This window comes from Rheinheimera sp. (assembly GCF_030824435.1).
Lineage (GTDB): Bacteria > Pseudomonadota > Gammaproteobacteria > Enterobacterales > Alteromonadaceae > Pararheinheimera.
Genome location: NZ_JAVBXS010000034.1, coordinates 1 through 93282 on the forward strand (window position 1 = coordinate 1; position 93282 = coordinate 93282).

General features: G+C 47.5%; 82 protein-coding genes and 1 riboswitch. Of the genes, 48 read left to right on the plus strand and 34 right to left on the minus strand.

What is annotated here, in order from left to right; genetic code table 11:
- The 3 genes from RCH83_RS08615 to rraB all read left to right on the plus strand — a co-directional run.
- Positions 1–1371 (plus strand): DNA gyrase subunit A (locus tag RCH83_RS08615; RefSeq protein WP_306521018.1); only part of this gene is annotated, 1371 nt, incomplete at its 5' end.
- A gap of 116 nt (positions 1372–1487) precedes the next feature.
- On the plus strand, positions 1488–2234 hold the full coding sequence (locus RCH83_RS08620; RefSeq protein ID WP_306521020.1) for a 1-acylglycerol-3-phosphate O-acyltransferase: 747 nt from the start codon (positions 1488–1490) through the stop codon (positions 2232–2234).
- A gap of 4 nt (positions 2235–2238) precedes the next feature.
- A complete protein-coding gene (gene rraB, locus RCH83_RS08625; protein ID WP_306521022.1) occupies positions 2239–2607 on the plus strand; it encodes a ribonuclease E inhibitor RraB in 369 nt (122 codons plus the stop codon).
- A 191-nt stretch (positions 2608–2798) separates the two neighbouring features.
- Here rraB and RCH83_RS08630 read toward each other — a convergent pair whose 3' ends face one another.
- The 9 genes from RCH83_RS08630 to dksA all read right to left on the minus strand — a co-directional run bounded on the left by RCH83_RS08630 (position 2799) and on the right by dksA (position 11611).
- The gene (locus tag RCH83_RS08630) at positions 2799–3752 is read right to left on the minus strand and encodes a DUF481 domain-containing protein (RefSeq protein ID WP_306521024.1); all 954 of its coding nucleotides are present in this window, start codon (positions 3750–3752) and stop codon (positions 2799–2801) included.
- Between the two features lie 194 nt (positions 3753–3946).
- Complete coding sequence (locus RCH83_RS08635; RefSeq protein WP_306521026.1) at positions 3947–5398, minus strand: Na+/H+ antiporter NhaC family protein; 1452 nt, start codon at positions 5396–5398, stop codon at positions 3947–3949.
- Between the two features lie 397 nt (positions 5399–5795).
- Complete coding sequence (gene panC, locus RCH83_RS08640) at positions 5796–6638, minus strand: pantoate--beta-alanine ligase (RefSeq protein ID WP_306521028.1); 843 nt, start codon at positions 6636–6638, stop codon at positions 5796–5798.
- Between the two features lie 41 nt (positions 6639–6679).
- On the minus strand, positions 6680–7474 hold the full coding sequence (panB, locus tag RCH83_RS08645; RefSeq protein ID WP_306521030.1) for a 3-methyl-2-oxobutanoate hydroxymethyltransferase: 795 nt from the start codon (positions 7472–7474) through the stop codon (positions 6680–6682).
- Between the two features lie 144 nt (positions 7475–7618).
- The gene (gene folK / locus RCH83_RS08650; RefSeq protein WP_306521032.1) at positions 7619–8137 is read right to left on the minus strand and encodes a 2-amino-4-hydroxy-6-hydroxymethyldihydropteridine diphosphokinase; all 519 of its coding nucleotides are present in this window, start codon (positions 8135–8137) and stop codon (positions 7619–7621) included.
- Positions 8138–8169: 32 nt separating this feature from the next.
- Positions 8170–9762, minus strand: a complete 1593-nt coding sequence (gene pcnB / locus RCH83_RS08655) for a polynucleotide adenylyltransferase PcnB (RefSeq protein WP_306521034.1) — start codon at positions 9760–9762, stop codon at positions 8170–8172.
- A 145-nt stretch (positions 9763–9907) separates the two neighbouring features.
- Positions 9908–10225 carry an antibiotic biosynthesis monooxygenase gene (locus RCH83_RS08660; protein WP_306521036.1) on the minus strand — a complete coding sequence of 106 codons (318 nt, stop codon included), beginning with the start codon at positions 10223–10225 and terminating at the stop codon, positions 9908–9910.
- 47 nt (positions 10226–10272) lie between these two features.
- Positions 10273–11160: a tRNA glutamyl-Q(34) synthetase GluQRS gene (gluQRS, locus tag RCH83_RS08665; RefSeq protein ID WP_306521038.1), complete on the minus strand. Its 888-nt coding sequence runs from the start codon at positions 11158–11160 to the stop codon at positions 10273–10275.
- A 1-nt stretch (position 11161) separates the two neighbouring features.
- On the minus strand, positions 11162–11611 hold the full coding sequence (gene dksA, locus RCH83_RS08670; RefSeq protein ID WP_306521040.1) for an RNA polymerase-binding protein DksA: 450 nt from the start codon (positions 11609–11611) through the stop codon (positions 11162–11164).
- 336 nt (positions 11612–11947) lie between these two features.
- On the opposite strand from dksA, the gene RCH83_RS08675 reads away from it, so the two are divergent.
- The 7 genes from RCH83_RS08675 to RCH83_RS08705 all read left to right on the plus strand — a co-directional run bounded on the left by RCH83_RS08675 (position 11948) and on the right by RCH83_RS08705 (position 23764).
- A complete protein-coding gene (locus RCH83_RS08675) occupies positions 11948–12769 on the plus strand; it encodes a sulfite exporter TauE/SafE family protein (protein WP_306521042.1) in 822 nt (273 codons plus the stop codon).
- 170 nt (positions 12770–12939) lie between these two features.
- Entirely contained in the window at positions 12940–14238 is a 1299-nt protein-coding gene (pepB, locus tag RCH83_RS08680) for an aminopeptidase PepB (protein ID WP_306521044.1), read from the plus strand.
- 56 nt (positions 14239–14294) lie between these two features.
- Positions 14295–16757: an ATP-dependent helicase HrpB gene (gene hrpB, locus RCH83_RS08685; RefSeq protein ID WP_306521046.1), complete on the plus strand. Its 2463-nt coding sequence runs from the start codon at positions 14295–14297 to the stop codon at positions 16755–16757.
- Positions 16754–19000 (plus strand): penicillin-binding protein 1B, encoded by a 2247-nt coding sequence (gene mrcB / locus RCH83_RS08690; RefSeq protein ID WP_306521048.1) that lies wholly within the window; start codon positions 16754–16756, stop codon positions 18998–19000. Before hrpB ends, mrcB begins: the two co-directional genes overlap by 4 nt.
- Positions 19001–19026: 26 nt before the next feature.
- On the plus strand, positions 19027–21186 hold the full coding sequence (locus RCH83_RS08695; RefSeq protein ID WP_306521050.1) for a winged helix-turn-helix domain-containing protein: 2160 nt from the start codon (positions 19027–19029) through the stop codon (positions 21184–21186).
- 97 nt (positions 21187–21283) lie between these two features.
- The gene (locus tag RCH83_RS08700; RefSeq protein WP_306521052.1) at positions 21284–21460 is read left to right on the plus strand and encodes a hypothetical protein; all 177 of its coding nucleotides are present in this window, start codon (positions 21284–21286) and stop codon (positions 21458–21460) included.
- A 141-nt stretch (positions 21461–21601) separates the two neighbouring features.
- A complete protein-coding gene (locus RCH83_RS08705) occupies positions 21602–23764 on the plus strand; it encodes a winged helix-turn-helix domain-containing protein (RefSeq protein ID WP_306521054.1) in 2163 nt (720 codons plus the stop codon).
- 26 nt (positions 23765–23790) lie between these two features.
- On the opposite strand, the gene hemL is transcribed toward RCH83_RS08705, so the two are convergent.
- The 4 genes from hemL to RCH83_RS08725 form a co-directional block, all read right to left on the minus strand.
- Positions 23791–25074: a glutamate-1-semialdehyde 2,1-aminomutase gene (hemL, locus tag RCH83_RS08710; protein WP_306521056.1), complete on the minus strand. Its 1284-nt coding sequence runs from the start codon at positions 25072–25074 to the stop codon at positions 23791–23793.
- 100 nt (positions 25075–25174) lie between these two features.
- Positions 25175–26197: an aspartate carbamoyltransferase gene (locus tag RCH83_RS08715; protein WP_296295668.1), complete on the minus strand. Its 1023-nt coding sequence runs from the start codon at positions 26195–26197 to the stop codon at positions 25175–25177.
- 94 nt (positions 26198–26291) lie between these two features.
- Positions 26292–26723 (minus strand): CopD family protein, encoded by a 432-nt coding sequence (locus RCH83_RS08720; protein WP_306521058.1) that lies wholly within the window; start codon positions 26721–26723, stop codon positions 26292–26294.
- Positions 26724–26734: 11 nt separating this feature from the next.
- Positions 26735–28441, minus strand: a complete 1707-nt coding sequence (locus RCH83_RS08725; protein WP_306521060.1) for a chloride channel protein — start codon at positions 28439–28441, stop codon at positions 26735–26737.
- 57 nt (positions 28442–28498) lie between these two features.
- On the opposite strand from RCH83_RS08725, the gene RCH83_RS08730 reads away from it, so the two are divergent.
- The 3 genes from RCH83_RS08730 (at position 28499) to RCH83_RS08740 (ending at position 30287) form a co-directional block, all read left to right on the plus strand.
- Positions 28499–29233: a DUF6776 family protein gene (locus RCH83_RS08730; RefSeq protein WP_306521062.1), complete on the plus strand. Its 735-nt coding sequence runs from the start codon at positions 28499–28501 to the stop codon at positions 29231–29233.
- A gap of 51 nt (positions 29234–29284) precedes the next feature.
- Positions 29285–29626 carry an iron-sulfur cluster insertion protein ErpA gene (gene erpA / locus RCH83_RS08735; protein WP_306521063.1) on the plus strand — a complete coding sequence of 114 codons (342 nt, stop codon included), beginning with the start codon at positions 29285–29287 and terminating at the stop codon, positions 29624–29626.
- Positions 29627–30041: 415 nt separating this feature from the next.
- Positions 30042–30287, plus strand: coding sequence for a helix-turn-helix domain-containing protein (locus RCH83_RS08740; protein WP_306521065.1), 246 nt, complete (start codon positions 30042–30044; stop codon positions 30285–30287).
- Between the two features lie 95 nt (positions 30288–30382).
- Here the strand turns inward: RCH83_RS08740 and RCH83_RS08745 are convergent, their stop codons facing one another.
- The 5 genes from RCH83_RS08745 to RCH83_RS08765 form a co-directional block, all read right to left on the minus strand.
- Complete coding sequence (locus RCH83_RS08745) at positions 30383–31726, minus strand: MFS transporter (RefSeq protein WP_306521068.1); 1344 nt, start codon at positions 31724–31726, stop codon at positions 30383–30385.
- 181 nt (positions 31727–31907) lie between these two features.
- Positions 31908–32228, minus strand: coding sequence for a hypothetical protein (locus RCH83_RS08750; protein WP_306521070.1), 321 nt, complete (start codon positions 32226–32228; stop codon positions 31908–31910).
- A 142-nt stretch (positions 32229–32370) separates the two neighbouring features.
- Positions 32371–32955: a peptidylprolyl isomerase gene (locus tag RCH83_RS08755; protein ID WP_306521072.1), complete on the minus strand. Its 585-nt coding sequence runs from the start codon at positions 32953–32955 to the stop codon at positions 32371–32373.
- 3 nt (positions 32956–32958) lie between these two features.
- Positions 32959–33513, minus strand: a complete 555-nt coding sequence (locus RCH83_RS08760) for a YajG family lipoprotein (protein WP_306521074.1) — start codon at positions 33511–33513, stop codon at positions 32959–32961.
- A 2-nt stretch (positions 33514–33515) separates the two neighbouring features.
- A complete protein-coding gene (locus tag RCH83_RS08765; RefSeq protein WP_306521076.1) occupies positions 33516–34652 on the minus strand; it encodes a methyltransferase in 1137 nt (378 codons plus the stop codon).
- Between the two features lie 33 nt (positions 34653–34685).
- Between RCH83_RS08765 and RCH83_RS08770 the strand changes: the two genes are divergently transcribed.
- The 10 genes from RCH83_RS08770 to nqrM all read left to right on the plus strand — a co-directional run bounded on the left by RCH83_RS08770 (position 34686) and on the right by nqrM (position 43949).
- Positions 34686–35318 carry an alpha-ketoglutarate-dependent dioxygenase AlkB gene (locus RCH83_RS08770; RefSeq protein WP_306521078.1) on the plus strand — a complete coding sequence of 211 codons (633 nt, stop codon included), beginning with the start codon at positions 34686–34688 and terminating at the stop codon, positions 35316–35318.
- Positions 35319–35441: 123 nt separating this feature from the next.
- Positions 35442–35774: a BolA family transcriptional regulator gene (locus RCH83_RS08775; RefSeq protein ID WP_306521080.1), complete on the plus strand. Its 333-nt coding sequence runs from the start codon at positions 35442–35444 to the stop codon at positions 35772–35774.
- Positions 35775–36160: 386 nt separating this feature from the next.
- Positions 36161–37351 (plus strand): enoyl-ACP reductase FabV, encoded by a 1191-nt coding sequence (gene fabV / locus RCH83_RS08780; protein ID WP_306521082.1) that lies wholly within the window; start codon positions 36161–36163, stop codon positions 37349–37351.
- Between the two features lie 263 nt (positions 37352–37614).
- Entirely contained in the window at positions 37615–39048 is a 1434-nt protein-coding gene (locus RCH83_RS08785) for a Na(+)-translocating NADH-quinone reductase subunit A (RefSeq protein WP_306521084.1), read from the plus strand.
- A gap of 1 nt (position 39049) precedes the next feature.
- Positions 39050–40255: an NADH:ubiquinone reductase (Na(+)-transporting) subunit B gene (locus RCH83_RS08790; RefSeq protein WP_306521086.1), complete on the plus strand. Its 1206-nt coding sequence runs from the start codon at positions 39050–39052 to the stop codon at positions 40253–40255.
- Positions 40248–41036 carry a Na(+)-translocating NADH-quinone reductase subunit C gene (locus RCH83_RS08795; RefSeq protein ID WP_306521088.1) on the plus strand — a complete coding sequence of 263 codons (789 nt, stop codon included), beginning with the start codon at positions 40248–40250 and terminating at the stop codon, positions 41034–41036. Before RCH83_RS08790 ends, RCH83_RS08795 begins: the two co-directional genes overlap by 8 nt.
- The gene (locus RCH83_RS08800) at positions 41029–41658 is read left to right on the plus strand and encodes an NADH:ubiquinone reductase (Na(+)-transporting) subunit D (RefSeq protein ID WP_306521090.1); all 630 of its coding nucleotides are present in this window, start codon (positions 41029–41031) and stop codon (positions 41656–41658) included. The genes RCH83_RS08795 and RCH83_RS08800 overlap by 8 nt, the downstream gene beginning before the upstream one ends.
- An 11-nt stretch (positions 41659–41669) precedes the next feature.
- On the plus strand, positions 41670–42278 hold the full coding sequence (gene nqrE / locus RCH83_RS08805; RefSeq protein ID WP_306521092.1) for an NADH:ubiquinone reductase (Na(+)-transporting) subunit E: 609 nt from the start codon (positions 41670–41672) through the stop codon (positions 42276–42278).
- 22 nt (positions 42279–42300) lie between these two features.
- Positions 42301–43533 carry an NADH:ubiquinone reductase (Na(+)-transporting) subunit F gene (gene nqrF, locus RCH83_RS08810; protein ID WP_306521094.1) on the plus strand — a complete coding sequence of 411 codons (1233 nt, stop codon included), beginning with the start codon at positions 42301–42303 and terminating at the stop codon, positions 43531–43533.
- Between the two features lie 203 nt (positions 43534–43736).
- A complete protein-coding gene (gene nqrM, locus RCH83_RS08815; protein ID WP_306521096.1) occupies positions 43737–43949 on the plus strand; it encodes a (Na+)-NQR maturation NqrM in 213 nt (70 codons plus the stop codon).
- A 67-nt stretch (positions 43950–44016) separates the two neighbouring features.
- Here nqrM and RCH83_RS08820 read toward each other — a convergent pair whose 3' ends face one another.
- Positions 44017–44664: an outer membrane beta-barrel protein gene (locus RCH83_RS08820; RefSeq protein WP_306521098.1), complete on the minus strand. Its 648-nt coding sequence runs from the start codon at positions 44662–44664 to the stop codon at positions 44017–44019.
- Positions 44665–44933: 269 nt separating this feature from the next.
- Between RCH83_RS08820 and RCH83_RS08825 the strand changes: the two genes are divergently transcribed.
- The 5 genes from RCH83_RS08825 (at position 44934) to RCH83_RS08845 (ending at position 51662) form a co-directional block, all read left to right on the plus strand.
- On the plus strand, positions 44934–46478 hold the full coding sequence (locus RCH83_RS08825) for a leucyl aminopeptidase family protein (protein ID WP_306521100.1): 1545 nt from the start codon (positions 44934–44936) through the stop codon (positions 46476–46478).
- Positions 46479–46646: 168 nt separating this feature from the next.
- Positions 46647–47501, plus strand: a complete 855-nt coding sequence (locus RCH83_RS08830; protein ID WP_306521102.1) for an MBL fold metallo-hydrolase — start codon at positions 46647–46649, stop codon at positions 47499–47501.
- Positions 47502–47727: 226 nt separating this feature from the next.
- Positions 47728–50379 carry an ATP-binding protein gene (locus tag RCH83_RS08835; protein ID WP_306521104.1) on the plus strand — a complete coding sequence of 884 codons (2652 nt, stop codon included), beginning with the start codon at positions 47728–47730 and terminating at the stop codon, positions 50377–50379.
- Positions 50380–50401: 22 nt separating this feature from the next.
- Entirely contained in the window at positions 50402–50821 is a 420-nt protein-coding gene (locus tag RCH83_RS08840) for an HIT domain-containing protein (protein WP_306521106.1), read from the plus strand.
- Position 50822: 1 nt separating this feature from the next.
- Positions 50823–51662, plus strand: a complete 840-nt coding sequence (locus tag RCH83_RS08845; protein ID WP_306521108.1) for an HDOD domain-containing protein — start codon at positions 50823–50825, stop codon at positions 51660–51662.
- 448 nt (positions 51663–52110) lie between these two features.
- On the opposite strand, the gene RCH83_RS08850 is transcribed toward RCH83_RS08845, so the two are convergent.
- Positions 52111–53007, minus strand: a complete 897-nt coding sequence (locus RCH83_RS08850) for a recombination-associated protein RdgC (RefSeq protein WP_306521110.1) — start codon at positions 53005–53007, stop codon at positions 52111–52113.
- A 132-nt stretch (positions 53008–53139) separates the two neighbouring features.
- Entirely contained in the window at positions 53140–54885 is a 1746-nt protein-coding gene (locus RCH83_RS08855; protein WP_306521112.1) for an ATP-binding protein, read from the minus strand.
- Positions 54886–55213: 328 nt separating this feature from the next.
- Between RCH83_RS08855 and RCH83_RS08860 the strand changes: the two genes are divergently transcribed.
- From RCH83_RS08860 to ung, 7 genes are all read left to right on the plus strand, one after another.
- Positions 55214–55579 carry a response regulator gene (locus tag RCH83_RS08860; RefSeq protein ID WP_306521114.1) on the plus strand — a complete coding sequence of 122 codons (366 nt, stop codon included), beginning with the start codon at positions 55214–55216 and terminating at the stop codon, positions 55577–55579.
- Positions 55576–56190, plus strand: coding sequence for a chemotaxis protein (locus RCH83_RS08865; protein ID WP_306521116.1), 615 nt, complete (start codon positions 55576–55578; stop codon positions 56188–56190). The genes RCH83_RS08860 and RCH83_RS08865 overlap by 4 nt, the downstream gene beginning before the upstream one ends.
- A complete protein-coding gene (locus RCH83_RS08870; protein WP_306521118.1) occupies positions 56190–57161 on the plus strand; it encodes a sensor domain-containing diguanylate cyclase in 972 nt (323 codons plus the stop codon). Before RCH83_RS08865 ends, RCH83_RS08870 begins: the two co-directional genes overlap by 1 nt.
- 232 nt (positions 57162–57393) lie before the next feature.
- Positions 57394–59853 (plus strand): bifunctional aspartate kinase/homoserine dehydrogenase I, encoded by a 2460-nt coding sequence (thrA, locus tag RCH83_RS08875; protein ID WP_306521120.1) that lies wholly within the window; start codon positions 57394–57396, stop codon positions 59851–59853.
- 3 nt (positions 59854–59856) lie between these two features.
- The gene (gene thrB / locus RCH83_RS08880; protein WP_306521122.1) at positions 59857–60810 is read left to right on the plus strand and encodes a homoserine kinase; all 954 of its coding nucleotides are present in this window, start codon (positions 59857–59859) and stop codon (positions 60808–60810) included.
- Positions 60811–60814: 4 nt separating this feature from the next.
- Positions 60815–62104 carry a threonine synthase gene (thrC, locus tag RCH83_RS08885; RefSeq protein ID WP_306521124.1) on the plus strand — a complete coding sequence of 430 codons (1290 nt, stop codon included), beginning with the start codon at positions 60815–60817 and terminating at the stop codon, positions 62102–62104.
- A 24-nt stretch (positions 62105–62128) separates the two neighbouring features.
- Complete coding sequence (gene ung, locus RCH83_RS08890; protein ID WP_306521126.1) at positions 62129–62794, plus strand: uracil-DNA glycosylase; 666 nt, start codon at positions 62129–62131, stop codon at positions 62792–62794.
- A gap of 135 nt (positions 62795–62929) precedes the next feature.
- On the opposite strand, the gene RCH83_RS08895 is transcribed toward ung, so the two are convergent.
- The 3 genes from RCH83_RS08895 to tal all read right to left on the minus strand — a co-directional run bounded on the left by RCH83_RS08895 (position 62930) and on the right by tal (position 65937).
- Positions 62930–63106, minus strand: a complete 177-nt coding sequence (locus RCH83_RS08895; RefSeq protein WP_260656048.1) for a DUF3545 family protein — start codon at positions 63104–63106, stop codon at positions 62930–62932.
- 221 nt (positions 63107–63327) lie between these two features.
- The gene (gene pgi / locus RCH83_RS08900; RefSeq protein ID WP_306521128.1) at positions 63328–64941 is read right to left on the minus strand and encodes a glucose-6-phosphate isomerase; all 1614 of its coding nucleotides are present in this window, start codon (positions 64939–64941) and stop codon (positions 63328–63330) included.
- A 42-nt stretch (positions 64942–64983) separates the two neighbouring features.
- Positions 64984–65937 carry a transaldolase gene (tal, locus tag RCH83_RS08905; protein ID WP_306521130.1) on the minus strand — a complete coding sequence of 318 codons (954 nt, stop codon included), beginning with the start codon at positions 65935–65937 and terminating at the stop codon, positions 64984–64986.
- A 585-nt stretch (positions 65938–66522) separates the two neighbouring features.
- Here tal and yaaA point away from each other — a divergent pair.
- The 3 genes from yaaA (at position 66523) to RCH83_RS08920 (ending at position 71229) form a co-directional block, all read left to right on the plus strand.
- Positions 66523–67302 (plus strand): peroxide stress protein YaaA, encoded by a 780-nt coding sequence (gene yaaA / locus RCH83_RS08910; protein ID WP_306521132.1) that lies wholly within the window; start codon positions 66523–66525, stop codon positions 67300–67302.
- 139 nt (positions 67303–67441) lie between these two features.
- Positions 67442–68740, plus strand: coding sequence for an inosine/guanosine kinase (locus tag RCH83_RS08915; protein WP_306521134.1), 1299 nt, complete (start codon positions 67442–67444; stop codon positions 68738–68740).
- A gap of 224 nt (positions 68741–68964) precedes the next feature.
- On the plus strand, positions 68965–71229 hold the full coding sequence (locus tag RCH83_RS08920; RefSeq protein ID WP_306521136.1) for a carbohydrate binding family 9 domain-containing protein: 2265 nt from the start codon (positions 68965–68967) through the stop codon (positions 71227–71229).
- 18 nt (positions 71230–71247) lie between these two features.
- On the opposite strand, the gene RCH83_RS08925 is transcribed toward RCH83_RS08920, so the two are convergent.
- The 6 genes from RCH83_RS08925 to RCH83_RS08950 form a co-directional block, all read right to left on the minus strand.
- Entirely contained in the window at positions 71248–72480 is a 1233-nt protein-coding gene (locus tag RCH83_RS08925; RefSeq protein ID WP_306521138.1) for a sensor histidine kinase KdpD, read from the minus strand.
- On the minus strand, positions 72458–73159 hold the full coding sequence (locus tag RCH83_RS08930) for a response regulator transcription factor (RefSeq protein ID WP_306521140.1): 702 nt from the start codon (positions 73157–73159) through the stop codon (positions 72458–72460). Before RCH83_RS08930 ends, RCH83_RS08925 begins: the two co-directional genes overlap by 23 nt.
- On the minus strand, positions 73159–73530 hold the full coding sequence (locus RCH83_RS08935; protein WP_306521142.1) for a DUF3019 domain-containing protein: 372 nt from the start codon (positions 73528–73530) through the stop codon (positions 73159–73161). The genes RCH83_RS08930 and RCH83_RS08935 overlap by 1 nt, the downstream gene beginning before the upstream one ends.
- On the minus strand, positions 73524–74318 hold the full coding sequence (locus RCH83_RS08940; RefSeq protein WP_306521144.1) for a MipA/OmpV family protein: 795 nt from the start codon (positions 74316–74318) through the stop codon (positions 73524–73526). The genes RCH83_RS08935 and RCH83_RS08940 overlap by 7 nt, the downstream gene beginning before the upstream one ends.
- Before the next feature lie 432 nt (positions 74319–74750).
- Positions 74751–76412 carry a methyl-accepting chemotaxis protein gene (locus tag RCH83_RS08945; protein ID WP_306521146.1) on the minus strand — a complete coding sequence of 554 codons (1662 nt, stop codon included), beginning with the start codon at positions 76410–76412 and terminating at the stop codon, positions 74751–74753.
- 80 nt (positions 76413–76492) lie between these two features.
- The gene (locus RCH83_RS08950; RefSeq protein ID WP_306521148.1) at positions 76493–77287 is read right to left on the minus strand and encodes an ABC transporter substrate-binding protein; all 795 of its coding nucleotides are present in this window, start codon (positions 77285–77287) and stop codon (positions 76493–76495) included.
- A gap of 301 nt (positions 77288–77588) precedes the next feature.
- Here RCH83_RS08950 and RCH83_RS08955 point away from each other — a divergent pair, with 301 nt between their 5' ends.
- Complete coding sequence (locus RCH83_RS08955) at positions 77589–77771, plus strand: hypothetical protein (protein WP_306521150.1); 183 nt, start codon at positions 77589–77591, stop codon at positions 77769–77771.
- A gap of 120 nt (positions 77772–77891) precedes the next feature.
- Here the strand turns inward: RCH83_RS08955 and srmB are convergent, their stop codons facing one another.
- Positions 77892–79151, minus strand: a complete 1260-nt coding sequence (gene srmB / locus RCH83_RS08960) for an ATP-dependent RNA helicase SrmB (protein WP_306521152.1) — start codon at positions 79149–79151, stop codon at positions 77892–77894.
- Positions 79152–79315: 164 nt separating this feature from the next.
- Between srmB and RCH83_RS08965 the strand changes: the two genes are divergently transcribed.
- Together RCH83_RS08965 and RCH83_RS08970 are read left to right on the plus strand one after the other, a co-directional pair.
- Positions 79316–80080: a tRNA1(Val) (adenine(37)-N6)-methyltransferase gene (locus tag RCH83_RS08965; RefSeq protein WP_306521154.1), complete on the plus strand. Its 765-nt coding sequence runs from the start codon at positions 79316–79318 to the stop codon at positions 80078–80080.
- An 11-nt stretch (positions 80081–80091) separates the two neighbouring features.
- Positions 80092–81294, plus strand: a complete 1203-nt coding sequence (locus RCH83_RS08970; RefSeq protein WP_306521156.1) for a winged helix-turn-helix domain-containing protein — start codon at positions 80092–80094, stop codon at positions 81292–81294.
- Positions 81295–81365: 71 nt separating this feature from the next.
- Here RCH83_RS08970 and RCH83_RS08975 read toward each other — a convergent pair whose 3' ends face one another.
- Both RCH83_RS08975 and fldB read right to left on the minus strand, forming a co-directional pair.
- Positions 81366–81734 (minus strand): DUF3718 domain-containing protein, encoded by a 369-nt coding sequence (locus RCH83_RS08975; RefSeq protein WP_306521158.1) that lies wholly within the window; start codon positions 81732–81734, stop codon positions 81366–81368.
- Between the two features lie 126 nt (positions 81735–81860).
- Positions 81861–81955, minus strand: a riboswitch (cyclic di-GMP riboswitch).
- Positions 81956–82052: 97 nt separating this feature from the next.
- On the minus strand, positions 82053–82598 hold the full coding sequence (fldB, locus tag RCH83_RS08980) for a flavodoxin FldB (protein WP_306521160.1): 546 nt from the start codon (positions 82596–82598) through the stop codon (positions 82053–82055).
- A gap of 127 nt (positions 82599–82725) precedes the next feature.
- Here fldB and xerD point away from each other — a divergent pair, with 127 nt between their 5' ends.
- The 4 genes from xerD (at position 82726) to RCH83_RS09000 (ending at position 88249) form a co-directional block, all read left to right on the plus strand.
- Complete coding sequence (gene xerD, locus RCH83_RS08985; protein ID WP_306521162.1) at positions 82726–83658, plus strand: site-specific tyrosine recombinase XerD; 933 nt, start codon at positions 82726–82728, stop codon at positions 83656–83658.
- Between the two features lie 31 nt (positions 83659–83689).
- A complete protein-coding gene (gene dsbC, locus RCH83_RS08990) occupies positions 83690–84406 on the plus strand; it encodes a bifunctional protein-disulfide isomerase/oxidoreductase DsbC (RefSeq protein WP_306521164.1) in 717 nt (238 codons plus the stop codon).
- 9 nt (positions 84407–84415) lie between these two features.
- Positions 84416–86143: a single-stranded-DNA-specific exonuclease RecJ gene (gene recJ, locus RCH83_RS08995; RefSeq protein ID WP_306521166.1), complete on the plus strand. Its 1728-nt coding sequence runs from the start codon at positions 84416–84418 to the stop codon at positions 86141–86143.
- A 114-nt stretch (positions 86144–86257) separates the two neighbouring features.
- Positions 86258–88249: an ATP-binding protein gene (locus RCH83_RS09000; protein ID WP_306521168.1), complete on the plus strand. Its 1992-nt coding sequence runs from the start codon at positions 86258–86260 to the stop codon at positions 88247–88249.
- 83 nt (positions 88250–88332) lie between these two features.
- Here the strand turns inward: RCH83_RS09000 and RCH83_RS09005 are convergent, their stop codons facing one another.
- The gene (locus RCH83_RS09005; RefSeq protein WP_306521170.1) at positions 88333–89703 is read right to left on the minus strand and encodes a S8 family peptidase; all 1371 of its coding nucleotides are present in this window, start codon (positions 89701–89703) and stop codon (positions 88333–88335) included.
- Positions 89704–90096: 393 nt separating this feature from the next.
- Here RCH83_RS09005 and prfB point away from each other — a divergent pair.
- The 3 genes from prfB to RCH83_RS09020 all read left to right on the plus strand — a co-directional run bounded on the left by prfB (position 90097) and on the right by RCH83_RS09020 (position 93143).
- A protein-coding gene (prfB, locus tag RCH83_RS09010; protein ID WP_306521172.1) for a peptide chain release factor 2 occupies positions 90097–91195 on the plus strand; the annotation gives its coding sequence in 2 pieces (ribosomal slippage) (positions 90097–90171 and positions 90173–91195; 1098 coding nt in all).
- A gap of 25 nt (positions 91196–91220) precedes the next feature.
- Positions 91221–92747, plus strand: coding sequence for a lysine--tRNA ligase (lysS, locus tag RCH83_RS09015; RefSeq protein WP_306521174.1), 1527 nt, complete (start codon positions 91221–91223; stop codon positions 92745–92747).
- 213 nt (positions 92748–92960) lie between these two features.
- Positions 92961–93143, plus strand: a complete 183-nt coding sequence (locus RCH83_RS09020) for a DUF6435 family protein (protein ID WP_306521176.1) — start codon at positions 92961–92963, stop codon at positions 93141–93143.
- Positions 93144–93282: the final 139 nt, after the last annotated feature.

A 93282-nucleotide genomic window follows, 5' to 3' on the forward strand; every position in this document is an offset into this window, starting at 1 on the left:
GACCACGAAAGCCCAACCCGTATTGTGATAGTGCCACGCTCCAACCGTATTGACGTTGAGCAACTGATGCAACATTTGTTCGCCACCACAGATTTAGAAAAATCTTACCGGGTGAACCTGAATATTCTAGGTTTAGATCAAAGACCTAGAGTAAAAAATCTGCTGGAAATTCTGCGGGAATGGCTGATTTTCCGCCGTGACACTGTGACTCGTCGTTTGCAATATCGCCTCGATAAAGTGCTGGACCGCATCCATGTGCTGGAAGGTTTGTTAATCGCCTTTTTAAATATCGACGAAGTTATTCGTATTATCCGCGAAAACGACGAACCAAAACCCGTGCTGATTGCCCATTTTGGTATTACCGAACGTCAGGCTGAAGCCATTCTTGAGCTGAAATTACGTCATTTAGCCAAACTTGAAGAAATGAAAATCCGCGGTGAGCTGGACGAACTTTCCAAAGAGCGTGACAAGCTGCAAAGCATTTTAGGTTCAGAGAAAAAACTCACCAAATTGATTCGTGATGAGTTAGAAGCAGACGCTTTAAAATACGGGGATAACAGACGTAGTCCGCTGGTGTCCCGTGGGGAAGCCAAAGCCCTGAGTGAAAAAGAGTTATTGCCAAGCGAAGCAGTGACAGTGGTGTTATCGGACAAAGGTTGGGTGCGTTGTGCCAAAGGCCACGATATTGACGGCAACAGCCTGCAATACAAAGCCGGTGATGGTTATAAATCCTCTGCTATTGGCCGCAGTAATCAATATGCCGCTTTTATTGACTCAAGCGGTCGCAGTTTTGCCGCTGAAGCCCACGACTTACCTTCAGCCCGTGGTCAGGGTGAACCTTTAACCGGTCGTTTTACTCTGGTGGCCGGTGAAACTTTTGAGCATGTGCTGATGGCCGAAGACAACCAGCAGCTGCTGCTGGCCAGTGACGCCGGTTATGGTTTTGTGGCAAGTTTTAGTGATTTACTCAGCCGCAACAAAGCAGGTAAAACGCTGTTGTCTTTACCTACAGGTGCCAAAGTATTAACGCCTTTACCTATCAGTCAGCCGGAAACGGATCAGGTGGTGGCCATTTCCAACGAAGGCCGCATGCTGGTGTTTCCTATTGCAGAATTACCCAAACTCAGCAAAGGGAAAGGCAACAAAATTATCAGTATTCCATCTGCCCGCGCTGCGAGCAGGGAAGAATATGTCAAGTTACTGGCTGTGGTACCGGCTGACTCTGGTATCACCCTGGTGGCAGGTAAACGCAAGATGACCATCAAGGCCGCCGATCTGGCGCATTATGTCGGTGAACGTGGTCGTCGCGGGAATAAACTCCCCCGTGGTTTACAACGTATTGACGAATTGCTGGTGGGTGAAGTGGAATAACACTAAAAATGTCGTCTGATAACAGCGGATAGCCACTTTATCAGCACAGATCAAACCAGAACCCTGATAAGAAGCCGCTATACTAAGCGGCTTTTTTTATTTGTTGAGGGTTTGGTGTGCTCGCTTTGATCCGTATTTTTTTGTTGTTGTGTTTTATTGTGATTGCTTCCAGCATAGGCCTGTTGATTTGTCTGGTGCGGCCGTTCCGCGCCGAAAACGTTGGTCTGTTTGCCAGTTGGTATGGCAAGGCCAGTTTGATCTTTGGTGTCAAAGTAGAAATCAGGTACCACCCTGATGTAAAGGCAGCTATGCCTTGTGTTTTTGTTGCCAACCATCAAAACAATTATGATCTTTTTACTATCAGTGGTGCTTTGCTGAAAGGCACAGTGACCATTGGCAAAAAGAGCCTGAAATTTATCCCGTTTTTTGGTCAACTGTATTGGCTCAGCGGCAATATTCTGATTGACCGAAACAATAAAAGCCGCGCCGTTGGCACCATGCAGGGCGCCGTTGAACGTATCAACAAAGATAAAGTGTCGGTGTGGGTATTTCCGGAAGGGACCCGCAGTTATGGCCGTGGTTTATTGCCATTTAAAACCGGTGCTTTTCATATTGCCCAGCAAGCCGGTGTGCCTATAGTGCCTATTTGTATGAGCCAGACTCAGGGCAACATTAAGCTGAACCGCTGGAATAACGGCCGTATTATTATTGAAGTCATGGCGCCTTTAATGCCGGAAGATTTTGCCGTGCCAGTGCGGGAAGTAGCCGAACAGGTGCGTAACCTGATGCAGGAAAAAATCAGCGCCCTTGATAGCGAAGTCGCCAGCGATTACACTGCCGCACAGAGCAAAGTTACAGGATAATCTTATGGAAAACTGGCAGGAATTTACCGACGACACCATCAACGCATTATTGGAAGATGGCAGTGATCCGGACGCGGAATATACAATTGAACACCATTTTTATCACCCTGACTTTGCCAAACTGGAAAAAGTCGCGGTTGAAGTGTTTAAATTGGGTTTTGAAGTGACAGACGCCGAAGAAGTTGAATTTGAAGATGGTGGTAGCGCCTGGGTATTTGACGCTATTCGCGAACAGTCTTTAGATGCAGCCAATATCACAGCTGACGCTATTAAGCTGGAACAACTGGCGCAAAAATTTGGCGTGGAATATGACGGTTGGGGCACCTATTTTGAAGGTGAAGACGACGGTTATGATGAAGACGACGAAGAATAATTAAATCTTCTGTGCTGCAAAACCCGGCTGATGCCGGGTTAATTTTATGTACAGGATGTACGGTACACCGGCAATGCAGGAGCAATTGTCGGAGATGCTTTCTGTTCAGCAGATCTTCTCAGTGTTGCCGCACGGCTACCCTGCCTGGATGAGTTAAAAGGTTAGCGCTCAAGCACTATCAGTTTATATCGTTAAAATGAAGCGCCGATACTCAGTTTCTGGCGTAAGTCTTTAATATCAAAAGATACTCTGGGTTGGCGTGGTAAATAAGCTTCCATATCGGTCAGGTTATAGTCATAAGACCAGGACAGCCGGATTTGGTCACTGAGCCGGTAACGCAAGCCGGTATTTGACACCAGCTCATAATTAAAACTCAGATAAGACAGTGGCTGATTTAATAACTTCATCAAATTGCCTTCGCTGTAAAACTCCAGTGGCCAGCGCTCAAACTGATATTGAAGGTCCCATTCCAGCGCAGCGAAATGATAAGACAATGAAGTACTTGCCAGCAAATTTCGCAGTGGCTCAGTATCCCGGAACGAAGCGCGTTTAAGGCCGGCCATCAGGCTCAGATCCAGTTGCAGCTGTTTTTCCTGAAATACGGCATAACCAGGTCCGGTACTGATATCAATATTTTTATAATCAGCGGCCAGATAGTTGTATTGATAGTCGCTGGTCAGACGCCAGAACAGCCGCTGTTCCAGGTAATAATCAATGCCGGGGCTTAATTTATACTGATGGGTTTTTGGCGCTTGTTCTTTCATTTCATAGTCATAAAGCAGGTCGAATACACCGCGCCAGGCTGTTTTCTGGTATTCGGCTGAGCCCGTCAGATTGAGCAAACTGGCATTTTGTTTGCCATGTCTGCTACTGGCGCTGACATCAATCTCCAATGACCAGTCGCTCGCCTTCTTTGCCGGTGTGCTGGTCATCACCTTGTTGTGATCTAGCTGCTTTACAGACCCAGCATTCAGTTGTTGTATTTGTTTGATATCAGCACGCTGAATAACAATGGCGGTGCTGTAAGAAGGCTGAAGGGTCACGACATCTGCTGTCTGTGTCAGGATTTGGCCTGTCAGTTGATCACCATTGTGCAGCTGCAGGCGGCTGAGTCTGGTTTGTTGTGCCTGTAGCTCAGTGCACATAAAGCATAACAAGCAAAACAACACCAGCATTCGTATCAAGATAAAAACCTGCATTGCGGGAAAAGCACAAGTCTGCCACAAGGGCTGTGGCAGAGCCAGTCAGTAAAAAGCACAGCTAAAAAGCCAAAATAAAAGCCAGCACTAAGCTGGCTTTTATCATAAAGCTGTTTCTGGCTTTTTCGCCTCAGCGCTTGTTACAGCGCAAGGTAAATAAAACCACCAAAAGCAAGCCCTGCAGCTATCAGGCAATAAGGCAACTGAGTAATGGCATGGGATATCAGATTACAGCCGGAGCCCTGAGCTGCCAGTACAGTGGAATCACTGTAAAAACAAGCCTGAGAGCCAAAAGATGCCGCTGAAAGCAAAGCACCAATTACCAGCGGAATATCGGCATTTACCGCATGTGCCAACGGCATCACAATAGGAATAGACACCGCAAAAATGCCCCATGACGAACCAGTGGCAAATGACAATATTGCCATAGCAACAAAAACCAAAGCCGGTAACATCTGGGCTGTCATATAAGGGCTAAGATTTTCAATCACATATTGTGGCAACAACAACTTGTCACAAACATCTTTAAAAATAAAAGCGGCAATCACAGTGCTGATGGCAGGCAACATGGTTTTAAAACCATTCATCATCACGTCCATCATTTCGCTGACGCTCATCAGACGCTGCACGCCGTAATACACTATGGTCAGCAATAAGGTAGCAATAACACCTTTGAGTACATCAGGTTCGCTTAATGAGTTACCCAACACTATGGTAAAGAAAATCAGCGATAACATAGGCACGGCAAAGTTGTGCACTTTGCCGTGTTTGTTGCCACTTTCAAATTCTTCTTCAATAGATTGCATGGCGTATTCATCACTGGTGTGATGCGGCATCTGCTGTGAAGCATGATGGCTCTGGCCATGATTGGCGATTTTGGGTTGCTGTTCGGCCAACTCAGATTCAAAAGGACGGCCTGCCTGGGTTTCCAGCTCCGCTTTTTTCATCGGGCCTAAATCCGGCATCAGTTTCAGCGCCACCAGCATCACCATCAACACGGCAAGCCATGGGTAAAACATATAAGGAATAGCCTGAATATATACCGAAATGCCCTGGCCTTTTTCAGCGATATTATTGTCTTCCAGCAAACCACCAAAAAATACTGCCCAGGTGGAAATTGGGATAATCACACAAATAGGCGCTGCTGTGGAATCAACAATATAAGCCAGCTTTTGCCGCGAAATTTTATATTTGTCGGTGACACGTTTCATCGCTTCACCGACAGTCAGGGCATTGAGGTAATCATCAACAAATATAATGACGCCAAGTACAAAGGTCATAAACATCGATGAACGTTGACCCGTGGCCAGTTGTGAACCAAGGCGGCCAAAAGCCAGAGCGCCACCTGTGTGGATCAACAAGCCAATCAAAGCGCCAAAACCACCACAGACCAGAATTAACCAGCCAATAGTTTCGTCTTGCATCACATTGACGGAAATTTCAGAAAAATTATTCAGTGCTTGTGTTGGGCTTAGCATCAATAAACCAACAACGGCACCTACGACCAAAGCCAGAATGGGTCTTTTTAACCAGACTGCAACGGCCATGACAACAATAGGAGGGATTAAACTTAACGCGCTGGGTGAATCCATCAGGGGTTCCTTACAAAAAACTCCAGGTGACTGGCAACATTACACCACGATGCTTCGGAAAAGCCCGATCATCGTCTGATTTCACTCGGGCTGATGCAGATTTTGGCCTGCGGGCCTTTGTAGTTATTTTGGCTTTTTTTACACAATTTCGCAGAAATTGCGGCCGGATATGATAACAAAATTTGTCATAGCTTCAACGATTGATTCAGTTTCGCCCAAAGTTTTTGCCTGTTGTTTTTCAGACGAGGGCGTTGGTAACAAAATGGCGGAAAACAGCCATAAGCATTGTGGGCTGCAGGCTGAAAACAGCGGCAGATTTTTTATGTTTGCTTTTGAGTGGACAGGGCTTTAAGCAACAAGGCAAGACGCTGCCAGCTGCAGCGTCTGCCAGTGAAAATCAGACTTCGAGATTATCAATCAGTCTGGTATTACCAAGGTAAGCGGCCAGCAGAATCACCAGCGGTTTATCATGACTGGTGGCCAGCTCCAGATTTTGCCGGTCACAAATATGCAGATAATCAGGGCGAAAACCGGCCTGGCTCAGTGCCTCTTTGGCCTGTTGCTCCAGCATCCTAAAATCCTGATAACCCTGAGTAATTTGTTGTTGCAGCCATAACAGCTGCTGATAAATTACAGGGGCAACGGCACGTTGTTCCGCCGTTAAATAACCATTGCGTGAACTCAGCGCCAGGCCATCGGCTGCTCTTTCAGTATCAATGCCTATAATGTTGATATCAAAAGATAAATCGCTGGTGAACTGACGAATAACCGCCAGTTGCTGGTAGTCTTTTTTACCAAAAAGCGCAATATCAGGTTGCACCAGATTAAATAGTTTGGTGACTATAGTGGCCACACCACGAAAGTGCCCGGGTCTGCTGGCACCACAATGCTGGTCGCCAATTTTTGGTACTTCCACCGCAGTTTGTGCAGCCAGACCCCTTGGATACATCAGCTCTGGTGTTGGGGTAAATACAGCATCTGCACCATGCGTAATTAAGCCGGCACAATCCGCTTCTAAGGTGCGTGGGTATTTTGCTAAATCTTCGTTGGCGCCAAACTGCATTGGATTCACAAAAATACTGACAATCACTTTATCAGCACGGCTTTTGGCTTCATCCACCAGTTTAAAATGGCCACTGTGCAAATTGCCCATGGTGGGCACAAAAGCCACCGTCAAACCAGCCTGACGCCAGGCTTTGACTGTTGCTCTGAGCAATGCGACTTCAGTGATAATTTGCATGAACCTACTCCGGAATAAAGGCTGGTTGGAACAAGAACCCGTTAGTTAAAACTATGCTCAGCGCCTGGAAAAGCACCTTGTTTCACATCGTCAATATATTTGCTGATGGCTCTTTTAATATCACCGGTTTCCTGCAGGAAGTTTTTCGAAAACTTCGGAATATAACCGCTGCTGATGCCGAGTAAATCGTGCATCACTAAAATCTGGCCGTCGGTGTCTTTGCCGGCGCCAATACCAATCACCGGAATATGCACAGCTTCGCTGATGCGTTTGGCAAGGGCAGACGGAATACATTCCACCACCAGCAGCTGAGCGCCAGCGCCTTGTAAATCAATGGCTTGTTGTAAAATATGGTCGGCAGCTGCGCTGTCGCGGCCCTGTACTTTAAAACCACCAAACACATGCACCGACTGAGGCGTTAAACCAATGTGGCCACAGACAGGCACACCACGTTCGGTCAGAGCTTTAATAGTGGGTAATAAAAACTCACCGCCTTCCAGTTTCACCATATTGGCACCCGCCTGCATTAACGGTGTGGCATTGGCAAAAGCCTGCTCCGTCGTTGCGTAACTCATAAAAGGCATGTCGGCAATCACAAAAGCCTGAGGTGCACCGGCCCGAACAGAGCGGGTGTGATAAGCAATTTCAGCGGTAGTAACAGGTAATGTGTCCGGGTGGCCTTGCAGCACCATGCCCAATGAGTCGCCAATTAACAGCACTTCTACACCGGCATCGGCAAAAAGTTTGGCAAAACTGGCGTCATAAGCGGTTAACGCCGTGATTTTTTCGCCTTGTTGCTTCAGTTTCAGCAACTGCGATGTGGTAATTTTTGCCATGTTGTCCTCATCCGACCATTGGTTGAAAGCGCGCAAGATCGCACAAGTTGCCAACATCTGCAACTGACAGTTGTTGCTTTAGCAGACAAATATTAGCGGGCAAGTGGCTGCTGGCTTTTTCATTCGCTTGAAGCCAAATAAGCGTTAAGTGATATTCGGTGCGGGCTGCAACACCGTCAGGCCATTGGCTGGCACTTGTGTGAGCAGCTGTTGCAACAAAGTGCCGTCCGGTAATTGTAAATCAGCTTGGATTTCGGCCAGTGGATACAATACAAACTCACGGTTTTTCATGCCGTAATGCGGCACTGTTAACCTGGCTGTATTGATACACTGCTCACCAAACAACAAAATATCTAAATCCAGCGTGCGGGGGCCCCAGCGTTCATCTTTACGTTGCCGGCCTTGCTCCAGTTCGATGTGTTGTAAAGCGTCCAGCAATTGTTCAGCGGTTAACTCAGTGCGAAGGGCGGCAACTGCATTGACATAATCTGGCTGATCTTGTGGCCCCATAGGTTTGGAGCCATAAAAAGACGAAACAGCTACCAGCTCAGTGGCCTTAATGTTTTTCAGCGCCAACACCGCCTGTTGCAGTTGCAACAAAGGCTCTGACAAATTGGCGCCAAGGCCGATATAACACAGAATACTGCTGTTGTTATCTGTCATTTTTATCTGCCATTTTTTTCTGTCATTAGCCGTTATTCCGTGCCAGGTGCTGCGGCCGGGCGGCGACGGGCCGGTGGTTTACGGCGGCGTTTCGGTTTGGCTTCTAATCCTTCTTTACCCAGACTTGCCACTAAAACTTCGCGGTCAGCTTCATCGGCCAACTGGAATCTTTGCCACCACAGCGCCAGTTCAGTTAAAGCCCCACCTTCAGCGGCAGCTCTTTGTTGCAGGAAGTCAAAAGCACCGCGGAATTTTGGCAGCTCGAGCAATTTAAAAGCACGACGGCCGGCTCTTTTCGTTAAGCGGCATTGCAAAGACCAGATATCACGAATGCTCATGCTAAAACGTTTTGGAATGGCAATAGTACGCTGCACATCGTCCAGTATTTCGGTCATGGCAATATTCAGTGCATCAATTTCATTCAGGCCACTTTCGACCAGCAAAGTTTGCATACGGCGCTCGACCGGATACCACAGCAGCGCGGCATAAACAAAAGCCGGCGTGACAGGTTTATCCTGCGCTACACGTTCGTCGGTATTCTGTAAGGCGTTGGCAATCAGGTTAAAAGCTTTGCTTTCGCTGTCTTGTTTGAGCACTTTATGCAGTTGTGGCAGCAGTTGTTTTAAAATGCCGCTGTCGCGCATCAGCACGAAATTGTCAAAAGCTTTACCGGCCATAAAAAGTTTCAGGCTTTCGTCAAACAAACGCGCCGCCGGAATGTTTTTCAGAAGCACAGCCAGTTCGGCAATAGGGGCGGCTGTTTCTGGTGCTATGTCCATATTCAGTTTGGTGGCAAAACGCACAGCTCTGAGCATGCGCACCGGATCTTCACGGTAGCGTGTTTCAGGGTCACCAATCAGCTCAATACGGCGGTTTTGAATGGCTTCAACCCCATTGGCAAAGTCGTAAATGGCAAAATCATTGACCGAATAATATAAAGCGTTGATGGTGAAATCACGACGTTCGGCGTCTTCTTCAATAGTGCCGTACACATTGTCACGTAAAATCTGGCCATGGTCACTGCGCACGCCCGTTGGCACTGTTTCTTCGTCTTCACCACCACTGTGGTGACCACGGAAAGTAGCGACTTCAATAATTTCGCGACCAAACACCACATGAGCAAGGCGGAAACGGCGGCCAATCAGCCGGCAGTTTTTAAATACCTGCCGCACCTGATCCGGATGGGCATTGGTGACCACGTCAAAATCTTTCGGTTGTTGGCCCATTAACAAATCGCGGATACAACCACCGACCAGATAAGCTTCATATCCGGCATCGTTCAGGCGGTACAAGACTTTCAGCGCATTAGGGCTGATATCTTTGCGTGAAACACCATGTTGATCGCGTGTCAGCACTTTCATCGCTGGCAATACGGCAGACTGGTGATCCGGATTCAGTTTTGGACCTTTTTGTTTGCTGCGCTCCGGCCTTGGTTTACGGCGGGTGGCTTCATCATGGAAGTTTTTCTGCGGTGGCCGGCTTGCAGCGCTGGGATTATACTGGCGCTCTGCTTCTGCAGATTGAGTTTCCTGTTCGGTAACAGCCAGATTTTTAATGGTTTTTCTGCCTAATTTGCGACGGCAAAAATCGAGTACTCGGGAAATAATGGTGGTTCTCCTATACACAGAATGGGCAGGGCGCTGATTAATGCCTGATAAGGCCACTGCCAAACGAAAAAAAACGTGGCTATCTTACCGCAGACTGGCGAAAAAATGAATGAAATCGCCGGGTTTTGTCTTTTTGTCTGGCTGCAGGTGATTTTGCTATCGCTTAAATACCATAATCTCTTTCTACTTTGCAGATCCTGGTTTTAAAGTGGCTATACCACTTTTCATGGCCGAGTTTTTGCGCTTCCAGATGTGCAAGGTTGTTTTTCCAGTTTTTAATGGCTTCCAGTGAATCCCAATAAGACACCGTAATACCCAGGCCATCCCGTGCTGACTCCATACCTAAAAAGCCCGGTTGCTCTGCTGCCAGCTGCACCATCTTGTTGGCCATGTCGGCATAACCTTCATTGATGCCGGTACGTACCGAGCTAAAAATAACGGCGTAATAAGGCGGTTCTGGCGTTTGGGCAATCATCGACATGGCGTTCTCCTGGTGTTCCCTGAACTTGTGGTGTTTGACACTGCTTATCAGCTGCTGACTAACACTTCCTGCTGTTTTGGCACCTGACTCAGCTGCCAGTGCTTAAGCGCCCAAGCCAGCAGTTCTGCCACTGTAGCTTGTTGCAGCTCAGACGGTGGCGGATGCCCCAATAAAGTAAGCGCTGCGACCATACTTTGGGCAGGCTGCTGAGCACCGATATCGCTGGCATGGTTTTGTTTACTGAGTTTATGGCCTGGTGCTGTCACCGCCAGGGGCAAATGGCCATATTCGGGAGGCGTTTTGCCGAGTAACTGACACAAAGCCTGTTGCCTGGTCGTCATCTCCAGTAAGTCGGCGCCGCGGATCACCTGGCTAATTTGCTGGTCGATATCATCCAACACCACCACCAACTGATAAGCAAAAAGGCCGTCGCGCCTTTTGACAATATAATGCTCCTGCGTGATGGCGGCAGGCACCTGCACCATACCAAAAACTAAATCCTGAAACTCAGTCGCAACAGGGCCAGGTATTAAACGCCAGGCCAAAGGTTCGCGATGAAGGCCTTTGTGCTGACAACAACCATCATAAATGCCGCCAAGCTGGGCTATGCGGGCGCGGCTACAGTCACAACCATAAATAAGCTGCTTTGCGACAAGTTCGTTAAAGTGATGTTGATAAAGGGCAAGGCGCTCTGTTTGGTAAGTTTCGGTTTGGTCCCAATAAAGGCCAAATTGTTCCAGCGTCCGCATAATGCTGCTGTCGGCGCCAGGTTTTATCCGGGTGGTGTCGATGTCTTCAATACGCAGCAGCCACTGGCCGCCTTGTGATTTAGCCTGCAGATAACTGCCAAGGGCTGCTACCAGGGAGCCAAAATGCAAAGGGCCGGATGGCGATGGCGCAAACCGGCCCCTGTAACGGGTAACGTCGATGGTCATATTAACCGCCGAGTTGTTTTTCCTTGATCTCCGCCAGAGTTTTACAGTCGATACACATATCAGCTGTAGGGCGGGCTTCTAACCTTTTGATACCAATTTCAATACCGCAGGTATCACAATAACCGAAGTCGTCATCTTCGATTTTTTGTAAGGTTTTTTCAATTTTTTTCAAAAGCTTACGTTCACGATCACGGGCACGCAGCTCTAAACTGAATTCTTCTTCCTGGGCAGCACGGTCAACCGGATCAGGGAAATTGGCAGCTTCGTCGGCCATATGGTTTTTGGTGCGGTCCACTTCTTCACGCAACTGTTGACGCCAGGCATCGAGAATCTTGCGGAAATGGTCCAGCTGCTTCGGGTTCATATATTCTTCGCCCGGAGCGTCCTGATAAGGGGTGACGCCTGCTAAAGCTAACAGTCCCAGTGCTTTATTAGTTTTGCCTTCTGGCATGGTAATCTCCTGTAAAACAGTGCCAAGCAAAAAGATGGCGGCTATAGATAGCAGAATAACAGCACCATCGCAATCACTATGAAAAAAGCCGGCGAAGTATACAGACAGAGTCTTGCTTCGTCACCTTAATTTAGGGTTTGCTCTCACCTGGTAAAAATGAACGTTACAATCTAGACCAGTTTTTCGCCCTTGTGAATTAAATTATGTGGTTTTAACCTGAACCGGATTTATTGTTGGCTTAGCCCCAAATCGCCCGGCCAACAGAAGTTGGCAACATCTCAGCCGTAGTTGGCACAACAACAGGCAACAAGAACAACAATATAAAGGAAGAAAATGATGGAATTGTGGTGGGCTTATTTAATTTTAGGTGGTGCTGTTGGCTTTTTTGCCGGCCTGCTGGGGGTTGGTGGCGGTGGTATTATGGTGCCAGTGCTGACCAGTTTATTTATTGCGACTAATGTTGCGCCCGGTCAGCAGGTGCATCTGGCGCTGGCAACATCAATGGCCGCTATTATTGTCACTTCTTTTGCCAGCGCCCGCAGCCATCATCAGCATCAGGCTGTGCTCTGGCCTGTGGTTTGGCGCATGAGCCCGGGTATTGTGGTCGGTACTTTAGCGGCGGCTATGCTGGCATCAAAGGTTTCTTCTTATTATCTGGCGCTGTTTTTTTGCATTTTTATGTTTTATGTCGCTTTGCAGCTGCTGCTGAATATTAAACCTAAAGCCAACCGCACTTTGCCTGGCACCGCTGCAACTGCTGCTGTTGGGGTGGGTATTGGCGGTATTTCTGCTTTGGTGGCCATAGGAGGCGGTTCTTTAACTGTGCCTTTTTTAACCTGGTGTAATGTAAAAGTGCAACAGGCCATTGGCACATCGGCAGCCCTGGGTTTACCTATTGCGCTTAGTGGTACCCTGGGTTACGCGCTCAGTGGTGAACTCAATGCAGCGCCTCAGCATGCAGAGTTGCCATGGGGATCTATAGGTTATGTGTATCTGCCAGTTGTGCTGCTGATTTCAGTGGTCAGTTATTTTACCGCGCCTTTAGGGGTGAAACTGGCGCATCGTTTACCCGTTGCTGTGCTGAAAAAAATCTTTGCCATTCTGCTCTTGAGCTTAAGTGCCAAAATGGTGCATGCGGTATTGTTATTGCCGCATTAAACAAAACCCAGCAGCTTAAAATCTGGATGGGAATCTGCGGTCAGCTTGTTGATTTATCCGGTTTTGTTGTTGCTGTGATGTCCCGATTTGCTTTGGTTTAGGGCTGTAAACTTCAAAAGCTGCTGTGGTACACTCCCGCCACTCTTTCCTGCTTTTATTCTGGAATTTTTATGACTCAACTGTTGCAAATTACCCTGACCAACACAGCTGCCGACGAACGTTTTGGTAAAAATCCGGCGTTAACACCAACCCAAGAAGGTTATCAAATTCATCAGCCTGTGGTTGACGAGCTAAGAGCCATTCAAAAAGCCGGCCGCACTTTAGACGGTTTGGGTTTGCAACAAGTGCAGCTTTCAGGCGACAACTGGACAACAGATAAACAATGGGCTTTTTATCAGGGTTTTTGTTCTGCGAAAAAGCTCGGTGGTGTCAGCTGGGCCGGCACCGAGCAGGAAATCAACCAACTGGTGCAGTTGCAACAGTGTTTTGCCTGGGCGAAAAAACAAATTAACCAGACACCGGAAGATTTATCCCCTCAAACTTTATGTGCTGAAGCGGCATTTTTTTTAGAAGCTGTGGCACCGCGTGGCAGCATCAGTTACCGCACTCTGGTGGGTGATGAATTATTAGCTGATGGCTGGATTGGTTTGCATGCGGTTGGTCGTGGCAGTGACAGAGCGCCAGCCATGCTGGTGCTGGATTTTAACCCAACAGGTCATGCTGATGCGCCAGTTGCAGCTGCGCTGGTGGGTAAAGGCATTACTTTTGACAGCGGTGGTTATTCCATTAAAGCGTCCGAAGGCATGCTCACCATGAAGTGTGACATGGGCGGCGCCGCGACTGTCACAGCAGCTTTGGCTTTGGCTATTTTGCAGGGCCTGCAAAAACGGGTGCAGCTGGTATTGTGCTGCGCAGAAAACCTGATCAACGGCCGTGCTTATAAACTGGGCGACATTTTAAAATATAAAAACGGCGTGTCAGTGGAAGTGGTGAACACTGACGCTGAAGGCCGGCTGGTGCTGGCGGATGGCCTGATGTGCGCCGCCGCATCCGGCGCACCTTTAGTCATAGACGCCGCTACTTTAACAGGCGCAGCCATGATGGCAGTGGGTACTGAATACAACGCGTTGTTTGCGCTGGATAAAGAGCTGCAAAACCGCGTGCTGGCTTATGCCGGTGAAGTTGCAGAGCCGGCATGGCCTTTACCGCTGGAGCGCTGGCATCAACAACAATGCCCTTCCCCTTATGCTGACACTGCCAACAGCAGACCGGTAAAAGGTGGTGGTACCGGTGGTGCCAGCAATGCTGCTGGTTTTTTAAGCCGTTTTGTCGGCAATGACGGCAAAGGTTGGTTGCATATCGATTTAGCCGCCGCTTTCCATAATACCGCCAATGGTTTTTGGGGTGCTGGTGCCACAGGTACCGGCATTCGTTTAGTTGCAAAAACCTTACTGGCGGAGACGGCCTGATGGATAAGGCCAGCTGCCATCAAACGCAGCTGGCCGGTTTTTAGCAGGACTATGCCGTGACTTTACCTGTTGCTGAGATTTGTGCAGCCCTGAGCAGCCAGCTACAACAAAACAATCGTGTGTTATTAACGGCGCCGCCCGGCGCCGGTAAATCGACGTATCTTCCGCTTTATCTATTACAGCACCCTGATTTTGCTGATAAACACATCATTATGCTGGAGCCGCGCCGGTTGGCGGCCAAAAGTATTGCGGCTTATCTGGCAACTCAGCTGGGGGAAGCTGTAGGTCAGAGCATCGGTTATCAAATAAAAGGTGAACAAGAGCGCAGCGCTAAAACCCGGTTGCTGATTGTGACCGAAGGGGTGCTGGTGCGTAAAATTCAGCAAGACCCTGAGCTTGCCGGTATAGATTTATTGATTTTTGACGAGTTCCACGAACGTTCGTTACAAGCCGACTTAGCTTTGGCGTTAAGCCTTGAAGTACAACAACTGAATGAACAGCTGAAGTTGCTGGTGATGTCGGCCACTTTAGCGGGTGCCGAATTATCCGACAAACTACAGGCACCTTTGTTACAAAGTGAAGGCCGCAGTTTCCCGGTGGAAGTGCGTTATCAAAGCCCGACTCAGGAAGAATTGTGGTTACAGGCCGCCCGTTTGTCCCGTCAGTTGCTTCTGGAGCATCAGGGCAGTCAGCTGGTGTTTTTGCCGGGGCAAGCTGAAATAGAAAGGGCAAGTGATTATTTAATACAGCAGCAACTGCCAGCAGATGTAGACGTATTTGCGCTGCTTGGCAGTTTAACTTTGGTGCAGCAGCAACAAGCCATCAAAGCTTCTATGCCTGGCAGGCGTAAAATAGTGCTGGCCACCAATGTGGCGGAAACAAGTTTAACCATAGACGGCATTGTTGTTGTGATTGACAGCGGGGTGGCACGTCAGGCGGTTTATCAGCCCAAACTCGGTTTTAGCAAACTGGACACTATACAAATCAGTCAGGCATCAGCGGTGCAACGTGCTGGTCGCGCCGGTCGGTTAGCACCTGGTTTTTGTTACCGGCTGGACACTCCGGAAAAATGGGCACGCCGCCCTGCCTTTACTACCCCTGATATTCTGCAAGCTGACCTAATAGGCTTAAGGCTGGAGATTGCTGGCTGGGGCGCAAAGGTAGAGGATTTATTCTGGCTGGACCCACCGCCCAAAGCCCAGCTTGCGGCTGCTGAGCAGTGTTTACGCTGGTTGGGTGCTTTGGATAAAGAACAACAACTCACTTCCCATGGCCGCGCCATGTTAAAGCTGCCAACAGAACCCCGGCTGGCTTCGATGTTGTTGCATGCCAAAAGGTTTGTGGCAGAAGGTTACCCGGCAGCGCCGGCACTGGCTGCATTAATGGCGGCGCTGCTTGAACAAAATAAAAGGGCCGGCAGTTGTGATTTAACGGCGCAGCTGAAATACGCTTCTGGTCCTGTGTTGCAACAGGCAAAATTATTACTGCAACAACTCGGTTTTAGCAGCGATTTATTAAAACAAAACCTGCCGGAACAGCTTTGTGGTTTGTTGTTAAGTTTTGCTTTTCCCGACCGTATAGCGCAGCAGCGCGGTCAGGGATATTTATTGGCGAACGGCACCGGCGCTGTGTTGCCGCCCGATGATGCACTTTCGCACAGCCCTTATTTAGTGGTGGCCGATTTACGGCTTTTTGGCAAAGATGCACAAATCAGCTCTGCCTGCACTTTTAGCCTTGATGAATTACAAAGTCACTGGTCGCCTCAGATTGAAACAGAACGTCATTTTGCTTTTGATGAACAAAACGGTCGTTTTATTGCCGAGCAGCGGCAGCGTTTTGGTGCTTTGGTATTAAAACGGCAGAATATCAGCACGGCATTAAGCCCGGCGGATAAAAGTCTGGCCTGGCTCGACTTAATACAAAAACGGGGTTTGTCGGTGCTGAACTGGACGGAAGCGGCGCTGAATTTAAAACACCGTATTTTGCTGGCAGCAAGGTTACAACCGCAGGCACAGTGGCCGGATTGTGCTGATAACGCTTTATTGGCTGATGCTGCCAGCTGGCTTGCACCTTATCTGAGTGAAATCAATAACCTGACGGCTTTGCAAAAACTCGATCTGCGTCAGTTATTGTGGCAGCGGTTAAGTTATGCGCAGCAGCTGGCGCTGAATAAATTATTGCCAGCCAGCTGGCGTTCAGTGTTGGGCACAGATATTACGCTGCTTTATAGCGCCGACGCTGATAGTCAGCACGGCGTCAGTATGGCTATCAGGCTGCAGGAAATGTTTGGTCAGTCCGGCACACCGACAGTGGCCAACGGTGCCATAGCGGTCACCGTCACTTTGTTATCACCGTCGAAGCAGCCGTTACAGCTGACCCGCGATTTACCCAGTTTCTGGCAAAACGCTTATCAGGATGTCAAAAAAGAAATGCGTGGTCGTTACCCCAAACATTTCTGGCCGGACAATCCGCTGGAAGCGATGCCGACCAATAAAACCAAAAAAGCGATGCAAAAATGACAGTAAAAAAAAGCCGGGCGAAAAAAGCCAAACCTCTCAATCCACTGGTTAAAACCATCGGCTGGTTTTGCCTGAAAGCCGCGCTGGTGCTGCTGCTGACGTTATTTATTTACCTGATTTATCTCGACAGTAAAATTACCACTTTGTTTTCCGGCCAAAAATGGCAGGTGCCAGCCCAGTTGTATGCCAGAGCTTTAAGCCTGAACCCGGGCCGGCACCTGTCGCAGGCGCAAATGGTTGCGGAGCTGAAACGGCTGCAATACAGCGCTGATCCAAGGCTGAACGGACCAGGCCAATACCATGTGGATGGTAATACGGTGTCAGTGTATCGCCGTGCTTTTGATTTCCCGTCCGGTCATCAGGTGGCGACTTTATTTCATGTCAGTTTTGCCGGTGATTTTGTGCAGGCACTGAGCGCCGGCCAGGAGCGTAAAAAGCTGGCATCTGCGCTGCTGGAGCCGCAGTTGTTACAGCATCTGGTGGCGGCCGAGCAGGAAGATCGTGAGTTAATTCAGTTGTCCAAAGTGCCACGCACCATCAAAGACACTTTGTTGCTGGTGGAAGACCGTGATTTTTACAGCCACCACGGCGTGTCACTCTGGTCTGTGGTACGTGCGGCATGGGTGAATATGCTGGCCGGTAAAACTGTGCAGGGTGGTTCGACTTTAACCCAGCAGCTGGCAAAAAATATGTATACCAATCAGCAGCGTAGTTATCTGCGTAAGGTCAATGAAGCTTTAATAGCATTGGTGCTGGATTACCGTTACAGCAAAGACCAGATTTTAGAAGCTTATATGAATGAAATATCCTTAGGGCAGTTTAAAGCCAACCCAGTACATGGCCTGGGTCTTGGTAGCAAACTGTATTTTGGTAAACCGCTGGCTGAACTGCGGCCTCACGAATATGCGCTGTTGATAGGTGTTATCAAAGGGCCATCTTTTTATGACCCACGCCGTTTTCCCAAAAGAGCTGAAGACAGACGTGATCTCATTCTGGGCATGATGCGTGACCATGGTTTACTGGATGAAACCCAGTGGCGGGCGGCAACAGACAGGCCACTGGATGTGATACCGCTGGGTGAACATTTAAAAGGCCGGTTTCCGGCTTATATCGACAAAGTGCGGCAGGAGCTGCGCGCCATTATCAAAGATAAATCCCAGCTGGAAAACGGCATCCGGGTCTTCACTTATTTAGACCCTATGGCGCAGCAGGCGGCCGAGCAGGCGGTGTTAAACCGGCTTGGCAAGCTGGACAACAACATTGAAGCCGCCATGGTTGTGACCGATTACCAGCAAGGTGCACTCAAAGCCATAGTGGGCGGGCGCAATACCACTTTTGCCGGTTATAACAGGGCCATGTCCGCACAAAGACAAATTGGCAGCATTATTAAACCTGTGGTTTATCTGACCGCTTTAATGCAGCCAAGCCGTTTTCATTTAGGTACTGTGCTTGCCGACACACCGCTGAACTTAAAAAGTGGTGGCCGCAACTGGCAACCGCTGAACTACGACAAAAAATTCCGTGGCAATGTACCGCTGATTCAGGCATTGAGTGAATCTTTAAATATTCCGACTGTGCGGCTGGGTTTACAACTTGGATTGCCGGCACTTGGGCAAAGTTTGCAAAAACTCGGTTTGGAACGTGAAGTGAAGTTACAACCATCTTCATTGTTAGGGGCGGTGGAAATGAGTCCGCTGGAAGTGGCACAGTTGTATCAGACCATTGCCAATAAAGGGCAATATCTGGAGCTTGCCGCAATTTCAGCAGTAACAGGTCAATTGGGTGAACCGGTTTATCAGCGTAAAGCCAAAGCGCAAGCAAAAGTTGACAGTTCAGCCAGCTATTTATTGCAATACGCGCTGCAACAAGCCACACAAACAGGCACGGCACAAAGCCTGTCGCAGCAATTTCCACGGCAGCGTTTTGCCGGTAAAACCGGCACTTCCAGTGATTATCGTGACAGTTGGTTTACAGGTTTTGATCATGAAACAGGCGTCACAGTCTGGTTGGGGCGTGATGATAATAAAGAAATTGGTTTGACGGGTGGTAGTGGAGCCTTACCTGTTTTTTCTAATTATTTTCAACAGCTTGGTGCAAATTCTTTATTCCGTGGTGTGCCTGAAAATGTGACGAAACAGTTCATTAGCAAGCACAGCGGCCGCTTTGTATCAGAATCTTGCGTTAACGTATTGTTATTACCTGTAATTTGGGTTGAAATGCCAATGCAGACCAGTTGTGATTAATTTGTCATCAGTGATATGAGTAGGCTATGTCATCCAAACCAGAACAACATCTAAAAGTCGGTGATTGGTGGTACCTGCCACAACAGGATAAGTTAGTGAAGTTCAGCGAGGTAGGTGAAATCACCGCCACCGCCGATCTGGATAATTTATGCCAGAAAGCGATGAATTATTTTATCGTGAATGCCGGACGTTTAATTACCCGGGATGAAATACTGGCAGATGTCTGGGGTGTCAGAGACGTTTCTGACGGTCGTATTTCCCGTGTGATTAGGGTGTTAAGAGTGGCGCTGGGCGATGACAGCCGTGAACCCACTTATATTGAAACCATCCCCAAACGCGGTTTTCGTTTTATTGCGCCTGTCGCTGAAGTTGTGCTGGCACAAGGAGCTGAATTTAACACGGCGCAAGTGGAGTTAAATCCGCTGGCGGTCACGGCGACTGCGCAGGTCAGGCCCAAACGCTCTTCCTGGCTCAGGACCATGGGGCTGATTTTTTTGTTGGGTTGTGGTTTGTTGTATCTGGGCTGGCGTTATCTGTATTTGCCGCAACAAGAAGGCAGTACAGTGCCTTTTGCCCGTTTTGATGCCATCTCCAGCATGATTGGTCTGGAATATAATGCAGCTGTCAGTCCTGACGGTCAGCATATTGTTTATAACCATTTATTGCCCGATTACGAAACCGTGGAGCTGGTGCTGCAAAATCTGCAGAATTTTGAAACCAGGGTGTTGTTAAGCGGCAAAGATTTATTATCCGGCCCAAGCTGGAGCCCGGATGGGCAAAAAATTGCTTATCAGCATATTGTCGATGACAAACAATGTGAAATTCGCATCATGACACTGGATGCCGGCAAAACGGCGATGGTGAAAGATGATTTGCTGACAAATTGCGGTGCCAAAAGTATTGGTGGGCGCTTAAGCTGGTCACCTGATGGCGCTTATCTGGTGTATCCGCATACGCCGGATGGACTACAAAATTCAGTGTTAATGTTATACCCCTTTGCCGGTGGTCAGCAGGAGCAACTGACTACACCACCACAAACCAGTCAGGGTGATTTTGCCGTGCGTTTTTCCAAAAAAGGCGATCAGCTGGCCTTTATCCGCGATGACGGTGGTGCTGCAGGTCAAATATGGATTATGGATCTGGCCAGTCGCTCCAGTCGGTTATTAGTGCAGCTCAGTGGCAGTTATCCGATGAATATCGATTGGTATGATAATGACAGCAAAATTATTTATCCAACCAGCAGCGCCACACTCTCTGTGGTTGATATAAAAACCGGTCAGAGCCAAGTGTTATTGAATACTTTTGATCCTGTGGCCGATACGCTGGTCAGTCAGCAAGGGCGTATTTATTCCACTGTAGGGCAATATCGCAAAACCAATATTCTGAAAGTGGATAATCCGTTATTTCACGCGGAGCCAAAAACAGAACAAGTATTTCAGTCCAGCCGCAGTGAAACTATTGCCGAAATGAATCCGGTGGAAGGTGGTCCGGCAGCTGTACTGACCAGCCGTTCCGGTTTACCACAAATCTGGTTGTATTATCCGGATGGCAGGCAACAACAAATCAGTAATTTTACTGAAACTATTATTTCCAAAGGCATGGAGTTTTCGCCTGATGGTCGTCATCTGCTGGCAAATATTGGCAATGAAGTCTGGTTATTTGCTGAAGGCGAACCCGCACTAAAATTGACCAGAACCGAACAAAGTGCCCGTGATCCAGGCTGGAGCCATGACGGCAAGTTTATTTATTTTTCCAGCAGCAATAATGGCCGCTGGCAGATTATGAAAGTGAATATCAAAACGCTGGAGCAGGAGCTTTATGCCGCAGATCTGGATTATTTTAAAGAAAGTCCGGATGGACTGTATCAGGTCGGTCGCCGCATCAGTGATTCAGGCTATCAATTAAAGCGAAAAGACGGAGCTGTGCTGGATTTACCGGTGGAATCTTCTGGTTTTGCTCCGCCACAGATGATACTGCGCGCTGGGTATTTATATTTCAGTCAGCGTATTCATGAGAACAAAACCAGGATCCACGCTTACGATCTGCAAACAGGCAAAGTGCAGGATTTAAAATTGGAAATGAATTTTTCATTAAAAAGATTTTCTGTCAGCATCAATGAAAAATATGTTTATTCGTTACAGGGAACACCAGGAGATATGGATATTGTTGAAGTCAAAGTGCCTTAGCAATTTTTATCATGCTTTTGTTGGTTTTTCGTCAGGTATAACAGTGCTTTATCGCTATTAATGGTGGTGCTCGTTTTACACCAACAAGGAGAACACCATGAATAAATTATTATTAGTGATTGCACTGTCAACTGTAACTTGTTTTGCACCTGTAACTTTAGCTGTAGCGCCAGAAACACCAGAAGTTCCTGCTGAGCAAAATCAACAACCTCCGTTGGAGCCAAATGTTGAAGCAGATTGCAAGTATGTAGTTCCACACTGCGATTCTATGTAATAACTGCGCTTCCAATTTGCAAAGGTAAATTAAATCAGTGCTTTAAATACTCAAGTTAAATCACTGGTTACAAAAACCTTCTCTTAAAACACGCAGTCTTTGTTGTATACTCCCCGCAGAACTTCTGCCGGGGAGGCTGCTGTGCATCTTGCCGAACCTTATCTCTGTTTTGCCAACTGGCGCTATGACCAAGCTGCCGGCCGCCTGATATTGGCTGTCACACCTGAACAACAGTTCCGGCTTGAGCCTAGACTGCATCAGTTATTAAATTATTTTCTGGCTCACCCGATGCAGATTATCTCCAAAAATCAGCTGATGGATGATGTCTGGCCGGATACCGAAGGTACAGATGCTGCCGTGATGCGTGCTGTTGCCAGTTTGCGGAAAATTCTGCAACCAGGTCTGATTGACGGCCCTTGTATTGAAACCTTATCAAAAAGAGGTTACCGCTGGACTCTGGCTATTGAACAGCAGCTGCCGGTCGAATCTATATTGCCAGCAGTGGCTTTGCCCACCGAATCACCTCAGGCGCCCCCCATGTTGTGGCCAGAAGCCAGAATGCATCCGGAACATGCAACTTTGTGGCAGACAGAAGTTCATCGCAGGGAACAACACCAAAAAACCAGCCAACGCTGGCCTTATATGCTGGCCAGTGCACTGTTGTTGTTCTGTTTATTATTTGGTTTTGCCATGTTTTTGTTAAATGCCGGTTTGCAGGCGCGACAGCCGGTATATAACAGCATGCTTAATTTTAGTGCGCTCAAAGGGCAGGAAAAAGCTGCGCTGGTGTCAAAGGATGGCAGCCTGGTATTTTATCAGTATCGGGCGCCAGAGCAGCGCAATTGGCAATGGTTACAACACAACAGCAAAAACCACAAAAAAAAGCTGTCCAGCGATAGTTTTACCGCTATTAGTAATGCTGTATGGCTGGACGCAAAGCATTTTGTTTTTCAGGCGACAGCAGCTGGTCAATGCCATTTTTATCGTCAGCATATTGAGGTAGCAAAATACAAACCAGAGCCGCTTGCGCCTTGTGCCCAAGTGATCACCAAGGGGCTGGCGCGGGATAAACAACGTTTATACTGGTTGGCACAGGACCCAAAAACAGGTCAGGTGCAGCTGTGGCAGCAGGTTCTGGCTGAACTTGGTACCAACAAAGCGCCGCTGTTGTTATATCAGTTTGCCCCGCAATACCGCCGGCCACAACATCTGCATCTGCAGGATGGGCAGTTGTATCTGGTTGTCGAAAAAGACTTTTATTCAAACTCGTTAGTACAGTTTGATTTATCTTTGCATTCAGTACGCTGGCTGAAAGATTTTGCTTTTAGCATTACCGATGTCGGTGACTGGCAAGACAACAGTTTATTGTTAAGTTCGTTTGATGCTTTAGTGTTGTTTCGTTTATCTTCCGGCAAAGTGATCCGGCTTCAGACAGCACAAAATGGTTTTTATCAAGCGCAGCGGCTAGGTGAGCAGCTGTTAACCTCCTATGAAGAAAGTCATAACAGCGACCTGGCTGCACTATCATTGGCTAATTCGGCTGCTGTGACGCAGTTGCCCTGGCTGCATAGCAGTAAAAATGAACTGAAGCTGGCAGCAAGTAGCGAGCAGGTTGCTTTTGTGTCCGAGCGCTCAGGCAGCAGCCAAATTTGGTTATACCAGCAGCAGCTGCTACGGCAACTGACCCATTTGCAGGGGCAAAGACAAATTCAGCAGCTGTTGTGGTGGCAACAACAACTTTATGCGCTGATTGATTTACAGCTGTATCAGGTTAGTTTGTCGGATGGCAGTTTGCAGTTGCAGGACATCAGGCGGCCGGCGCAGCTTGCCGCCTGTGACAATAAGCTGTACTGGACACAATGGACAGATAAAGGCTGGCAGCTATGGCAAAAAGACGGTGCCGGTGCAATACAGATGTTATTGGCGGATGTAACCGGGGTGCGTTGTGCTCAGTCAGGCAATCTGGTGTTACAACAGCTGGGGTCTGTGCAGTTACAGTTATGGTCGCCACAAACTGGCAAATTTCAGTTATTGCCAGTTCAGCTTGATTGGCGACAGACGGCGCCGGAACAATGGTTGAGCCGGCAAGATGGTTTGTATTGGTTGGCGCAACAAGAAGGGATCACCACCTTATGGCGGCTGCGCTGGCATCAGAGTACTGCTGAGCAGTTGAAACTGCCGCCAGCCATAGAGCCGGTAGCGCTTTATGGCGACTATAAAGGTGATACCCTTTATTATCAGTTGTTGCACAACCGTCAGATTGACATCGGCTGGTTAAGCCAAACAAAAAAGCCGTCACAATGACGGCTTTTTTACCCTTTTATGTCAGCTCAGAGTTTGGCAAAAGCCCGATCAGCAGCGGCAATAGTGGCAGCTAAATCGGCATCGCTGTGCGCCAGGCTTAAAAAACCGGCTTCATAAGCAGAAGGCGCCAGATACACTCCTTCAGCTAACATCAGGTGGAAAAACTTTTTAAAAGCTTCAATGTCACATTGCGTTGCTTCGGCGTAGCTGCTGATGTTTTGTGCTTTGGTGAAAAACAAGCCAAACATGCCACCCACCTGATTCACTGAAAAAGGCACATTGTGTTTGGCGGCCGCAGCTGTTAAACCCGCCAGCAACTGTGAAGTTTTGGCGGTTAATGTTTCATAAACACCGGCTTTGCTGATTTCTTTTAAAGCCGCTAAACCTGCCGCCATGGCAATAGGGTTGCCCGACAAAGTACCGGCCTGATAGACAGGGCCAAGCGGCGCTATATGATGCATAATTTCTTTTTTGCCACCAAAAGCACCCACCGGCATACCACCACCAATAATTTTGCCCAAAGTAGTCAAATCCGGTTTTACACCGTAATAAGCCTGAGCACCACCCAGCGCTACCCGAAAGCCTGTCATTACTTCGTCAAAAATAAGCACAGCGCCATATTGGTCACATAAATCGCGTAAACCCTGCAGATAACCTGGTTTTGGCGGGATACAGTTCATATTGCCTGCTACTGGCTCCACAATGACACAAGCAATATCAGCGCCTTTTTCGGCAAATAAAGCACTGAGTTGTTCAAGGTTATTAAACTCGCAGGTGAGGGTGTATTTGGCAAAATCAGCAGGCACACCAGGGGAATTGGGCACCCCCAAAGTTAAAGCGCCTGAGCCGGCTTTGACCAACAAAGAGTCGGCATGGCCGTGGTAACAACCTTCAAATTTCACTATGGTGTCGCGGCCGGTATAACCACGCGCCAGGCGGATAGCACTCATGGTGGCTTCAGTGCCTGAACTGACCATCCGGACCATTTCCATCGAAGGCACTAAAGATGTAACCAGCTCTGCCATTTCAATTTCAGCAGGGCAAGGCGCACCAAAACTTAAGCCTTTTTCGGCAGCTTTAATCACAGCTTCGCGGATAGCAGGGTGGTTATGACCCAGCAACATCGGGCCCCAGGAGCCGATATAGTCGATATATTGTTTACCATCAACGTCATAAATATAAGCGCCGTCGGCACGGTCGATAAACACCGGTGTGCCGCCCACATGCTTAAAAGCCCGCACCGGTGAATTCACGCCACCAGGTATGGTTTTTTGCGCGCGGCTAAAAAGTTGTTCAGATAAAGTAGTCATTACAAAAATTCCTGAATGCAAAAGCGCAGCTGGTGCTGCGCGTTAAAATGGTTAGCCCTGCAATTTGATTAAATTCAATTCGATGCAGTGCAGGTGCTGCTTAGCCTTTATTGGAATACCCTTTGTTGGAATACCATGGCACATCCTTTTCGTATTTGCTGACCAGGTTTTCTACACCCAAAGTTAAGGCAAATAACGCCATCCGCACCAGCACGCCGTTGTCGGCCTGGCGGAAAATCGCCAGATTCGGGTTTAAATTCAGATCGTTATCCAGCTCATTGGCTTCAAGGCGCGAATCCCGTGGTAGCGGATGCATAATCACCGTATTCGATTTGCAGTGCTGAGTATAAATCTGCTGATTGAGTCTGAACTTACCACGGTATTTATTCGCTTCTTCCTGCGATGGAAAACGCTCTTCCTGAATACGGGTCTGGTACACAATATCGGCATTAATATTACCAGCCAGCTGATCGGTAATAGTCACCTGATGACCGGCATTTTCAATAGTGGCAATAATGTCATCCGGCATCGCCAGCTCGTTTGGCGCTATCAGGGTAAATTTGATGTTTTTATATAAGGCCAGCAGTTTGGACAAAGAATGCACGGTGCGGCCAAATTTTAAATCACCAATCATGGCAATGTGCATACCATCAATTTTTTGTGCTGAAGCGGCCAGCTCACGCTCTATGGTAAATAAATCCAATAACGCCTGAGTCGGGTGTTCATTGGCACCGTCACCACCGTTTAATACCGGCACCCGGCTACCTTCAGCAAATTCAGCCACAGAACCGGCCTGCGGGTGGCGCATCGCTATCACGTCGCTGTAGCTGCTGATGACTCTGGCTGTATCGAATAAAGATTCACCTTTAGACAAAGCCGACGACTGCATACCTGTGGTTTCGCGGACTTCGCCACCCAGCAGGTTAAAGGCACAACCAAAGCTGACGCGGGTACGGGTGCTGGGTTCAAAAAACAGGTTTCCCAGAATGGCGCCGTCCAGCACTGTGGTGCGCTTTTTACGGTAAGCATAAGGTTCCATGCTTTGTGCTATCTGGAAAATATGTTGAATACTGTCGCGGTCGAATTGTTTCACCGAAAGGATATGTTCGCCTTTGAAGCTCATCTTGGGTGCCTATTGCTTGGAGTGACAGAAAGCGGCACTAGGCCGCTGAACTGGCGCGCAGTATAACAAAGTCAGGCGCTAAACACGAAGGGCATCAAACAGGTTTCATCACCGCCAATAAAATAATGGCAAACATCACCAGCACCGGTAATTCATTAAAAATACGGTAAAAACGCGGGCTTTTTTGATTACGGTTGTGTTTAAAGTCGGCCAGCAATTTAAAACAATAACCATGATAACCATACAGAAAAATTACCAGCAGTAGTTTGTAATGCAACCAGTGACTGGCTTTAAACCAGGCGCCGCCATAGCTGTGGATCAAAAGCACACCAAACAACAACGTCAGCACGGCAAAAGGCGTGACAAAATACAATAAGCGCCTTTCCATGGTTTTAAAAATGGCGTCCACTTCAGCCGATTGATTGCCAGCGTGGTAGACAAATAAACGTGGCAGGTAAAAAATTCCGGCAAACCAGGCCACCATAAAACCTATATGCAAACCTTTATACAGTAGTAATAACGACATTGTGGTTCCTGTTACAGTAAATTATTTTGCCGCATCAATAAGCTGCGGACTTGCTCCCACAGCACTAAACCAAGTGGCTGATGTGCGTCTTCATCATCATAAATCAACACAGCGCCTTCACGCTGATCACCAAGTTCAGCAAACACTTCCGCCATAGTGGCCTGATGACTGAGCGCTGCCACAGGTAAAAACTTCAGTGAGCTTTCGCCTGTCATCGACATAGAAACATCATAACTGGCCAGCTGATAATGTTGATCCACGGCATAACTGCGTTTAATCAGCAAAGGTTGTTGCACCGGCATATTGTCCAGTGCCTGAATCACCTGCGCATCTGTTGGATTGTCCAGTACCTGATAATCCTGTTGCAACATGGCAAGTACGCCCACTTTTTGCAGTACATCATCGGCCGGCGATAATTTGTAAGGCAGCTGCATAAAATCCAGTTGTTGCAGGAAGATTGATTTGGTCTGGAAAAACTGCACCGCAGTCACATAAGACGCGGTGATCACCAGCATGGCCGGCACCGCAAGTTCAGGGTTGGCAGCAAGTTCGGTCACTGCCATTAAAGCCGCCAGTGGTGCATGTAAGGTGGCGGCCATCATACCGGCCATGCCAAGCACAGCATAGGTTCCTGCTACTGAATGATCGCCCATCACCAGACCTGGTAAAAAGGCCAATAAAGTGCCCATCACAATACCAATACCAAACACAGGGCCAACAATACCACCGGGCACACCCAGGCCAAGGGCGGCAACGGTCAGAATAATTTTGGCGAGGAAAATAGCAAACAGCAGCGTCAACTCAGCAGGAGCTGTCACCGCATAATGAATAGCACCGGTTTCTGCGCCCAAAGCTTGTGGTACCAGATAACCAATGCCAGCGGTAATAAAAGCAGCCAGACCCAGGCGCAAAGCCAGATGCCAGCTTTTAAAAACGGTCATGGTTTTCATCAGGCTTTTATTAAAAAAAGTGGCAACAACACCCATGGCAATACCGCATAAAGCCAGATAAGGCAGATGCCAGTTACTTAATGAAATCATCGTAATAGAAGCTAAATCATTGCCTTCGCCAAATACAGCGCGGGTGGCAAGAGCACCTGCCATAGAAGCCAGCATAATGGGCACAAACACATGAATACGGTATTCGCGCAGCACCACTTCCATCACAAAAATAACAGCAGCCAAAGGGGTGTTAAAAGAAGCTGAAATACCAGCGGCTATGCCACAACCGGCCAGAATACGGATGCTGTTATAAGGTAAACGCAGATAAGAACCTAGCGTGCTGGCGCCAAAAGCACCCAAATGCACTGAAGGGCCTTCGCGCCCTACCGAAAAACCAGCCGACAATGCGGTAATGCCACCGACAAACTGATGCAGGGTGTTTTTCAGCGGCATCATGCCGTATTTCACTTTAATACGGTGGATCACAAAAGGAATGCCAAGCCGGTAATGGCGCAGGCCAATCAACAAACCCAGCAGGCTGATAAGCACTGCAGCAACAAAAGGCAGCAGCGCCCTTTCAATATCAGGTAGGGTGGTGAAGTCATCACTGTGCTGCAAATACAGCGCCTGAATGCCCATAATGGCAAGGCGGAATAAAATAATGAGGCCAGACGCAATCAGGCCACCGGCAAGGCCAAGCAGACATAATTGCAGAGAGGTGACGGGTAAAGCCAGCCGGCGCCGCAGCGGTGGTAGCCATAAACGCCAGGATTTCATGCTAAAGTACCGGCAAAAAGAAAACTGAATCACTAACATAACACTTTGAGTGCTTTGATGAAACTTCAACAATTAACCTTATGGCTAGGCCTGCACCGGAAGCAGTTATTGATCATAACGGCAACAGCCTGTGTCGCCGCGCTGGCTGGTTGGCGATTAGGCAACCTGGCACTGGTTCAGCAACAACAGCAGTTAAGCACTGAGGTGGAGTTGTTACAGCAACAGTTGCAGCAAAAAGAACAAGCGCTGGCAGCACAAATGAAACAAAGTGATTATTTGACGGCTGAGCTGGCAGTTGAACGCAACACCATAGCGCTGCAACAACAAGATCTAAAAGCTGAACAACAAAAACTGTTTGATACCCGCAAAGAACTGGCGTTTTACCAGAAAATTATTTCGCCGGATTTGCAGGCCAACAGCTTAATTATTGAAAGTTTCAGTCTGACCAAAGGCAGTGCTGTGGGCAGTTATAAATTTAATCTGGTGTTAATAGAGCAGGACAAACAGAAAAATTTTGCCAAGGGCCAGATCAGCCTCAGTCTGAAAGGGGTAAAACAAAACAAAAAAACCAGCATCGATTTGCTCAAACTGGCAGGTTTTGCCAAAGCGGACCGGCGTTTTAGCTTTAAACATTTTCAGATTTTTGAAGGTGAATTTGTATTGCCAGCTGCTTTTGTGCCGGAAGAAGTTGAAGTGACAGTGGCTGTGCCGGCCAGTCGTGGTTTAAAAGCGGCGAAGGTCAGCAAAACCTTATTATGGAATGAAGCACTGCCCGGTGAAATACTTGAATAAATTAGTCAGGTATTAGATAATTTGCGCCCATTTTCCAGCTGAGGTTAAGCAATGTCTGAAGTTCAGGTTCCGATTCAATTTACGGATGCGGCCGCCAATAAAGTGCTTACGCTCATTACTGATGAAGAAAATCCGGCATTAAAACTGCGTGTTTATGTAACAGGTGGTGGTTGTTCTGGTTTTCAATACGGTTTTACTTTTGACGAAAAAGTCAACGATGGCGACTTCACAGTCGAAAAAAACGGTGTGGTGATGGTTGTTGATCCGATGAGTTTGCAGTATTTGATGGGTGGTACCGTCGATTACACTGATGGCCTGCAAGGTAGTCGTTTTATTGTACAAAACCCAAATGCAACCACCACTTGTGGTTGTGGTTCCAGCTTCTCCGTTTAATCCGCTATTTGGCCGGTTCTGAGCCTCATCAGAACTGGTCTGTTCTGTTTGTTTTTCCGGCATTTATTTTTTTGTACCGATAGCTCAGTAGATCTTTCTGCGTTAAGATGTCGCCGATTTTATAACATCAATTTCACAGTTGTGTGTTATTTGCCCTTTACCTGTGTGCTATTTGTACAGTGTTTTGCGGCACGTTTTTAAGTGTTTGTTTATTTCTTGTTTTATATCAGTTAGATAAACTTCGTGGTTGCTGGCAGATACAAATTTTAACGTCTGTAACTGTACGCTCGTCGCATCCTATGGTTTAATTAACTGATATTTATTGCTTATTGGCGCGCCAATAAGGTTTGGATTTTGATTTGGCAGGAAGTGTTTGACATAAAAAAAGCGACTAACGCTGGGAGAAGAAAACGTTATGAAAGGTACTAAAAGCGTCATTTCTGACGAGAACAAAAGACTGTGTTTATGGTTAAAGCGGCAAAGACAGGATAAAGGCCACACCATGCGTAGTCTGTCTGAAGTATTGGGTACCCCACATTCATTTATTGGAAAAGTTGAGAACCAGGAGCGTCGCCTGGATGTGGTGGAGTTTGTCCGGTATTGTCAGGCACTGGAAGTAGACCCAGCGGACGGATTAAGACAGGTACTGAGTCAGGCATAAGACTCGGTAGCTGAAACAAAAAGGCCGCAATGAATTGCGGCCTTTTTGTTTTTGGGTTTTGTCGTCAGGTAATCAATCACCTGGAAAAGACCATATCATTGCACTGCCTGTCGTTTTTTCAGCTGCTTTACGATGGCCCACAATAACAATAATCCAGGGATCACCATCAAGGATGTGATCAGGAAAAACAAGCTCCAGTTGCCACCCAGCATATCCACCATGCTACCGCCCAGTGAAGCCACAGTAGTACGGCCAAAATTGCCAATTGAAGCTAACAGCGCATATTGGCTGGCGGAAAAAGCCACCCCGGTAAAGCTGGTCAGAAAGGCCACAAAAGCGACAATAGAAAAGGCGGTAGTAAAGTTATCCAGTAAAATGGTCCAGAGCAGCAGGTTTTCATCCGGTCCCACCTCTGCAATCCAGGCAAACATCAGGTTGCTGGCGGCCATGGTAATGCCCCCCAATACCAAACCTTTGATCACACCAAAACGCACATTCAGTAAACTGCCAAGCAGGGTAAATGCCATAGTTGCACCCCAGCCAATCAGCTTGGAATATTCGGCAATTTGTTCGTTGCTAAAACCTACTTCACGATAAAACTGAATCGACATCCGGCCCAAAAAGGCTTCACCGAGTTTAAATACAAACACAAAACTAATCAGCAGCAGCGCTAAGGTCATGCCGTTGCGGCGGAAAAACTCAGCAAAAGGTTCCACCACTGTGACAGTAAGCCATAACAGCGCAGGGTGTTGTAATGAATGTTGATAACGTTCAGCGGCTTTTTGCTGTAATAAATCTCTGTTACTGAGTGGCTCTTTGACCATCAGCGTCAGCGCTGCCAGCAACAGCCACATCAACGCCATACCCAGATAAACAGCCGGCCAGCCCCAGCTGTCGGCATAATGGAACGCAAAATAACCGGGCAACGAATAACCAGTCCACCAGCCCATTACACCCAAGGCTGCGGCTGCCGGTAGTTTGTTCTGATTTTGCCCAATAATATCGATGCGATAACCATCAATAGCCACATCTTGTGTCGCAGCGGCTAACGCAATCAGCAAGGCCAATAACGAGGTCCACAACAAACTAAAACCCGGGTTGGTAAAAGCGATAGCACAAGTGGCCAGCATAATGACCAGTTGCATGCTTATTACCCAGCTACGGCGTTGTCCGAGTTTTTGTTGTAAATAAGGTAAATGTAAGCGGTCGACCAGCGGTGCCCATAAAAAATTCAAGGCAAAAACTGCAGTGACTGAGCCAAAATAACCAATAGCAGCGCGCGATAGATTGGCATCTTTTAACCAGCCACTCATGGCAGATCCAATCAGCACCCATGGAAAGCCGGAAGAACAACCAAGCAAGAAAATATAAAACAATCGAATATCACGGTATTGCTGCAAAGCAGCGCGAAAGCCAGTCGGGGCTACAACTTCAGACATGCGGGCATTACTCCAGCGACAGGCGCAGCAAAAGATGATTGGGTGATGAGTGTTGCAGGCTGCACCTTAACAAAGTGCTTGGGTTGATGAAAGTGGCAAGAAGGCAAAAAGCAACGATAAAAAGTGCAAAATGCAATAAGCAAAACCAGAGGTTATTTTTTGTTGTGTTTTTTGGCAGTTGTCAGGGCCTGATGCCAACACAATCGTGGGGTAATCTGGTTTTGCCACGCAGATAACCCAGACAATGTTGCAGCTGACGACGTAACATACGGTCGTGACGCAAGTCTTGTTCAGACCAGAACTCCAGTTGATACAACACATGCCAGAACACCTGTTCGCGGAATGTTGCCGGAATCTGTTGGCTGATTTTTAACTGTGCCCATTCTTCCAGCGTGTCCCAGACGAACAAATGTAATTCGCGATGTGGTAACTGACCACGGAAAAACCGTGACACAAAATAAATCAACTGCTGTGATTTATCGTCGATAAACGACTCTAACATGATGTTTGCCCTGATACCGGCGACCCAGATCGCTGAGGTTAACTTCACTGTTAACGACAAGTCTCTTACTGCAGACTCAATGATCCGACGCCCCATTAGCATTTGCTAAATAAGGGCATCGTTAGGGCAAGTATAGCGGGCTTTATTGGGCTGGCAGTAAAATTACCCTGGTTAATACCAATGGTTTTTTTGGTACGTTTTCCCAGCCTAAGGTTTCGTTGAAACCGGTTTCAAGGGTTTTAATTTTATCAAAGACTTCCGTGCCTTCGACCACAGAGCCAAAGACGGCATAACCCCAGTTTTTACCTGGATCCAGACTTGGATTGTCATTTAAATTAAAGAAAAACTGGCTGGTGCCACTGTGCGGATCATTCTGACGAGCCATAGCAATGGTGTATAAACGGTTTTTTACGCCATTGCCCGATTCATTAAACACAGGTTTTAAATCTTTGACTGGTTTCAGATCTTTGTCATAACCACCACCTTGTAACACAAACTCTGGTTCCAGCCGGTGAAACAAAGTGCCGTCGTATGCTTTTTTCTCGACATAACTTAAAAAGTTATTCACCGTCAGTGGTGCTTTGCTGCGATCCAGCTCAACCACAATATTACCGGCTGTAGTTTCAAAGCGTACCCGTGGGAACAGGTTATCTTTTTGCAAAAACTCACCGGCAGCCTGAACGCCGGTGCTAAGCAAAATAAAAGCGGCTACAAAGCTTTTCCACATCTTTTAATTCCTCAGGAATTCCTGCCAGCTTGGGTCGCGCAGCAGGTTGCCAATGACCTGTTCGGTTAACACTCTGAGTTCACGTTCTGCAACTGCAGTGTCTAACTTAAATGGGCCGGAAAAACTGCTTTTACCGCTGTAACTTTTATTAAAAGAACCAGAATCACGTTCGATCAACACTGTCAGTTCCACATTGTTTTTGACGATGTGTTCAACGGTACGAAGTTCAGCATTGGCTTCAAGCTGGTTAATCTGAATAGTCACTACCACAGGTTCAGCCCCTGACACCTGTGCACCTTGTTTGCTCAGCGCATCGGTCAGTACATCCTGCAGTTGTTGTGGCAGGTTGTTGCTTGTTGGATATGAATTAACCTTGTCACCGTCACGCATAATTAAAGTGCCGTTTGTCGGTCTGTTATCCTGCACATTCAGGCTAAAAGCCACACCGTTCAGCTGATTGCTTTGATTCCAGAACACCTGTGGCGCCACAATAAAGGATGGAACCGGATTGCTGCAGGCGGTCAGCGCCAGCATGGATGCTAAAACTAAAGAACGCATTTTTATTTCCTTTTAATGGCTTCTAAGATGGTAAATTTTGCATTACTGGCCACATGAATACAACCGCCAAACAGTCGGGCCAGTTTTTCGCTGTAGGCCAGATGGCGATTGGCAACGATGCGTAGTCTGCCATTTTTCTTCAACACACGCCGTGCATCAGCGAACATTTGCCAGGCAATATGATCAGTGACAGCATTTTGTTGATGAAAAGGCGGATTACAGATAATAAAATCTGCCGAATTGTCCGCTTGTTGGCTTAAACAGTCATCCACCACAAATTCGGCCTGTGGTAATAAATCAGCCTGGTTGGCCATTAAAGTCAAACGGGCGGAATCAACAGCCATATAAGATTCATCGCTAAACAGCAGCTGCAGTTGTGGTTGCTTTTTTAATAAAGCCAAGCCCAGCACACCATTACCACAACCGAGATCAATGGCTTTTTGGCCTGGCGCACAAACCGGAATATGTTCCAGTAAAAAACGCGCGCCTATATCCAGTTGTTCACGCGAAAACACATTGGCGTGATTGACTACATCAATGCCCTCTGCCGGCCACTGCAATGGAAATTGTGGTGTTAAAGGGCTTGGTTGTGTTGGGTCTATAGTGCTGGTGATTAGCCGGCACTTTTTCACCGTTAAAGAAGCTGTGGTTGGCCCCAGCTCCTGCTGAAAAATAGCCAGCAAATTTGGTGTGATGTCTTTGGCTTTGGCGCTGGCATAAATACGGGTGCTGGCTGGCAGTTGTTGTTTTAACTGCCGCAGCTGATAACGTAAAAAACTGTGATTATTCGGTAGCTTGATCAGCACCATACTGGCCGCAGGTAATGGCTCCAGGCTGCTGATTTGTGTTACCAGTTTCAGGTCCAATTGGTTCTGCGCAAAATTATGTGCAGTCGCCAGTTGCGATAAATAAGAATCCGAACTTTGCACTGGTGCGTATCTGGCTAAAGCACAAGCCAGAGCTCCAAACTGGTCGTTAAGCAGCAACAACTGTTCCTGTTGTGTAGCCAGCATCGGCAACACTGTGTTCAGTAACAACTCGTCAGCTGCATCCCATGCCTGTAAACTACGGTTTTTCTGCTCCGGTGGATAACGATCCAACTGCAGGGTCAGGCCAGCTATCTGGCATAAATTGGTCATAACGTCACAACAGTCAGCAAAAAGGGGGCTATTTTGCCAGACTTGGCCCAGAGCGACAACCAAGCAACAGCGCAGCGGCAGCCACAGCAATTTTTGTTGCCGCAAGCCGAACTCTGGTTGTGGAAACAATGGTTACCCACAGAGCGTGCACAAGCTTATTTCAGCAGACTGCAGCAGGAGCTGAACTGGCAACAACCGCAGTTGTGGCTCTTTGGCAAAGCAGTGTGTATCCCAAGACGGCAGGTCTGGATGGGGGATGCCCATTGCAGCTATCGTTATTCCGGAGTCACTTTTCAGCCAGAACCCTGGCACCCGCTGGTATGGCAGCTGACACTGTGGGTGAACCGCCAACTGAAGCAGCAGTTTAATGCGGTACTGTTAAATTTGTATCAGCAGGGGGATGATCATATGGGGTGGCACAGCGATGATGAACCGGAACTTGGCATTGCTCCTGATATTGCTTCTTTAAGCCTGGGTCAAAGCCGGCGCTTTGATTTAAAACATAAAACAGCAGATCACCAGCTCAGTCTTATGCTGGAAGATGGTGACTTATTACTGATGAGAGCACCTTGTCAGCAGTTCTGGCAGCACAGAGTACCGAAGCAGGCAAAGGCCGGTTCAGCGCGGCTTAACTTAACTTTTCGTTATATCAAATCTGCGCCATAGACTGCCCTAAAGGGCTTTGGCAAGTGAAAATTTATATCTTTTTTTGCGTGCAAACTGCTGCTGACAAGCGACAACACGGCAACTAAAGTACAGATAAACCTGTAAACAGAAGGGACGACAGCAATGTTAATTCACACCTCAATAGAGCAGAAATTGTTAAGCGCCTTCGAGCCGGTTTTTTTGGATGTGATTGATGAGAGTCATATGCATAGCGTAGCTCCGGGGGCCGAGTCACACTTTAAAGTGGTGATAGTAACGCCGGCTTTTGATGGTATGCGATTATTGGCACGTCACAGAGCTGTGAATGCCGTAGTGGCTGCAGAGCTTGCTGAAAAAATTCATGCTTTGGCTTTACACACTTACACGCCAGCTGAATGGTATGAATATTATGCGGAGAAACCACCGGCTTCGCCAAAGTGTTTTGGTGGTTCTAAAAGGGAAAAAGCCGAACTTTAATCGCCAAAATGCCGTAGAGCAGAGTCTCGGTAGACAAAAAGCGCTTCGGCGCTTTTTTTGTGCCCGGTTATGCTGCCATCAGCATTTATGATGAACGCTGACTTCAATGCAATAGCGGCTTTTAACTAAAAAGCGTGACTGCAGCCCTGACTGTCAGCTTGTTGTGCATGCAAACTCAATGAACAGCACTTATGGCCGCAGGAACGACATAAGGATGCTGTGTATCATCCGTGTTGTTGATGTTTTGCTAAACTTCCAGCCATCAGGACCGCCAGAACTATTCAGGGTTACTGCTTTTTCGCTGCAGTTCAATGCTGATCAGACCTGTTTGTCGTGGTAAAGTTTTACACTAACGGCAATTTTCACCAACTACAGGTTCTGTTCTTATGGTTATTCAACCAAAAATTCGTGGATTTATCTGCACCAATGCCCATCCGGTGGGCTGTGCTGAGCATGTGCAGGAACAAATCGATTACGTTAAAAAGCATGGTGCTGTTAGCAACGGACCCAAAAATGTATTAATTATTGGGGCTTCGACAGGTTATGGTCTGGCGTCACGCATTACCGCGGCTTTTGGTTCTGGTGCTAAGACTTTAGGTATTTTTTTTGAAAAAGAAGCCTCTGAAGGCAAAACCGGTTCGGCCGGTTGGTATAACACTGCTGCATTTGAAAAAGCTGCTGATGCCGAAGGTTTATGGAATAAACATTTAAACGGTGATGCTTTTACCGATGAGATGAAATCCAAAGCAATCGACATTATTCAAAGTGAAATGGGTAAAATTGATTTGGTGGTGTACAGCCTTGCCGCACCTCGTCGCAAAGACCCGGTTACAGGCGAAATTTACAGTTCAGTATTAAAGCCAATTGGTCAGGCTTATACCGCCAAAAACCTCAATACCAGTAAACGCGAAATTGAAGAAGTTTCTGTTGAACCGGCCAATGACGATGAAATTTTTAATACGGTCAAAGTGATGGGCGGTGAAGATTGGGAACGATGGTTAGATCAACTGCACGCCGCCGGTGTACTGGCCGAAAATTGCCAGACCGTGGCTTATACCTATATTGGTAAAGAACTGACCTGGCCTATTTATGGTAAAGCCACTATCGGCCGTGCTAAAGAAGATTTAGACCGTGCTGCAACTGCCATCACAACTAAACTGGCCGCGCAAAAAGGTCATGCATATGTGGCTTCATTAAAAGCGCTGGTCACTCAGGCAAGTTCTGCCATTCCAATTATGCCGTTATATATTTCTGTGTTGTACCGGGTGATGAAAGCAGAAGGCAGCCATGAAGGTTGTATTGAACAAATTTACGGTTTGTTCCGCACCGGTTTATACAATGCAGCACGCCAGCTCGACGATGCCGGCCGTTTGCGAATGGACGGTAAAGAGTTATCTGACCACATTCAGGCCAAAGTTGCGGCTTTATGGGCGCAAGTTGAAACACACAACATTGATGAATTAACCGATTATAAAGGTTATCATCAGGAATTCTTACGTTTATTTGGCTTTGGTTACAGCCACGTCGACTACGACGCGGATGTCTCACCGATGGTGACACTGGCTAATTTAGCTTAAGATAATAGAGCCGCCAATTGAGGCGGCTTTTGTTTGCGCAAGTGGGTAACACAAGAATAACAAGAACTGGCAATTTCACGGCAGAATCAGCATAAATGCGGTTAACAGCTTGCACATCCTGCTTTATCAGGCAAAGGATGCAAACTTGACTACACTTGGCTGCAACTGTGCAAAGTGCGGCAGAATTTTGTTATTTATCATAGCTGGCCTGTGGGTTTAATGCTAAAATCCGCCGCTATGTACGTGTATCTGGTGAAATCAGGTTGAGTTTCAGCCCAATTTCGCCAGGTGCGCTGCCAGGCGAGCAGCTGAAAAACCAGGCCCTGTTTCTTCCCGTTAAAGTAGTGCAAGTACGTATGATTAAAATCAAAAAAGGATTGGACATTCCCCTGTCGGGCAGTCCTAAACAAGTGATTCATGACGGCCCTGCTGTCAAATCGGTCGCTGTACTGGGTGAAGAGTATGTCGGTATGCGTCCAACCATGCTGGTTGAGGTTGGCGATAAAGTAAAAAAAGGTCAGGGTCTTTTTGAAGACAAAAAAAATCCTGGTGTCAAATTTACTGCCGCTATTTCCGGTACTGTTACTCACATCAATCGTGGTGCTAAACGTGTGCTGCAGTCTGTTGTCATCGAAGCCGATGGTAGCAATGAAGCTGTTGAGTTTACTGCATTTTCTGCAGACAAACTGACAAGCTTAGACGCTGCAGTGGTGAAGCAACAACTGTTGGATTCTGGTTTGTGGACAGCGTTTCGCACCCGTCCTTTCAGCCAGGTTCCGGCAATTGACAGTACTCCACGTGCGATTTTTGTGACTGCGATGGATACCAACCCTCTGGCCGCGGATCCAACAGTGGTGATTGCCGCTGCTGCTGATGCATTCCAGCATGGTTTGACAGTGTTAACGCAACTCTCAGATGCTAAAGTGTTTTTATGCAAAGCAGCTGGCGCGCAAATCAGTGCCCCAGCCAAAGTGCAGGTAGAAGAGTTTGCAGGCCCACATCCAGCCGGTTTACCAGGAACACATATCCACTATCTTGAACCTGTATCGATGACCAAAATTGTTTGGCACATTAATTATCAGGACGTGATAGCTATTGGTAAATTGTTTACCAGTGGCCAATTGGATACCAGCCGTGTTATTTCGCTGGCCGGTCCTGTAGTGAATAATCCACGTTTAATCAAAACTGTACTTGGTGCTGCGACAGCGGATCTGGTTTCAGGTGAGCTGGCTGAAGGTCAACACCGTATCATTTCAGGCTCAGTGTTAGCAGGTAAAGTTGCCACAGGTGTTCACGCTTACCTTGGTCGTTTCCATAACCAGATTTCCGTTCTGGCAGAAGGTTACGAAAAAGAGTTTTTAGGCTGGATTACCCCTGGTGCTCAGAAATTCTCGGTTACCCGTGCTTATTTGTCGCATTTGTCGCCAAAACGCCTGTTTAACATGACAACCAGCACCAACGGTTCAGACCGCGCCATGGTACCAATCGGCAACTATGAACGTGTGATGCCACTGGATATTTTGCCAACCTTGTTGTTGCGCGATTTATTGGTTGGTGACACTGACGGTGCAATTTCCTTGGGTTGTTTGGAACTGGATGAAGAAGACTTAGCGTTATGTACCTTTGTCTGCCCTGGTAAATATGACTACGGTGTGGCACTGCGCGACGCTCTGACGACCATCCAGAAGGAAGGCTAAGATGAGTTTAAAGCATTATTTAGAAAGTATTGAGCCAAGCTTTGAAAAAGGCGGCAAGTATGAAAAGTGGTATGCCTTATATGAAGCTGTGGCCACTATTCTGTATACACCGGGTAAAGTCACCAAGTCTGCCACTCATGTGCGCGACAGTATTGACCTGAAACGGATCATGATTTTTGTCTGGTTAATGTTATTCCCTGCCATGTTCTTTGGCATGTTTAACATTGGTCACCAGGCTGCATCAGTGTTATCTGCAACTGTCACTCTGCCGGATACCTGGCAAGTGGCTTTATTCCAGATGCTCGGTGGTGAACTGACGGCTGAATCGGGTTGGGGCAGTAAAATGTGGTATGGCGCCTGCTGGTTCCTGCCAATTTATGCCACCGTATTTATTGTCGGCGGTTTTTGGGAAGTGTTATTTGCTTCTATCCGTAAACACGAAATTAACGAAGGTTTTTTCGTTTCTTCTATTTTGTTTGCGTTGATCCTGCCTGCAACTATTCCGCTGTGGCAAGCGGCTTTAGGTATCACCTTTGGTATCGTCATTGCGAAAGAAGTGTTTGGTGGTACTGGCCGTAACTTCTTAAACCCGGCTTTAGCTGGCCGTGCTTTCCTGTTTTTTGCCTATCCGGCACAAATTTCAGGTGACAAAGTATGGACTGTTGCTGACGGTTATGCCGGTGCAACCTGGTTATCAAAAGCAGCCAATGGTGAAGTGACTGATTGGTCTGTTAACCAACAATGGTGGGATGCGTTCTACGGTTTTATCCCAGGTTCTGTTGGTGAAACTTCAACTTTGGCCCTGATGATTGGTGGTCTGGCACTGATTTATTTCCGCATTGCTTCCTGGCGTATTGTTGCTGGTGTGATGGTCGGTACTGTGTTCTTTGCAACTATGTTCAATCTGATAGGTTCTGACACCAACGCTATGTTTGCGATGCCTTGGTACTGGCACGTAGTGCTGGGCGGTTTTGCCATTGGTATGTTCTTTATGGCAACAGATCCAGTGTCTGCTTCATTTACCGACTCTGGTAAATGGGCTTATGGCATTTTAATTGGTTTTATGGTTGTGATGATTCGTGTGGTGAACCCGGCATATCCGGAAGGCATGATGCTGGCGATTCTGTTCGCTAACCTGTTCGCACCATTGTTTGATTTTATGGTTGCACAAGGCAACATCAAGCGGAGGCTGGCACGTAATGTCTAATAATAACGAAAGCATCGGCAAGACCTTCGGTGTTGTGATTGGCTTATGTCTGGTCTGTGCAATTATCGTAGCAACAGCTGCGGTTCAGTTACGTCCAAAACAAGTGGAAAACAAACTGGTTGATGCTCAGAAAAATATTCTGGTGGCAACAGGTTTGTTGACTGGCGACGACGTAAAAACACTGTTTAGTAAACATGTGCAGGAACGTCTGGTTGATTTGGATACCGGTGAATTTGTTGATCAGGATCCGGCTAAATACGACTACCGCAAAGCAATGAAAGACGTAGCCCTCAGTGATGCACTTGCTGCTGCTGATGACAAAGCGTCAATCAAACGTCGCGCTAAAGTTGCGCCTGTTTATTTTGCTTATAACGATGGCATTGAATCAGGCAAGTTGTCAGCCATAGTGCTGCCAGTTCACGGTTATGGCCTTTGGTCAACAATGCATGCGTTTTTGGCATTAGATGTGGATGGCACCACTATTAAAGGGGTGAACTTCTACGAACACGCTGAAACGCCCGGCTTAGGTGGGGAAGTGCAGAATCCAAAATGGGTTGCTCAGTTTGTTGGTAAGAAAATTACTGACGACGCCGGTAATCCAGCTATCAAGGTACTTAAACCAGGTAACGCGGCACCGGATTCTGTCACTGATGTTGATGGTCTGTCTGGTGCGACTTTAACCAGTAACGGTGTTCAATATACGTTCGAATTCTGGACCGGCGCCAAAGGCTTTGCCCCATTCCTGGCTAAAGTTCGTCAAGGAGCATTAAACAATGGCTAATGCAAAAGAAATGAAAGCACTGGTCTTTGGACCTGTGTTTGCTAATAACCCAATTGCATTGCAGGTACTGGGTATTTGTTCTGCGCTGGCAGTAACAACCAAACTGGAAAAAGCCCTGGTAATGGGCGTAGCCCTTACTTTAGTAACGGCTTTCTCCAGTATGTTTATCTCTATGATCCGTAACCATATTCCATCAAGCGTGCGGATCATTGTGCAAATGACCATTATCGCTTCATTGGTTATTGTGGTTGACCAAATTCTGAAAGCTTATGCCTACAACGTGGCTAAAGAGTTATCGGTATTTGTTGGCTTGATCATCACCAACTGTATCGTTATGGGTCGTGCTGAAGCTTATGCGATGAAGAGCCCGCCACTGATGTCGTTCCTGGACGGTATCGGTAATGGTTTAGGCTACACAGTATTACTGGTGATTGTCGCCGTGATCCGTGAATTGTTTGGTTCTGGTACTTTATTTGGTGTTGAAATTCTGCCTTTGATCAGTGCTGGCGGCTGGTATCAGCCAATGGGTCTGTTATTAATGCCACCTAGTGCATTCTTTATTATCGGCCTGTTGATTTGGGTGCTGCGGACTTTCCGTCCTGAGCAACAAGAGAAACACTAAGGAGTCATGACATGGAACATTATTTAAGTTTATTTGTCCGTGCCGTGTTTATTGATAACTTAGCGTTATCTTTTTTCCTCGGTATGTGTACTTTTATCGCAATTTCCAAGCAGGTCAAAACTGCGTTCAGTTTAGGTATTGCTGTGACCGTGGTATTGGCACTGGCAGTTCCGGTGAACCAGATTGTGTACCACAAATTGCTGGCGCCGGGTGCTCTGGCCTGGTTAGGTTTTCCTGATGCAGATCTGAGTTTCCTTGGTTTTATCACTTATATCGGTGTTATTGCTGCGCTGGTGCAGGTGTTGGAAATGTTTCTGGATAAATATGTTCCTTCGCTTTACAACGCGCTGGGGATTTTCCTGCCTTTAATCACTGTAAACTGTGCCATTTTTGGTGGTGTAGCCTTTATGGTTGAGCGTGATTATAACTTTAGCGAAAGTGTAGTGTTTGGTTTAGGCAGTGGTATTGGCTGGACTCTGGCCATCACGCTGATGGCTGCTGTCAGTGAAAAACTGAAATATGCCGACATGCCACATGCGCTGCGGGGTTTAGGTTCGCGCTTTATTATGGTTGGTTTGATGGGATTGGGCTTTATGTCCTTCTCCGGCGTGTCGTTATAAGGCCGATTGAAAGGAAAACATTATGATTGATTCGCAAATTCTGCTGGGTGTTGGCATGTTCACCTTACTGGTGGTTGCTCTGGTTGTCATGATTTTGGCGGCTAAAGCAAAACTGGTATCTTCCGGTGAAATCACCATCAGCATTAACGGTGATCCGGCAAAAGCTATTAAAACAGGCGCTGGCGGCAAACTGCTTGGCGTGTTAGCTGATAAAGGTATTTTCCTGTCATCAGCCTGTGGTGGTGGTGGTTCTTGTGGCCAATGCCGTGTGCATGTGCACTCTGGCGGTGGTGATGTGTTGCCGGTTGAATTTGGCCATCTGACTAAAGGTGAACGTCGTGAAGGTTGTCGTTTAGCTTGTCAGGTTGCTGTCAAAACCGACATGGACATTGAAGTTGAACCGGAAATTTTTGGTATCAAAAAGTGGGCTTGTTCTGTTATTTCTAATGACAACAAAGCAACCTTTATTAAAGAACTGAAGTTGCAGATCCCTGATGGTGAGTCTGTGCCATTCCGCGCTGGTGGTTATATTCAGATTGAAGCACCGGCTCACCATGTAAAATATGCCGACTTTGATATTCCGGCTGAATACCGTGGTGACTGGGAACGCTTTAAGTTCTTCACTTTAGAATCAAAAGTGGATGAAGAAACTATCCGTGCTTATTCAATGGCAAACTATCCGGAAGAAGAAGGCATCATCATGTTAAACGTGCGGATCGCAACACCTCCGCCAAATAACCTGACTTTGCCTTGCGGTAAAATGTCTTCTTATATCTGGAGCCTGAAGGCCGGCGATAAAGTGACTATTTCTGGTCCATTTGGTGAATTCTTCGCTAAAGATACAGACGCTGAAATGGTATTTATCGGTGGTGGTGCAGGTATGGCACCAATGCGTTCACACATTTTTGACCAGCTGCGCCGGTTAAAATCTAAACGCAAAATTACTTTCTGGTATGGTGCCCGCTCTAAACGCGAAATGTTCTATGTAGAAGATTTTGATATGTTGCAGGCGGAAAACGAAAACTTTAAGTGGCACGTTGCGTTGTCTGATCCACAACCGGAAGACAACTGGACGGGTTACACAGGTTTTATCCACAATGTCATTTTTGAAAACTACCTGAAAAATCACAAAGCTCCTGAAGATTGTGAATTTTATATGTGTGGTCCACCAATGATGAATAAAGCTGTTATCAATATGCTGAAAGATTTAGGCGTAGAAGATGACAACATCCTGCTGGATGACTTCGGTGGTTAATCACTGAACACAAAAAAGCCAACCGCTAGGTTGGCTTTTTTTTTGTGTCAGCCACTTTGTCAAAGCAGTATGGTGATGCAAAGCAAAGCAAAGCAAAGCAAAGCAAAGCAAATTGAGTTGGGGTTCAGTCCGGAACATTGTTACAATGCGAGTCGTTATTCGCCAGCGTATCGGGCTTGGCGTTGTGCTGTGATGAGGTTGTTATGGAAATTTTTATTCTTACTTTTATCGTACTGTTGGTTGTTTTTGCGGCCATGGCTATCGGCTACATGGTGCAACGTAAAACAATAGCAGGCAGTTGTGGTGGTTTAGGTGCGTTAGGAATAGAAAAAGCCTGTGACTGTGATACGCCTTGTGAAAAGCGCCAGGAGCGGATGCGCAAAGAAAAAGAGTGGCAGGACAATAAAATTATCTGAGTCTGAAATCAGGCCGGTGTTTTAACCGGCCTTTTTACTTTTAGCGCAACCAACTTAAAACCTTATGTCAGAAACGGTAGCCAATACTGAGCTTGGCTGTAGTAATATTTTCTCCTTTATCAGCAAAATATTGAATTGCTTCAATACGGCCAAACCAATGGTCACTGAAATTACCTTCCACACCTAAACCAAATAATAAATCTGTCGATTTGTCTTTGTAGGCACAACCTGTGGCACGTTGTAACACTGTGCCCTGATTGTTGATAAGACGAAAATCGGCCTGAATATAAGCCGTCTGATTACAAGTACTTTGGCCCTGACTGTAGCTCATAGAGTCGATATCGTTATAGGCAATACCGGCACGATAAAACAGCGTGGCGGCAGGATTAATCGCAGTTTTTCCAAGAGCTGACAGGGTAAATCCCTTGTTCTGATAACCATTGTCCCAGCCAATTTCTGCTGCAGAACTGTTTGAAACTGTATAAGGATGAATCACCTTTTTATCAATCAGCTGGTCATAACTAAATTCAAAATTCCAGCTGTTATTTAGCTGATAACCTATCCCCAAACTACTGCCAGAGCCCTGCCGGTTTATCGGCTTTGCTACTTTACTGTAATAGATGCCGCTCGTCAGATAGATATCTGCACTGCTGTGTGCACTAAAGGTAAAAGCGGCGCTTAGCAGTACAGATATCGCGAGCGTTGTTTGTTTCATGTGGTGCTCCTTGCGTTGTTGCTACATTGATTTGTTATGTTAACTTGTTGCTGTAAATTATTGTTTTTAAATCATTAGCGCAAGATGAACGAGTTGTTTCTCTTGTGTGCCGGCTGTTGTGATGGTGACGGCCATTGTTAAAACTCACCGTGGCGCTCTTTGTAGCGAAGTGCTGACAGCCAGCATCAAGCGCTACAGCTTTCTGACTTGTACTGACTCATTGCGTGCCGGATAATGCCGGTACTTTTAGCAGAAGGATAATTAAAACAATGGCTTTACCTATTCCTTATGCAGTAACTGATGTTGCTGCAGCTCTTTTGGACCCGCAGGCAGATGCTTTTATTCTGGTCGCCGCAGACCCGATGTCAGTACCAGACGCAGCCTTGGCTCAGTTTATCCGCCAGGCCGCAGGTATAGATAAGCGTGTTGGCAACGAAACCCTGTTATTACATTGCGCGCTGGTGCCAGGACAGAAATTAATCATTGCGCCTTCAGGTGCTTTGCATCGTGATTTTGACGATGTGCGCTGTTTTGCTGATGTTGCTAAACAGGCCGTAACTTTGGCCAAAAATGCCGGCGCACGTTGCCCTGTGGTTTGGGTGCAGGCGCCGGCGGAACATACTTATTCCAGAGCCACCGAAGTGGTTTATCTGGCGATGGCACAGGCCTTGTGGCAGCCGCTGGAAGGTCGTGAAGCTTTAGGACAGGACAAAGTAGAGCCTGTGGCTGCTATTGGTGTTGTTGGTATTGACGAGACTGAAGCACATTATTTATCTGCAGTGGAGGCAGGCCGGCGCCTGGCCCGCGATTTATGCGGCACCGAGCCTGAGCGTATGGCGCCACGCCGTTTTGCGGATTATTGTGTAAAAGCTTTTGACGGCAGCGCAGTGCGGGTTCAGGTTGAAACCGATGTTGATAAATTATTGGCTGAATATCCATTATTAATGGCCGTTGCCCGCAGCTCGTTGCAGGTTGACCGGCATAAGCCAGCAGTGATCCGGCTGGAGTATCAGGGCGAAGGTGAAATTACCGAAACGCTGTTATTTGCCGGTAAAGGCCTGGTGTATGACACTGGCGGCGCCGATTTAAAAATTAACGGTGGTATGGCGGGTATGAGCCGGGATAAAGGTGGTGCTGCTGCTGTTGCCGGTTTTATGCAGAGTATTGCACTGCTCAAACCAAAAGGTATCCGGGTGATTGCGGAAATTGGTGCTGTACGCAACAGCATTGGTTCAGACGCTTTTGTACCTGATGAAATTATTAAAAGTCATGCCGGCGTGCGGGTTCGTATCGGCAATACAGATGCAGAAGGCCGCCTGGTGCTGGCCGATTTAATGTCGCATCTGCGTGAAGATGCAGCGAAGGCTGTGAATCCGACTTTGTTCTCTGTGGCAACCTTAACTGGTCATGCCGCCCGTGCTGTTGGTCCTTATACTGCATTGGTGGAAAATGGTGCTGCACTGCGTCGTCACTTATCGGCGAAGCTTGCTGCTGTTGGTGATATCTGGGGTGACCCAAGTGAAGTGTCACGCAGTCGCCGGGAAGATTTCAGTTTTATCAAAGCAAGAAGTTGTGCTGATGATGTGTTGAGCTGCAATAACGCACCTTCCTCTGTGACTGCCCGTGGTCACCAGTTCCCTATGGCGTTCCTGGTGGTCGCTTCAGGGCTGGATCAGGCTTCGGCACAAGCGGCGACTCCGTTACCTTATGTGCATATTGATATTGCCGGTAGTGGAGTTGACGGTGGCGACTGGCAACATGGTAAACCTTCTGCGTCCCCTGTGGTGGCTTTAGCCGCACATTACCTGCTGTAAATTTGTGCTGAAACAATAACCTGCATTGTCTCTGTCAATGCAGGGTATTGTTGATCCAATTCCCTCTCCTGGTTGTATTGTCTTGCTGTTGTTTTTATTTTAGTAATTGCTGAATCAAAACCTGCCTGCAGGTTTTTTAAGCGGCAAATGTCTACCTTAGGAGCTTTTATGCGTTTGTTTACAGTTTTGGCAGTATCACTACTGGCGTTTTATAGCATGGCAGCGGAAAAAGACCGTTTTGCAGATGTGCAAATTCAGGCAAAACCGCTGGCCGGGAACATTTATATGCTGACAGGTTCAGGTGGCAATATGGCGGCTGTGACAGGGCCACAAGGCGTGTTATTGGTAGACGCTCAGTTTGCTGAACTTGCTGCAAAAATTCAGACAACACTGCAGGAGATTTCTGCCAACGGCAAAATTGCCACCCTGGTGAACACACACCACCACGCAGACCATGTCAGTGGCAACAAGGTGCTGGGGCAGGGCGTTGCTATTATTGCTCACCAGAACGTTTATCAACGTTTAAAGACCGATGAAAAATTTGATAAAAAAGGTTTACCTACTGTGCTGTTGCAACAGCCGCTGGCGCTGAATATCAATAATGTGGCGCTGGAGCTTATTCCAATGCCGGTCAGTCATACCGATGGTGATTTGGTGGTGTGGTTTAAAGAAGCGAATGTGCTGCATACCGGCGATTTGATGTTTGCAGGCCGTTTTCCTTTTATTGATGTCAAAAGTGGCGGTTCTGTTGCAGGTTATATTGAAAACACCAAACAGCTGATCGCAAAAATTGACGACCAGACCCAGGTGATACCAGGTCACGGTGAGCTCACCGATAAAGCAGGCCTTCGCCAAAGTTTGTTGATGATGGAGCAGACGCTGGCTTTGGTGCAGTCTTATAAAAAAGCAGGTCTGAGTCTGGAGCAAGCCGTAGCAAAAGGTTTGGGTGATAAATATAAAAGCTGGCACTGGAATTTTATTACGGAACAACGCTGGATAGAAACTTTATACCAGGCGGAATAACAACAAAGACTGAGGCTTTTTTGTATTTTTGCCGGCCAATAGCTGAGGCTGATCAGACCGCTATTGACCGGCCAGCAGTTGTTGTTGCCGTATCAGCCCGCCTGTAACAGCTATCAGCAACAGCGAACAGTGGAGAATAGCCTGATAAAGCTGTTGTGAGTGGCGGCATAGCTCGGTATGCTGCTTATATCTAAGCATAAACAGTTGGTAACGGACCCAGGGACAGATGAGATTACGCGAAACGCTGGTGATTTACATGTTTCCGTTATTGGTGCTGCCCACTGTATTATTCGGCTACCTTGCTTATCATTTCAGTTCTTCCAGTTATTCACAACAAGCCTTTATTCAGGTCGCCCGCCACCTGGGTGCACAACAACAAAAAATTGAACAATTTTTCAGTACTCAGCAGCAGGTGTTGTCCACTCTGGTGCAAACGGATCAATTGCAGCAGTACCTGAAAACAGGGGCTGCAGTGGACGCTCAGAACCTCAATCTGTTGCTGGAACGTATGCAACAAAGAGACAACGACCTGCAGCAAATCAGATTGTTAAAGCTCAATGGCGAAATCAGTTTGTCAGTGCCGTCATTACATTTGCCTAATCAGGGCAATCAACGTTTTCGCAGTAATTATTTTTCCTTTTTACAGGCCATGGTGGAAGATCAGGGCATTTTTATCGCCAGAGAAACCGATCTGAATGAACTGAAAGTGGTGGTCGCGCAAAAAGTGTATCAGCCAGCCCAAAGTAGTGCCGACTTAAACCGGCTCTGGGGTTATTTGGTGATCAGCCTGGATCTGCGGCTGCTGGATCTGGTTGTGCAGAATAAGTTATTAAATCAACATGTAAATTTACTGGTCAGTAATACAGGTGTCATTGCCTATTCGGATAAAGTAAATCTGATAGGCAGTGCTTTTGCCCCAACCAATTTCCGCCAGATCCAACAGGCCATTGATGCAGACAAACTGCATCAGGTGACTTTGCTTGGTAAACCTATGCTGGTACTGGCAGGTCAATTGCCGGGCGACTTTATGTTGCTCAGTGCCCTGGATGAAAAAGAGTTATTGGCTGAACATGACCTGTTACCTGTGTTGTTGTTCAGTGGCAGTTTAATTTTTGCAATAGGTTTGCCGCTGCTTTGTTATTGGCTATTGGTGAAATACATTTTTGAACCAATTAAAGTGCTGACCGAAGCAAAAACTGCAGTAGGCCGTGGTGATCTCAGCACCTTATTGACGGTAACAAAACAGGATGAACTGGGTGACATGTTTGCCGCTTTTAATGTCATGGTGCGCCAGCTAAGGGTGTATCGTGAAAGAGAAAGGGCTTATAAACAGTTGCTGGAAGACAAGGTACAACAAAGGACTCAGGATCTGGCATTGGCCAACAGCAATCTGGCTCAGGCCAACCAGGAACTGATCCAGGCACGCGAAACCGCCGAACAAGCAAACCGGCTGAAGAGTGTGTTTCTGGCCAATATGAGTCATGAAATCCGCACCCCGCTTACTGCCATTATTGGTTTTAGCGAACAGGCGCTGGTGGAAACCGACAAAGAAAAGCTGGCTGATTATCTGCAGCGGGTTTTGCGTAGTGGTGATCACTTGTTAAGCCTGATTAATGACATTCTTGATTTATCAAAAATTGAAGCGGAAAAACTTGAGCTTTCCAGCCAGACTTTTAACTTCCTGCAAATGCTGGACGATATATATCAACAAACCCAAAGTCAGGCCGAAGCCAAGCAATTGCAGTGTCTGCTGGAATTAAATTATCCGTTGCCACAGTTTTTGCGTACCGACGAACTGAGATTTCGCCAGGTGTTATTAAATCTGACCAGCAATGCCCTGAAGTTTACCCAGCGTGGCAAAGTGGTGATCCACGTCAGTTATCTGGTGGGGCAGGAGCAGCTGGTGATCAAAATTAAAGATACCGGCATTGGTATGAGCTCCGAAGAGCTGGGCAAATTATTTCAGCCTTTTGTGCAGGCTGATGCCACTGTGACCCGCAATTTTGGTGGCACTGGCCTTGGTCTGGTGATTTCGAAAAAGCTGATGCAGGAAATGCAGGGTGACATCAGGGTGGAAAGTGTAAAAGGCATCGGCAGTTGTTTTGAAATTATCATGAACTGTGAAACACAACATCTGAGTCTGGTGGACAGTTATGAACAACCTGTCGGCCAGAACCTTGAACCTGAAGCTATTCACAGTCACAAGGTGAAGGTGCTGGTGGCTGAAGACAACACCGACAACCAGTTGCTGGTTTCAGTGTTACTGCGCAAAATTGACGCTGAATTTACCATGGTTTCCAATGGTCATCAGGCGGTAGAACAATTGTTGCGCCATGAATTTGACCTGGTATTTATGGATATGCAAATGCCGGAAATGGGTGGAGAAGAAGCCACCAGATTGATTCGTCATGCCGGCATTGAGGTGCCTGTGGTGGCCTTAACTGCTAACGTGATGCGGGAAGATCATCAGAGATATTTGCAGGCCGGTTGTCAGGCGCTGCTGGCAAAACCGATAGTACAAAAGGACTTTTACGCCATGATTAAACAATACACCCACAAAGAACGCACACTGGAAGAAGAATTAGCCATGCGGTTGGAACAGGACCCGGCCATTATTGCGTTAAAACGTGACTTTGCTGAACGTTTGCCGGCACAACTTGATGATCTGCAACAACTGCAGCAACAAGGTGATCTGGCAAAATTACAATATGAAGCCCACAGTCTGAAAGGTTGTGCCGGCAGCATGGGATTTCCGGAAATTACCCAACTGGCTGCAGAACTTGAATTGTCGGCCAAAACAGCGGATGTGCTGGCATGTCAGCTGTTGATCAGCAGAATGCAGCAGTCTGTCAGACCCAAATCCGGGGTTCAGGCTTAACCCCGCAGTTACAGAAGTATATATGAATCAACTTTTTGAATTACATCCGCAGCTGGCGAAAGATTCGGTCTGGCTGGCTGACTGGCCTTTGTGCCAGCTAAGATTAATCAAGGATAAAAACTATCCATGGTTTTTGCTGGTACCAAGACGCAGTGGTGCCCGCGACATTATTGATTTATCCGCCGAAGATCAGCTGATGTTATGGCAGGAAAGCAGTCGTCTCAGTCTGTTATTACGTGATGAATATCACCCTGACAAACTGAATGTGGCAGCCCTTGGCAATATGGTGCCACAACTGCATTTACATCATATAGCGCGTTTTAGCGCTGATCTTGCCTGGCCTGCGCCTGTGTGGGGTAAACATGCTCCAATGCCATACCAGGATGCTGAGCTGGTAACTTTATGTCAGCGCTGGGCTGTCCTGGCACAACAAGGGAACTGATATGTCTGCACAACATGCATTAATGACATTGCTGATGGAAAAACTGGCCACCAATATGCTGGTACTACCCACTTTGCCGGAAATTGCGGTACGGGTACGCCAGGCAGCTGATGATCCCGATATTAATCTGCATGCGATGTCTGAAGTGATTGCATTGGATCCGGCGCTGGCGGCACGGATGATCAAAATTGCCAACAGCGCTTTTATCGGACGCAGTATCAAAGTGTCAACGCTGAATCAGGCTGTTACCCGAATTGGCTTAAGCCAGGTGAAAAATATTGCCACTGCGATGGCGCTGGAACAACTCTTTATCAGCCATACCGCGGAAGTTGCGGCCACTATGGCCGATTTATGGCGTGACACTGTGCAGGTGACCTGTGTGGCTATGTCGTGCCTGAAAATGTATTTACCCAAACATAAACACGATAACCTGAATCTTGATACTTTGACATTGGCGGCGCTGGTGCATCGTATTGGGGTGTTGCCTATTCTGGTGGAAGCGGAAAAATACCCGGAAGTGTTTGCCGAGCCGGCTTTTCTACAAAAAGCGACCGAAGAGCTGGCGTCCCGTATTGGAGTGGCCATTATGCGACGCTGGGATTTTGCTGAGACCTTTATTGAAGTGGTCAGCCAGTGGCGGCAACCTTTGTGTGACGACACTGTGCACTACACCGATTTTGTCCGGCTTGGACTGTTATCGTTAGACTTTTACCGTGACAGAAGAGACAGCGACAGGCTGATAGAACATTATCTGAAACAAGGGCTTATTCCTAACCGCAATTTTATGCAGGACCCTCAGATCGCCGACGCTGTGGCAGAAGCCAAAACTTTGTTTATGTAACAACATTCCGATTGGGCTGGCCACAACCTCAGTCTGAGCTGATGGCTACCTACCAACCCAAACAAAAAAGCCACTGCTGTTCACAGTGGCTTTTTCATCTGATTTTATTAGGGTCTGTTGACCATCGGGGGTATGTTTTTGCAGCTGTTCGGCTGGCATTTATACCAGGCAGCGTCCGCGATGTGTAGTTATTCTACATGAGCGGACGCTAACGCCGTAAAAAGGTCAGCCAAACGCTGCCCGAAGGGTTCAACCGGGAAGACGCCAGCCCTTTGTGGCCTGCATGGATGCAGGTCAGGGGCGTGAGCAGGACGCGCAAGCTTCACTCGTCACTCGCTTAGACGGCAAGCCGGGCACCGCGTGCTTCGTGGCTCCTTGCGCGGGCTGGCGGCTCCAGATTGAACAAAATTCACACACCAAAGGTCAACAGCCCTTGGTAAATTGTGTTTTATTCAGCGCTGACCGACTGGCGAATGGCCTTTAACACAGTGGCCAGCTCGTTTGCCATCACAAGCAAATCTGCATCCAGACGCAACACCATGTCATCCCAGCCCAATTCATCATTGCTATTGGCCAGCATTTCATGAAACCGCAGTTTTTTCAGGCTGCCATCTTCACACACCATCAGACTGATTTGGTTTTCCAGCGCCAGCTCCAGTTTGGTCACCAGCTTGTCTTCCAGATGACTTTGTACTTCAGCTGCTGTCAGCAGGTGATTGCTGAATTTGACTTTGGCACCTTCTTCATCCGGCGCTTTGAGTTCAGCTTCGTTGCCGAGCACAAAACCTTGTGGCAGGCCGGTATTGGTTAACCACTGTTGCATCGCCAGATTTAGCTGATTCTGGTCAATCCAGGGTAACGCCGGTAATGAGCCTAAAGTCTTACGTAATAAACTTAACACTTCCTCAGCACGACCCGCTGAGCTGCTATTGACGATAAACCATTGATTTTGGGCATCATATAAAGCTGTGGTGACACTGGAGCGGCTAAAGGCGCGTGGTAACAACATTTGCACCAGCTCTTCTTTTAAGGCGTTTTTTTCTTTGCGGCCAAGTGGCCGGCCTTTTTCCGCTTCCAGCGCATCAATTTTCGGTTGCAACTCTTCGTTAATCACAGCCGCAGGCAACACTTTTTCCTGACGTTTCACCGCGAATAAATGCAAATGCGCCTGCTGGTGGTGATATTGTTTGATGCTGTGATGCAGCGGATAGGTAAAACCCATTTTAACGGCTTCCTGGCCGGTGCAGGGGCTGAATTTATGCTCTTGCAGTGCACGTTCCAGTGCTTCGGGTTCCAGATTTAACGCTTCGGTAATTTGATAAACACGCAGATTTTTAAACCACATAACTCACTTCACATCGGATCCAGGCAAAAAAAGCAGTATACCTGTAACAGTGCGGGGCACAACCTGCAGTTGGCGTCCGACTGGCCGGATGCTGAAGATTACAGCAATAACAGCGCAGTAAACTGCGCCTTTTTATGAGCGTTTCAGCATTTTCGGAAAGCGGATATGGTACGCCAGGCCATGACCTGGTTCACTTTTCACCTGAATACTTCCGCCTAAAGTCTGGCGCACCAGATTGTAGGTAATATGTGTGCCCAGGCCACTGCCTCCCTGGTCTCTTTTGGTGGTAAAAAATGGATGGAACAGTTTTTCCAGCTGCTCAGGCGTCAGGCCCTTGCCATTGTCGGCGTAGTTAATATCCACCACATTGCCTTCATCCACCACAGTGATATTGATATTCCCTTCTTCCATCTCTTCAAAACCATGGATCAGCGAATTCATCAGCAAATTGGTAAAAATCTGCGAAATAGCGCCGGCCGGACAACTTAAGGTCAGGTTTTCCGGGCAATTCACTTCAATATGATGTTTGGTCTTTTTAAAATGCGGCTGCAATGAACGGATAATTTCATTGAGATATTCATGCAGTTGTATAGTGCGGATAGCTTCGCTGGTCTGATCCACCGCAATTTGTTTAAAGCTGGCAATCAGCTCAGAAGCGCGGATAAGGTTGGTATTTAAAAGTTCTGTGCCTTGTTTGGCTTCTTCAATAAAATGTTCCAGCGCCTTGGGTGACAGACTTTTTTCCTGATAGGCATGTTCAAGTGCCGCCAATTTTTCTGCCAGAAAACTGGTGGCTGTGACACCGATACCAACAGGTGTATTCACTTCGTGGGTAATGCCTGCCACCAGACCACCTAAAGCGGCCATTTTTTCTGATTGCACCAACCGGTCCTGCGCCTGACGTAAGTCATTAACCAGCTTTTCCAGCTCTGTTTGTTTGCTGCGCAACGCTTCTTCAGTGTGGCGGCGGCGTTCAATTTCTTCACGCAAAGCTTGTTGTTTTACTTCAAGCTCTTGCTTTTGTTGCTGTAAATCCATCATGGCCTGACTCAGGCCAGAAGTTTTGCGTGCAACTTCCTGCTCGAGAATAAGATTATGCTGGTCGAGTTTTTCGTTGGACTGCAACAGTTGTTTTTGGGTGTTTTCCAGCTGACCTTTGTAATCCTGTACCCTGGCTATCAGGCGGTTAAAAGCGTCGGCCATCACGCTCAGTTCGTTGGTATCGCCGTGCTGAATTTCTACCTTGGCGCCGTCCAGGTTATCCAGTTCCAATTCTTCAATCTGCTGGGTCAGTTCTGCCAAAGGAAGAGTCAGTTGTTTGCGAAAAGCGATTAAAAACAAAATAATCAAAAATGTAGTTTTCAGCAGCGCGTTACCAATCAGGAAATAAATACCCACTTTAATTCTGTCCAGCACTATGGTGCGGCTGGAGAACAAGGTGACATCACCCACCTGAGTGGCACGGCCGGAAAATTCAAAAATCAGCGGAAAGGTATAACCAAATAAACCGGATTGTTGTTCGGTCAGACGCACCCCTTCTTTCACCAGCTGATTGCTGTACCTTTCGCTAATGTCGACATACTGGCCAAGCTGGGTGATCACAGCGCCGCTGTCGTCACGTACTATGATGCCTTCAATAGAAGGAATAGCCAGCAGACCGTCAGCAATAATTAAAGCCTGAGTGGTGTTCAGCTCCCAGATAGCGCGGGTTAAGCTGCCGGAGATGGTTTGTTGAAGGGTGGACAGTTCGCCGTTGATATGATTTTTGGTATTAAAGTACTCTGCAACAATCTGACCTACAGTGACGACAAAAGTTAAAATAAAATAAACCGACAAAACTTTGGTCAGCAGTTTTCTGGATAAACTTTTTTGCTGCATCTGACTACCTGTGCTTTCAGCGGGGTGTGTATCACCTGATGCTGTAAAATTAGCTAAAAAAAACAACAATTAAAATAGCAAAATCAGATTAAGTTCCGCCATTTACTACTTTATGTCAATTCACTGGTATTTCGCCGCTATTTATCAGGTTTTTTCCACCGAACTATAGCTGAGATTTATCTTTGTCGAAAATCACAGCGGTATTGTTAATAGAAACGCAAAGCTGTGTCGATTTATTGGCGATCTGTTGCATTAGGCGGGTCAACTGGTTATATTTTGCCCGTAACTTCGCATAAATATTAGAATTATTATAACGGAGCTTTAGCGAATGGCGTTGCCGGTACTAATTTGTGATGACTCTATACTGGCGCGTAAGCAAGTACGTAAAAGTTTGCCAGAATCTTTTGATGCCGAGTTTCAAACCGCAGCCAATGGGCTGGAAGCTTTGACCATTTTACGTAGTCAGGAAATTGGTTTGGTTTTTCTTGATTTAACCATGCCGGAACTGGATGGCATCGGTGTGCTTGAAGCGATCAAAGCCGAACATATCGATTGTTTTGTTATTGTGATTTCTGCCGATATTCAACCAGAGATGCAAAAGCGGGTGATGGAGCTTGGTGCTCTGGCTTTTATTCATAAACCGGTGAATGAAGAAAAGCTCAGCGGCATCTTAAAACAATACGGATTGATATGACCAATCTCGGCTTTAGCGAAGAACAACGCGACTGTTTGCAGGAAATTATCAATGTCGCTATGGGGTTAGCCAGCGATAAACTGGCGCGTTTTCTGAATACTTTTGTGCACTTAAGAGTGCCTTCTATTGCTTTGGTGGGCGCCAGCCTTATTCCGGCTGAGTTTGAAAGCCGTTACCGCGACACTGAAGCTGCTTTGGTCAGTCAGGGTTTTTTTGGCAATGAAGGGGTGCGTGGTGAAGCCATAGTGCTTTATCAGATGGAAAACGCCCATAAAATTTCAGCGTTGTTAGGTTATGACGTGGGGGATGTGTCTGAAATTGAGATGCTTACCGATATCAGCTCTATTTTAACCACCACCTTTTTAAACGGTTTAGCCCAGCAGCTGGAAAACAGTTTGTCCTACAGTGCGCCCAGAGTCTTGTCATCAACTAATGGTGATTTATCCGGCATGCTGAAAAATACCTCTTTTCACTGGGAACACGCTTTAAAAGTGGATATCAGCTATCAGCTGGTTGATCACTCTTTTAACTGCGACATGATTTTGTTGATCCCTGGTGAAGCCGTCAGCAATATTAAAACAATTCTTGATCGGATCCTGGAAGCTTATTGATGTCTCAAGCCTGGTTAAGTAGTCCCATCCTGGCGCAACTCAACAGCGGCGTAATAGTGATAGATGATGAATACCAAATTCATTATGTAAATGCCTTTATTGAACGCCATGCCAGTGTGCAGTTAACTGACATTCAGGGAAAATCATTATTCAGTGTTTTTGCCGATTTACCCGAAGCCTGGCTCAAACGTAAACTGATGAGTGTGCTGGATTTAAAAACACCGGCTTTTAGCAGCTGGGAGCAACGCCAGTATATTTTTAAGTTGCCCCATTTGCGTCCTATCACCAGCGCCAGCCAATATATGGCGCAAAATTGCACTATGTTACCGCTTGAAGCTTCGCACACTGAACAACAGCTGATCTGTATTTTGATTGAAGACGCCACCGATGCTTTTGTGTATCAACAACATCTGAGTAAAACGCTGATTGAACTGGAAAAAGCCAACCGACAGGATGGCCTGACCAAGGTATTAAACCGCCGCTTCTGGGAAGAACAGCTCAAACAGGAAATTCACCGGGCGCAGCGTTACCAGCATCCGTTGTCGTTATTGTTGTTTGATTTGGATAAATTTAAAGATTTAAACGACAAATATGGCCACTTAGGCGGTGATTTTGTGTTGGTGGAGCTGGCTTCATTTATTAGCAGTCTGCTAAGAGACTCTGATTTATTAGGTCGTTATGGCGGTGAAGAGTTTGGCATTATTTTGCCGGACACACCTCTTGCAGGTGCAGTGGAAGTTGCAGAACGTATTTGCAAAGCCGTTGCTGAACATCCGATGTTGTTTAATCAGCAAACCATTCGTGCCAGTGTCAGTATTGGCGTTGCCGAATTTGCCCCAAAACAACATCTGTTGCATGACGATTTAATCCGCTCTGCCGATATCGCACTTTATAACGCCAAAAGAGCCGGCCGTAACAGAGCCTGTATTTTCCAGCACGGTTTAAGCGACTATCAGAAAAAGGCCAATTAAAGTACCCATTTCGTTGTAACTGAAGAACATTTGAAAGTTTTCTAAACATTTAGATTGACAGACGTCTAAAACTTTGAGCATATAGACAGTATGAAAACTACACATATCAATACCACCACCATTATTATCACCACCACCCTTACCGGGTAGGAGGTCGGCGGCGTATTGTCTTAAAAAGGCCCGTGACCTCACCAGTCACGGGCCTTTTGCGTTTCTTTACAGGAGAAATTTTATGAGGGTGCTGAAGTTTGGTGGTTCGTCATTAGCGTCGGTTGAACGTTTTTTAGAAGTTGCCGGCATTGTAAAACAACAACTTAGCGCAGAGCCTGTTGGTCTTGTGCTCTCAGCCCCCCAGGGTGTGACCAATTTATTGGTGGAGCTGACCGACTTAGCCTTTTTGGGCACTGACTATTTGCCGCTGCTACAACAATGGCAACAGCGGCTGGAGACTTTGCAGCTACAAGCCAAAGCTCAGCTGTTAGCAGCGGATAACGAAGCGCTGACTCTGGTGCGTGAGCAGCAGTTTGCCCAGTTATCGGCGCAGTTGCAGGGTGTTGCTTTATTACAATATTGCCCGGATCACATTAAAGCGCGCATCCTCGGTTTGGGCGAACAATTTAGTGTTGCTTTAATGACAGGTCTGTTGAAATACCTGCACATTGACACTGTCGCACTGGACTCAGTTGCCTGTGTAAAAAGTCAGGGTGATTACTTAAATGCGGTTGCTGATATTCCGGCATCCGAAGCGGCTTTAAGCGCTGCTGTTGCGAAACAGCAGGCGCAGGTGTATGTGATGGCTGGTTTTGTGTCCAGCAACAGCAACGGTGAACTTTGCCTGCTCGGTCGCAACGGCTCTGATTATTCGGCCGCTATAGTTGCCGCCAGTATCCGCGCCAGTGTGTGTGAAATCTGGACAGATGTAGATGGTGTTTATAGCGCCGACCCACGTCAGGTAAAACAAGCACAGCTGATTGACCATCTGTCGTATGACGAAGCCATGGAATTGTCGTATTTTGGCGCTAAAGTGCTGCATCCAAAAACCATAGGCCCGTTGGCCCGTTACCAAATTCCCTGTTATATCAAAAACACTTTAAACCCATCAGCACCCGGCACTTGTATCGACGCCAACAATAACGGTGATTCGCTGGTGAAAGGCATTTCCAGCCTGGAACATCTGGCGCTGATCACCGTATCTGGCCCAGGCCTCAAGGGTGTGGTGGGCATGGCATCGCGCGTTTTTGCCACTATGGCGCGTGAGCAGGTATCGGTCAGTTTAATTACCCAGTCGTCCAGTGAATTCAGCATCAGTTTTTGTGTGGCGCAGCTGGATTTGGCTATTGCGAAAAAAGCACTGGAAACTGAATTTGAACTGGAGCTGCAAGGCAAGTTATTGAGGCCTTTGGCGATTCAGTCGGATATGGCCATTGTCAGTTTAGTGGGTGATGGCATGCGCCAGCACCGTGGTGTCGCCGCCAAGTTTTTTGCCTCTTTATCTCAGGCGCGGGTCAATATTGTGGCTATAGCGCAGGACTCGTCAGAACGTTCAATTTCAGCTGTGGTAGAGCAAAAGTCCTGCCGTAATGCGGTGAAAGTCTGTCATGAAAACTTCTTTAGCCATGTGCCGAGTATTGATGTGTTTCTGGTTGGTTGTGGTGTGGTGGGCAGCGAACTGCTGGCGCAATTTGAACGTCAGCAACAGTTTTTAAAACAACGCAACGTGCGCCTGACTGTCTATGGTATTGCTAATTCCAAAGCGCTGCTGCTGGATGCCGAAGGTGTGAATTTAGCCAACTGGCAACAACGGATGGACGGGCAAAAACAGCAGTTTAGTCTGGCCGCGCTCAGTCAGTTTGTGCAGGACAATCATTTAACCAATCCGGTATTGATTGATTGCACCAGCGCTGAAGCTGTGGCCATGCAATATGCCGATTTCCTGGCTGCCGGTTTTCATGTGGTCACGCCGAACAAAAAAGCCAATACCGCCAGTCTCAGTTATTACCGGCAGCTGCGTTTGGTGGCACAACAACACCGCCGTCGTTTTTTATATGAAACCACTGTAGGTGCCGGTTTGCCGGTGATTGATACGCTGCAGGGGTTACTCAACGCCGGTGACGAGTTAATGGCTTTTGAAGGCATTTTGTCCGGCTCCTTATCGTATATGTTTGGCGAGCTGGAGCAGGGCGTGGCGCTTTCTGATGTCACAGCCAAAGCCAAAGCTATGGGCTTTACTGAGCCAGACCCACGGGATGATTTATCTGGTATGGACGTGGCCCGTAAGCTATTGATCCTGGCGCGCGAGTCGGGGTTACAGCTGGATTTGTGTGATGTGACAGTGGAATCTGTGTTGCCAAACGATTTTGCACCAGGCGCCTCTGTTGCGGACTTTATGGCGCAACTGCCAGAGCTGAACAGCTGGTTTGCCGACAAAGTGGCTGCCGCTAAAAGTGAAGGCAAGGTACTGCGTTATATCGGTGAAATTGCCAATGGCCAGTGCAAGGTGTCGGTCAAAGCTTTGGATATTAACCATCCGCTTGCCAAAGTGAAAGACGGTGAAAATGCCTTGGCTATTCATACCCGTTATTACCAGCCTATTCCTTTTGTATTAAGGGGTTATGGTGCCGGTGCTGCGGTCACAGCGGCCGGTGTCTTTGGTGATGTGATGCGTACCCTTGGCTGGCAGCAGGAGATGTAAATCATGAAGTCGTATTTTGCACCAGCTTCAACCGGCAATTTTTCGGTTGGGTTTGACTTGCTGGGTGCTGCTTTTGCGCCCGTGAATGGTGAGTTATTGGGGGATGAGCTGGTGATAGAAGGCGAGGCGGCAGAACTTACACTGCGCCTTAGTGGCCGTTATGTACATCAGTTGCCTGGTGATGCGGCGGACAATCTGGTGGTGAGCTGTTTTTACGCTTTTGAAAAAAAGCTGGGTAAACCCTTACCACGCCTGAGTTTACACCTGAAAAAACATCTGCCGGTTGGCAGTGGTTTGGGCTCCAGCGCTTGTTCTATTGTGGTGGCCTGTTTTGCCTTTAACGACTATTTTGGCAAACCACTGAATGATTATGAGCTGCTGCAACTGACGGCCGAATGTGAAGGGGGTGTCAGTGGCGCCGTGCATTATGACAATGTGGCACCTTCTTTAGTGGGTGGCTTGTTGTTAATGTTACCGGAGAGTCCGTTATTGTACCGGCCTTTGCCCTGGTTCTCACACTGGAAAGTGGTGCTTTGTTATCCGGGTACTGTGCTTTCTACCAAAGCAGCCCGTGAAGTATTGCCCAAAGCGTTGAGCCTGAAACACAGCATTGCTTTTGCCGGCAATCTGGCTCGTTTTGTGTCGGCGCTATATGCCAAAGATGAAAACGAAGCTTTTGCTTCATTGCAGGATTTAGTGGCAGAGCCGGCCCGTTTACCTTTGATCCCGGAACTCAGCGCCATTCGTGCGGCGTTAATGGCACAGGGTATTGGCCATGTGGGCATTTCCGGCGCTGGCCCAACTTTGTTTGCGGTTTGTCAGAATGACGAACAGGCCGCATTTGCTTGCGCTTATTTCAGGCAACATTATGAAAAAAATCAGGATGCCATGACTCATATCTGCACTTTAGAGCAGCAGGGCGCGCGGGTGTTATCAAATCAGTCAGTACAGGATTAAGCAGATGATGTTACGTAATATCAAAGTTCCGGCACAACAAGTGAGTTTTTTAGAGGCTGTGCGTATTGGTTTAGGTGAGCAGCAGGGGCTGTTTTTTCCGGATAGCTGGCCAAAACTGGATGTAGATGCTTTGTTGGCGATGCCTTTTGCCAAGCGTAGCGCCGCTATTTTACAGGCCTTGATTGGTGACGAATTGCCCGAAGCTGAGTTGTCGGCGCTGGTCGCTGAAGCTTTTACTTTCCCGGCGCCGCTATCTGCAGTTACCGACAATGTCGCTTGTTTAGAGTTATTCCACGGCCCGACTTTAGCTTTTAAAGACTTTGGTGGCCGTTTTATGGCGCGCGCTTTAATGGCGTCGCAACAGCGCTCTGGCGTGAAAAAAACCACTATTGTGACCGCAACCTCAGGTGACACCGGCGCAGCTGTTGCCCATGCTTTTTATCAACAAGCTGGGGTTGATGTGGTGATTTTGTTCCCGAAAGGCAAAATCAGTGTGTTGCAGGAAAAACTCTTTACCACTTTAGGCAAAAACATTCACACCCTGGCGGTGGATGGTGATTTTGACCAGTGTCAGGCGCTGGTGAAAGAAGTGTTTAACGACCGTGCTTTAGTAGAGAAACTCAATATCAACTCAGCAAACTCTATTAATATCAGCCGTTTATTTGCGCAGATTTGTTATTATTTTGAAGCTGTTGCTCAGGTGCCTGCTGAAAAACGCCAGAATATTGTGGTGTCAGTGCCAAGCGGCAACTTTGGTAATTTAACGGCCGGTTTAATTGCCAAAGTATTGGGTTTGCCAATTAAACGCATGATAGCCGCCACCAACAGCAACGACACTGTGCCAAGGTACTGGCAACACGGGGTGTGGCAGGTCAAACCAACAGTGGCCACTTTGTCTAATGCCATGGATGTCAGCGCGCCCAATAACTGGCCAAGGGTGGAAGATTTATTGGCGCAAGGCGTGATTTGCCGCGACGATTTAAGCACCGCCATGGTCGATGAAGAAGATACCCAGTTATCGATGCGCCAGTTGTCGCAGTTGGGTTATTTATCTGAGCCTCATGCCGCTGTGGCGTATCGTGCGTTAAAACGCGAATTGCAGCCGGGTGAATTTGGGATTTTCCTGGGCACTGCCCATCCGGCTAAGTTTAAAGAGCAGGTGGAAAATATCCTTGGTAGCCCAATAGCTCTGCCACCAGAATTAGCTGCTGTTGCCGGCGAACCAAGTTTAGCTGTCGACATGGCGGCAGATTTTGTAGAATTGCGCACAAAGTTACTTGCTCTTGCTGAATAAGCGGAGATTATCAGGAAAATAACTGTGCATTTAAGCTGGCATGACGTGATAGGGGCTGAAAAAACGCAGCCCTATTTTCAAAAAACTATCGACACTGTAAAACAAGCACGGGCTGCCGGTGAGGTGATTTACCCGCCGGAAGCCGATGTGTTTACTGCTTTTAAGCTGACAGATTTTGCCAATTTAAAAGTGGTGATCATAGGGCAGGACCCTTATCACGGCCCCAATCAGGCGCATGGTTTGTCGTTTTCAGTGCGCCAGGGCGTGGCCATTCCGCCTTCACTGCGCAATATGTATAAAGAGTTGGCGCTGGAATATACAGATTTTCAAATGCCAAAACACGGTTGTTTAGAAAGTTGGGCGACACAGGGTGTGTTGTTGTTAAATACCGTGCTGACAGTTGTGGCCAATCAGCCCAATTCCCACCGTGAGCTGGGTTGGGAGCAATTTACCGACAATGTCATCCGGGCCATCAGCGACAAAGCTGAGCCTGTGGTGTTTTTGCTCTGGGGTTCGCATGCCATTAAAAAGCAACGTTTGATCAACGCGGCAAAACATCAGATTTTAACGGCGCCGCATCCGTCGCCTTTGTCAGCGCACCGGGGCTTTTTGGGTTGTGGTCACTTTGCCAAAGCCAATCAGATATTAACAGCCTGGGGCAAAAGCCCAATCGACTGGCAGATCCGCTAACAGCCTTGCCTGAAGATATATTGACGAAATAACATCAAAAACAGCATCAGCGCCAAACTGATGCTGTTTTTGTTTCAGGAAATGCCGGAGGCTAAAAAGCAAAAAGCCCAACTTCAGAAGGTTGGGCTTTGGTTGCTAAATCAGCTGTTCCAGTAATTCGTCGTCGAGGGTTAAATCTATGTCTTCCAGTTCCTTGCGCAGTCGCTGCCGCTCTTTGACCGCTTCAATTTCGCGCCATTTGCGTTTGACCGCTCTGCCGCTTTTTGCCGCTGGCCGCTCCAACATGTTCAGTAAGTCCTCAAAGCTTTCCATACTGCACCTCGCTGAGTTGTTGTTATTTTCGCCAAAATTGATATCACACTTTTTAGCAAAATAAAATAGTCAGATGACAGAAAAATGAAGGCCGGATGAACAATAAATGCAAAAAGCAAAAAGGAAAATTAACGCGGATAAAAGGTACAAAAAATCAGCTTTAGCGCAGCGTAAAAAAGGGCAGTAAAATTACTGCCCTTATCTTTATAACAATCAATAATTTATTGCTGGAACAGCTTTATTAACCTGCTGGTAGAGGCATCAAATTGATGTTGTTGTTGACCGGACAACACCTGATAAATAGGCGTGGATAACTGTTTACCCAGCTCAACGCCCCATTGATCAAAAGAGTTAATATCCCACAGAACACCCTGCACAAAGACTTTATGTTCATACAACGCAATAAGCGCACCCAGATAATAAGGTGATAACTCAGGCAATAACAAAGTGTTACTTGGTTTATTGCCTGGCGACGCTTTATGCGACGCCAGCCGTGTTGCATCTTCGGCACTGCCACCTGCCGCCAGTACTTCGGCATGGGCCTCGCTGATGGTTTTACCTTGCATCAGCGCCTGGGTCTGGGCAAAACAATGGGCAGCAAGGCGCTGATGGTGATCGGTTAAATCATGCGCAGCCTGAATGGGCAGAATAAAGTCGGCCGGTACCGCCAAAGCACTTTGATGCAGCAGCTGATGGTAAGCATGTTGACCATTGGTGCCAGCGTCACCCCAAATCACAGGGGCAGTGGCAAGTTCCAGGCTGTTGCCTTGTGCGTCGACACTTTTGCCGTTGCTTTCCATATCCAGTTGCTGCACATAAGAAGGCAACAAACGTAAATAATGGCTGTAAGGCAACAGCGCATGGTTTTGACAACCATGAGCGTTGATATACCACACACCTAACAGCGCCAGAATCACTGGCATATTTTCGGCAAGTGGCGCCTGGTTAAAATGTTGATCCATCGCATAAGCGCCGGCCAGCAATTGCTGGAACTGCGTTACACCCAACATTAAACAGAGTGGAAAACCTATGGCCGACCACAATGAATAGCGGCCACCAACCCAGTCCCACATCGGCAGAATATGTTCAGGGATAATGCCAAATTCAGCAGCAGCTTTGATATTGGATGAAGTGGCCCAAAAGTGTTTGGCAATGGCGTTTTTATCAGCGCCGTTGTCGAGGAACCACTGGCGTATCGCCAGCGCATTTTGTTTGGTTTCTTCAGTACCAAAAGATTTGGACGCGACAAACACCAGGGTAGTAGCAGGATCCAACCCTTTGACCACATCATGCACCACTGCACCGTCAATATTACCGGCAAAGTGAATTTGTACCGGGCTGATGTTGTAGGGAGTTAAAGCCTCAACCGCCATTTGTGGGCCCAGTAAAGAACCACCAATGCCAATCCAGATAAGGTCGGTGATGGGTTCACCGCTATAACCTAAATATTGTGAGTTATTAAGTGCAGTGACCAGCTGATGCATTTGGGCATGACAATCAGCAATTTCGCTGCTGATGTCAGCGCCATCCAGGCTCAGATTGGCAGTCACAGGCGCACGCAATGCTGTATGCCAGACACTGCGCTGTTCGGTGTTGTTTATTTTGTCGCCGGCAAACATCTGCGCTTTTTTCTGCGTAAGCGGGCTTTGTTCGGCCAGACTCAGCAGTTGTTGCCAAATTGCATCTGTGATCAGATTTTTCGAATAATCCAGTTCAATGCCACAGGCATTTAACGCAAAACGCTCAGCACGGCTTGGATCTTTGGCAAATTCTGCACGCAAATCCAGCGGTTGTTTTGCCAGAGTACGCAATTCGCTCCAGACAGCAGACGACATAAAAACTCCTGTTATTTGATAGGCCCTGATGGCCGCGCTGTTTTATTGCAGCGCAGCGCTTATGACTTGTTCCAGTTTGCGCTGGTCGATGGCAAATTTACGGATACCTTCAGCCAGTTTTTCGGTGGCCATGGCGTCTTCGTTGAGTGCCCAGCGGAATTCTGTTTCTGTTAAAGCAGCAGGAGCTGTGGTGCTGGCGCCTGTGTCGCGTAAATGTACGGTCAGTTCACCCTGTTGTTTACTCAGTTCATCCAACAGCGCCGGAGCTATGGTTAAACGGTCACAACCGGCCAGTGCCAGTACTTCACCAATGTTACGGAAGCTCGCACCCATCACAATGGTGTTATGGCCATGCTGTTTAAAATAACGGTAAATTTCCCGCACTGAAATCACACCAGGGTCGGTTTCAGCGTCGTAGCTTTGACCTGTAGATGCTTTGTACCAATCCAGAATACGGCCAACAAAAGGGGAAATCAGAAAGACACCGGATTCTGCACAAGCACGGGCCTGACACATATGGAATAACAGCGTCAGGTTACATTGAATACCTTGTTGCTCAAGTACTTTTGCCGCCTGAATACCTTCCCAGGTGGAGGCAATTTTAATCAGGATTTTGTCGGTGCCAATGCCGTTTTCCTGATACAAAGCAACCAGTTGTTTAGCTTTAGCGATAGTCGCTTGCGTATTAAAACTTAAGCGGGCATCCACTTCGGTGGAGACACGGCCAGGCACCAGTTTGCTGATGGCAGTACCCACATCAACGGCAAATTTGTCAGAAGCCAGGCTTAACTGCGCTGTGGCATCAGCTGTTTTGCTTTTGGCATAAGCGGCCGCAGCGGCCAATAATGGCTTGGCAAATTCCAGCTGACTGGCGTTGAGTAATAACGAAGGGTTGGTGGTGGCATCTACCGGTCGGAATTGTTCAATAGCAGTGAGGTCGCCGCTATCAACAACCACAGTAGTCACAGCTTTTAATTGATCTAATAAAGTGCTCATATTGTTTTATTACCGTTATTTGGTCAGCTTTTTGCTGAAATTGCATTCAATTCTAAATATTTGTAGGAAAATTACAACATATTTGCCCATTAATCGGGTTTGTTGCCGGATGAACTGCGGTTTGCAACAAATGCGGCGGCCTTGTGATATTGGCCTGCCATTATAGTAGTCCTAGTTTGTGCTGCTGCGACCCAATATCAATGCTGCCTGCTGTTATTTATCAGGTTACAAATGTTTTGTGTCGTTGATATGAAAGCCGTTGCGACTGTGATACCTGGCAGAGGGGCGACGACTATGCAAGTCGGATGGCCGCTGGTGTTGACTGCTTTGTTATTGCACCCTCAGGTCCGGGCCATTCTGCTCTGGCAATTCTGAGCCAGCCATTTTGCTCACAACCAGCGTTGATTTTGCCATTGAAGAGGGCGCCCGCAAAGTGGCTGGCGGCTCTATTTATGTCAAAGTTGCAGTTTTTATGCAGATTTGCTGAAACAACAGACTGCAGCTGCTTAGCCGTCACAAGCTTTGCCTGAGAGCGGCCTTTTGTTATAGTCGCGCCCCATTGTTGTTATTGCCGGAACCAGACAGATGTTGATGGTCGTTTCACCCGCCAAAGATTTGGATTATCAGACACCAGCCCCGCAGTTTGAGGTTAGCCAACCTGAGCTGCTGAGCCACAGCAGCGACCTTATTCAGGTCTGTCGTGGTTTAACACCTGTGCAGTTATCAACACTGATGCATATCAGCGACAAGCTGGCCGGTTTAAATGCCGCCCGTTTTGCGCAGTGGCAACTGCCTTTTACCCAGGATAATGCCAAAGCAGCCATGTTTGCTTTTAATGGTGATGTGTATCAGGGGCTGGATGCAGGCACTTTAACGGCGGACGATGTGCATTATGCCCAGCAACACTTACGCATTTTAAGTGGGCTTTATGGCGTGTTAAAACCACTGGATCTGATGCAAGCCTACCGGCTGGAAATGGGTACTGCTTTGGCTAACCCGAGGGGCGCTAATTTGTATCAGTTCTGGGGCAATATAGTGACAGAGCAGCTGAATCAGCAGCTGGAAACACTCAATTCACCGGTACTATTGGATTTAGCGTCACAGGAATATTTTAAAGTGGTGAAACCTAAACTGCTGGCGCGCCCTGTGCTGAATGTGCAGTTTAAAGATTTTAAAAACGGTGATTATAAAATTATCAGTTTTTTTGCCAAAAAAGCCCGTGGCCTGATGGCACGTTATGTCATCCAGCAGCGTGTGCAGCAAGTAGAAGCACTCAAAGACTTTAACCTGGGCGGTTATCAATTCAGTAGCAGCCATTCAAGCGCAGCCCAATTGGTGTTTTTGCGGAAAGAAGCAAACGCCTGATCCGTATTGCGGCTTGTTGCCGTTTATACAACCTCAATTAATGTTCTGCTTATTTTGTGCTGTGCCGCTAAAAATAGCGGCTGCGCTTTAGTGGCCAGTTTTGCTAAAATACTGGCCTGACCTTTATTTGGAATCCACGATGAAATTTCCCGGCCGCCGTAAACTGAAGCATTATTTCCCGGTCTCCCAGCCAAAATTACAATTACCCAGCTTTGAAGTGCGGCCTGAACTGGACACTTATGTGGTGGGGTTGGATCAGACGATTGTGGATGTGATTGCCAATGTGTCGGACGAATTTTTAGAAAAATATAATATTGGCAAAGGTTTATCGAACCTGGTTGAACACGGCAAAGCCGATTTGATTTATCAGGAGCTGGTACAAAACGGCGCTATTTCTGATCATTTTGCCGGTGGCACCATTGGCAATACTATTCACAACTATTCAGTGCTGGCGGATGATAAATCTGTGCTGTTGGGGGTGATGTCGGCCAATATCCAGCTGGGTAGTCCGGCTTATCATTATTTATGTCATACCAGCTCCAAAGTGGATATGAACCATTTGCAGGGTGTTGTTGGTGATATTGGCCGTGGTATCACTATGATCACGCCGGATGGCGAACGTACTTTTGTGATAGATCCGGGTGAAATGGACGCTTTAACACCAGCTTATATCCCGGAAGATATTATTGCCGGAGCCGCTGCTGTTGTCGTCAGCGCTTATCCACTTCGCGCCTCTGGCCAGCCCATTCAGCAGGCAATGCAACGTTTGTTGCAGGTGGCCAAAGCACACAATGTGCCTGTGGTAATGAGCCTTGGTACTAAACATTTAGTGGAAGAACACCGTGAGCTTATTCTGGCAACAGTGCGTGATTATGTCGACGTGCTGGCAATGAATGAACTGGAAGCCGAAGCTTTAACAGGTTTTTCCGACCCATTGCAGGCCGCTGAAGCTGCGCTGGAGCTGACGGATATGGTGTTGGTGACAGCAGGGCCTGAAGGTTTGTATTTATGTGGTTATACCGACGAAGCAGGCCAACGTGAAACCACCAATCCGATTAAATCCGGCACTATTGCCGACTACAACCAATACGAATTCAGCCGTCCGGTGCAAAAACAATATTGCAAACAGCCGGTGAAAGTTTATTCGCATATCGACCCTTATTTAGGCGGGCCAGAACGTATTAAAAACACCAATGGTGCCGGTGATGGTGCTTTAGCTGCGATTTTGCATGATATTGCCGCCAACCATTACCATCGTCATGCCTTGCCGCTGTCGAGCAAACATGAACTGCCTTATCTGGCTTATTCGTCTTTTGCCCAAATTTGTAAATATGCCAACAGGGTCAGTTACGCCATTCTGGTACAAAATGCCCCGCGTTTATCACGTGGTTTACCAGAAAAAGAAGACAGTCTGGAAGAAGCCTACTGGGAGCGTTGATTTTATTTTTGGATCAACAACTTAGATTGTCCTTATCAAAGACCGCCGCCAGGCGGTTTTTTATTGACCGACAGATTTTGCAGCTTTAACGCATTCGGTTGTATTGCAGGTGTTGCGTCTTTATAGTGAGCCAGATTTTTTGCCGGAAGCGGATTCGGGCAAAACCACATTTTATGTAATAGCTGCCCAGGTCGCTGTTGCACTCTGTTGAAGATGGAAAACTGATGACTCTGTTTGTTAGAAACTTGCTGCTGCCACTTTGTCTGGCCACTTTTGGCTTACAGGCCGCTGATATTGCCATACCAAGGGTGAGCAGCCCGATTGAAGTGGATGGCGATTTAACCGAAAACGTCTGGCAACAGGCCAAAGCTGTTGAGCTGGTATACAACACCTGGCCAGCCGAAAACACCCCGGCACCTGTTAAAACCACAGCTTATGTGATGGAAGACGGTGAATATTTTTACGTCAGTTTTGTGGCTGAAGATCCCAATCCTGAACAGATCCGCGCTTTTTATCGTGACCGTGACAAAATCTGGAATGACGACAATGTCGGGATCAAAATAGACACTTACAACGACAGCAAACTGGCTTATCAGTTTTTTATTAATCCTTTTGGTGTGCAAGCCGATGCCATTGAAAATGAAATCACCAAAATGGAAAGTGATGCCTGGGATGGTATCTGGCACAGTGCCGGCAAAATCACTGCCGAAGGTTATCAGGTGGAAGTGGCGATTCCGCTTCGGATGTTAAATTTTAACGACCGGCTGGCGCAGCAACAATGGAAGCTGGAGCTGCTGCGTTTTTACCCACGTGATGTACGCAACCGTATTTCCAGCAATAAAATTGAACGCCACGACCCTTGCTGGATTTGTCAGATGTCCACTGCCACTGGTTTTGCCGGTGCCAAACAAGGCAACCATTTTACTTTGGTGCCAGCTTTGGTGATGGGCGCCAATCAACAAAGAGATGTTGCTGCCGCTGATAAATCGGACTGGCAAACTGACAATAATGTTGAACCAAGTCTGGACGTCAAATGGGGCATCACGCCGGATATTAGTTTAAATGCCACTTTAAACCCGGATTTTTCCCAGGTAGAAGCGGACGAGGCCCAGGTGTCGGTTAATGATACTTTTGCGTTGTTTTTTGCCGAAAAACGGGCATTTTTCCTCGATAATGCCGACTATTTTTCCTCACCTATGGACCTGGTTTATACCCGCAATGTGTCATCACCTGACGCTGGTGTGAAGTTAACAGGTCGCCATAACCAGCAGTCTTTTGCTTTTTTTGCCGCCAACGACAAAAGCACCACTTTTATTGTGCCTGGTAATGTCAGCTCAGATATCGCCACTTTAGACGAAAAAAGTGAAAACGCAGTGCTCAGATATCGTTTTGATATGACACCACAGTTGTCGCTCGGCTGGATCAGCACCCTGCGCCAAAGTGAGGATTATCACAACTTTGTGCATGGTCTGGACTTAAAATACCAGTGGACTGCCCAGGATAAGTTTATTGCCCAGTTGCTTAGAAGTAACAGCCAATATCCAACAGAACTGGCTGCTTTATTGAGCGACGAAGCCGGTCTCAGGGCCAAAGATCAGGCCTTTAGCGACACAGCGCAGTATCTGGCTTATGAACATGAAAACCGTAACTGGAGCTGGTACAGCAGGTATCAGGGCCTGAGTGAAGGTTTTCGTGCGGATATGGGGTATATGCCACAAACCGACACCAATAAAATGGTGCATGGCGGCACTTACCAGTGGTTTTCCGACTCACCATGGTGGAACAGATTTCAGATCTGGGGTGACTGGGATATCAGTCACAACGACAAAAGCGAACTGCTGGAAAAAGAAACGGAAATTGAGTTTCAACTCTGGGGGGCACAACAGGCTTATGGTTTTATCGGCCTGACCGGTCGTGACAGAGTGGGCAGCAGATTGGATGGCAGTATCTTGCGTATTGATGCCAATACCGGACTTTTTGCTGAACGTTTGTTGTCTGCCGGTGCTGAAGTACAACCCTGGTCCGGTGTGTTTTTAGCTTTTGAAGCTGAAACCGGCGACAAACTGGATTTTCGCAATAACAGGTTAGGGGATGGTTTAGAGCTTGCGCCAGAGCTGCGCTGGAATGTGGATGCCCATATGCAGGTGCAGGCCCGCCATACCTACCGTACGCTGGATGCTATGGGGGCTGAAGTATTTACCGCCAATCTGACCGACTTAAGGTTGAGTTATCAGTTTTCAGTACGCAGTTTCCTGCGGCTGGCGTTAATTTATTCCGATATTCAGCGTAACCCGCGCAACAACACTGGCACAGTGGTTGAGCGTGATAAAACGCTGGGTTCACAGCTGTTGTATTCGTATAAACTCAATCCGCAGACGTTATTTTTTGCAGGTTACAGCGACAACGCCTTTAGTGATGATGAAGTGGACGACTTAACGCGAGACCAAAGATCGGTGTTTCTGAAGTTTAGTTACGCCTGGATGTTGTAAGCAGCTTCCAGGAAAAATTCAGCGCTGCAGTGGCAAATACAACGCCGCTGTGGCGCCGCCTGTTGGGCTTTGTTCCAGCACAAAACGGCCCTGATGTTTTTCTGCGACCCGCTGTACTATCGATAACCCCAACCCATGGTGTTCTATCTGATCATCCTGTTGTGCCTGATGCTGCCAGCCCGGACCATCATCCTGTACTTTCAGCACCAGCTCCATACCGGTTTGGCCTGGTGTGATACCGGCACTTAATACCACTTCTGTCCTGGCAAAACGCAGCGCATTGCTCAGCAGATTATTCACAGCTCTGTCCAGTAATTGCTGATCGGCCACTATGCTGAGCTTATCGTCAGCCAGCAGATGCAACTGCAGGCAGCTGTGTTCCAGATAAGGTTGCAGCAGCTGACTCAGGTAGGTTTTAAGCTGGATCTGGCTTAAACACAATTCAGCGTCAAGGTAGCCACTTTGTGCCAGACGCAGATATTCATAAACATTCGATTCTATCTCTTTGACATTGTTATTAATTTGCTCGCGGAACTGCTCAATTTTATCGGCATGTAATAAGTGGCTGATAAATTTCAGCCGTGCCAAAGGTGTTTTAATATCGTGACAAACAGTTTCGGCCATCTCAGCCTGAAAGCGGTTCAGTTGTTCAATACGGCTGGTCATATTACGCAGTGACTGCGCCAGCGGTGCAAGATAAGAGCGGGTCGACAACACAAAGTCAGGGAACTTGCCAAACCTGATATCAGCCAAAGCGCTGTTATGCAGCACTTCGACATCTCTGAATAAATTACGGCTGATCCGAAACAGCAAAAACAACAGTAAAAAATAAAACAAATAAGCGACATCCAGCTCAAAAGAGGCGGGGGCGGGCCAGTTCAGCTGGTTCAGGCACAATAACTCACCACTTTGTTCAACACTGCAGAGCATTTGTTGGCCACTGCTGTCGGTGAGTGGAATAATGCTGCCGGCGCCTTGATTCATGACTCCTTGCCAGAAGCCGGCCGGATAGACCAAAAACAACGAATCATCGCAGCTTGGCGCCTGATCGACTGAACAGCTTAAGGCTTTGTTGTGTTGCCGCAGTTTTTGCACCGCATCCAGCACCAGTCTGGCATCCACCGAAGGGGAGTGCTGCAGCTGTTGTAACTGATACAGCTGATTAAGGCTAAATGCCAGCAATAACACAGTGCTGGTCAGCACCAGATAAAAACGCAGTAGCGGCGAGCTAAACAGCAGAGGAATTTTCATAAGACAGGTAATATCCTTCACCCCAGGCGGTGACTATATTCCACTTGGCGTCTATTGCCTGTAGTTTTTTCCGCAAGCGGGAAACCCGGCCGTCTATGGTGCGGTCCATACCATCATAATCGCGTCCCAGCTGTTCGCGGAACAACCAGTCCCGGCTGACAATTTTGCCAAAATGCTCCAGCAAGGTTTGCAGCAACTTCAATTCGGCACTGGTCAGTGGCAGCGACTGCCCGGCCAATGTTGCACTGCGGCACTGTTTATCCAGCTCCAGATTAAATTGCTGCCACTTGGTTTTGGTTTCTGCCAGTTCCTTTAGCTGTTGTTTTGGCAAAAACACCTGAATTTTGGCCAATAACAACCTTGGATCCAAGGGTTTGAGCAGGTAATCCTGAGCACCAAGACCAAGCCCGGTTAACTGATGTTGTAACTGGGTCTGGGCTGTCATAAACAAAATAGGACCCGGATAGCTGTGGCGGATTTGCGCTACAAAATCAAAACCGCTTTGTCCAGGTAACATCACGTCACACAACAACAAATCAATGTTCTGCTGGCTCAGCAGCAGCTGGGCTTTTTGGCTGTGACTGGCAAGGCTCACCACATATCCTTCCTGCTGTAAAAAGTCTTTGGTCAGGCGCGCCAGAGCCACATCATCTTCCAGCAGCAGAATATGAAAACTCATCAGAAAATACTCCAGCTCAGCCGTCTGGGCGATACTGCGGATATTTCAGCTTGTTGCAGATATTTAATGGTTTTGCTGGCAACCAAAGTTTTATGATGATGGTGCCGCAGTTCCAGTACCAGGTTAGTGTCCATGTCCACAGACAAAGTGTAATTGTTGATATCAGTGCCACACACCAGGGCCCGACCCGGTTGTTGTTGTTGGTTTAAACACACCGGAACCGGAAAGTGCCAGCTGATCGACAACTCTATTTTGCAACTTTGTTGTTTGGCACTGATACAGGCTTGTGGCAGCACACTAAAATTGTTGTCTTGTGCCCAGGACAGCGCACTGAACAGTAATAAGCTGGCTGGATAAACCGCCTTTACCATGACCAGAGTACTCCGGCAAACCAGATATCATGCTGGCGTTTCTGGAAATATAAGCTGTCGCGATAGGCGGTTGGCAGCCATTCCCGGCGCCAGTTTAATAGCAGTCTGGTTTTGTTGGGCAACTGATAACTGCTTTCCAGTTTTAAGGCGGGCAGCCATTGGCTGCCGGGTTGATACAGATAAAACCTTTTGTCTGGTTGTCTTGACGAAAACGCTTTGCTGTCATCCGGGCCTACACCGAAATAATAGTTGCTGTAGTTTGATGATAAATAACGATATTCTGAAGTTATCGCCATTGTAACCGGGCCTGTTTGCCACAGATAGCGTATTTTATGCTGCCATTCCAGCCCATGATGCACGTTACTTACATCTTGTTGTAGTGCACTGGCAAATTGCCAGTTGGCTTTGTCGTAAAACAGGCTGAAACCCGCCAGATAACTGAAGTGCCGCCTTGTTGGCGTAAACAGCTCATCCAGCTGGCTGCTGGTTGGCACTACAAACAGTTTTTTGGAGTGAATAAGGCCACGCAATAACGAATCTTTCAGTGGGTTCTGCCGAAGCAGCAAAGCATCAAAACTTTGTTTAGCTGTGATGTCCAGCAAAAAACCATCCTGTTGCCAGAGGTTATAACCCGGATCTAAATTTTCCAGATAAAAACGCTGCCGGTAATAACTAAAGCGTGGTACCAGATAAAGTGGGGTGCTTTCACCCTGATGTAAAATATTGCCATATTGACCAAAACCAACGGCAAGCGACACTTGCGCTCTGCTCAGCTCGTTTTGTTGCAAGTTGCTGTCAGCACTCAGCTGCTGTGTAAACAAGCAACAGAACAACAGGATAAAAAGTTTCAGACTTAATGGAGCCAATGTGGTTATCAGATAACACGAATCATGTGTTAAGAATAACCAGATTTTCCCGCAACTGCATAGTAAATTATCAGTGGTTTCTAATTAAGGTAAAATTAAAAGTTTAATAAAAATAACAACATATATAAATGTTGTAAGCCAAAATCTGCGCTTGTCAGCTGATTGTTAGATGATGACTGGCAAAAATTTTGTATGCACCTTGTTGCGTGCCATCAGGCTGGGCGGCGCTTTTTGCGTTTTGCTATTGGTTGCAGCCAGCAAAAGCTGGCTGCAACCAATAGCGGCTGTGACGCCGGCCGCTGGTGTTGGCCAGTTCAGCCTTGTGCCGGGCTGTTACACTAAAAAGCGCGGGCTTCAGGTGCGGTAGCTACCCACTAATTGATCAAGTTCAGCGGCAAGTCTGGCCAAATCCCGGGTAATTTGTGAGGCCTGCTCTGTACCAGTGGCAGTTTCCTGGGCAATCAACACTATCTGATGCACATTCTGGTTAATGGTTTCAGACACTGTGGTTTGTTGTTCAGCAGCGCTGGCAATCTGGTTGTTCATATCGTTGATGGTGGCCACTGCCTGCTGGATTTCGCCCAATGCCTGCTCCACTTTGCCTGCTTCCAGCACTGTATGTTGGCTTTGATCTTTAATTTGGCTGATGGCCTGTACAGCTTCACCGGCGCCCTGTTGCAGGCGGCCAATCATCTTATTAATTTCATCTGTGCTGCTGGCGGTGCGGGCAGCCAGAGTGCGGACTTCGTCAGCAACCACTGCAAAACCCCGGCCTTGTTCACCGGCACGGGCCGCTTCAATGGCGGCGTTCAGTGCCAACAGATTGGTTTGGTCGGCAATACCGCGGATCACTTCCAGCACGCCACCAATATTTTGTGATTCACTGCCGACAGCAGCTATCACCTGCACACCTTTTTCCACCTGCTGTTCCAGGCTGTTGATCACTGTGATGGCGCCATCAAGCAGCCGCGCTGAACGTTCTACCTGCTGATTGGCCTGATGAGCAGCCTGTGCTGCGCCACTGGCGCTGTTGGCAACGTCTTGTGCTGTAGTGGCCATTTCGTGCATGGCGGTTGCCACCTGGTCACTTTCGGCATGTTGGGTTTGTACACCCTGTTCTGTGTTGTGCATCAGTTTTGCCAGTTCGTCACCTGAGCTGCGTAACAAAGTGACAGAACCCCGGACATTGGTGACCAGAGCTGCAACTTTGCCGGCAAAAGCATTAAAAGCGTCAGCCAGAGCTCCCAGTTCGTGACCCTGGCTATTGTCGAGACGGCGGCTTAAATCTCCGTCGCCACTGGCAATGTCCTGCATGGCCGCTACTGCACCACTTAAAGGTTTGGTGATGCTGCCGGCAAAAAATACGCCAAAAGCCGCCATCACCGCGACCAGCAGAGTGGCCACCAGCACAGATTGAATAAGGCCGGCCCGCACTTCTTCGGCACTTTTTTGTTGTAAAGTGGCAATGTTTTGTTCCAAATCGTCAATATAAAAACCTGTGGCCAGCACCCAGTCGGTGCCTGTTAATAATACTGCTTTGGCCAGTTTAGGTGCCGGTGTTGTGCTGCCGGGGCGAGGCCAGTTGTATTGCACATAATCACCGCCTTTATTGGCTGCCGCCAGATATTCCTGCACCAAAAACCGGCCTTCCGGGCTTTTTGATTGCAGGAAATTTTTGCCTTCACGCTCCGGATTGTCAGCACTGACGACCTGCACTCCGGCTTTGTCATAGACAAAAAAGTAGTTTTTGCCATTGTCGTATCTCAGACTGCGCAAAATGGTTTTTTTCTGTTCAACATCTGTTGTTGCTGCCGTTGCTGTGGCCGCCAGTTCTAAAAAGGCATCCAGTTGTGCCCGTCTTTCCTGGTACAAAGACTCTTTTAACTGGGCCGCCCCCTGAGTGGCAACTGAGTGATTGTGACTGATGGACAGTCCTGTTAATGCCAGTGCCAATAACAACACCGGCAGTATCGCCAATAACAAAATCCGGTGACGAATGGAGATGTGTTTGATCATAAAACAGTCCTTCTTTAACGCAGTGGCAAAGCCGCAATGATGTTGGTATCGGCATAAAAATCAGCGTGTTATGCCAGGTGTCAGTGCTGATGACGACGTAACAGTTTGTCTATTTCCGGTGCTGAAACACGAGCCTGCAACCTCAGGTTGTCCAACTGACCTGACGCCTGCCATTGTTGCAATAGCTTGTCCACCTGCTGCTGCAATTGTGGTTGATAAAACCCTATCCGGTATTGCACCCTGGGCAATACATCAAAACTTTGCACCAGGCTTGTTGGTTGTTTCAGCTCAGCAAGCCGGCGGTAAAAAGTATTTTTGTCGAGGATCAACAGTTGTGTGCGGCCTTTTAACAACATTTGCACGGCCTGAGTATGGTCCATCACTTCCTGATAAGCTTTGGCTTCTGCGCTGATCTTATAAAAATCAGTACCAAACACATGGCGGGCATTTTGAAAAGTTGTAATGGAATAATGTTTTAAATCAGATATTTGGCTAACCTTGCTTTTCAGGCTGGTTAAAGCAAATACCTGATTATTAAAAGTGGTATAAGGGCAGCTGTAATACAACGTCGGATTTGCCGGTCCTGACTGGCGGGTGGCCAGATGCAGTTTTTGCTGCGCCAATAATTCCGCCAATTTGGCATAAGGCGCCATCACAAAGTTTATTTCATAACCAAGTTGGGTCAGCAGATGATAGGTAAGCAGCACTTCAAAGGTATAAGAGCTGCCCTGTGGACTTTTGTTGATCTGGTCGTTGTACCCTATCCCCACCTGTAGCAGGGGTCTGGCGCTCCCGGTTGCAGGCATCAGCGACCAAAGCAGCAAAACAGCAGCCAGTAATAGGGAAAAATGCCGGCTTAACAGCTTGATTGTCATCAGTTTCCGCAAGCGAATCATACACAGTGTTTTAGCCTAGCAGAAAAGTTGCCGTCATAATGTACAAATCTGTGCAGTCAAGCCGGCGGCGATTTGTGTTGAGATGTTCCGGTTTTTTTGCCGCAGCGCCGTTATGTAGTAGGACTCTTGCCAGGGCGGTATTCCGGCAGAGATGGCCTTTGACACTGTGTCGTTTTTGCACATTTTGCTACAGTTTTTTTGCCCGGTAGCAGGTATAACTGCGGCGTCAATAATGTTGACACTTCTGTTGTATGGAACCTTTAGATAAAGCTGCAAAGCGATGTCTTTTTATGCCGTCCCTTGGGGCGGCTTTTTTCTTTTTGTAAGGATTCGGGCGGGAATTGCGGCAAAAGCTGATAAAACCTATGTTGTCCGGCTCTGGTGGCACTATCAGCGCCAGTGTCTGGAGCGGATTGGGAATGCCGGAATGCAAAACGCTTTTAAGGACAGCATAAAAAAATGACAGTGTTTGACACTGCCATTTTTTAGGTAAAAGTGCTGCTGTCGCTATTGCCTGGGCAAAGCTCAGTTTGCTGTTACAGCCATGGTTGCTGAGTGAAGCTCAGTACTTTGCAGAAAAAGCTTAACCTCTTGCTTTGGCTGCCTTTTTCAGCGCTTTTTTCTTGGCAACTGATTTTGGTTTTTTCACTTTACCTGGTGCTTTGGCTTCTTTGTGTTTCGGGCGCAGTTCTTCAATGACACGGCGTTTTAACGCTTGTTCTGTATAACGCTCTACTTTACCAACCACACCAATGTCGTGGGCTTCCACCAAAGATATAGCCACACCTTTTTTACCGGCACGGCCGGTACGGCCAATACGGTGCACGTAAATGTCGGCAGTGCGTGGCATATCGTAGTTAATCACATGGCTGATATCGTCGATATCCAGGCCTCGGGCAGCGACGTCTGTTGCCAGTAAAATACGTACCTGGCCGTTGCTAAAACGCGAAACTGCCTGCATCCGTTTGTCTTGTGGCATTTCACCTTGTAGCCAGCAGCATTTTAAGCCGGCAGCTTCAAGTAAACCGCTTAAAGTGGCTAAACGCTCGCGGGTTTTAACAAACACAATAACTTTTGTAAAATCAGGTTGTTGCAGTAAATGTTTTAATAAAGCCAGCTTGTGATCAGCGTCGTCCGCTAAATGGATCCACTGGGTAATTTTACCCATTTCACGGCGGGGGGGCGCAGCTTCCAGCAATAACGGCTCTTTCAGTGCCCGTTGGGAAAAACGGCTGATGGCAACACCTTCCAGCGTGGCGGAAATCAGCATGGTTTGACGACGGCGTTTGGCTTCTAAAATAATGCGGTCCATCTCACCAACAAAACCCATGTCCAGCATGCGGTCGGCTTCATCAAGAATTAACACTTCCACTTCGTCGGCATGGAAACTTTCTTCATTCATGTATTCAATCAGACGGCCCGGTGTTGCCACCAGAATGTCGTTGTTTTTTTCCAGCGTTTCTTTATGGCTGCCGTAGTTAATACCACCGGTAATCACACCGGCGTTTAACTCGGTAAATTGGGTTAAAAGTTTAATTTGTTCAAAAATCTGAAAAGCCAGCTCGCGGGTTGGCGTCATGATCAACACCCGTGCAAAACCCGGGTCACGGCGTGGGAAATCAATCAGATATTGAATAGCCGGCAACAAAAAGGCCAGGGTTTTTCCTGTGCCTGTTGGTGCGCTTGCCAGAATATCCCGGCCTTCCATGGCTGGCGGAATGGCCAGTTGCTGGATGCTGGTTGGTTTGGAAAAGCCGCCGAAGGTCAGCGCTTTATTGATGTCATCATCAAACTGAAAATCGGCAAATGAGGTTATTTCTACTTGGCTGATATCGTCAGTCACAGTCGCAGTACCTTTTTAAACAAATCATTAAGTTAACTTTAGTCGGGCAAGCGCTCTGTGACATCATGCGGGCTGACAACCTGATGGTGGATGCCGTACACTGCTTGCGGTTTGAGGTCGCACAACAGCAACCTCACTGAATTTAGTTGATCCCCGGGTGTGTTATGAGCGCTGGTTTTCGCTGTAAACAATTTTATGTCGATCACGACGCCTGTGCGATGAAAGTCGGCACTGACGCTTTATTATTAGGCGCCTGGGCAGAAGTACCACAAAAAGGCGCCATTCTTGATATAGGTTGCGGCAGCGGCATTTTAAGTCTGATGCTGGCACAACGTACACTACCATCTGTGATACTGGACGCCGTTGAACTCGACAGCGCAGCTGCCACTCAGGCCAAAAGCAATGTCAGCCAAAGTTTATGGGCAAACAGGATCCGGGTGATCGAACGCGACATTCTAACCTATCCGGATAGTTGTGACCATCTGGATCACAGGCGCTATCAGCTGATTATCAGTAATCCGCCATTTTTTGCCGCAGCCTTAGTTTCCAAAGATCAACAACGTGCCAAAGCCAGACACACAGATTCATTGTCTTTTGCCGCTTTATTGGCAACCGCAGCTTTATTATTGGCAGACGATGGCCTTTTTAGTCTGATATTACCTTGTGAAGCCGCTGAACAGTTGTTGCAGCTGGCCCTTGCCAGTGGCTGGTGCTTACAGCGCCGCACTCTGGTCAGCACTCTGCCTGGCAAAATGCCAATCCGCACATTATTGACCTTAAGCCGCAGCAACCAACTGATAGCTCCAACACCAACTTCGCCGGTGGACGCGCAAAACACGAACGAAGATACTTTGGTGATCCATCAGGCAGATGGCGGTTACAGTGAACAATACCGCTGGTTACTCCGTGATTTTTATCTGAAGTTTTAAGGAAAAGAGCGATGGATAAGCTGCCGTTAAGCCCGGGGGAATTTCGTTTGCTGAATTTGCAGCAACAAGGTTTATTGCGCAAAAACAAAGGCAAAGCCGGAACACTGAAAAGCATCCAGCAACTGAGTTATGTGCAGATTGACTCTATCAATGTGGTGCAAAGGGCACATCACCATGTGCTGGCAAGCAGAGTGGTTGATTATCAACCGGTCTGGCTGGATGAACTGCTGGCAAAAAAACAGATTTTTGAATATTGGTCCCATGCGGCGGCTTATTTGCCGATGGCTGATTATCGTTTTAGCTTGTATCGCAAGCAGCAACTGTTAGAAGGCAAAAAACACTGGTTTGATGTCAATCAGCAGCAAATGCGTGAAGTGCTCGCTCGTATTCGTAGCGAAGGGCCACTCAAAGCCGGCGATTTTGCCGCTACTACCGCCAAAAATGGCCCCTGGTGGGACTGGCAACCGGCTAAACAAGCGCTGGAGCAGTTGTTTATGCAAGGCGAGCTGATGGTGGTGCGCCGTGACAAATTTCAAAAAGTGTTTGATTTAACTGAAAGAGTACTGCCACCAGGTCTGGATTGCCGTGTACCGGACGACCATGAATTTGCCGCGCATCTGGTCGAAAAATACCTACAAAGTCATGGTTTTGGCTCAGTGGCGCAAATCTGTTATCTGCGCTCCGGCATCAAAGCTGCTGTTGAACAATGTCTGTTGCAACTAGTGGAAGCGGGTAAACTGACGCCTTTTAACTATCAGAATCAGCGTTATTTCTGGCAAAACGATTTATTACCGCCCAGTCGGGCGCAAAAACAAATCTGCTTATTAAACCCCTTTGATAATTTGCTGATCCAGCGCCAGCGGCTGCAACACTGGTTTGATTTTGATTATCAAATTGAAGTTTATGTACCTGAAGCAAAACGTAAAATTGGTTATTACAGCTTGCCGGTTTTATATGGCAGAGATTTTATTGGCCAGCTGGATGTGAAAGCCGAACGCAAAAGCGGCGTGTTGTTATTACAACATTTAGTATTGTTGCCAGAGGTAAAGCTCACTGCTGAGCTTGCTTTGGCTTTAAAGCAGGCGCTGTCAGATTATGCCCGTTTTAATGGTTGTAACTCTGTGGCGCTGGTGAAAGCCAGTGAACCCATCAGACTGTGGTGGCAGCAGTCCGGCCTTGCCGCTGATTTAGCTTTGTTGTCGCTGCCGGCATAAATAATGGTTTTTAAGTAATAAAAAAGGCGCCTCAGGCGCCTTTTCCAATCAATATCATTGATACAAAGTGTTTAGCTTGAGCTGCGTGCTTTTAACGTTTCAATCACTGGAGATGAGGCAAAACCATTGCTGGCGGCCCATTCAGCATCACCCATTTTGGCAATAAAGCTGCCTGGTAACTGTTTGATAATAAATTCTGCTGTGTCAGCTGCGTTGTGTTTGATAGCAAAGCGGATCATCGGTAAACCGTCACAAGTCACACCGTCGTACACATTTTTCAGACGCAGGCGGCTGTCAGATAAAGTCTTACGCAGATTGTTTTTATCATTGGCGGCAATGTATGAACACAGAGATTCAGCGACCTGATCACCAGCGGTTGCAGTGGTAGTTACAAATGGTGTAGCGAATACAGCAATCAGAGGTAAAAATTTTAATTTCATGGCCAGCTCCGGTTCCAGGGTTGTTTGCAATCAAGGCAAAATGGATCAGAAGTGGCAGTCAGAGGAGAACACTCAGGCACAACAACAGCAATAAGCTGATGTGGTGTTCTGACATCGTCTGTTGACGACGGTAACCCAGCTATCATGAGTAACTCATTGAATTACTTTTAGATCTGTGGCTTTGCGTGTTCAGTCTTTCGACTGACTTGCCCTTCAGTGGCGCGCATTCTATGCAAAGCTTTGTACCTGTGCAAGAGATTTTTTAACATTTCTGCTTTTTTTCTGCACAGTTCAGACCAGCAGCGGCGTTCAGGCTGATTAGGCCAGTTCTGCCATTTCATCCAGCAACTGGTTCAGCCAGCGGATCAATCGCTCGTCGGTCTGGTCGTATTGGTTTTCCTCATCCAGCGCCAGGCCATAAAACCATTCACCATCTTCGGTGACAGCTTTGGAGCTGATATAGTCATAACCTTCGGTCGACCAAAAACCAATACGCTGACAATTTTGCTCGCTGATGGCCTGGTGCAACATACCAACAGCATCTAAAAACCATTCAGCATAACCAAGTTGATCGCCCATACCATAAATGGCCACAATTTTGCCGTTCAGATCAACAGCAGCGATGTCATCCCATTGTGCTTCCCAGTCTTCCTGCAGTTCGCCAAAATCCCAGGTAGAAATGCCAAGAATAAGGACGTCATAACCTGCCATAGTAGCCAGAGGCTGCGTTTTTAAATTATGAAGTGTTACACTGCTGCCAGCCGGTAAAGCAGGATCAGCATTAAGTAACACCTGAATTTTTTCCGCCACCATTTCGGTGTAACAGGTGGTCGAACCGTAAAAAACCGCAATTTTTAATGACATAACAAACCTGCGTCAGGTTATTTTTTGAAGCTGGGCGGCAGTTTAACAGATGACAGTGTCCGCTCAAAGCAAGGTACTGCAGCAAAATGCGCAGGCTGCAAAAGGTGCCGCAGCAATAAGGTGAAGTATGACAACAGCAGCTGTCACAGCAGATAACAAGCCGGTGTTGGCACCCGCTACTTTGGCGCTTATTCAGCGTTTTTTGGATCAGCTGTGGCTGGAGAAAGGTGTCAGTGCCCATACACTCGCCGCTTATGGCACTGATTTACGTAAATTTGCCACATTTGCCGCAACACAGCAGTATCTGTTGCCGGATGTCAGCACTGATGTGCTGAACCATTATCTGGCGTATCGCCATGATCTGGGGCTACAAGCCCGCAGCACGGCGAGAGCGCTCAGCAGTTTGCGGCGTTTTTATCAGTGGTTACATCAACAAAAACTCTGCCTTGAAAATCCGGTGGCGTTATTGCTGAATCCAAAAATTGGTATCAGTTTGCCCAAGTCGTTGTCTGAGGCCGATGTTGATGCCTTATTGACAGCACCTGATGTCAATGATGTGATCCAGTTTCGCGACAAAGTGATGCTGGAAGTGCTGTATGCGGCAGGTTTGCGGGTTAGTGAACTTTGTAGTTTAACCATGCAACAACTGAATTTACGTCAGGGCGTGATAAGGGTGCTTGGCAAAGGCAGTAAAGAGCGGCTGGTGCCAATAGGTGAAGTGGCCAGTGAATGGTTGCAGCGTTATTTGCTGCAAGGCCGGGGTTTATTGTTGCAACAACAGTCTGATGTGTTGTTTCCAAGCAACAGAGGCTGTGAAATGACAAGACAGACCTTCTGGCACCGGATAAAATTTTATGCGCAGCGCGCTGGTATTAGCGCACCTTTGTCACCACATACGTTAAGGCACGCCTTTGCCACTCACCTGTTGAACCATGGCGCTGATTTGCGGGTCGTACAGATGTTATTAGGGCATAGCGATTTATCCACCACACAAATTTATACACATGTAGCGCAGACACGCTTGCAAAAGATCCACCAACAACATCATCCTCGAGGCTGATGTACTGATGAATAAAAACGGGAATAAAACGATGAAAATGATGGTTGTAAGCCTGATGATGGCGATGGTGACGGCGCAGGCTTTTGCAGTACCGGCAAAACTGCCACAAGGTACAGAATTACAGACATCACTGGCCGCGCTTGGCCTTAAAGTGAATTCGGTAGCAGATTCAGTGGTACCTGGCGTGCAGCAGGTGTTGACCGATAAAGGGTTATTTTTTGCCGCCAATAATGGTCAGTTTTTAATTGAAGGCAATATTTACGATTTAAAAAACAAACAGTTAGTTAACGACTCTATATTGCAGGATGTGCGTAAAGCCGGGGTCAGCAAGTTAAAAAATTCCAGCATTGAATTTAAAGCAAAAGCGGAAAAATATGTGGTGACAGTCTTTACCGACACCAGCTGTGGTTATTGCCGTAAGTTGCATAACGAAATGCAGACTTATCTGGATAAAGGCATCACGGTACGTTATCTGGCTTTCCCGCGCGGTGGTGTGCCGAGCGAAACTTACAGCGAATTACAATCTATCTGGTGTGCTGACGACAAACAGCAGGCAATGAATCAGGCCAAAGCAGGTCGTAAAATTGCGCCTGTCCAATGTGCCAATAATGTCGCAGAACAATATGAAACAGGACAGAGTTTTGGCATCAGCGGTACACCAGCCATAGTGCTGCCGGATGGCACCTTGATCCCTGGTTATCAGCCCGCCGAAGCGCTGGTGGCAACTCTTGCCAATCTGGCTAAATAAGCCAGCTGCATGACATTCAGCCAAAAAAGATTACAGGTCCGCCCGGTGCAAACCGAAGCGGCCTTTTTGTTGCCTGTGCATCCGGTGTTGCAGCGGCTCTATGCGCACCGTGGTATTGGGTTGCCAGCACAGCTGCAGCGCTCTGCCGCAAATTTATTACCTTACCAGCAGCTTAAAGGCATCAACGAAGCGGCGGCTATATTAGTCAGCGCCCTTGAACAACAACAGAAAATTGTCATAGTCGGTGATTTTGATGCCGATGGCGCCACCAGCACCGCTGTGTTGCTGGCCGGCTTAACAGCTTTTGGTTTTTTAAATTTACAGTCGCTGGTGCCCAACAGGTTTGCTTTTGGTTATGGTTTGTCAGCAGAAATGGCTGAACTTGCAATCCGGGAAGGGGCGCAGCTCATTATTACCGTCGATAACGGCATTTCCGCTATTGAAGGGGTGGCAGTTGCCAAAAAAGCCGGCGTGAAGGTACTGGTAACAGACCACCATCTGGCGGGCAGCGAATTACCGGCTGCCGATGCTATTGTCAATCCTAATCAGCCTGGTTGTCCTTTTGCCAGTAAAGCGCTGGCGGGTGTTGGTGTTGCTTTTTATCTGTTGCTGGCACTCAGAGCAGCACTTCGTGACAAAGGGCATTTTGCCAATATGGCTGAACCTAATCTGGCCGATTTATTGGATTTAGTGGCGCTTGGCACTGTAGCCGATGTGGTGCCGCTGGATAGCAACAACCGTATTCTGGTGCATCAGGGTTTGCAGCGGATCAGAGCAGGTAAAGTGCGGCCTGGTATTCAGGCGTTGATTGATGTTGCCAACCGTAAAGCGGAAAAACTGACGGCACAGGATTTTGGTTTTGCGTTAGCGCCAAGGTTAAACGCAGCCGGCAGGCTGGATGATATGTCGTTGGGCATTGCCTGTTTGTTGTCACCTGATCTGAATACCGCAAGGCGTTTGGCGGCTGAGCTGGACAGTCTGAATTTATCGCGTCGTGAAATAGAACAAGGCATGCAGGCTGAAGCTTTAGCGTTTTTGCAACGTTTGTCTTTTAAAGACAACGAATTACCGGATTGTTTGTGTTTATATCAAGGCGACTGGCATCAGGGCGTGATTGGTATTCTGGCAGGACGGGTGAAAGAGTTGTACCACAGACCTGTGATTGCTTTTGCCAGAGGTGACGATGGTGAGCTCAAAGGTTCAGCCCGTTCTATTCATGGTGTACATATCCGTGATCTGCTGGAAGAAATATCCAGTCAACATCCTGGTTTAATTAAAAAGTTTGGCGGCCATGCCATGGCGGCGGGTTTGACCATTGCTGAAGCAGAGCTTGCCACTTTTCAGCAGGTGCTCAGTACTGTTGCCAAAAAATACCTGACACCCGAGCTGCTGACGGCTGTGATTTATACCGATGGTGAATTGGCAGCTGAACATCTTACTGTTGAAATGGCTGACTTGCTGCAACAGGCCGGCCCATGGGGACAGGCGTTTCCTGAACCGGTGTTTGAAGGGCAGTTTAAACTGGTGCAACAGCGTTTATTATCCGATAAACATTTAAAAATGATGTTACAGGCCAGTGACGGTAAGCTGGTGGATGCCATCTGGTTTAATGCTGACAATAAAGCCTGGCCGAACGCCAGTGTGCAGCAAGTGCAGTTGGCTTATCAGCTGGATATCAACGACTTTCGTGAACAACAAAACCTGCAGCTGCTGGTGCGGCAGATGGTGGCAATCTAGGTTTTAGCCGCTGACTATGGCAGCGGCAACTCAGGCGCTGTTGCTTGCCGCAGCTGTCGAAGACTGCTAAAACTTATCAACACAAGACAACAAATCCCCAGGCGTAACGCATTCATGACCCAGGTGCCATCGTTCGCTCCAGGCGGAACTCCCCCAAGGCAAGGCCCGCAATTATTAGCCTTACAGGCACAAATTCTGGCTTCTCCTTTGTTGTTTGCCAGCGATACCCTCAAAGCCTGGCAGTTTCTGACCGAACAAATCAGCCATGCATTATATGCCGACAGAGTCAGTGTCTGGTTATTCTGTGAAGCAGATGTATTGCAATGCATTGATTTATTTCAGTATCAAAGTAAATCTCACCAACAGGGTACCAGCCTGCAACGCAGTAAATACCCCCGTTATTTTCAGGCGTTAAGTCAGGACGTGTTAATTAGCGCTTTTGATGCAGCACAACATCCGGCAACTGCTGAGTTTAATGATGGTTATCTGCAGTCTGCCGATATCTGTTCGATGCTGGATGCGGTGATCCAGTCGGATCAGGGTTTGTGTGGCGTGATTTGTGTTGAGCAGGTGCGCAATAAAAGGCACTGGACAGTGGACGAACAACATTTTGTCACTGCTATGGCCTCTGTTGCCAGTACAGTACATACCTTCAGCCAGCATTTGCTTTTGCAGCAGGATTATCAGTTGTCGCTGGCACGTCAGGATATGGCCAGTCGCCACGCCCGTATTGGTTTTTGGGAAGCCAATATGGGTTCAGGTGAACTCTGGTGGTCGCCGATGGTGTATGAGATTTTTGGCGTGGATCCGAAGCTGACGACACCGGACAGAGCGCTGTTTTACCGCTGTATTCATCCGGAAGATATGGCGTTGGTGCTAAACAGTGAAGCATTGGCCGCCAAAGGTGGTGAACATAATGTGATTCACCGTATTGTGTTACCGGGCGGTACAGTGCGCTGGGTACATGAAATGGCCAAATGGACAGCGCCCGATGGAGTGCAGGGCGCCAGGCTGATAGGTTCGGTGCAGGATATTACCGAGCAACAACACATTCGTTGTGAGCTGCAGCAATTTTTTACCTTGTCACGGGATATTCTTTGTATCGCCAATGATGACAATTATTTTGAAAGGGTTAATGCGGCATTTTGCCGGATTTTGGGATACAGCGAAGCAGAACTGTTAAGCAGACCTTTTACTGATTTTATTCATCCGGCAGATTTAGCGCCAACCGAAGATGTTGTCATCGACATTCATCAGGGCAATGCCGCTTCGGGTTTTATTAACCGTTACCTGCATAAAGAAGGTCATTATGTCACTTTGCAGTGGTCCTCTATCCGTGATCCTGCCACTTGCAAAATTTATGCTTCAGCTCAGGATATTACCGAAAGACAACATCTGGAACAGCTGAAACACGAATTTGTTTCTACTGTCAGCCACGAGCTGCGCACGCCGTTAACCTCTATCAGCGGTGCCTTGGCTTTGGTGTTGTCCGGTTGTCTTGGGCCTTTATCAGGGCAGATGTTACATATGCTGCAGCTGGCTAATAATAACTGTCAGCGGTTGACCAGCCTTATCAACGATCTGCTGGATATTGAAAAACTCTCAGCCGGTATGATGCAGTTTGAATTGCAGCGCCATGCCGTGGTCAGTCTGGTACAACAAAGTGTGGCCGACAATGCCCAATATGGGCAGGCACGTCATGTTACCCTTGCATTGCACTTTACCGACAGTGCGCAGCTGCTGCATATCCAGATTGATAAGTACCGTTTTGCGCAAATAATGGCAAATCTGATTTCAAATGCGGTGAAGTTTTCGCCCTCCGATGCCGAGGTTGTGATTAGCGTGGAGCAGGCACAACAGCAAGTGAAGATCTGTGTGACAGACTCTGGTTGTGGTATACCTGATGAGTTTAAAACTCTTATCTTTCAGCGTTTTTCACAGGCAGATGCCAGCGACTCCCGGCAAAAGGGCGGTACCGGACTTGGTCTGGCTTTGTCCAAACAACTCACAGAATCGATGCAGGGCAGCATTGGTTTTACGTCAGCACCGGGCGAAGGCACGTGTTTTTATCTGTTGTTTCCGCTGTCAACATCAGTGACAGACTGAATAAAAACAACAAGGCCAGCTTTGCTGGCCTTGTCCGGTATCAGCCCCATTGGCAGGGGACAGTTTTGCAATTTCGGAATGACTTAATAACCACTGACATCCAACCGGCCGTTACTGCTAACTTTGCCATTACAGGATGCTGTTGGCGCGGCCTGACTCAGAATGCCGTTTTTCACCTGCATATGGCTTGCTGCCGGATTTAATGCTTTATATAAAGCAGCTGCGCCCGAAACATGAGGTGTAGCCATCGAGGTGCCGCTATAACTGGCATAAGCAGAAATCACTTTGCCTTTGGATGATTTTGGCACCGTCGACATCACAGCTGAACCCGGTGCACAAATATCCACTGTGCTGCTGCCGTAGCTTGAAAACGAACTCATAGCACCGCTGCTGGTAATTGAAGCCACTGCAATCAGGTTGTTATTTGGATATTCAGCCGGGTAACAATTGGAGCCGCTGTCGCAGTTGTAAGCATCATTACCGGCTGCGGCAATAAACAACATGCCGGCAGCATCAGCCCGGCCAATGGCATCCTGCAACGCCTGAGAAAAACCACCACCACCCCAGCTGTTGCTGGTGCCAATCATATTGAGGTTGTGACGGGTTTTCATGTCGGTCATATAATCAACAGCCTTCACTGCATTAGCTGTGGTACCACCTCTGTTACCGAGGAACTTGGCATTAAATAGTTTGACGCTCCAGCAGACACCTGCCACGCCTTTGGCGTTACCGCCAACACCACCAATGGTGCCGGCAACATGAGTGCCGTGGTCATCACCTGCACCATCAAACACTGAGTTATCATTGCCGGCAAAGTCCCAGCCATACACATCGTCGACATAACCGTTGCCATCGTTGTCAATGCCATCACCTGCAACTTCACCCGGATTTTTGCCGGCATTGGCGGCTAAATCTTCGTGGCTGAACATATAACCTTCGTCAATAATACCAACCCAGACATCACCACAAGCTGTGTTACCACCGGCCCATTGTTCAGCGGCTTGTGAGCCGTATTGATTGGCCGGACTGCTGCCGTCGCCATACATACCCCATAAAGCGCCGCTGCTGTAATAAGTGTCGTTGCTGGTCGCTGCATGGTTGTAAATCCAGTTGGGTTCAACAAAAGCAACTGCCGGGTCTGAACTTAAGGTTTGAATGGCCTGTTGCAAGGATTTGCCCTGGGGCACTCTGACCAGCTGCAAATCGCCTTGTTTGTCACGGCGCTGATGCGCTGCCAATAAAACCTCAGCTGGTGTCGCGGCAATTTTACCCAGCGCTTGCTGTTTTAAACCTGCACCTGCACCCGCTTTGTATTGAATGATCAGTTCCTGAGCAACATGGGCTTTACCGGCCTGCAAAGCGGCCAATACTTTAGCTGAATGTTCTGAACTGATTGCCCCTGGTGCGGCGCAGGCAAAAATAACGGCAAGACTGAGTTTGTTATAACTGGGCATAAAATGATCCTCTGGCTCGATATCCACTGTGTTTATCACACGACAAAGACGATGCCATCACCAGACGAACCTTTTTTGTTACAACCGTCGTTGGATGTTAGTCGTCAGAATATTGTATACATTTGTAACTAATCTTATTTAAATTAGTAAAACATCTTTGACTTGGCAAGCTGTTCGTCAGGTTGAACATACTGGTAAAACCAGCAAAAACTGTTGCCGTTTATCAACAGCTTCACAAGCCGCACTGGTAATTCGCTGCCACTCTTGTTGGTTTTGTTGTTGCCGCTGCTGTCCGACCCGGTCATTTGCTGCAGTAGCAATAGGAAATGGCTGCACCCGCTGCTGAAATTTTGCTACAATTGCCGCCTTATTTTTAAGGCGCATTTAAAAATCATGTTTGAAGTCAACCCAGTTTATAACAGTATCAAAGACTTAACTGAACGCACTAACGTGCTTCGGGGGTATCTTTGACTACGATGCCAAAAAAGAAAAGTTAGAAGAAGTCTCGCGCGAACTTGAAGATTCAGCGGTCTGGAATAATCCGGAAAAAGCTCAGGCTTTAGGCAAAGAACGTTCAGCGCTGGAGCAGATTGTCGGTACTATCGACAAACTGGATCAGGGGCTGGAGGACGTTGCTGGCCTGGTTGAACTCGCGGTTGAAGCAGAAGACGAAGATACTTTTGTTGAAGCCCAGGCGGAATTAGCTGATCTGGAAGCGCAACTGGCAAAGCTGGAATTCCGTCGTATGTTTTCCGGTAAAAGCGACCCAAGCGATTGTTATCTCGATATTCAGTCTGGTTCTGGCGGCACCGAAGCTCAGGACTGGGCCAGCATGCTGATGCGGATGTATTTACGCTGGGGTGAAGCCAAAGGTTTTAAACCTGAACTGTATGAAGTGACAGATGGTGACGTAGCCGGTATTAAAGGTTGTACCATCAAGTTCACCGGCGAATATGCTTATGGCTGGTTACGGACTGAAACCGGTGTACACCGTTTAGTGCGTAAAAGTCCGTTTGACTCAGGTAACCGCCGCCACACCTCTTTTGCGTCAGTGTTTGTGTCGCCTGAAGTTGACGACGATATTGAAATCGAAATTAACCCGGCTGATTTGCGGATTGATACCTACCGCGCTTCGGGCGCTGGTGGTCAGCACGTTAACAGAACAGACTCTGCGGTGCGTATTACCCACTTGCCCACCAACATAGTGGTGCAGTGCCAAAACGACAGGTCACAACATAAAAACCGCGACAATGCTTACAAACAACTGCGCGCTAAGTTGTATGAGTTTGAATTGCAAAAACAAAATGCCGAAAAACAAGCGCTGGAAGATACCAAATCGGATATCGGCTGGGGCAGTCAAATCCGTTCTTATGTGCTGGATGACTCGCGGATTAAAGATTTGCGTACCGGTGTGGAAACCCGCAATACCCAGTCGGTATTAGACGGTGACCTCGACAAATTTATTGAAGCCAGCTTAAAAGCCGGTTTGTAATTTAGCTTAAAATCAGGAACTTACTATGTCTGAACAGAATACTCCTATTGAAGAACATCAGGACGTTAACAAACTGATTGCTGAGCGTAAACATAAGCTGGCCGGATTACGTGAACTGGGCAATGCCTTTCCCAATGATTTTCGTCGTGACGCCACTTCTGATCAAATTCTGGCGCAATACGAGCACCTGAGCAAAGAAGAGCTGGAAGAAAAGAAAATCCGCGTGACAGTGGCAGGCCGTATGATGCTGCGCCGCATTATGGGTAAAGCCAGTTTCACGACTATTCAGGATGTTGGCGGCAAACTGCAACTTTATGTTGCCCGCGACAGCCTGGCGGAAAACGTCTACAACGAAGGTTTTAAAAAGTGGGACTTAGGCGATATCGTTGGCGGTAGCGGCGTGTTGTTTAAAACCCAGACTGGTGAACTCACCGTATGGCTGGATGAAATCCGCTTATTGACCAAAGCATTACGCCCACTGCCGGACAAATTCCACGGTTTAACGGACCAGGAAGCTTGTTACCGTCAGCGTTATTTAGACTTAATTGTGAACGACCAGTCGCGCAAAACCTTTTTAATCCGTTCAAAAACTGTGGCTTATATCCGTCAGTTTTTTAACAGCAAAGGCTTTTTAGAAGTAGAAACCCCAATGCTGCAAAGCATTCCTGGTGGTGCTTCGGCCCGTCCATTCGAGACACACCACAATGCTTTAGACATGCAAATGTTCTTGCGTATTGCCCCTGAGCTGTATTTAAAACGCTTAGTGGTGGGTGGTTTTGAAAAAGTATTTGAGCTGAACCGTAACTTCCGTAACGAAGGTGTTTCAACCCGGCATAACCCTGAATTTACCATGCTGGAATTTTACTGGGCTTATGCCGATTACAACGACCTGATGGACTTAACCGAAGAGTTATTCCGTGGTCTGGCGTTGTCTGTGCTTGGGACTACTGAAGTGCCGTACCAGGGTCATATCTTTGATTTTGGTAAACCTTTTGCGCGCATGTCAGTGACTGAATCTATTTTGCACTACAACCCGGAAGTGAAAATTGAGCAGTTAACAGGCCGTGAAGCTGTTGCTGAATTTGCCAAATCTTTAGGCATTGAAGTCAAAGCCAACTATGGCCATGGCCGTATTCTGATGGAAGTGTTTGATGAGCTTGTTGAAACCAAGCTGCAACAACCCACTTTTATCACTGAATATCCGGCAGAAATTTCGCCTTTGGCCCGCCGTAATGACGACAATCCGGAAATTACTGACCGTTTTGAGTTTTTTATCGGTGGTCGTGAATTAGGCAACGGTTTTAGCGAACTGAACGATGCTGAAGATCAGGCTGCCCGTTTCCACGAGCAAGTGGCGCAAAAAGCCGCTGGTGATGACGAAGCCATGTTCTATGACGAAGATTATGTCACAGCGCTGGAACATGGTTTACCACCAACTGCCGGTCAGGGTATTGGTATCGACCGTCTGGTGATGTTATTGGCCGACGCACCAAGTATCCGTGATGTCATTTTGTTCCCGCATATGCGTCATACAGACAAACACGGCAGCTAATACAAACTGTTGCTTAGCAAAAAACCGGCTTGATGCCGGTTTTTTTATGCCGTTTTTCAGGCAAAGGGCAGCAAAAACAATAAAAAACAGCCGAAGCTGCGTGAACGTTTTGCCGCTGAAGTGATGCCCGGCGCCGGATAAATTTGACAAAAAACTGGCTGTTTTGCTTGTTCAATGCGTAGTGTTATAAAACCACAGTCCTTGGAGCTTCTGATGTTTAACTGGTTAAAACCTGATCCTGTTAAAAAATTACGGCGTCAATACGATGCCAAACTGGAACAAGCCATGTTGGCACAACGCAGTGGTAACCTGCGTTTATTTGCCGACCTTACAGCGGAAAGTGAAGCATTGTGGCAACAGCTTGAAGTGCTGATGGCTGCAGAAAAAACAAAATAACCTCGTAATTCTGTATTTAATTCAGAAACTTACTTCGCAAATATTTTTAGTTTACTCTGATGTTTTCGCGGCAATTATTGCTGTCAGCTGCTATACCCTTTTACAGGGAATTTGTTTGTATGTGCTGCCAAAAACAAGG

Coding starts and splice junctions, on each gene's coding strand:
- rraB (WP_306521022.1), top strand. CDS start 2,239: ATGGAAAACTGGCAGGAATTTACCGACGACACCATCAACGCATTATTG.
- RCH83_RS08630 (WP_306521024.1), bottom strand. CDS start 3,752: ATGTGCACTGAGCTACAGGCACAACAAACCAGACTCAGCCGCCTGCAG.
- RCH83_RS08635 (WP_306521026.1), bottom strand. CDS start 5,398: ATGGATTCACCCAGCGCGTTAAGTTTAATCCCTCCTATTGTTGTCATG.
- panC (WP_306521028.1), bottom strand. CDS start 6,638: ATGCAAATTATCACTGAAGTCGCATTGCTCAGAGCAACAGTCAAAGCC.
- panB (WP_306521030.1), bottom strand. CDS start 7,474: ATGGCAAAAATTACCACATCGCAGTTGCTGAAACTGAAGCAACAAGGC.
- folK (WP_306521032.1), bottom strand. CDS start 8,137: ATGACAGATAACAACAGCAGTATTCTGTGTTATATCGGCCTTGGCGCC.
- RCH83_RS08660 (WP_306521036.1), bottom strand. CDS start 10,225: ATGTCGATGATTGCCCAAACGCCAGAACCGCCTTATTACGCCGTTATT.
- gluQRS (WP_306521038.1), bottom strand. CDS start 11,160: ATGACCATCGACGTTACCCGTTACAGGGGCCGGTTTGCGCCATCGCCA.
- dksA (WP_306521040.1), bottom strand. CDS start 11,611: ATGCCAGAAGGCAAAACTAATAAAGCACTGGGACTGTTAGCTTTAGCA.
- RCH83_RS08675 (WP_306521042.1), top strand. CDS start 11,948: ATGGAATTGTGGTGGGCTTATTTAATTTTAGGTGGTGCTGTTGGCTTT.
- pepB (WP_306521044.1), top strand. CDS start 12,940: ATGACTCAACTGTTGCAAATTACCCTGACCAACACAGCTGCCGACGAA.
- mrcB (WP_306521048.1), top strand. CDS start 16,754: ATGACAGTAAAAAAAAGCCGGGCGAAAAAAGCCAAACCTCTCAATCCA.
- RCH83_RS08695 (WP_306521050.1), top strand. CDS start 19,027: ATGTCATCCAAACCAGAACAACATCTAAAAGTCGGTGATTGGTGGTAC.
- RCH83_RS08700 (WP_306521052.1), top strand. CDS start 21,284: ATGAATAAATTATTATTAGTGATTGCACTGTCAACTGTAACTTGTTTT.
- hemL (WP_306521056.1), bottom strand. CDS start 25,074: ATGACTACTTTATCTGAACAACTTTTTAGCCGCGCGCAAAAAACCATA.
- RCH83_RS08715 (WP_296295668.1), bottom strand. CDS start 26,197: ATGAGCTTCAAAGGCGAACATATCCTTTCGGTGAAACAATTCGACCGC.
- RCH83_RS08720 (WP_306521058.1), bottom strand. CDS start 26,723: ATGTCGTTATTACTACTGTATAAAGGTTTGCATATAGGTTTTATGGTG.
- RCH83_RS08725 (WP_306521060.1), bottom strand. CDS start 28,441: ATGAAATCCTGGCGTTTATGGCTACCACCGCTGCGGCGCCGGCTGGCT.
- RCH83_RS08730 (WP_306521062.1), top strand. CDS start 28,499: ATGAAACTTCAACAATTAACCTTATGGCTAGGCCTGCACCGGAAGCAG.
- erpA (WP_306521063.1), top strand. CDS start 29,285: ATGTCTGAAGTTCAGGTTCCGATTCAATTTACGGATGCGGCCGCCAAT.
- RCH83_RS08740 (WP_306521065.1), top strand. CDS start 30,042: ATGAAAGGTACTAAAAGCGTCATTTCTGACGAGAACAAAAGACTGTGT.
- RCH83_RS08745 (WP_306521068.1), bottom strand. CDS start 31,726: ATGTCTGAAGTTGTAGCCCCGACTGGCTTTCGCGCTGCTTTGCAGCAA.
- RCH83_RS08750 (WP_306521070.1), bottom strand. CDS start 32,228: ATGTTAGAGTCGTTTATCGACGATAAATCACAGCAGTTGATTTATTTT.
- RCH83_RS08755 (WP_306521072.1), bottom strand. CDS start 32,955: ATGTGGAAAAGCTTTGTAGCCGCTTTTATTTTGCTTAGCACCGGCGTT.
- RCH83_RS08760 (WP_306521074.1), bottom strand. CDS start 33,513: ATGCGTTCTTTAGTTTTAGCATCCATGCTGGCGCTGACCGCCTGCAGC.
- RCH83_RS08765 (WP_306521076.1), bottom strand. CDS start 34,652: ATGACCAATTTATGCCAGATAGCTGGCCTGACCCTGCAGTTGGATCGT.
- RCH83_RS08775 (WP_306521080.1), top strand. CDS start 35,442: ATGTTAATTCACACCTCAATAGAGCAGAAATTGTTAAGCGCCTTCGAG.
- fabV (WP_306521082.1), top strand. CDS start 36,161: ATGGTTATTCAACCAAAAATTCGTGGATTTATCTGCACCAATGCCCAT.
- RCH83_RS08790 (WP_306521086.1), top strand. CDS start 39,050: ATGAGTTTAAAGCATTATTTAGAAAGTATTGAGCCAAGCTTTGAAAAA.
- RCH83_RS08795 (WP_306521088.1), top strand. CDS start 40,248: ATGTCTAATAATAACGAAAGCATCGGCAAGACCTTCGGTGTTGTGATT.
- RCH83_RS08800 (WP_306521090.1), top strand. CDS start 41,029: ATGGCTAATGCAAAAGAAATGAAAGCACTGGTCTTTGGACCTGTGTTT.
- nqrE (WP_306521092.1), top strand. CDS start 41,670: ATGGAACATTATTTAAGTTTATTTGTCCGTGCCGTGTTTATTGATAAC.
- nqrF (WP_306521094.1), top strand. CDS start 42,301: ATGATTGATTCGCAAATTCTGCTGGGTGTTGGCATGTTCACCTTACTG.
- nqrM (WP_306521096.1), top strand. CDS start 43,737: ATGGAAATTTTTATTCTTACTTTTATCGTACTGTTGGTTGTTTTTGCG.
- RCH83_RS08820 (WP_306521098.1), bottom strand. CDS start 44,664: ATGAAACAAACAACGCTCGCGATATCTGTACTGCTAAGCGCCGCTTTT.
- RCH83_RS08825 (WP_306521100.1), top strand. CDS start 44,934: ATGGCTTTACCTATTCCTTATGCAGTAACTGATGTTGCTGCAGCTCTT.
- RCH83_RS08830 (WP_306521102.1), top strand. CDS start 46,647: ATGCGTTTGTTTACAGTTTTGGCAGTATCACTACTGGCGTTTTATAGC.
- RCH83_RS08835 (WP_306521104.1), top strand. CDS start 47,728: ATGAGATTACGCGAAACGCTGGTGATTTACATGTTTCCGTTATTGGTG.
- RCH83_RS08840 (WP_306521106.1), top strand. CDS start 50,402: ATGAATCAACTTTTTGAATTACATCCGCAGCTGGCGAAAGATTCGGTC.
- RCH83_RS08845 (WP_306521108.1), top strand. CDS start 50,823: ATGTCTGCACAACATGCATTAATGACATTGCTGATGGAAAAACTGGCC.
- RCH83_RS08850 (WP_306521110.1), bottom strand. CDS start 53,007: ATGTGGTTTAAAAATCTGCGTGTTTATCAAATTACCGAAGCGTTAAAT.
- RCH83_RS08855 (WP_306521112.1), bottom strand. CDS start 54,885: ATGCAGCAAAAAAGTTTATCCAGAAAACTGCTGACCAAAGTTTTGTCG.
- RCH83_RS08860 (WP_306521114.1), top strand. CDS start 55,214: ATGGCGTTGCCGGTACTAATTTGTGATGACTCTATACTGGCGCGTAAG.
- RCH83_RS08865 (WP_306521116.1), top strand. CDS start 55,576: ATGACCAATCTCGGCTTTAGCGAAGAACAACGCGACTGTTTGCAGGAA.
- RCH83_RS08870 (WP_306521118.1), top strand. CDS start 56,190: ATGTCTCAAGCCTGGTTAAGTAGTCCCATCCTGGCGCAACTCAACAGC.
- thrA (WP_306521120.1), top strand. CDS start 57,394: ATGAGGGTGCTGAAGTTTGGTGGTTCGTCATTAGCGTCGGTTGAACGT.
- thrB (WP_306521122.1), top strand. CDS start 59,857: ATGAAGTCGTATTTTGCACCAGCTTCAACCGGCAATTTTTCGGTTGGG.
- thrC (WP_306521124.1), top strand. CDS start 60,815: ATGATGTTACGTAATATCAAAGTTCCGGCACAACAAGTGAGTTTTTTA.
- RCH83_RS08895 (WP_260656048.1), bottom strand. CDS start 63,106: ATGGAAAGCTTTGAGGACTTACTGAACATGTTGGAGCGGCCAGCGGCA.
- pgi (WP_306521128.1), bottom strand. CDS start 64,941: ATGTCGTCTGCTGTCTGGAGCGAATTGCGTACTCTGGCAAAACAACCG.
- tal (WP_306521130.1), bottom strand. CDS start 65,937: ATGAGCACTTTATTAGATCAATTAAAAGCTGTGACTACTGTGGTTGTT.
- yaaA (WP_306521132.1), top strand. CDS start 66,523: ATGTTGATGGTCGTTTCACCCGCCAAAGATTTGGATTATCAGACACCA.
- RCH83_RS08915 (WP_306521134.1), top strand. CDS start 67,442: ATGAAATTTCCCGGCCGCCGTAAACTGAAGCATTATTTCCCGGTCTCC.
- RCH83_RS08920 (WP_306521136.1), top strand. CDS start 68,965: ATGACTCTGTTTGTTAGAAACTTGCTGCTGCCACTTTGTCTGGCCACT.
- RCH83_RS08925 (WP_306521138.1), bottom strand. CDS start 72,480: ATGAAAATTCCTCTGCTGTTTAGCTCGCCGCTACTGCGTTTTTATCTG.
- RCH83_RS08930 (WP_306521140.1), bottom strand. CDS start 73,159: ATGAGTTTTCATATTCTGCTGCTGGAAGATGATGTGGCTCTGGCGCGC.
- RCH83_RS08935 (WP_306521142.1), bottom strand. CDS start 73,530: ATGGTAAAGGCGGTTTATCCAGCCAGCTTATTACTGTTCAGTGCGCTG.
- RCH83_RS08945 (WP_306521146.1), bottom strand. CDS start 76,412: ATGATCAAACACATCTCCATTCGTCACCGGATTTTGTTATTGGCGATA.
- RCH83_RS08950 (WP_306521148.1), bottom strand. CDS start 77,287: ATGACAATCAAGCTGTTAAGCCGGCATTTTTCCCTATTACTGGCTGCT.
- RCH83_RS08955 (WP_306521150.1), top strand. CDS start 77,589: ATGTCTTTTTATGCCGTCCCTTGGGGCGGCTTTTTTCTTTTTGTAAGG.
- RCH83_RS08965 (WP_306521154.1), top strand. CDS start 79,316: ATGAGCGCTGGTTTTCGCTGTAAACAATTTTATGTCGATCACGACGCC.
- RCH83_RS08970 (WP_306521156.1), top strand. CDS start 80,092: ATGGATAAGCTGCCGTTAAGCCCGGGGGAATTTCGTTTGCTGAATTTG.
- RCH83_RS08975 (WP_306521158.1), bottom strand. CDS start 81,734: ATGAAATTAAAATTTTTACCTCTGATTGCTGTATTCGCTACACCATTT.
- fldB (WP_306521160.1), bottom strand. CDS start 82,598: ATGTCATTAAAAATTGCGGTTTTTTACGGTTCGACCACCTGTTACACC.
- xerD (WP_306521162.1), top strand. CDS start 82,726: ATGACAACAGCAGCTGTCACAGCAGATAACAAGCCGGTGTTGGCACCC.
- dsbC (WP_306521164.1), top strand. CDS start 83,690: ATGAAAATGATGGTTGTAAGCCTGATGATGGCGATGGTGACGGCGCAG.
- recJ (WP_306521166.1), top strand. CDS start 84,416: ATGACATTCAGCCAAAAAAGATTACAGGTCCGCCCGGTGCAAACCGAA.
- RCH83_RS09000 (WP_306521168.1), top strand. CDS start 86,258: ATGACCCAGGTGCCATCGTTCGCTCCAGGCGGAACTCCCCCAAGGCAA.
- RCH83_RS09005 (WP_306521170.1), bottom strand. CDS start 89,703: ATGCCCAGTTATAACAAACTCAGTCTTGCCGTTATTTTTGCCTGCGCC.
- lysS (WP_306521174.1), top strand. CDS start 91,221: ATGTCTGAACAGAATACTCCTATTGAAGAACATCAGGACGTTAACAAA.
- RCH83_RS09020 (WP_306521176.1), top strand. CDS start 92,961: ATGTTTAACTGGTTAAAACCTGATCCTGTTAAAAAATTACGGCGTCAA.